Source organism: Streptomyces sp. NRRL S-340 (assembly GCF_000720185.1).
Lineage (GTDB): Bacteria > Actinomycetota > Actinomycetes > Streptomycetales > Streptomycetaceae > Streptomyces.
Map to the genome: position 1 here is coordinate 55,764 of NZ_JOIY01000008.1, position 113,940 is coordinate 169,703.

At 71.7% G+C, this 113,940-nt stretch carries 96 protein-coding genes and 7 pseudogenes (1 of these 103 cut by a window edge); 38 read left to right on the top strand and 65 right to left on the bottom strand.

What is annotated here, in order from left to right:
* Positions 1–145: 145 nt before the first annotated feature.
* Together IG64_RS07635 and IG64_RS07640 are read right to left on the bottom strand one after the other, a co-directional pair.
* The gene (locus IG64_RS07635; protein ID WP_051812466.1) at positions 146–1,741 is read right to left on the bottom strand and encodes an MFS transporter; all 1,596 of its coding nucleotides are present in this window, start codon (positions 1,739–1,741) and stop codon (positions 146–148) included.
* Positions 1,738–2,763 carry a GntR family transcriptional regulator gene (locus tag IG64_RS07640; protein WP_063758762.1) on the bottom strand — a complete coding sequence of 342 codons (1,026 nt, stop codon included), beginning with the start codon at positions 2,761–2,763 and terminating at the stop codon, positions 1,738–1,740. The genes IG64_RS07635 and IG64_RS07640 overlap by 4 nt, the downstream gene beginning before the upstream one ends.
* Before the next feature lie 889 nt (positions 2,764–3,652).
* Here IG64_RS07640 and IG64_RS07645 point away from each other — a divergent pair.
* Positions 3,653–4,984, top strand: a complete 1,332-nt coding sequence (locus tag IG64_RS07645) for an amidohydrolase family protein (protein WP_420709898.1) — start codon at positions 3,653–3,655, stop codon at positions 4,982–4,984.
* Positions 4,985–5,051: 67 nt separating this feature from the next.
* Here the strand turns inward: IG64_RS07645 and IG64_RS41985 are convergent.
* From IG64_RS41985 to IG64_RS07665, 4 genes and pseudogenes are all read right to left on the bottom strand, one after another.
* A pseudogene (locus tag IG64_RS41985) lies at positions 5,052–5,705 on the bottom strand (hypothetical protein); the annotation flags it as partial.
* A 363-nt stretch (positions 5,706–6,068) separates the two neighbouring features.
* Positions 6,069–6,725 (bottom strand): GTP cyclohydrolase I FolE, encoded by a 657-nt coding sequence (folE, locus tag IG64_RS07655; protein ID WP_078883846.1) that lies wholly within the window; start codon positions 6,723–6,725, stop codon positions 6,069–6,071.
* A gap of 1 nt (position 6,726) precedes the next feature.
* Complete coding sequence (locus tag IG64_RS07660; RefSeq protein WP_037853497.1) at positions 6,727–7,182, bottom strand: hypothetical protein; 456 nt, start codon at positions 7,180–7,182, stop codon at positions 6,727–6,729.
* Between the two features lie 130 nt (positions 7,183–7,312).
* On the bottom strand, positions 7,313–7,861 hold the full coding sequence (locus IG64_RS07665; protein WP_037853499.1) for a DUF2231 domain-containing protein: 549 nt from the start codon (positions 7,859–7,861) through the stop codon (positions 7,313–7,315).
* A 212-nt stretch (positions 7,862–8,073) separates the two neighbouring features.
* Here IG64_RS07665 and IG64_RS07670 point away from each other — a divergent pair, with 212 nt between their 5' ends.
* Entirely contained in the window at positions 8,074–8,739 is a 666-nt protein-coding gene (locus IG64_RS07670; RefSeq protein ID WP_234438422.1) for a helix-turn-helix transcriptional regulator, read from the top strand.
* 281 nt (positions 8,740–9,020) lie between these two features.
* Positions 9,021–9,533 (top strand): DoxX family protein, encoded by a 513-nt coding sequence (locus tag IG64_RS07675; RefSeq protein WP_267883396.1) that lies wholly within the window; start codon positions 9,021–9,023, stop codon positions 9,531–9,533.
* A gap of 317 nt (positions 9,534–9,850) precedes the next feature.
* Here IG64_RS07675 and IG64_RS07680 read toward each other — a convergent pair whose 3' ends face one another.
* Positions 9,851–10,384 carry an EF-hand domain-containing protein gene (locus IG64_RS07680; protein ID WP_037853739.1) on the bottom strand — a complete coding sequence of 178 codons (534 nt, stop codon included), beginning with the start codon at positions 10,382–10,384 and terminating at the stop codon, positions 9,851–9,853.
* Between the two features lie 233 nt (positions 10,385–10,617).
* Positions 10,618–11,085 carry an HIT family protein gene (locus tag IG64_RS07685; protein WP_037853501.1) on the bottom strand — a complete coding sequence of 156 codons (468 nt, stop codon included), beginning with the start codon at positions 11,083–11,085 and terminating at the stop codon, positions 10,618–10,620.
* A 278-nt stretch (positions 11,086–11,363) separates the two neighbouring features.
* Here IG64_RS07685 and IG64_RS07690 point away from each other — a divergent pair, with 278 nt between their 5' ends.
* Both IG64_RS07690 and IG64_RS41990 read left to right on the top strand, forming a co-directional pair.
* Complete coding sequence (locus IG64_RS07690) at positions 11,364–11,636, top strand: DUF4190 domain-containing protein (RefSeq protein ID WP_037853503.1); 273 nt, start codon at positions 11,364–11,366, stop codon at positions 11,634–11,636.
* 336 nt (positions 11,637–11,972) lie between these two features.
* Positions 11,973–12,104 (top strand): annotated as a pseudogene (locus IG64_RS41990) (nuclear transport factor 2 family protein); the annotation flags it as partial.
* Between the two features lie 10 nt (positions 12,105–12,114).
* Here IG64_RS41990 and IG64_RS07695 read toward each other — a convergent pair.
* From IG64_RS07695 to IG64_RS07705, 3 genes are all read right to left on the bottom strand, one after another.
* Positions 12,115–12,534: an SRPBCC family protein gene (locus IG64_RS07695; RefSeq protein ID WP_037853504.1), complete on the bottom strand. Its 420-nt coding sequence runs from the start codon at positions 12,532–12,534 to the stop codon at positions 12,115–12,117.
* Between the two features lie 49 nt (positions 12,535–12,583).
* Complete coding sequence (locus IG64_RS07700; protein WP_037853505.1) at positions 12,584–13,594, bottom strand: aldo/keto reductase; 1,011 nt, start codon at positions 13,592–13,594, stop codon at positions 12,584–12,586.
* Between the two features lie 266 nt (positions 13,595–13,860).
* Positions 13,861–14,973, bottom strand: coding sequence for a CPBP family intramembrane glutamic endopeptidase (locus IG64_RS07705; protein WP_037853740.1), 1,113 nt, complete (start codon positions 14,971–14,973; stop codon positions 13,861–13,863).
* 138 nt (positions 14,974–15,111) lie between these two features.
* On the opposite strand from IG64_RS07705, the gene IG64_RS07710 reads away from it, so the two are divergent.
* From IG64_RS07710 to IG64_RS07720, 3 genes are all read left to right on the top strand, one after another.
* On the top strand, positions 15,112–17,472 hold the full coding sequence (locus IG64_RS07710) for a sensor histidine kinase (RefSeq protein ID WP_078883848.1): 2,361 nt from the start codon (positions 15,112–15,114) through the stop codon (positions 17,470–17,472).
* Positions 17,472–18,128, top strand: coding sequence for a response regulator (locus IG64_RS07715; RefSeq protein ID WP_037853507.1), 657 nt, complete (start codon positions 17,472–17,474; stop codon positions 18,126–18,128). The genes IG64_RS07710 and IG64_RS07715 overlap by 1 nt, the downstream gene beginning before the upstream one ends.
* 408 nt (positions 18,129–18,536) lie before the next feature.
* A complete protein-coding gene (locus IG64_RS07720) occupies positions 18,537–19,370 on the top strand; it encodes a PIG-L family deacetylase (protein WP_037853510.1) in 834 nt (277 codons plus the stop codon).
* A 651-nt stretch (positions 19,371–20,021) separates the two neighbouring features.
* Here the strand turns inward: IG64_RS07720 and iolE are convergent.
* The 9 genes from iolE to IG64_RS07765 all read right to left on the bottom strand — a co-directional run bounded on the left by iolE (position 20,022) and on the right by IG64_RS07765 (position 28,913).
* The gene (iolE, locus tag IG64_RS07725) at positions 20,022–20,939 is read right to left on the bottom strand and encodes a myo-inosose-2 dehydratase (RefSeq protein ID WP_037853513.1); all 918 of its coding nucleotides are present in this window, start codon (positions 20,937–20,939) and stop codon (positions 20,022–20,024) included.
* Positions 20,936–21,502: a hypothetical protein gene (locus IG64_RS07730; RefSeq protein ID WP_037853515.1), complete on the bottom strand. Its 567-nt coding sequence runs from the start codon at positions 21,500–21,502 to the stop codon at positions 20,936–20,938. The genes iolE and IG64_RS07730 overlap by 4 nt, the downstream gene beginning before the upstream one ends.
* Positions 21,499–22,659, bottom strand: a complete 1,161-nt coding sequence (locus IG64_RS07735; RefSeq protein ID WP_051812474.1) for a ferritin-like domain-containing protein — start codon at positions 22,657–22,659, stop codon at positions 21,499–21,501. Before IG64_RS07735 ends, IG64_RS07730 begins: the two co-directional genes overlap by 4 nt.
* Before the next feature lie 66 nt (positions 22,660–22,725).
* The gene (locus IG64_RS07740; RefSeq protein WP_324609562.1) at positions 22,726–24,639 is read right to left on the bottom strand and encodes a GMC family oxidoreductase; all 1,914 of its coding nucleotides are present in this window, start codon (positions 24,637–24,639) and stop codon (positions 22,726–22,728) included.
* 893 nt (positions 24,640–25,532) lie between these two features.
* A complete protein-coding gene (locus IG64_RS07745) occupies positions 25,533–26,348 on the bottom strand; it encodes a class I SAM-dependent methyltransferase (RefSeq protein WP_037853516.1) in 816 nt (271 codons plus the stop codon).
* A 233-nt stretch (positions 26,349–26,581) separates the two neighbouring features.
* Positions 26,582–27,016: a hypothetical protein gene (locus IG64_RS07750; protein ID WP_037853517.1), complete on the bottom strand. Its 435-nt coding sequence runs from the start codon at positions 27,014–27,016 to the stop codon at positions 26,582–26,584.
* Positions 27,013–27,654 carry a PRC-barrel domain-containing protein gene (locus tag IG64_RS07755; protein WP_078883849.1) on the bottom strand — a complete coding sequence of 214 codons (642 nt, stop codon included), beginning with the start codon at positions 27,652–27,654 and terminating at the stop codon, positions 27,013–27,015. Before IG64_RS07755 ends, IG64_RS07750 begins: the two co-directional genes overlap by 4 nt.
* On the bottom strand, positions 27,651–27,839 hold the full coding sequence (locus IG64_RS07760; RefSeq protein WP_037853518.1) for a hypothetical protein: 189 nt from the start codon (positions 27,837–27,839) through the stop codon (positions 27,651–27,653). Before IG64_RS07760 ends, IG64_RS07755 begins: the two co-directional genes overlap by 4 nt.
* Before the next feature lie 393 nt (positions 27,840–28,232).
* Positions 28,233–28,913, bottom strand: a complete 681-nt coding sequence (locus tag IG64_RS07765; RefSeq protein ID WP_037853746.1) for a TetR/AcrR family transcriptional regulator — start codon at positions 28,911–28,913, stop codon at positions 28,233–28,235.
* A gap of 104 nt (positions 28,914–29,017) precedes the next feature.
* Here IG64_RS07765 and IG64_RS07770 point away from each other — a divergent pair, with 104 nt between their 5' ends.
* Positions 29,018–30,001 (top strand): NADP-dependent oxidoreductase, encoded by a 984-nt coding sequence (locus IG64_RS07770; protein ID WP_037853519.1) that lies wholly within the window; start codon positions 29,018–29,020, stop codon positions 29,999–30,001.
* A gap of 305 nt (positions 30,002–30,306) precedes the next feature.
* Positions 30,307–31,404, top strand: a complete 1,098-nt coding sequence (locus IG64_RS07775) for an FAD-dependent monooxygenase (protein ID WP_037853520.1) — start codon at positions 30,307–30,309, stop codon at positions 31,402–31,404.
* A gap of 296 nt (positions 31,405–31,700) precedes the next feature.
* Here the strand turns inward: IG64_RS07775 and IG64_RS07780 are convergent, their stop codons facing one another.
* Positions 31,701–32,945: an NADH:flavin oxidoreductase/NADH oxidase family protein gene (locus tag IG64_RS07780; protein ID WP_037853522.1), complete on the bottom strand. Its 1,245-nt coding sequence runs from the start codon at positions 32,943–32,945 to the stop codon at positions 31,701–31,703.
* A gap of 101 nt (positions 32,946–33,046) precedes the next feature.
* On the opposite strand from IG64_RS07780, the gene IG64_RS07785 reads away from it, so the two are divergent.
* Complete coding sequence (locus tag IG64_RS07785; RefSeq protein ID WP_037853524.1) at positions 33,047–33,646, top strand: TetR/AcrR family transcriptional regulator; 600 nt, start codon at positions 33,047–33,049, stop codon at positions 33,644–33,646.
* 280 nt (positions 33,647–33,926) lie between these two features.
* Positions 33,927–34,391 (top strand): hypothetical protein, encoded by a 465-nt coding sequence (locus IG64_RS41490; RefSeq protein ID WP_234438423.1) that lies wholly within the window; start codon positions 33,927–33,929, stop codon positions 34,389–34,391.
* Positions 34,392–34,512: 121 nt separating this feature from the next.
* Here IG64_RS41490 and IG64_RS07795 read toward each other — a convergent pair whose 3' ends face one another.
* A complete protein-coding gene (locus tag IG64_RS07795) occupies positions 34,513–35,355 on the bottom strand; it encodes a maleylpyruvate isomerase N-terminal domain-containing protein (RefSeq protein ID WP_051812476.1) in 843 nt (280 codons plus the stop codon).
* On the opposite strand from IG64_RS07795, the gene IG64_RS07800 reads away from it, so the two are divergent.
* Together IG64_RS07800 and IG64_RS07805 are read left to right on the top strand one after the other, a co-directional pair.
* On the top strand, positions 35,354–35,818 hold the full coding sequence (locus IG64_RS07800; protein WP_037853526.1) for a hypothetical protein: 465 nt from the start codon (positions 35,354–35,356) through the stop codon (positions 35,816–35,818). The genes IG64_RS07795 and IG64_RS07800 overlap by 2 nt on opposite strands.
* A gap of 111 nt (positions 35,819–35,929) precedes the next feature.
* A complete protein-coding gene (locus IG64_RS07805) occupies positions 35,930–37,060 on the top strand; it encodes a PP2C family protein-serine/threonine phosphatase (protein ID WP_037853528.1) in 1,131 nt (376 codons plus the stop codon).
* Between the two features lie 315 nt (positions 37,061–37,375).
* On the opposite strand, the gene IG64_RS07810 is transcribed toward IG64_RS07805, so the two are convergent.
* Complete coding sequence (locus IG64_RS07810) at positions 37,376–39,394, bottom strand: YncE family protein (RefSeq protein ID WP_037853531.1); 2,019 nt, start codon at positions 39,392–39,394, stop codon at positions 37,376–37,378.
* 179 nt (positions 39,395–39,573) lie between these two features.
* Positions 39,574–39,886 (bottom strand): annotated as a pseudogene (locus IG64_RS07815) (hypothetical protein); the annotation flags it as partial.
* A gap of 168 nt (positions 39,887–40,054) precedes the next feature.
* Between IG64_RS07815 and IG64_RS41995 the strand changes: the two are divergent.
* Complete coding sequence (locus tag IG64_RS41995; protein WP_234438424.1) at positions 40,055–40,297, top strand: hypothetical protein; 243 nt, start codon at positions 40,055–40,057, stop codon at positions 40,295–40,297.
* A 46-nt stretch (positions 40,298–40,343) separates the two neighbouring features.
* Here the strand turns inward: IG64_RS41995 and IG64_RS07825 are convergent, their stop codons facing one another.
* Positions 40,344–41,264: an NADP-dependent oxidoreductase gene (locus tag IG64_RS07825; RefSeq protein WP_037853533.1), complete on the bottom strand. Its 921-nt coding sequence runs from the start codon at positions 41,262–41,264 to the stop codon at positions 40,344–40,346.
* Between the two features lie 83 nt (positions 41,265–41,347).
* Between IG64_RS07825 and IG64_RS07830 the strand changes: the two genes are divergently transcribed.
* A complete protein-coding gene (locus IG64_RS07830; protein ID WP_037853534.1) occupies positions 41,348–41,920 on the top strand; it encodes a TetR/AcrR family transcriptional regulator in 573 nt (190 codons plus the stop codon).
* Positions 41,921–42,171: 251 nt separating this feature from the next.
* Here the strand turns inward: IG64_RS07830 and IG64_RS07835 are convergent, their stop codons facing one another.
* Positions 42,172–43,104 (bottom strand): XRE family transcriptional regulator, encoded by a 933-nt coding sequence (locus IG64_RS07835; RefSeq protein ID WP_037853536.1) that lies wholly within the window; start codon positions 43,102–43,104, stop codon positions 42,172–42,174.
* Between the two features lie 232 nt (positions 43,105–43,336).
* Here IG64_RS07835 and IG64_RS07840 point away from each other — a divergent pair, with 232 nt between their 5' ends.
* The gene (locus IG64_RS07840; RefSeq protein ID WP_078883852.1) at positions 43,337–43,645 is read left to right on the top strand and encodes a hypothetical protein; all 309 of its coding nucleotides are present in this window, start codon (positions 43,337–43,339) and stop codon (positions 43,643–43,645) included.
* Between the two features lie 259 nt (positions 43,646–43,904).
* Positions 43,905–44,540, top strand: a complete 636-nt coding sequence (locus IG64_RS07845) for a hypothetical protein (RefSeq protein ID WP_037853750.1) — start codon at positions 43,905–43,907, stop codon at positions 44,538–44,540.
* A 125-nt stretch (positions 44,541–44,665) separates the two neighbouring features.
* Here the strand turns inward: IG64_RS07845 and IG64_RS07850 are convergent, their stop codons facing one another.
* The 4 genes from IG64_RS07850 to IG64_RS37460 all read right to left on the bottom strand — a co-directional run bounded on the left by IG64_RS07850 (position 44,666) and on the right by IG64_RS37460 (position 50,381).
* Complete coding sequence (locus tag IG64_RS07850; protein WP_051812478.1) at positions 44,666–45,304, bottom strand: bifunctional DNA primase/polymerase; 639 nt, start codon at positions 45,302–45,304, stop codon at positions 44,666–44,668.
* Complete coding sequence (locus IG64_RS07855; protein ID WP_037853539.1) at positions 45,301–45,600, bottom strand: hypothetical protein; 300 nt, start codon at positions 45,598–45,600, stop codon at positions 45,301–45,303. The genes IG64_RS07850 and IG64_RS07855 overlap by 4 nt, the downstream gene beginning before the upstream one ends.
* A gap of 454 nt (positions 45,601–46,054) precedes the next feature.
* Positions 46,055–46,849, bottom strand: a complete 795-nt coding sequence (locus IG64_RS07860) for an SDR family NAD(P)-dependent oxidoreductase (protein ID WP_037853540.1) — start codon at positions 46,847–46,849, stop codon at positions 46,055–46,057.
* Positions 46,850–47,249: 400 nt separating this feature from the next.
* Positions 47,250–50,381, bottom strand: a complete 3,132-nt coding sequence (locus IG64_RS37460) for an FG-GAP-like repeat-containing protein (protein ID WP_051812479.1) — start codon at positions 50,379–50,381, stop codon at positions 47,250–47,252.
* Positions 50,382–50,853: 472 nt separating this feature from the next.
* Between IG64_RS37460 and IG64_RS07870 the strand changes: the two genes are divergently transcribed.
* Positions 50,854–51,525 carry a hypothetical protein gene (locus IG64_RS07870; RefSeq protein ID WP_037853541.1) on the top strand — a complete coding sequence of 224 codons (672 nt, stop codon included), beginning with the start codon at positions 50,854–50,856 and terminating at the stop codon, positions 51,523–51,525.
* A gap of 125 nt (positions 51,526–51,650) precedes the next feature.
* Here IG64_RS07870 and IG64_RS07875 read toward each other — a convergent pair whose 3' ends face one another.
* From IG64_RS07875 to IG64_RS07895, 5 genes are all read right to left on the bottom strand, one after another.
* On the bottom strand, positions 51,651–51,890 hold the full coding sequence (locus IG64_RS07875) for a hypothetical protein (protein ID WP_037853543.1): 240 nt from the start codon (positions 51,888–51,890) through the stop codon (positions 51,651–51,653).
* A 270-nt stretch (positions 51,891–52,160) separates the two neighbouring features.
* Positions 52,161–53,354: an ABC transporter permease gene (locus tag IG64_RS07880; protein WP_037853545.1), complete on the bottom strand. Its 1,194-nt coding sequence runs from the start codon at positions 53,352–53,354 to the stop codon at positions 52,161–52,163.
* The gene (locus IG64_RS07885; protein WP_078883853.1) at positions 53,351–54,130 is read right to left on the bottom strand and encodes an ABC transporter ATP-binding protein; all 780 of its coding nucleotides are present in this window, start codon (positions 54,128–54,130) and stop codon (positions 53,351–53,353) included. The genes IG64_RS07880 and IG64_RS07885 overlap by 4 nt, the downstream gene beginning before the upstream one ends.
* A complete protein-coding gene (locus tag IG64_RS07890) occupies positions 54,127–55,209 on the bottom strand; it encodes a peptidoglycan-binding protein (protein WP_037853546.1) in 1,083 nt (360 codons plus the stop codon). Before IG64_RS07890 ends, IG64_RS07885 begins: the two co-directional genes overlap by 4 nt.
* Positions 55,206–55,919 (bottom strand): hypothetical protein, encoded by a 714-nt coding sequence (locus IG64_RS07895; protein WP_420709892.1) that lies wholly within the window; start codon positions 55,917–55,919, stop codon positions 55,206–55,208. The genes IG64_RS07890 and IG64_RS07895 overlap by 4 nt, the downstream gene beginning before the upstream one ends.
* A gap of 96 nt (positions 55,920–56,015) precedes the next feature.
* Here IG64_RS07895 and IG64_RS07900 point away from each other — a divergent pair, with 96 nt between their 5' ends.
* From IG64_RS07900 to IG64_RS07915, 4 genes are all read left to right on the top strand, one after another.
* Positions 56,016–56,708, top strand: a complete 693-nt coding sequence (locus IG64_RS07900) for a response regulator transcription factor (RefSeq protein WP_037853549.1) — start codon at positions 56,016–56,018, stop codon at positions 56,706–56,708.
* Positions 56,705–58,234 (top strand): ATP-binding protein, encoded by a 1,530-nt coding sequence (locus tag IG64_RS07905; protein ID WP_420709893.1) that lies wholly within the window; start codon positions 56,705–56,707, stop codon positions 58,232–58,234. Before IG64_RS07900 ends, IG64_RS07905 begins: the two co-directional genes overlap by 4 nt.
* Positions 58,231–58,725: a hypothetical protein gene (locus IG64_RS07910; RefSeq protein WP_037853550.1), complete on the top strand. Its 495-nt coding sequence runs from the start codon at positions 58,231–58,233 to the stop codon at positions 58,723–58,725. The genes IG64_RS07905 and IG64_RS07910 overlap by 4 nt, the downstream gene beginning before the upstream one ends.
* 243 nt (positions 58,726–58,968) lie before the next feature.
* Entirely contained in the window at positions 58,969–59,760 is a 792-nt protein-coding gene (locus IG64_RS07915; protein ID WP_037853552.1) for a membrane protein, read from the top strand.
* Positions 59,761–59,789: 29 nt separating this feature from the next.
* Here the strand turns inward: IG64_RS07915 and IG64_RS07920 are convergent, their stop codons facing one another.
* From IG64_RS07920 to IG64_RS07930, 3 genes are all read right to left on the bottom strand, one after another.
* Complete coding sequence (locus tag IG64_RS07920; protein WP_078883854.1) at positions 59,790–61,169, bottom strand: sensor histidine kinase; 1,380 nt, start codon at positions 61,167–61,169, stop codon at positions 59,790–59,792.
* The gene (locus IG64_RS07925) at positions 61,166–61,828 is read right to left on the bottom strand and encodes a response regulator transcription factor (protein WP_037853760.1); all 663 of its coding nucleotides are present in this window, start codon (positions 61,826–61,828) and stop codon (positions 61,166–61,168) included. The genes IG64_RS07920 and IG64_RS07925 overlap by 4 nt, the downstream gene beginning before the upstream one ends.
* Before the next feature lie 1,083 nt (positions 61,829–62,911).
* Entirely contained in the window at positions 62,912–63,946 is a 1,035-nt protein-coding gene (locus tag IG64_RS07930) for a sodium-dependent transporter (protein WP_037853555.1), read from the bottom strand.
* A gap of 91 nt (positions 63,947–64,037) precedes the next feature.
* On the opposite strand from IG64_RS07930, the gene IG64_RS07935 reads away from it, so the two are divergent.
* The 3 genes from IG64_RS07935 to IG64_RS07945 all read left to right on the top strand — a co-directional run bounded on the left by IG64_RS07935 (position 64,038) and on the right by IG64_RS07945 (position 68,644).
* Positions 64,038–64,877: a membrane protein gene (locus tag IG64_RS07935; RefSeq protein WP_037853557.1), complete on the top strand. Its 840-nt coding sequence runs from the start codon at positions 64,038–64,040 to the stop codon at positions 64,875–64,877.
* Between the two features lie 619 nt (positions 64,878–65,496).
* Complete coding sequence (locus IG64_RS07940; RefSeq protein ID WP_234438425.1) at positions 65,497–66,705, top strand: MFS transporter; 1,209 nt, start codon at positions 65,497–65,499, stop codon at positions 66,703–66,705.
* A 718-nt stretch (positions 66,706–67,423) separates the two neighbouring features.
* Positions 67,424–68,644, top strand: coding sequence for an FG-GAP-like repeat-containing protein (locus IG64_RS07945; RefSeq protein WP_037853558.1), 1,221 nt, complete (start codon positions 67,424–67,426; stop codon positions 68,642–68,644).
* 480 nt (positions 68,645–69,124) lie between these two features.
* On the opposite strand, the gene IG64_RS07950 is transcribed toward IG64_RS07945, so the two are convergent.
* Positions 69,125–69,655, bottom strand: a complete 531-nt coding sequence (locus tag IG64_RS07950; protein ID WP_037853559.1) for a GNAT family N-acetyltransferase — start codon at positions 69,653–69,655, stop codon at positions 69,125–69,127.
* A 580-nt stretch (positions 69,656–70,235) separates the two neighbouring features.
* Between IG64_RS07950 and IG64_RS07955 the strand changes: the two genes are divergently transcribed.
* Positions 70,236–71,438: a PP2C family protein-serine/threonine phosphatase gene (locus IG64_RS07955; RefSeq protein WP_037853560.1), complete on the top strand. Its 1,203-nt coding sequence runs from the start codon at positions 70,236–70,238 to the stop codon at positions 71,436–71,438.
* Between the two features lie 1,516 nt (positions 71,439–72,954).
* Positions 72,955–73,767 carry a cytochrome P450 gene (locus IG64_RS07960; RefSeq protein WP_234438426.1) on the top strand — a complete coding sequence of 271 codons (813 nt, stop codon included), beginning with the start codon at positions 72,955–72,957 and terminating at the stop codon, positions 73,765–73,767.
* A gap of 378 nt (positions 73,768–74,145) precedes the next feature.
* Here IG64_RS07960 and IG64_RS07965 read toward each other — a convergent pair whose 3' ends face one another.
* Entirely contained in the window at positions 74,146–74,694 is a 549-nt protein-coding gene (locus IG64_RS07965; protein WP_037853563.1) for a GNAT family N-acetyltransferase, read from the bottom strand.
* Positions 74,695–74,911: 217 nt separating this feature from the next.
* Here IG64_RS07965 and IG64_RS41060 point away from each other — a divergent pair, with 217 nt between their 5' ends.
* Positions 74,912–75,439: a hypothetical protein gene (locus tag IG64_RS41060; RefSeq protein ID WP_158771490.1), complete on the top strand. Its 528-nt coding sequence runs from the start codon at positions 74,912–74,914 to the stop codon at positions 75,437–75,439.
* A gap of 163 nt (positions 75,440–75,602) precedes the next feature.
* Complete coding sequence (locus IG64_RS07975; RefSeq protein ID WP_234438427.1) at positions 75,603–76,235, top strand: DUF2461 family protein; 633 nt, start codon at positions 75,603–75,605, stop codon at positions 76,233–76,235.
* Positions 76,236–77,387: 1,152 nt separating this feature from the next.
* Here IG64_RS07975 and IG64_RS07980 read toward each other — a convergent pair.
* The 3 genes from IG64_RS07980 to IG64_RS07990 form a co-directional block, all read right to left on the bottom strand.
* The gene (locus tag IG64_RS07980; RefSeq protein WP_037853565.1) at positions 77,388–77,780 is read right to left on the bottom strand and encodes a hypothetical protein; all 393 of its coding nucleotides are present in this window, start codon (positions 77,778–77,780) and stop codon (positions 77,388–77,390) included.
* Between the two features lie 709 nt (positions 77,781–78,489).
* Positions 78,490–79,143: a YceI family protein gene (locus IG64_RS07985; protein WP_037853567.1), complete on the bottom strand. Its 654-nt coding sequence runs from the start codon at positions 79,141–79,143 to the stop codon at positions 78,490–78,492.
* 218 nt (positions 79,144–79,361) lie between these two features.
* On the bottom strand, positions 79,362–80,276 hold the full coding sequence (locus IG64_RS07990; protein ID WP_037853770.1) for a YceI family protein: 915 nt from the start codon (positions 80,274–80,276) through the stop codon (positions 79,362–79,364).
* Between the two features lie 301 nt (positions 80,277–80,577).
* Here IG64_RS07990 and IG64_RS42005 point away from each other — a divergent pair, with 301 nt between their 5' ends.
* Together IG64_RS42005 and istB are read left to right on the top strand one after the other, a co-directional pair.
* Positions 80,578–80,802, top strand: coding sequence for a Mu transposase domain-containing protein (locus IG64_RS42005; protein ID WP_234438428.1), 225 nt, complete (start codon positions 80,578–80,580; stop codon positions 80,800–80,802).
* Between the two features lie 526 nt (positions 80,803–81,328).
* Positions 81,329–82,097: pseudogene (istB, locus tag IG64_RS08000) on the top strand (IS21-like element helper ATPase IstB); the annotation flags it as partial.
* A 60-nt stretch (positions 82,098–82,157) separates the two neighbouring features.
* On the opposite strand, the gene IG64_RS08005 reads toward istB, so the two are convergent.
* Positions 82,158–82,592 (bottom strand): DUF6228 family protein, encoded by a 435-nt coding sequence (locus IG64_RS08005; protein ID WP_037853568.1) that lies wholly within the window; start codon positions 82,590–82,592, stop codon positions 82,158–82,160.
* A gap of 258 nt (positions 82,593–82,850) precedes the next feature.
* Entirely contained in the window at positions 82,851–83,222 is a 372-nt protein-coding gene (locus tag IG64_RS41495) for a hypothetical protein (protein ID WP_199811531.1), read from the bottom strand.
* A 222-nt stretch (positions 83,223–83,444) separates the two neighbouring features.
* Here IG64_RS41495 and IG64_RS08015 point away from each other — a divergent pair, with 222 nt between their 5' ends.
* Positions 83,445–83,885 (top strand): hypothetical protein, encoded by a 441-nt coding sequence (locus tag IG64_RS08015; protein ID WP_037853573.1) that lies wholly within the window; start codon positions 83,445–83,447, stop codon positions 83,883–83,885.
* A gap of 193 nt (positions 83,886–84,078) precedes the next feature.
* Here the strand turns inward: IG64_RS08015 and IG64_RS08020 are convergent, their stop codons facing one another.
* Entirely contained in the window at positions 84,079–84,705 is a 627-nt protein-coding gene (locus IG64_RS08020; protein ID WP_037853575.1) for a TetR/AcrR family transcriptional regulator, read from the bottom strand.
* Between the two features lie 98 nt (positions 84,706–84,803).
* On the opposite strand from IG64_RS08020, the gene IG64_RS08025 reads away from it, so the two are divergent.
* The gene (locus tag IG64_RS08025) at positions 84,804–85,457 is read left to right on the top strand and encodes a CatB-related O-acetyltransferase (RefSeq protein WP_037853577.1); all 654 of its coding nucleotides are present in this window, start codon (positions 84,804–84,806) and stop codon (positions 85,455–85,457) included.
* Between the two features lie 103 nt (positions 85,458–85,560).
* On the opposite strand, the pseudogene IG64_RS42010 reads toward IG64_RS08025, so the two are convergent.
* From IG64_RS42010 to IG64_RS43210, 3 genes and pseudogenes are all read right to left on the bottom strand, one after another.
* Positions 85,561–85,939, bottom strand: a pseudogene (locus IG64_RS42010) (IS5/IS1182 family transposase); the annotation flags it as partial.
* A 24-nt stretch (positions 85,940–85,963) separates the two neighbouring features.
* Positions 85,964–86,464 carry a hypothetical protein gene (locus tag IG64_RS08030; protein ID WP_158771492.1) on the bottom strand — a complete coding sequence of 167 codons (501 nt, stop codon included), beginning with the start codon at positions 86,462–86,464 and terminating at the stop codon, positions 85,964–85,966.
* Between the two features lie 269 nt (positions 86,465–86,733).
* Positions 86,734–86,865, bottom strand: a pseudogene (locus IG64_RS43210) (IS110 family transposase); the annotation flags it as partial.
* 166 nt (positions 86,866–87,031) lie between these two features.
* Here IG64_RS43210 and IG64_RS08035 point away from each other — a divergent pair.
* The gene (locus IG64_RS08035; protein WP_037853579.1) at positions 87,032–87,949 is read left to right on the top strand and encodes an endo-beta-N-acetylglucosaminidase H; all 918 of its coding nucleotides are present in this window, start codon (positions 87,032–87,034) and stop codon (positions 87,947–87,949) included.
* Positions 87,950–88,160: 211 nt separating this feature from the next.
* Here the strand turns inward: IG64_RS08035 and IG64_RS08040 are convergent, their stop codons facing one another.
* The 5 genes and pseudogenes from IG64_RS08040 to IG64_RS08055 all read right to left on the bottom strand — a co-directional run bounded on the left by IG64_RS08040 (position 88,161) and on the right by IG64_RS08055 (position 90,460).
* Positions 88,161–88,622 (bottom strand): DUF6010 family protein, encoded by a 462-nt coding sequence (locus tag IG64_RS08040; protein WP_037853580.1) that lies wholly within the window; start codon positions 88,620–88,622, stop codon positions 88,161–88,163.
* Positions 88,619–88,918: a hypothetical protein gene (locus IG64_RS08045; RefSeq protein ID WP_037853581.1), complete on the bottom strand. Its 300-nt coding sequence runs from the start codon at positions 88,916–88,918 to the stop codon at positions 88,619–88,621. The genes IG64_RS08040 and IG64_RS08045 overlap by 4 nt, the downstream gene beginning before the upstream one ends.
* 2 nt (positions 88,919–88,920) lie before the next feature.
* Positions 88,921–89,393 (bottom strand): annotated as a pseudogene (locus IG64_RS43215) (hypothetical protein).
* Positions 89,390–89,707 (bottom strand): hypothetical protein, encoded by a 318-nt coding sequence (locus IG64_RS08050; RefSeq protein ID WP_037853582.1) that lies wholly within the window; start codon positions 89,705–89,707, stop codon positions 89,390–89,392. Before IG64_RS08050 ends, IG64_RS43215 begins: the two are co-directional and overlap by 4 nt.
* 63 nt (positions 89,708–89,770) lie before the next feature.
* The gene (locus tag IG64_RS08055) at positions 89,771–90,460 is read right to left on the bottom strand and encodes a DJ-1/PfpI family protein (RefSeq protein ID WP_037853583.1); all 690 of its coding nucleotides are present in this window, start codon (positions 90,458–90,460) and stop codon (positions 89,771–89,773) included.
* 240 nt (positions 90,461–90,700) lie between these two features.
* On the opposite strand from IG64_RS08055, the gene IG64_RS42025 reads away from it, so the two are divergent.
* A complete protein-coding gene (locus IG64_RS42025) occupies positions 90,701–90,832 on the top strand; it encodes a hypothetical protein (RefSeq protein WP_324609564.1) in 132 nt (43 codons plus the stop codon).
* A 59-nt stretch (positions 90,833–90,891) separates the two neighbouring features.
* On the opposite strand, the gene IG64_RS08060 is transcribed toward IG64_RS42025, so the two are convergent.
* Positions 90,892–91,743, bottom strand: a complete 852-nt coding sequence (locus IG64_RS08060; RefSeq protein WP_037853584.1) for a methyltransferase domain-containing protein — start codon at positions 91,741–91,743, stop codon at positions 90,892–90,894.
* Positions 91,744–93,419: 1,676 nt separating this feature from the next.
* Here IG64_RS08060 and IG64_RS40220 point away from each other — a divergent pair.
* Positions 93,420–93,908 (top strand): hypothetical protein, encoded by a 489-nt coding sequence (locus IG64_RS40220; protein WP_158771494.1) that lies wholly within the window; start codon positions 93,420–93,422, stop codon positions 93,906–93,908.
* An 88-nt stretch (positions 93,909–93,996) separates the two neighbouring features.
* Here IG64_RS40220 and IG64_RS08065 read toward each other — a convergent pair whose 3' ends face one another.
* The 8 genes from IG64_RS08065 to IG64_RS08100 form a co-directional block, all read right to left on the bottom strand.
* Positions 93,997–97,782, bottom strand: coding sequence for an SDR family NAD(P)-dependent oxidoreductase (locus tag IG64_RS08065; RefSeq protein WP_199811532.1), 3,786 nt, complete (start codon positions 97,780–97,782; stop codon positions 93,997–93,999).
* Positions 97,779–98,555, bottom strand: coding sequence for a thioesterase II family protein (locus IG64_RS08070; RefSeq protein WP_199811533.1), 777 nt, complete (start codon positions 98,553–98,555; stop codon positions 97,779–97,781). Before IG64_RS08070 ends, IG64_RS08065 begins: the two co-directional genes overlap by 4 nt.
* A gap of 41 nt (positions 98,556–98,596) precedes the next feature.
* A complete protein-coding gene (locus tag IG64_RS08075; protein WP_158771496.1) occupies positions 98,597–101,908 on the bottom strand; it encodes a non-ribosomal peptide synthetase in 3,312 nt (1,103 codons plus the stop codon).
* 117 nt (positions 101,909–102,025) lie between these two features.
* Positions 102,026–102,778: a thioesterase II family protein gene (locus IG64_RS08080; protein WP_037853587.1), complete on the bottom strand. Its 753-nt coding sequence runs from the start codon at positions 102,776–102,778 to the stop codon at positions 102,026–102,028.
* Positions 102,778–103,815: a methyltransferase gene (locus tag IG64_RS08085; protein ID WP_078883860.1), complete on the bottom strand. Its 1,038-nt coding sequence runs from the start codon at positions 103,813–103,815 to the stop codon at positions 102,778–102,780. Before IG64_RS08085 ends, IG64_RS08080 begins: the two co-directional genes overlap by 1 nt.
* 1 nt (position 103,816) lies before the next feature.
* Positions 103,817–105,022: a cytochrome P450 gene (locus tag IG64_RS08090; RefSeq protein ID WP_037853589.1), complete on the bottom strand. Its 1,206-nt coding sequence runs from the start codon at positions 105,020–105,022 to the stop codon at positions 103,817–103,819.
* Between the two features lie 78 nt (positions 105,023–105,100).
* Positions 105,101–106,984 carry a non-ribosomal peptide synthetase gene (locus IG64_RS08095; RefSeq protein ID WP_051812491.1) on the bottom strand — a complete coding sequence of 628 codons (1,884 nt, stop codon included), beginning with the start codon at positions 106,982–106,984 and terminating at the stop codon, positions 105,101–105,103.
* A gap of 79 nt (positions 106,985–107,063) precedes the next feature.
* On the bottom strand, positions 107,064–108,467 hold the full coding sequence (locus IG64_RS08100) for an MFS transporter (RefSeq protein WP_078883861.1): 1,404 nt from the start codon (positions 108,465–108,467) through the stop codon (positions 107,064–107,066).
* A gap of 280 nt (positions 108,468–108,747) precedes the next feature.
* Between IG64_RS08100 and IG64_RS37475 the strand changes: the two genes are divergently transcribed.
* Positions 108,748–112,128 carry a condensation domain-containing protein gene (locus IG64_RS37475; RefSeq protein WP_158771498.1) on the top strand — a complete coding sequence of 1,127 codons (3,381 nt, stop codon included), beginning with the start codon at positions 108,748–108,750 and terminating at the stop codon, positions 112,126–112,128.
* Here the strand turns inward: IG64_RS37475 and IG64_RS08115 are convergent.
* On the bottom strand, positions 112,118–113,425 hold the full coding sequence (locus tag IG64_RS08115; protein WP_037853591.1) for a sulfate adenylyltransferase subunit 1: 1,308 nt from the start codon (positions 113,423–113,425) through the stop codon (positions 112,118–112,120). The two genes, IG64_RS37475 and IG64_RS08115, sit on opposite strands and share 11 nt — an antisense overlap.
* On the bottom strand, positions 113,425–113,940 hold the 3' portion of the coding sequence (cysD, locus tag IG64_RS08120) for a sulfate adenylyltransferase subunit CysD (RefSeq protein ID WP_037853592.1). 405 nt of this gene lie beyond the right edge of the window; the window shows 516 of its 921 coding nt (coding positions 406–921); the start codon falls outside the window, past its right edge; the stop codon is at positions 113,425–113,427. Before cysD ends, IG64_RS08115 begins: the two co-directional genes overlap by 1 nt.

Genomic DNA, 113,940 nt, shown 5'->3' on the forward strand with positions numbered 1-113,940 from the left:
CGTGCCCGCCGCCGGCGAACGGCCGGCTGCCGTCACGCCCGGACCTCAGCCGGTCTTTTACTTTGCAGTACAGTCCAATTGGGGCGGGACAAACCCCTCGGCAAGACCCGGCAGAGCGTCTCGGCCGCGTGCCCGGCCCCTTCCTTCACCCGCCGTCTTCGCCCGCACCCCGGGGCTCGCGGCGCGGGTACCAGGCGACCACCAGGACGCCGACCGCCACCACCAGGACGGCCAGCACGCGCATCGCGGTGTCGAGGGAAGTGGTGAAGTCCGTGACGACGGCGTGCCGCAGGCCGGGCGAGGTCGGACCCTGGGCGGCCAGGCGCTGCTCGGCGGCGGGTACGGTCGTCGGCGCGCCGGGCCCGCGCAGCGGCTCCGGGAGGCCCGCGGTGAACACCCCGGTCACCACGCTGCCGCCGACCGCGACCCCCAGTGCGCTGCCCAGCTCCCGCGCGAGGCTCTGCAACCCCGAGCCCACCGCGGCCCGGTGCGCCGGCAGCGCGGACATCATGCCGTGCGACAGCAGCGGCGTGGCCAGGCCGCACCCGGCCGCGGTGAGCGTCGCCCCGAACGCGTACAGGACGTACGGGGTGTCCGGGCCGACCAGCGAGACCGTGCCCAGACCGGCCGCCAGCACCGCCAGCCCGAACCCGAGCGTCACCCGTGGGCCGGTACTCCGCTGCGCAGCCACCGCCCAACGCGGTGCGAGCAGCAGCGCACCCGCCATCGGCAGCAGCCGCACCCCCGCCCCCAGCGGCGAGCAGCCCTTGGCGTACTGGAGATACTGCCCGTTGACGTAGAACAGGCCGAACATCCCGACGAACACCAGCGCCATCCCGACCGCCCCCGCCCGCACCACCGGCACGGTGAACAGCCGCGGGTCCAGCATCGGATGCTCACGTCGCAGCTCCCAGCCGGCCCAGGCCGCCAGCAGCACCGCCGCGGCACCGAAGCCGCCCAGCACCCGCGTGCTGACCCAGCCCGCCTGCGGGCCGGAGACGATGCCCGACAGCAGCGCGAGGAATCCCGCCGTCAGCAGGCCCGCCGACACCACCGACACCGGCCGGTCGTGCCGCGGTGGTGCCGGGGAGAACGCCACCACCAGGACGAGCGCCGCCAGCGACAGCGGCACCACGCACCAGAACACCGCCCGCCACGAGCCGGTCTGCAGCGCCGCGCCGCCGCCCACGTTGCCCAGCACGGCCGCCAGACCCGTCATCGACGCCCACACCGCCACCAGCCGCGGCCGGCGGCACGCCGGCGCGCCGTCCACCATCAGGGCCAGCGTCGTCGGCAGCACCGCCGCGGCGCCCACACCGCTCACCATCCGGCCCGCGATCACCGCCCCGATGCCCGGCGCCACGGCGCACAGCACGCATCCCGCGGTGAACAGGCCCATGCCCGTGGCCAGGACCCGCCTGCGGCCGAGCCGGTCGGCGAGCGCGCCGCCCGGGACGAGCAGGCAGGCGAAGAACACCACGTAGCCGTCGACCACCCACATCACCGACTCGGCCGACGGGCGCAGCGCGCTGCGCGACAGCGCGGGGACGGCGAGGTTCACCGCGGAGACCATGCCCACCACCAAGGTGACGCACAGACACATCACGGCGACGGTCAGCGGTCCGGGGCCCTGGGCGGCGAGGGCGCCCCGGGTGCCGGACGCGGCCCCCGCCCTGCCCGCCTGCGCGGGCCCGGCCGGCCCGGACGCCGCCCTGCCTGTGGTCCTGGGGCCGGAGTTCACCGTTCGCCTCCTGTCCGTCGTACGCGATCGTCGTCGCGCGGGCCCGGACCGCTGTCCGTGCCGGGACCGGCGTCCGGGTCCGGACCGGCGTCCGGGTCCGGACCGGTGTGCGGGGCTGGGCCGGCGGGTGATGCAGGGTCGGTGTGGCGGTCCGGCGCGGTGCGCGAGCCCGGACCGGCGTACGGGTCCGGACCGGTGGACGAGTCAGGGAGGTCCGGGGCGGCGCGGACGAGTTCGGCACGGAAAGCCAGCCGGTCGCCGCGGATGCGCAGGAACTCCAGGTCCACCGGGCGCCCGTCGGGCAGTCTGGTCAGCCGTTCCACGGTGAACAGCGCCGAGCCGGCCGGGATGTCCAGCAGCGCGCACGTGTGCGGGTCACCGCCCACCGCGTGCACGGTGACACTCGCCGAGCCGAGCCGGCCGCCGGTGGACTGCTCGATGAGACCGAACAGGTCCCGCCCGGCCAGGTCGGCGGCCAGCAGCGGCAGCCCGATGTCCGCGGCCAGGTAGGTCAGGTCGAGGGACAGCGGCACGCCGTCCAGCAGCCGCAGCCGTTCGATGTAGACCACCTGCCCGCCGTCGGGCACGTGCAGCTTGCGCGCCACCTCACCGGGCGGGCGCACCAGGTCCGCGATTCGCACCCGGTTGGTCACCTCGCCGTGCGCGCGCAGCGTCTCGGCCAGGCCGGTCAGCCGCTCCAGCGTGTGCTCGTAGGGCCGCCGCACGATCACCGTGCCCACCCCCTGGCGCCGCTCCAGCACGCCCTCGGCGCGCAGCACGCCCAGCGCCTCGCGGACGGTGTTGCGCGACACCGCGAAGTCTGCGATCAGCACCCGCTCGTCCGGCAGCATGCCCGAGGCGAACTCCCCGGAGGCGATCTGACGCCGGAGCACGTCGGCGACCTGCCGGGCCCGGTCCGCCCGGGTCCGCCGCAGGCTCTCCGGTGCCGGACCCCGCGCACGCGGTCCGCCCGGTCCCGGGTCGGCGTCCGGGAGCGCGGGCTCGGTGGGCGAGGCGTTCATGGGACCTCCGCAACGCGTGGGGGGCGGGGACGGACGGGACGGGCGTACACGCGGGTCCGGCGCGCCTCAGCGGCCGCGGACGCCACGCGTGGCGGTGACCGCGAGGGGGCCGCGCGTCTCGGAGCAGCCGCCGATCGGGCCGACCGTCCCGGCAGGGCACCACGGGCCGCCCGTACGCCGTCCACCGGACCGGCCGTCAGGGACCGTGCCCGTACGCCGTCCACGGGGCCGGCCGGGACGGACCGTGTTCGGCTTGCCGGGCCCCGCGGGTTCCGCCCAAGCTAGGGCGCCGATGTTTCCGGCACGTTACGCCACCCCACCTGACCTGCGCTGACACCCGTGACGTGCGGCGCGGCAGGAGGGGCTGACCCGTTGCGCCACCTCGTCGCCGCGAGAGCAGCGACATGAGGAGCCGGTCGGACTCCGCGCCCAGAGGCCGCCTTCATGTTCCGTCTGCCGAAACTCTTGTTCCGCATGACGGGCTCGCTTAGGGTCGGCGCCTCCGGCTCGGTCGCCCAGCGCGGCCGGGTCTCCCTGTGCGAACACGAAGGAGCGTGCGGTGGTGCAGCAGGCGTCGCAGGACGGGTCGTCGCAGCCGAAGGACGAGGCGGTGGGCGAGGACGGCAGGCACGGCACCGGCGGACGGGCCGACGCGGGGCGGGGCGTGCGGCCGGAAGCGGCCCGCGAGGACGGCGGGACGCGCGGCGTGGGGCGCCGCGGCTTCGTCGTCGGGGCCGGACTGGCCGGAGCCGGCGGCCTGCTCGGCGCCGGCGGGTCCGCCCCGGCGGCTGCCGCCGGACGCGCAGGTCAGGACCCTCACGGCGCTCACGGCCACGGCACTCCCGGACCGGAGGACTTCCGCGCCGAGCGGCTGCTGCTCGTACCCGACGTGGTCCTGCTGGCCGAAGGGCCGGTCAAGGACCGCGCGGTGCTCGTCCAGGACGGCACCTTCCGGGCCGTCGGACCGGTCCGCCGGCTCACCGACGCGCACCGCGACGCCCGCGTCGTGCGGCTGACGGGCCACCTGCTCATGCCGGGCTTCGTGGACGCCCACCACCACCTGACGCAGAGCTTCGGCAAGGCCCAGGCGTTCGGACAGCCCTCGGAGATCTTCAAGACCGTCTGGGAGCCGCTGGAACACGCCCTGGACGAGGAGACCGCCCACCTCTCGGCGAAGCTCGCGGCCCTGGAGGCACTGCGCGGCGGGTTCACCACCGCCGCCGACGCCGGCACCCGCGCGCCCGTCGACGTGGGCGTCATCGCCCAGGCAGCCGAGGAGGCCGGGCTGCGCTGCGTGCTGTCCAAGGTGGTCTCCGACGGCAAGGGCGGCGAGGCACACCTGGAGCGCTTCCGCGGATCCCGGCTGATCCACCCCTCGCTCGCGATACCCGTCCCCGAGGACGCCACCGCCGAGGTGCTGAAGAGGACCGCCGACCTGTGCGCGGACGCCGGCGCGGTCTTCCAGGTCCACGTCAACGAACACCTGGCCGCCGTGGAACGCTCGCTCAAGAGCGTGGGCCGCCGCCCGGTGTCCTACCTGCATCACATCGGCGCCCTCAACGCGCAGACCCTCGGCGCCCACGCCACCCTGCTCACCCCCGACGAGATGCGCATGCTCGCCGACACCGGCGCCGCGGTCAGCTACAACCCGGTGGCCAGCGCCTGGAAGGGCAACGCCGTCGCACACGCCCTGATGTGGCAGGCCCTGGGCATCCGCTTCGGCACCGGCACCGACGGCACCCGCGGCGACGGCTTCCGCCTGGTCGACGCCGCGGAGAGCGCCCAGCGTCTGGCCTACGGCCTGACGACCGGTGACTGCGCGTGCGGCGCCGGCGGCGTGTGGCTCGCCCACGCCACCGCCCTGGGTGCCGACGCGCTCGGGCTCGGCGAGGTGACGGGTGAGATCGCCGTCGGCAAGGCCGCCGACTTCCTGCTCGTCGACCTCCGGGTGCCCGAACTCACCCCGTCCTACGACCTGTCGTGGGAACTGGTCCGGCTGGCCGGCCGCGACCAGATCACCGCGGTCTTCGTGGACGGCAGGCTCCGGCTGTGGCACGGCTGGCCCACCGACTGGGACGGGCCCGCGCTGGTCCGCAAGGCCGCGGAGACGGGACCGGAGGTCGTACGGCGTGCCCGGGTCCAACGCGTGGACCCGGACCCGGACGGCTCCGCCCGCCACCCGGGACGCCTCCGCTCCCGGCCCGCCACGACCGCCCGGTGACCGGTCCGGACCGGCCGCCGCGCCCGCCGTCACCGGGCCTTAGAGCTGCGAACAAAAGTGGGCCCCGGCGGGCGGCGCCCGGCACGCGCCCTCGCCGCGTTGCCGGAAGGCCCTGGCAGCTCCGCTGCAAGGACCTTCCGCACAACAGGGTGGGCCAGGGGTCCGTGGTGCGCGGGGCATCCGGAAACAGCCGGACGAGCACCCGGGAGCAGAGACCGGCGGGCGGGTTCCAGGCGAGCCCGAGCCCTTGGGCCAGATCGTGCGTGTGCACCAGGGCCTCCACGATCCCCATCGCGGCGAAACCCTCGGCGTCGGAGACACCGAAGACGTGGTAGGCGCGAGTCTGCGGGGGAGCCGTGCGCACCATGGCGACCAGCAGGGCGCCGCTGGCCTCCAGCACCTGCAGCAGGCCGGCGGGTCCCGCCTCACGGTCGGCGTGAATCGCGTTCGCGGGACCGCCGGGCCGCCGGCTCTCCCAAAGGAAGGGCACCTCGCCGTCCAGCGGCGGGGTGCTGGGGCCCAGTTGCACGGCGTAGGCGAAGAGGTCGTCGCTGAGGTGCTCGACGGTTTCCCAGCAGTCCCATTCCAGCGAACCGGCTTTCCCGTTCCACGCCGCGGGGGGCGCCTCGCGGAGGGCTGCCACAGCGAGGCGCACGGCGAGGGCGAGGTCGTCCGCGGTCACGGCGGACTGCGAGGGGCCGGTCTCGGCTGATCGGAACATGGCAGGACCGTACCGTGACGGGAAGGGACCACACCCTCCCCTCTCCCGGCGAGGGCCGCGTCGCGGAACGGCAGGCCGTTCCGCTGCACGGCGGGGCGTGACGGCCACCACCGGCCCGGCCTTCCGCGGGGCGGCTGGAAGAGGCCGGTGCGCAGGTGCTGCGCGGAGTTCTCGCGGATCCCGCGCGGCCACGGCCCGCGGACGGCCGGCAGCCGGGCCCGGGTGTGCCGAAACGTGTGCACGTCGGCCCGGAACAGGTGAAGGGGGCGGGGCGGGTGGGGGCCGTCCCGGAGGACGCCCTCGGGTACGGTACGCGGCCCGAAGCCGGAAGCGGCAGGCCGTTCGGTCAAGGACGGTGAGCGGTCATGGGGTGGCGAGGGCGAGGAATTCGCCGCGGGAGCGGGCGTCGGAGCGGAGGAGTCCGAGCAGGGTGGAGGTCATGGTGGTCGAGCCGGTGGCCTGGACACCGCGCAGGGTCATGCAGGAATGCTCGGCTTCGATGACCACGCCGACGCCTTTGGGTTCGAGATGGGTCTGGAGCCAGTCGGCGACCTGCTTGGTCAGACGTTCCTGGACCTGCGGGCGGCAGGCGAAGTGCTCGACGACGCGTGCCAGTTTGGACAGGCCGAGGATCCGGGCGCCGGGCAGGTAACCGACGTGGGCCGTGCCGACGAACGGCAGGAGATGGTGCTCGCAGACGGACCGGACGGGGATCCGGCGGGCCAGGACGAGTTCGTCGTAGCCCTCGTCGTTGGGGAAGGTGGTCAGATCGAAGGGGCGGGGACTGAACAGTTCGGCGTAGGCGCGGGCCATGCGTTCCGGCGTGCCGCGCAGGCTCTCGGAGGCGGTGGAGATGCCGAGGGCGGCGAGGAACTGGCCGGCCGCGGTCTTAGCCGCGGCCAGGTCGATGCCGGCCGGCTCGTGCACGACCCGCAGGGCGGGCCGTGCCGGCGGGGTGTCTTCCTCGTCGCGCGGGTGTATTCGGCCGGTGACGTGCTGCGGCTGCGGGTGCTCCGTCATCTCAGCTGCCTCCGATCCCGAGGGCGGTGAGCAGGACCAGGACCAGGGTGACCACGGCGAACACGCCGTGGGCCAGGACGACCGCCAGGGGGAAGTGACGTTCGGCGGGAACCGTCCCGTCGGCTCCCGGGGCCGTCGCGGCGGCCGGCTCTCCGGCGGTGGCGCCCTCGCGGCGGACCGGGATCCAGCGGGCCAGCATCACGAACCCCAGCAGGGCGACGGGCAGCAACAGGCCGAAAGAGGTCCAGGCCAGGACGCTCTTGTCGGCCACCACGTAGACGATCCACACCACCAGTCCGACCGCCGCCAGGGCGAAGTGGCCGAAGACGACGGGCGCGGGCAGGCGACTGGCGCCGGACTGCTGCTGGCGGATTCCGCCGCGTTGGATCCAGGTGCCGAGCATGTAGAAGCCGCCGAGGGCGGTGACCACCCAGGTGATCAGTGCGGCGATGTCCATGGGGAACTCCCGAATGAGGTGCGTCGAAGGGGCCGTACGGCACCGGCCGTGGCGCGGTCCGTACGGCGCCGGACCGGCCGTGGCGCGGTCCGTACGGCGCCGGACCGGCCGTGGTGCGGTCCGTACGGTCTCAGGCGGCCGGGCGGGTGCTGCGCGCGCGCCCGGCGGCGGCGTATCCCTCGGCCTGGGTGCGTTCGTCGGCGACTCGGACGCCGTAGCGGTAGGCGAGCCTGCCGCCGAGGAACCCCGACACGCCCAGCACGGCGAGGCTGACCGCGGACAGGGCGAGCCTGCCCCAGCCGACGCTTGCGCCGCCGGTGTAGCCGCTCTGGCGCCACAGGAAGTTGACGGCGTAGGCGACCGTCACCAGCAGGTTCAGCGTCATGTGGACGAGGGCGGTACGGAAGGCCCGGGTCCCCGCGGGGATCGCGAACAGGTCGAGGAACCCGGCCAGGGCCGCCAGCAGGGCGCCGGCCACCCCGACCGCGATCAGCCACTCCGAGCCCTGGGTCAGGAAACCCGGCCGGTGGACCACGTGGGAGGCGATGTCGAACACCAGGCTGGTCACCCAGGCGCCGATCGGCACAGTGACCAGGACCGGGTGGAACGGATGGCCGTACGGGCCGGCCAGCAAGGCGCTGACCGGGCGTTTGGCCTGAAGCTGTGAATCACCGGACATCACAACTCCCTCCTCTGGTTTCACCAACAAGTCTTGGTCTTATTGGAGCGGGCCGTCAAGGGGCCGAGGGCAGTGGCGTGGCGGGAACATTTGTGTCCACGCGGATGGGGGTTATGGTGGGGGTTGTGGATTCTGATCGGACTGCTCCGGCCGGCACGGCCGACAGCGCCATCGAATGCGTCAGTGTCCTGAGTGAGGACTCGCGGCGGCGTATGTTCGCGTTCATTCGCCGTGCGGGTCACGCGGTCACGCGTGACGAGGCCGCCGAGAGCGTGGGGATCTCCCGCAAGCTCGCCGCCTTCCACCTCGACAAGCTCGTCGACGCCGGTCTGCTGCGCGCCCGTTACGAGACGCCGGGAGGGATCCGGAAGGTCGGCAGGCGGCCCAAGGTCTACGAGCCCAGCGACGCCCAGATCACCGTCAGCATCCCCGACCGGCGGCACGAACTGCTGGCGGACCTCCTCCTGGACGCGGTCCTGACCGAGGAGGCCGACGAGAACGCCACGCAGGCGGCTCTGCGGACGGCCCGGCAGCGTGGCCGTCAGCTGGGTGCCGCGGCGCGGGAGGAGACCCGTCCCGGACGTCTGGGTCCCGAGCGCGGGCTGACGGCCTGCGAGGGGCTGCTGGAGGAGTACGGCTACGAACCCGCCCGGGAGACCTCCACCCGGCTGCGTCTGCGCAACTGTCCGTTCCACCCGCTGGCCGCGAAGGCCCCCGGCCTGGTCTGCGGCATGAACCAGGCCTTCCTCAGCGGCTACCTCACCGGCCTCGAGGTCAACGGCATCGAGGCGGTTCTGGCCCCTGAGCCCGGCGCGTGCTGCGTACGCCTGGACCCCAACGACACCGATCGTGATGACCAGATGTCCCAGGACCACTGACCCGGCACCGGCGACCCGCTCCCGCGCGCCACCGATCCGGCGCACACGACCGTGCCCGCGGCGGAAGGCCCGGGCGGGTCGGGGACCCGCCCGTGTCCGCCGCCTGCGGCACGCACCCGTGACCGGTGCTCGATGTCCGGTCGAGCTGGGGGAAACGCCCGTTCTGGCGTTCCAACCGGAGCACAGTCATGTTGACCAAATACATCCTGAACTCTTCGAACCCTTCGAAGCCCGCGAACTCTCCGGGCTCTCTGCAGTCTCCTGCCTCGTCCACGGGACCGGTGGCCCGGTCGGCTCCCACCGCCGTGCCGACGGCGGCCGCGGACTGCGGACTGCTGCTGCTACGGCTCACTTTCGGCCTGCTGATGGCCGGACACGGAGCACAGAAAGTCTTCGGGCTTTTCGGGGGCCCGGGGCTGACGGCGACCGGCAAAGGGTTCGCTGCCCTGGGCTACCACCCGGGCCGGCTCTTCGCCGTGGTCGGGGGCATGTCCGAGATGCTCGGCGGCCTCGGTCTGGCTGTGGGACTGCTGACGCCCCTGGCCGGTGCCGCCCTGATCGGTGTCATGATCAATGCGATGGTCACGGTCACCGGCGGCCACGGCCTGTGGGAGACGAACGGCGGCGTCGAGTACAGCGTGTGCATCGCCGTCGTCGCGCTGGCCGTCGTCGCCATCGGGCCGGGTCGGCTGGCCGCGGACCGCCCCTTCCGCTGGGGCAAGGGCGGCTGGAAGGAAGCGGCCTTCGCTCTCGGCCTGGCCGGCATCGCCGCGGCGATCACGCTCACTCTGTAGGGGCGGAGCACCCACTGACCGCGGCCGGCCGCCGCGCTGCGACCTGGTCGACCACCGCGAGCGTGATGCGATCGAGGGCGGGATCAGCCGGCCGGCTCCGCCGTCGATCGCCCGTCGATCCAGTCGCCGAAGGCAGCCGCGTACTGGTCGGGCGTCCGCCGCTGCCAGGCCGGACGCGGTCGTCAGCTCGACCGGTGCGACATGGTGGTGGCTCCGCCCCGCGACCTCGCGTGAGCCGACCTGGAGCACTTCCGGCGACGCCCGGAACACCCCCGCCAGGACAGAACACTCGTCGAGTGCCGGGCACCCAGCGGTTCTCAGCCCGCCGGGGTACCGACCAGGAGGTCTCCCGCGGTGCCCGCCGCGTCGGGGCGGTAATACTCCCGGATGGCTTCGGCCCAGGCCGGTACCGACGCCTGGTCTGTGCCCACCGGCTCCAAGGCGTCGAACAGCGCGTTGATGTTCGGCAGGGCGAAACCGATGGCCCGCATGACCGCCACGAATGTCGGGCGCTCGACCAGTCCGTCCCCGTCCAGGTCCGTCACAGCCGTGAGCGCTTGGGCGAACTCGTCGACCGCCCCGGCGAACCGCTCCGGGCTGAGGACGATCGCTCGGAACTCCTCGAAACTGATGTTGCCGTCGCCGTCGGCGTCCAGCTCGGTGACCAGAGTCGTCCAGAACCTGCGGAGGGCTCCCGCCATCGCGGTGCGCTTGGCGGCGTCCGCCTCGGGTACCGCCGCGACGACTCTGTCGGCCATCAGCTCGAAATCGTCGGACTCGATGGCGCCGTTGCCGTCGGCGTCGAACAGTGTGAACACCAACCGGACCCGGTCGACTGCCTCTGCCTGCATCAGGACCCACCCCTTCACATCCGCTTTTCGGCACCGTCCACTTTATGGAGCAATGGGCGGCCGGCTCTTCGAATGCGCAGCGTTCACACGAACGAGTGGCAGCGACCGGGAGGTGGTGCAACTGCCTCTTCGGCCGCCGGTTCATCGCCAGGAGGGTGCCCCGCGAGAAGCCCGCCTCCTGCCGGAAGAGGACGGAGAAGCCGCCCCTCGACGGAGGCTGCGGAACCCAGAACTCAGCCGAGGGCTTCCCGCAACCTCTCGCAGACCCGCTCCACTTCCGCCGCCCCGGGGAAATATCCCGCCGCACCCATAGCCACCTGCAGTGCGGGACCGGAGGCACCGAACCGGGCCATGTCCTGTCTTCCGACGGGCTGCACAACGAAGTGGACATGTCCGGGAACCCCGCCGGCATGCGACCACAAACACACGTACACCTGCTCCGGGGCCATGACCTCGGTGACGGCTGCGCTCACCCGCCGCAGCAACGGCCCCAGCTCGCCGGATTCCCGCGCGGTCAACTCGGCGACGTGCACCACATGCCGAGTCGGCTTGACCACAACGGTGCCCAGCCCCAGTGGCCCGACGCAGTGCTCGACGACCCAGGAGTCGGTCCGCAGCACGTTGCCGCCGGGCAGCGGCGCTCTGCCGGCCGTGAGGTCACACGCCGAACATCCGCCGGCCGCGCGGGCGTCTGCAACCATCGACGCTTCCCCCCGTCTGCGCTGATCCCCTTGCTCGCGCTCAGCATTTGAACACAGAGGCCTGACCCGCGAGGGGCCGACGAGCAAAAAGCTCCCGACGGAGTACCGTTCGCGGCTTCGCTCGCGGAGGCAGCTATTCCGCATCGACGCGGCGACGGCAACTTACGGCCGGATGAAGGCACTTGCCCGAACCGCGCAGGCATGACCCGGCCGGGACGGGCAACCAGAAAGGAACCCAAGGAATAAAGAAGCCAACCGGGACAGGTCAGGAGATTTCGATGTCATCCTACAGTCGCACGGGCGCACACGGGACGAGCCGGACCAGCGGACTGGCGATCGCGGGACTGGTCTGCGGCATAGTCGGCCTCTTCTTCCTGCCGGTCATCCTCGGTCCGCTGGCCATCATCTTCGGTGCCGTCGCGCTGCGTCAGACCGGTTCCGCGATGGCGAAGTGGGACATCGGCCTCGGAGTGGTCGACATCGTGTTCATGGTCGTGATGTTCGCCGTCGCGGCCAACAACGGCGGCAGTTTCACCTGGAACTTCGGCTGACCCGTGCCCGCCCGCTCCCGCCCCCGCCACGCCCCGAGCCGGGCCTGTGGCGGGGGCTGGGCTGTCCGGGGCGGGAAATTGGGGAGCGCCGGCCGCCGCGTGGAGGGCGTCGGCGGGAGGGAGACTGCCGCCGGTGATCGTCTGCTGACCGCCCACGCGTGAACCGTCTGGAAAGACCTCGCGGCCGTTCGTTTGGACCCTTTCCCGTTCCCCTTCCTATTCCCGTTCCCTTCCCCGAGCCTTTCTTGAGCTGGGTTTGTCGCGGAGATCCACCGCGCCGCGCAGTGATGTCTTGTTTCCGCCAGCAAGATCTGCCGTCGTGCCCATTCCGGCGCCATGACAACGGCATCCACCACGGAATCAGTAGGGGTTCTTACCGGCATGTATGCGGCTGAGGCCGAGCACCTGGCGGCAGGAGGCCCCGGCGAGGCTTCGTTCGACCTGCTCGCCCCGTTCTTCGCTCCGGATGGTGCTGGTGTCAGGCGGTGAGGGTCTTGTGGAGAGCGTCGAGGCCGTCGCGGTAGATGCCGGTGAACAGGTCGGTGACCTCGTCCTCGGTGGCGCCGTCGGGGTTGAAGCGGCCGGACCACTGGACCTCGGCGGCGTTCTCCTGCCCGGGGACCGTGTGGACGCGGAGGGTGGAGACGTAGCCGGTGACGGGGAAGGGCGCCTCCAGGATGGCGTAGCTGTAGTGGCGTTCGGTCTCGTTGAAGTCGACGAGGCGCTCGCTGATGACCTCGCCTTCGGGGTTCTTCAGCCGGCGGACCCGGCCGCCTTCGAGCGGGGTGCTCTCGCGGATGTAGGGGAGCCAGTCGGGCAGGGCGTCGAAGCCGCCGATGAGGCCCCAGACCCTGTCGGGCGAGGCGGGGACGATGCGGCTGACGGACGTCGAGGCCATGGTGTTCCTCCGGATGGTGCTGCCGGTGGGTGTTTCGGGGCGGGTGGGGTCAGGCGCCGTCGGGCAGCGGTGCTGCGGGGCTGACCAGGTCCGCGGCGCGCAGGTCCGTCCAGAACGCGGCCGGGACGGTCTCGTTCAGAGCGGCGGTGTCCTCGGCGATGCGGCTGGGGCGGGTGGCGCCGGGGATGACGGCGGCGGCTGCCGGGTGGGCCAGGGAGAACTGCAGGGCGGCGGCCTTGATGCTGATGCCGTGCTTGTCGGTGAGCGCCCTGAGACGCTTGACCTTCTCGATGATCTCCGGCGGGGCCTGCTGGTACTCGAAGTGGGTGCCGCCGGCGAGGATGCCGGAGCTGTATGGGCCGCCGACGACCATGTCGACGTTCTGCTCCTGGGCCATCGGCAGCAGCCGCTGCAGGGCGTGGGCGTGGTCGAGGAGGGTGTAGCGGCCGGCCAGCAGGAACCCGTCGGGCTTGGGCTCGTCCAGGGCCAGGGTCATCTCGATGGGCTCGGTCCTGTTGACGCCCAGACCCCAGGCCCTGATGACGCCCTCCTCCCGCAGGCGGGACAGGACACGGAAGGCCCCGGTGCGGGCCTCCTCGAACTTCTGGACCCACGCGTCGCCGTGGAAGTCCTGGGCGATGTCGTGGACCCAGACGATGTCGAAGCGGTCGACGCCCATCCGCTCCAGGCTGCCCTCGATGGAGCGCTCGGTGGCGTCGGCGGTCCACTCGTGGAGCACCTTGTTGGGGTTGCCGTGCTCGAACAGGCCGCCCTTCTCGCCGAAGTCGGGGACGTCGGTCTCCTCCTCGTCCAGGATGACCCGGCCGACCTTGGTGGACAGCACGTAGGAGTCGCGGGGCCTGGCGGACAGGACCTGGCCCAGGCGCTGCTCGGCGAGGCCGGCTCCGTAGAAGGGGGCGGTGTCGTAGTAGCGGATACCCGCGTCCCAGGCGGCCTCGACGGTGGCGCGGGCGTCCTCGTCGGGGATCGCGCGGAACATGTTGCCGAGCGGGGCGGTGCCGAAGCCGAGCCGGCCGGGAAGGATGTTCTTCAGGGACATGAACGGTGCCTTTTCGATCGATGCCTCGGTGTGGGGTGAGGCTGCGGGAGCGGATGCCTCCCGGTGCGGCGGCTCGCCCGAGGGAGCCGGGCACGGGGTGGGGGACCCGCCGGGCGGTACTGGCGAACCGCATTTAGATGCAGGAGCGCCTTATGTGCGTTCACAATAATTGCAGACGCGGGCTAATGCAAGGCTGTCCGTAAGGTCCACCCGTTGCCCATCAGGATCGGGAATGTCAGGGACGACAGAGGGGGCGGGCCCGTGATTCAAGGCTGCACCGGAGGTCGCCCGGCGGTCTCCGGTGCGCCCGGCGCCGCGTGCGGGGCGGGCGCGGGCGTCGGGCGCGTCCCGGTGGCCTGCGGGCCGGGCACGGGGGATTGCCGGAGCGAGGCGGACGCGGGGGAGTGTCCGGGCGGGGCGGACGTGGGGGAGCCGGAGCACCCGAAGGACGAGGGGACCGGCACGGCTTCCCGTGCCGGGGCCGTGCGCTGCGGCGGGCGGCGCCGGGCGAACCACAGCACGGCGACCGTGTAGAGCGCGACGCCCGCGAGGTCGATCACGACGATGGGCAAGGTCGCGTCGGCGGCCGTCTCCTCGCTGCTGAGGCCGTCGACGGCCGCCGCCGACAGGCCGAATGCCAGAAGGTTGTTGACCGCGTGCAGACCGATGGCCGCCTCCAGACCGCCGGTGCGAACGGTCAGCCCCCCGGCGAGCAGCCCGAAGACGACGAGTTCGGCGAAGCCCCACAGCGTGCCCCAGCCGTGAGCGGCTGCGAAGAGCACGGCCTGCGGCGCCACCGCACACCACGGTGAGCGGAAGAAGGCGCCCACGGACTGCAGCAGCCAGCCCCGGAAGACGTACTCCTCGGCGGCCGACTGCAGGGGAACCAGGACGACGAGCATCGCCATCGCGGGCAGGAACGCCTCCGGGCGCGCCCACCCGGACGGTGCCACGTCCTGCCCCGGCAGCAGCAGTACGACCCCGAAGGACAGGGCGAGTACCGGCAGCGCCACCAGGACGCAGAGCCCCAGCCACCGCCACCGCAGCCCGCCGGCGACCGACGACGCCGTACCGGCCGGACGGCGGCCGATCCAGCCCGCGGCCAGCAGGACGAACGGTATGACGGAGGCGATCAGCAGCAGATCGACGGCCGTGTTCGCCACCGGCCCGAAGTCGGCGAGGCCGTCCCGGTCCTCCGGGTAGCCGCCGATGTCACCGATCACGGCCGCGAGAAGGAGGATCAGCCCCAGCGCCGTCGTCCAGGCGGCGCCGATGAACAGCGTTCCCGTCACCGGCCGCCACCAGCGGTAGCGGCGCGAGACACGGGCAAGCCGGTGGAACGGGAGCGGCGGTGCGCAGGGCGGAGGCGAGAACTTCATGATCACAACTTGCCCGAGCGGCCGTCCCCCGTCATCGGCCGTGCGCAGGATCCACGTCTCTACCCAAAGGTAGAGACGGTCCCGGCCGGGGAGGGCGTGCGCCGGGCGGTCCGGCGGCGCCGTAGGCTCGGCCCGGACATGGAGACGATACGCAACTGGCTGCCTCCTGCGATGATCGCGGCGGCCGAGGCCGCCTGGCTGGGCCCCGGCGCCGCCTGGGCCGGAGAAGCCGCCCCGGGAGCGGCGGGCGCCGCCGGCGCGGTGTGCGCCCTGGCCGTCCAGACGGCCGCCCTGGGCCACCGCCGCCGGACACCGGTGGGGGCGCTGGCGTGGACGGTCGCCGCTTCCGTCCTGGGACAGCTGTCCTGGCCGGACGGGTACCTCGGCATCGGCACGCTGGCCGCGCTGTACTCCCTGGCGGTCCTCCGCCCCGCCTCCGTGACCGTGCGGGCTGCGGCGGCGGTGATCGGTACGGAATGGCTGCTGTCCCTCCTGCGTGTCGGCCCGCACCCCGCGCTCGTACCGGAACTGGTGCTCAGCACGGTCGTCTACGCGCTCTGTGCGGGACTCGGTGAGAGGCGGCGGCAATGGCTCGCCGGGCGGCTCACCGCGGCCCGGCGGCTGGCCACCGCCGAGGACGGCAGACGGCGGGCGGGTGAGACCGAACGCGCGCGTCTCGCCCGGGAACTGCACGACGTGAGCGCCCATCACCTGACGTCCGTCGTCGTCACCGTGGACGCCGCCCGTCGGCTCGGCGGCAGCAGACCCGGCCTGCGGGCGGAGGCTCTCGCGTTCGCGGAGCGCACCGGCACCGAAACCCTCACCGCTCTGAGGGGACTGGTCGGCCTGCTCCAGGACGCGGAGCGGCCCGGCCCACCGCAGCCGATGACCGCACGGATGCGGGAACTCGTCGCCGAGTTCGGCAGACTCGGCCGCCCCATCGCCACGGAGATCCCTCCCGACCTGGCGGGCCCGGCCGCTGAGGCCGCTTGGGGCATCCTTCGCGAAGCCCTCACCAACGTGCTGCGCCACGCGCCCGGCACGGCCGTGCGGGTGTGCCTGCGGCGCTCCGGCGGGCAGCTCCTGCTGGCGGTGGACAACACCGCGCCGCGCCCCGCCGGCACACCGCGCCCGGCAGCCGCACTGGGCGCGGGCCGGGGGATCGACGGCATGCGGAGGCGGGCGGCCGCGGCCGGCGGGCGGCTGACCGCGGGACCCGGCCCCGACGGCGGCTGGCAGGTGCGGGCGGCGCTGCCCGACGACACCGTCCCGCAGCCCGCGACCACCGCACCCCGGCGCCGCGACGCACTGCGCGTACAGCGCCTGTGCGACCCGGCGCTCACCGCCGCCGCCGGTACTCTGCCCCTGTTCGTGGCCCTCGCCGACATGGAGAACCGGACGGACACCGGCCACCGGACCGGCGTCGGCCGTCTGGCCGTCCTCGCCCTGCTGGCCGCCGTGCACGCACTGCCGCTGCTGTGGCGGCGGCGCGCACCCCGGGCCGCCCTCGCCGGCGTACTGACAGCGGCCTGGCTGTGGCCGCCGGCCGTCGCCTGCTCACTCCTGCCCGCCCCGATGGCACAGTTCCTCGCCGCAGGCCTCGTCGCCGAAGCGCTCGCGGTCTACGCCGTCGCGGTGTACGGCCCCCGCCCCGCCGGCACCTGGCCACTGGCCTTGGTGGCCTCGGCCGCCGTGGCGGCGGTGCTGCCGGTCACGGCCGGCGCCGACGGGACGCTCGGCGGCCTACCCGCCTCGTGGACCTCGGCCCTCGTCATCACCGCGGTGACATGGGCCCTGCTGACACCGGCGTTCGCGCTGCTGTGGACCACCGGACTGGCGGTCCGGCGCCGCCGGCTGCGCGTGCTGGCGCGCGAGGACCACGCGCTCGCCAGTTCGGCACGGCAGGCCGCCCTCGCGGCGGACGCCGAACGGCGGCGGCTGGCGGCGAAACTGCGCGAAGCGGTCCTGGACCGCACCGCCGGCGTCGCCGAGAACGCCGCTCACGGACGGCTGGAAGACGTCGCCGACGCGGCACGCTCAGCCCTCGCCGCGATGCGCGAGCTGCTCCACAGTCTCGACGGAGCCGACCAGCGCGGTCAGCGGCTCGCACCGTCGCCCACCGCCGCCGACCTCGGAGCACTGTGCCGCCGGCTGCGGGCGGCGGGACGGGACGTACGGCTGCGCGGCCTGACCGGCGCGGCCGAGGAACTACCGCCGTCAGTGGGACTGTTGGCGTACCGGATGGCGGCGTCCGCCCTCGACGCCGGTGACCGGGGGCCGGCCCGGGTCACCCTCCGCCGGCGCCGCGCTACCCTGCACATCACGGTGTCAGGAGTACCCCTCGCGGTCACCGGGCCGGTCGCGGAACGCCTGCGGGTGCAGGCCGACGCGGGAGAGGGACGGATCACCTTCGCTCCGACCGGTACCGTGCAGGTGTCACTCCCCGTCTCACCGCGATCCACTCCGACTCAGGAGGTGCCGCCGTCACCACACATGTGATGGTCGTCGACGACCAGGCGGTGGTCCGCGCCGGTTTCGCGGCCATGGTGGACGCCGAACCCGACCTGACGGTCGTGGCGGAGGCGGGCGACGGGGCGTCAGCGGTGGAACTCGCGGCGGCCCGGGCACCCGATCTCGTCCTGATGGACATCCGCATGCCCGGCATGGACGGACTCACCGCCACCCGTCTCATCACCGGGCTGGAGACCCGGCCCAGGGTGCTGGTGCTCACGACGTTCGATCTCGACGAGTACGTGTACGAGGCCCTGCGGGCCGGTGCGTCCGGCTTCCTGCTCAAGGACGCTCAGCCGGAGGAACTGCTGACCGCCGTCCGGGTGGTGGCCGCAGGCGACGGCATCCTCGCCCCCGGCGTCACCCGCCGGCTCATCGACACCTTCGCCCGGGGCGGCTCGCTGCCGCCTCCGGCGCCCGCGTTCCTGGCCCGGCTCACCCCGCGCGAGCGCGAGGTGCTCCTGCAGATCGCCTCGGGCAGGACCAACGCCGAGATCGGCACCGAACTCGGCGTGGCCACGGGAACGGTCAAGACGCATGTGAACGCCCTCCTGGCCAAACTCGGCCTGCGCGACCGGGTACAGGCGACGATCCTGGCGTACGAGAGCGGTCTGATCCGGCCCGGTGGCACGCCCGCCGTGTGACCCGGCCGGCCCGCGCACGGCTGACCACCGGTCCTGCGGCCGCCGAGGCCGCCGGGGATGTTGATGCCGCCGCGGGGCGTCGATGCCGCCGAGGACGCCGGTGGCGCCCAGTGCCTCGGGGATGCCGATGCGGCTGACGCCGCCGAGGACGCCGATGCCGCCCACGGCGCCATGCCGTCGCTGATGTCGCCTGCCGCGCCTGCCGTCCCCGTTCGCGAAACCTTCGGTGCGTTCCGGGAACAGCCGGTTCGGCCGGCAGCGTTGCACGGACCGGGGGACCGGGACAGCACGGGCGGGGAGCGCGGAAGGCGCGAGGTCGTCGCCGACGCAGGATCCGGGCCCTCCCGGGTCCGCGGTACGTTCGCCGCGCACCCGGACCGACACGCGAGTCCCCAGGAGGATTGTCTGATGACTGACCGGCCCTTGACGCTCATGGCGGTGCACGCCCACCCCGACGACGAGGCCACCGGAACCGGAGGAGTCCTCGCGCGGTACGCGGCGGAGGGCATGCGCACGGTTCTCGTGACGTGTACCGACGGCCGTTGCGGGGACGGGCCGGGAGGTGTCAAGCCGGGCGATCCGGGACACGATCCGCAGGCCGTCGCCCTGATGCGCCGTCAGGAACTGGAGGCGAGCTGTGAGGTCCTGAAGATCAGCGACCTGGAGATGCTGGACTACGCCGACTCCGGGATGATGGGCTGGCCGAGCAATGACACCCCCGGGTCCTTCTGGCAGACGCCCGTGGAAGAAGGCGCCGCCCGCCTCGCGGAACTCATGCGGCACTACCGGCCCGACGTGGTCGTCACCTACGACGAGAACGGCTTCTACGGGCACCCCGACCACATCCAGGCCCACCGCATCACCATGGCGGCACTGGAGATGACCGAGCTGACCCCGAAGGTGTACTGGACGACGATGCCCCGCTCGGCGATGCGGCGGTTCGGCGAGGTCATGCGCGAGTTCCACGAGGACATGCCGGAGCCGGATCCCGCCGAGGCCGCCGCGATGGCCGAGATAGGCCTCCCCGACGAGGAGATCACGACCTGGGTGGACACCACCGCGTTCAGCGGCCAGAAGTTCGACGCACTGGCCGCGCACGCCAGTCAGGGCGAGAACATCTTCTTCCTCAAAATGGGCCGGGAGCGGTTCGGCGAGTTGATGGGCATGGAGACCTTCGTACGGGTCCGGGACACGACCGGAGCGGCCCTACCTGAGAACGACCTCTTCGCCGGACTGCACTGATCCGGCGGGCAGAGGTCGGCTTTTCCGGTCTCTGATCCTGAGAACACCAGATCCACGACAGCGCGCGCAGCCGCCGAGTGGGGGGCAGGGCGGCCCGCGCCGCCCTGCCCCCTGGGCGCGCCGCCGGCCGGAGCACGCCGGCGAAGCGCCGGATGACCGTCACGGCCGGCACGGACTGCCGTCGACCTCGGCCAACGCCCCTCCGGTACCGGGGCTGGACGTGCCGTCGCGGCAGCAGATGCGTCGGGGGCCCCCGGGGGGGCCTGCAGTCAGTGGGACGTGACGCCGTGATGGTGCCGCGCAGGGCCGCTGTGATGTCCACCCGGGACTTGAGGTGGACAAGGGATGCGTCGCGTTCCCCGGGGATCAGCGATGTGGGATCGTAGGCCGGCGTCGTGGCCACGTTGGTGGTCAGACCTACGTCCTTCAAGCCGACTGCGTCGAGAGCCGTCCTGAGCTTTTCGTAGCGAGGTACGTCCGCTCGGGGGTTGCCGGCGCCGTTCGGGAAAACGGGCACGGCGAAGCCGGTTCACCCGATGTCCTGCAGTTTCCTCATGTGCCTGACGGCGCCCTCGGCGTGCCGGGGGTCACCCGGGCGCAGGTTGACGGTGAACATGAAGAAGCTGCGACAGATGTGCTGTGTACTCCTCGTCACCATCCCAGGACTTCGCTGAGGTAACCACGGGCCATCTTGGCGTACTTCAGCGGGTGTGCCGTCGCCGGGTCCTGTTCGGCCTCGACGACCAGCCATCCCTCGTAGCCGGCTTCCCCCAGCGTCGAAAGGATGGGCTTGAAGTCGATCGCGCCTTCCGAGTCTCCGGGAACGGTGAAGACGCCCTGAAGGATTCCCTCCTGGAAGGACAGGTGGTCGCTCTTCACCTTGTCGGCCACGGACTGGCGGACGTTCTTGAGGTGAACGTGCTTAATCCGCTGCTTGTGTCTTTCCGCGGCCTTGAGTGGGTTGTCGCCCGCGAACTGGAGATGTCCGGTGTCGAACAGCAGATGCACATGGTCCGGGTTGGTGTGCGCCATCAACCTGTCGATGTCTTCGGCCGTCTGCACGCCAGTGCCCATGTGATGGTGGTAGCACAGCTGCATCTTGTTGTCCGCGGCCAGCTTGCCGATTTCGTTGAGCCCGCTGGTGAGGAGATCCCACTCTTCGTCGGTGAACTCGGGGCGGTGCTTGAAAACCGGGATGGGCTGCAGGTGGGACGACAGTCCGAATTCTGCGACCACGATGTCCCTGCCGCCCACTTTCTCGAGGAACTTCAGTTGCCTCTTGAAGTTTTCGACGGTCCGGTCTTTTTCGCCGATGGTGAAGTAGGTGCTCACCCAGGGCTCGGACACCTTCAGACCACGCAGGTCGAGTGCTTCCTTGAGCACGGCGGGGTCGGAAGGGTACTTGTGACCGATGCTGCAGCCCTGGAATCCCGCGAGCGCCATCTCGCTCACGCATTGCTCGAACGGGATCCCGATGTCGATCAGCGGGAAGTCGTCGTTCCACCACAGTGTCGGCGTTACGCCGAGTGATACCTTGTCGCGACCCAGGTTCGGGACAGTGCTGGTCATGACACTTCCTCCTCTTGGCAGTCCTCGAATGTGGGCGGAGTGGCCCACGATCCGTAGCCCGGTGCCTTCGCGCCGGATGGATGGGCACCGATGGCCCGCCACAACAGGCCCTCGGTGTAGGCGTCGGAGGAGACGACGAACAGGGGTTTGCGTCCGTCTCCGCCGTGCGCGGGGTCTTCCCCGTCCTGGTCTTGTCCGGACATGGCCTGCCAGAACCGGCTTCCCCCGGGCCGGCTGTCGTCCGGGACGGCGGGCTTCGCTCCGCTCCGTCCGGGCGCCGTCCAGGCCGCCACGTCCATGCGTCCCACCAGTTCCGGGCCGTACCAGACGCCGACATACCAGAGCTTGATGATGCTTTTCACCACCGGATCGGCGGGGGCGGCAGAGGGATCGGAAGCCATCGCCTTCTCGATCGCATCCAAGCCTTCTTGATCCACCACCGTCTTGTAGTACACCTCCGCCTGACCGGTTCCCCACAGGTCGAACTCGCTGAACCCGGTCACAGTGGCAGAGAACTTCACGAAATCACGCAGCTTCTTTTCTGCGTCCGTGCTGTGCGTCACGATCCCGCCTCCTTCGACAGCTCGAATGTCGGGCCGGCGTTCGCCCCTGGATGCCCTGTGAGCGGGTTGCGGACGAGTCGGTGCATACTGTCGCGCATCCGGAACATCTCCCAGACCGCTTTGAGCAGAAGGTCGGGCTGGCCGTTGAAGGCCAGATTGATGCTCGTCAGGAAGGTGGCGTAGAACTGGTTGAATTCCCTGGCCGCCGCCAGGATCTCCGGGTCTCCCGCGAGGTCCGCCAGCTTGATGTCCGGCTTCACCGGATAGACCGCATCCCAGTCGACGTTCAGATCCGGGCCGGAAGGCTCGCCCGGCTCATCGCCCTTCTGGTAGTACCTCCCCTTTTCCAGCTGCTGGAACCTGTAGTAGTGGGCGATCTCGTCCTGGCTGTCGAAGATGCCACCGTGCAGCCCTTCACCCTGCTCCGCGACGAGGGTGAGCGCCGCGACTGCGGTGTCGCGGCCGGTCACCTTGATCACGTCGCCGCCACCGGAGTAGAAGTACTCGGGAGTCACCTGGCGAGCTGGATCGCCGGTGAAAATCGTCTTCCCTGCCTTACGGGCCTGGTCCTCCAGGTGGTTGATTCCCCGGATGATCTCCTCGTAGAACTCACCGATACTCAGGAAACGCTCGGTGGGTTCTCCGGGGACGAGGCCGAAGGTTGCCCCGGACTCCTCGAGTTCCGCCAATTTCTCCGATGACGGCGCCGCGCCGTTGGACGTCAGTCCGAGGGCCGCCCAGTCCACCGGTACGAACCTGTCTTCCTCGGTATCCGCCTCCACCGGCTTCTCGATCTTCAGGAACGTGTCGAGAGCCTCCTGCGAGAACGGCCGGAGATGCACCTCGAAGTAGTCGGGACCGCACGGCAGTCGCGTCGGATAATTCGGTACGAAGTTCGGCTTGGTGAGGTCCGGCGTCCCGCCCACGGCGTTCATGACGTTCGCGACCAGGGTGAGGTGCAGCATCTCCTCGACGGCCACGACCCTGATGACATGCCAGGCGTCCGAGTTCTTCCCCGGATGCAGCGAGTAGAGCGCGGTCAGGTAGGGCGGGAGCGTTGCATGCTCCAGCTGGAGCCCCTTGTACAGGTATTCGTGCAGCTCCTCGATGGTCTGGATCTTGGGGTCCGGAGCGGGCTCTGATGCTGAAACGGACATGTTCCCCCAATCGTGGGCGGTGGGCGGTGGGCGGTGTCGCGTTCAACCCGCCGTTCTGCAAGCCGTCTACCTGCGGACGGTGACCGGCGCCTTCGCGGCACGCAGGTGCCTGACGACGTGGGCCGCACTGCGGAAAGCGAGCGCCGCCATGGTCAGGCTGATGTTGGACGTCCCGATCGAGGGCAGGCTGCCGGGCCCGACAAGGTAGAGGTTCTCGTGGTCCCACGAGTGCTGGGTGTGGTCGACCACGGAGTTCGCCGGGTCGGTCCCCATGATGTGAGTGCCCGCCAGGTGGTTGCCGCCCACGATGTTGTACCACTGGCCGTCGTGCTCGACGGCGCTGTAGCTGTCCTTGTCGTACGTGGTCCTGTCCTCAGCGCCGAGCTTCTCGAAGATGGCGGTCGCGAGCTTGCGTGCGAACGCGGCGCCTCGCATGGTGTAGGGCGGGATCTTGAACGACACGACCGGCTTCATGTTGCCGAGGGCGTCCTTGTACCGGTCGTCCACGGTGACCGTGTTGCGTTTGTCGGGCAGCAGGTCGATCATGAAGGCCAGCAGAAGCTGCCGGGAGATCTGGTTCCCGAGCGTCTTGCGCAACTCCGGCCCGCGCAGGCCCCGCTTGTCCACGAGTTCGACCAGGTCCGTGTAGGGCGAGCCGGTCGCCCACCCCCAGCCGTCGTTGTGGATGTCCACGCCGAATCCGGCTTGGATCCCGCGGAATCGCCCGCCGCGCAGGTCGGTGATCCCGCTCGTGCAGGTCGTGCCTCGCATCGTGCCGGCCGGCTTGGGCAGCAGGCCCCAGGACAGCAGGTACGCGTGGTCCATCAGGTTGCAGCCGATCAGCTTGCTTCGGCTCATCCGCTGCATGTCGGAGGCCAGCATGAGCCGGGCGTTCTCGATGGCGTGCGCGCAGAGGATGTAGACGGTGCCCTTCACCGTGTACGTCTCGTACTTCTCGGAGTTGAGCGCCTCGTAGTTCTTGATGGTGATGCCGGTCACCCGTTTGTCGTGCTCGTCGATCTCGACCTTGGACGCGACGGCTTGCGTCACGATCGTGACGTTGCCCTTGCGGAGCGCCTTGGCCAGCGTCTTTCCCGCGTGGTATTTGGCCTGCACGGGGCAGATCGGGACGCAGTTGGTGTTGCCCTGACAGCGCTCGCCCTCTTCCACCTGGCTCGTGCTGACCGCGCCGACCGGGACGAAGCCCTTGCCGCCGTCGTACGCGGCGTTCGGCACGCCGTTACGGGCCTGCGGAAAGCTCCGCACCCGGAGTGTGTATTCGTCGTCCGCCAGGGTGACCCGCATGCCGTCCACGCCCCGGGCGACCGTCCGGTCGAGATAGGACGGCGGCATGCGGTGCATCGGGAACACGTATCCCTTCGGGAAATGCATTCCCAGGTAGGTCTGGTCCTCGACTTCGGCGGCTACGCCCAGTTCGGCCTCGGCCTGCCGGTAGTAGGGCTCCAGGTCGTCATAACTGAGTGGCCAGTTCAGGCCCTGGCCGTACTTGGTGCGCAGGTCGAAGTCCTCGGGAAGCATGCGCAGCGCTTTCCCCTCCCAATGCATGGAGGTGCCGCCGAGGACCCGGGTGAAGGTGGTGTCCGTGCAGTACTTGTCCTCTTGCACGAGGTAGAAGTCGTCTCGGGGCGTGTCCGGACGCACCGGCATGGTGTCGGTGCTCCTGGGCATCCGGGCGTTCGGGTTGAACGGGTACGGAGACTGGTTGTCCTTGACGACTGCGCCGTAGAACCGCGACAGGTACGACTCGTACTCGGCGAGGTCCAGGTCCTTGCCGGGACCGGCTTCGAGAATCACCACCCGGTAGCCCGCCTGGCCCAGCTGCTCGGCGACGATGGAACCTGCCATGCCGCCACCGACGACAACGGCATCCCACTCGCCTTGCGCGGCCTCTGCGGCGCTGGTCCGCGTCGCGGCACCGGCTGGAAAGATCACCTGGTCCGTACCGTCGTAAGACATCATCGACGCCCCTTGTCGCGTCTGGGGGTGACCTCACCCCGGTTACGGGCAGAACAGCCCGGTGACAGATCCCACCAGCCGTCAGAACGGATGGTGATTGAATGACTATCGAAAGCACGCCACTGCACTAGCGGAGAGAACCAGCTCGGAATCCGAGTTCAAGCTGGAGAACCAAGGCGAGCAAGCACCGCGGCACCCACCGATGAATCGCCAAGGGCTTCCCGTAGTCCCAGCGGGTCCCGCCGCCGGTTGCGGCCACTCGCCGCGTTTTCGGATCGTCCGCGTACATCGCATACGAGGACCATCCTCCGCTTTGCGATGGACCACAGCTGACGCCGCTCGCTGATCCACTGGGGGTCGCGGGAAGGGCCTCAGCGCGATGCTTGCATATGACGTTGTCATTTCGCCGTACCGCAGCGGGGATCTTGTCGGTGGATCCACCGTTCGGCCGTGATCAGTGACCCGGCTGCCCCGCGCCGCTGCCGCCGGCGCTGCCGTGGAGTCGTAGGCCTTAGAGCTGCGAACAAAAGGGGCGCCCGGCTCCCGACGCCCGGCACGCACGCTCGCGGCGTTGCCGGAAGGTCCTGGTAGCTCCGCCACAAGGACCTTCCGGCGCCTTGCGATCGCACGCACCGGACACCGCCCGCTGATCGGAACCCACTTTTGTTCGCAGCTCTTACTCGGCGTTCGGCGGCACGGCGGGGTGCACGGTCCTCGTCAACAGACCGTCGCGTTCACGTGCACCTCGGCGAGCGGACACGCCCCGTCGGTGTCCTCGTCGGACACATGCGTGTGACTACGTGACATGAAAGCGCCTCCTTCTCCGGCGCGTGATGGTCACAGAAGATGACTGCCGTAACCTCCATCCCGTCACGGACCTGCTCGGGGAGGGTGCTCTACCGGCGGACCGCCGAGATCAGTCCGCCGGGCCGCTCCTCGCGCCGCGGCGGGGTGCTGATCGGGCGGCCGTAGGCGGCAGCGCACTCGCGCAGGGTGTGGCTGCCGGCCTCCCAGCCGTGCCCGGCCAGCCAGCCCACCGGGTCGTCGGGCATCTCCGAGACCCACATGGACGCCGCCGATCCCGGCACGGCGTCCGCACCGAAGCGCTCGATCACACCGCGCGAGCCCAACGTCAGCCCCAGCCGGCTGCCTGCCGCCGACTGCGCGCCGATCCGGGCCAGGAGCAGCTCCACCGCGTCCTCGGGCAGGTAGATCAGCAGTCCTTCGGCGATCCACACGGTAGGTACGGCCGGGTCGTGCCCCGCGGCGGCCAGCGCGGCCGGCCAGTCCTCCCGCAGATCCACCGCGACGGTGATCCGCTCGCAGCGTGCGACGGCCCGCTCCTGGCGCAGCACCGAAGCCTTGAAGTCCAGTGGCGCGGCGGTGTCGACCTCGAACAGCCGGGTGCCTTCGGGCCAGTCCATCCGGAAGGCCCGGCTGTCCATGCCGGCACCGAGCAGCACGACCTGCCGGACACCGGACGCGCAGGCCCGCAGCAGCAGGTCGTCGAGGAACTTCGTCCTGATGACGATGGAGAACGACACGGCCAGCCGGCGCCGTCGCGCGGCCTCGTCATCGGGCAGCGGCGGCGAGGAGGGCCACAGGCCGCCGGCCGCGGCGAAGGCCTGCGCCAGCGGGTCACGGAACAGCGCGTTCTCCCGCTCGGTCTCCAGCGCCCGCACCCTGGCCACCCCCACCGCCGTGGCCCACACTCCCGACGGCTGCACCCGCTCCTGCTCATCAGTCACCGCGCCACCCTAGACGATGGATGCCGACAGGCCTGACGAGCGGAAGCCAGGGCCATGCGCGGCCGGCCGGTCATGCGCGCACCCAGCGCCTGCGATCCCCGCGTGGGACCGCCGTCAGTGCTGCAAGTCGCATGTGCGGTCGTACTGTTCCCGGGCTCCTCTTGGCGAAGGGCGCCTGTCAGCCCGTCGCCGGACCGCTACTGCCGGGTGCTCCGGATCCGCACCACGACCGCGTAGCCGCCGAGGCCGAGGAGACAGTCTCCGCTGATCTCGCCGAGGGCTGTGTAGAGCGTCAGGACGCGTCCGGTCGTCGAGTCGTAGGCGATGTCCTTGACGCTGCCGTGCTCGGTGCCGTCTTCCGTCAGGACCCGGTGACCCAGGGCCTCTTGATGGGCGGGGAAGCTCTTCTCGCCGGGACCGGCGGCGTGCGAGCGCACGATGACGGCGTCCCGCCCCACCCCCTCGACGGCGTTCCAGGCGATGGCCGTGGCGTGTCGCGGGGCGCCGGACAGGCGCAGACAGGCGATGCTCCTGGTGTGCGGGTCGATGGTCAGGCTCTCCACCCGCCCGAGCGGTTCGGCCTCTTCCACCGTGATCACCGGAAGGCCCTGGGTCTGGGTGAACAGCCTCATGTCGGATCCCCCTCTCCACGTACGGGTGTTTCGGTGGGTGTGTCCAGGGCCGTGTCGACGGGGGCGTCCGTGTGTCCGGTCACTGTGTGCGCCCGGAAGGCCTCGACCTGGGCACTGAAGCTGGGCAGGTCGTCGGCGACGAAGCGGCGGGCGTGGGCCGGTACGACCAGAGCACGTCCGGAGACGGCCAGAGTCTCCCCGCGCGGGATGAACGCCTTCCGCTCCCGCCGGTCCAGGTTCTCGTTGGCGGCGATCTCGAAACCGATCACCCGTCCGCTCCGCCCGCCCTCGATCACCACGTCCAGGATCGTGCCCACCTCGGTCCCCTGGTCCGTGAGGACGGGAGTACCGATGACCTGACCCCCTCCTCCCGTGCCGGAGCCCATGGCCACGCCCCGCTTTTCCAGGACCGCCTGACTGGGGATCATCACTGCGGCCGGTCCGATCGCGTGCACTCCGGACAACGGCAGGACCTTCTTGAGCGGTCCGGCCAGCAGGCCGCGGCCGCTCAGGGTGAAGCCGGTGATCCGGCCCCCGTCGGCGTCGAAGACGGTGTCCTTGATCTGGGCGACGGCTTCACCATCCAGCGTCACCACCACCCGCTTGGTCAGTTCGGAGGCGAGCGCGAGCGCGATCACAGCGCACCTCCCCGCCGGCGGCGGCCCCCCGGCCGGACGGCGATCACCGTCCCACTGCGCCGCCTCGCCTGGACCGCCAGCACCGTGACAGTGAGCACGATCGCCACCGCGACGAGAAGGACCACCCAGCCCCACCACACCATCGCCGACCACCTCGGTACAGTCTTGACTGCGAATGCCGCCATGTTCCGGCGAACTCCCTGGGCTATTCGCTTGCCCGCGGTACGCCCACCGCACGCCTGCGGGCAACCGTTCCCGGAAGCCGGAAGCCGGAAGCCGGAAGCCGGAAGCCGGAAGCCGGAAGCCGGAAGCCGGAAGCCGGAAGCCGGGTGGGCCGGTGACCGGCAGGCAGCGCACAGACGACGGGGGTTCTCCTCGCCGCGTTGTGCCTGGCCCCACCTACAGGCCGTACCCGCTCCTTGGAGATGAGGGAGTGGGGCGACCTGATTGTGGCTTCGCTGCCGGGAGCCGCGGCGCCGGCACCGACGGCGTCCACCGGGTGGAGCACCACTGACAGTTCCTGGGCGGTGGCCAGAGCCCCGGTGGCCGAAGGGCCTGCGTGATGACGCCGCTTCGCATCAGATCCTGGAAGGCCGCTGTCCGGGGGAGGCGCCGGCCGCGAGCGGCAGACTGCGCAGCGACAGCGCGCTGGGCGGGGGCAGCACGCCGTGGGCCGCCTCGGCACGAAACGACTGGAGCAGATACGCCACCAGGCGCCGGGACGCCGACCGGTCGTGCGGCAGAGCAGTGACCAGACCGCAGTGGGACAACAGGGCCACGGTGAGGTCGGAGGGATGGAAATCGGCCCGGAGCGCACCCGCCGCCTGGGCCCTGCGGACCAGGACCGTGAAGTCACGCTCGGCCTGTTCCCGGACCCGCGCGTCCTGCGCCGTACGGTCCGGGAAAGCCGCGACGAACGCGGCCGGGAACCCCCGTTCCTCCCGCTGGAGTTCGCAGATCTTCTCGACCAGTCGTCGGAAGCCCCGCCACGGGTCGGGGTCGGCCAGCGCCTCGGTGAGCGTCCGGGCGCAGATCTCCATCTGCTGCGCGAACGCGGCCCGTACCAGGGCGTCCCGGGTCGGGAACCGCCGGTACAGCGTCGCCACGCCGACTCCCGCCCGCCGGGCGACGGCGGCCATGGGCGCATCGATCCCCTGCTCGGCGAAGACCGCACGGGCGGCGACGAGGATGCGCCCCCGATTGCGCCGGGCGTCGGCCCGAAGTCCGTCCGTACCCGCGATCCGAGAAGATTCGCCCACCACTGTCTCTCATCTCCGGCCCAAGCGGACGATGCCGTCCGTTTCCCAGCCTACGCTCGGCCCCCGGATCCCCCGCAGGGCCGCTCGTAGTGAAGGTGAGAACGATGAACGACCGCATGATGAAAGCAGTGCTGTTCGACCGCTTCGGCGGTCCCGAAGTGTTGTACGTGGGCCGGGTGCCGCGCCCCGAACCGGCGCCCGGCGAGGTCCTCGTGCGGGTGCGTGCGTTCAGCGTCAACGGCGGCGAACTCGCGGTCCGTTCCGGCCGTCTCCGCCTCTTCACCGGCCGGAAGTTCCCGCAGCGCGTCGGGCTGGACCTCACCGGCGAGGTCGTCGCCCTGGGGCCGGGCGCGACGGGTGTCGCGGTCGGCGACCGGGTGTGGGGCGTCATGGGCGCCGCCGCCAAGTTCGGCAGCGCCGCCGAGTACGTGACCGTGCGGGCCGAACGGCTCGGCCGGGTCCCGGACGGACTGGACCTGGTGTCCGCCGCCGCGCTGCCGGTGGCGACCACCGCCATCACCGCGCTCCGCGACAAGGCCGCGCTGCGCCCCGGCGAACGGCTGCTCGTACGGGGCGCGGCGGGCGGCGTCGGCAACGCCGCCGTCCAGCTCGGGCAGGCATACGGTGCCGAGGTCACGGCGCTGGCCCGCGCCGCCAATCTGGACTTCGTCCGCACGCTCGGCGCCCACCACGCCGTCGACCACCGGACCGTCAGGCCTGCGGAACTGGGCCTGTTCGACGTGGTCCTCGACACGGCGGGCACCGACCTGCGGGCCTTCCGGCGCCTGCTGAAACCCGGTGGGCGCATGGTCTCCATCGCCTTCGACCCCACGCGTCCCGCCGCCTCGCTCGGCTACATCGCGGCCAGTGCCGTACACGGACGCAGCCGGGTGCGCTTCTTCAGCGGCAACCCCAAGCGGGCGCTCTTCGACCACCTTGCCCGGCAGGTGACCCAGGGGGCACTGCGCCCGGCGGTGGACACGGTCTTCCCGCTGGAGGAGACAGCGGCGGCGCACCGGGCGCTGGAGGCGGGCGGTGTGCGGGGCAAGTACGTGGTCAGGGTCGACTGGGAGCCACGAACAGACTGAGAGCCGCGAACAAACGGGCGCCCGGCCCGCGCCGCCCGGCACGCACGCTCGCGGCGTTGCCGGAAGGCGCTGGTAGCTCCGCTGCAAGGACCTTCCGGCGCCTCGAGATCGCACGCAGCCTCCCAACCGAGCGCCATGTCACTAACGGATAGGGAAATGGAGTCGTTAGTAAATGCTAACGGTTAGTGCTAAGTTGAGCGGGAAGAGAGTGAGCTTCGCCGGGGCCGACGGTCCGCCGCGCCCGGTCGGCGTCCCATCGCCGTCGGCTGCTCTCACCACCGCACCCGACGGCAGGAGGAGGAACGATGCGCACTGTGATCGCAGGAGCGGGCCTGGTCGGGCTCACCACCGCGGCCTCGCTGCGGCTGATCGGACATGAGGTCACCGTGCTGGAACACGCGCCGCAGGTGCGGGCCGCCGGGGCCGGCATCGCTCTGTGGCCCAACGCGCTGCGGGAGTTGGACACCCTCGGCATCGGCGACGAGGTGCGGCACATGGGCAGGACCGTCGACGCCAGGTTCTTCGACGCCGCCGGACACCCGATGCGCGCCGCCGGCTACGACCCCGCCGCCCACCAGCTCCTGATGGTGCCGAGACCGGACCTGAACAACCTCCTCGCCGACACCCTCGGCAGGCACCGGATCCGCCTGGGAACACACGTCACCGGCTTCACCGAACACGACACACACGTGGAAGTGCACCTCGCCGACGGCGCGCCGCTGCGGGCGGATCTGCTGATCGGAGCGGACGGCGTGTACTCCGACGTGCGCGCCGCCCTGGTGCCCGGCAGCGCGGCCGTCGCCCATGCCGGCAACTACGCCTGGCGGGCCGTGCTGCCCTCCGGGGACGAGCGGCCGGAGGGCACGTTCGTCACGATCGGCACCGCGCGGACCCGAGGCGGCTACACGCGGGTCGCCCAGGGCCGGACCATGTGGTGGGTCGGCCAGTTCGACGCCGGTGAACTGGCCGGCAGCAAGAGGGAGCGGGCGCTGCGGCGGGCCCGCAACGTGGCCGAGTCCGGCTGGCACGACGAGCTTCTGGAGATGATCGCCGCGACGCCGGAGGAGGCCATCCTGGAGAACCAGATCATGGTCGTCCCCGAGCTGCCGCGCTGGACCACGGACCGGGTCGCGCTGATCGGGGACGCCGCGCACGGCCTGTCCCCGCACATCGCGGCGGGCGGCACCCTGGGCATCGAGGACGCCGGAGTGCTGCGCGCCGAACTGGCCGGCGGAGCCGCCACACCCGCCGCCCTAGCCCGCTACGAGAGTGCCCGCCGATCCCGGTTCGAGCAGGTGCGCGAGCACTCCGCCGCGATCGAGCACGCCCACGGCGCCGCCGAGTCCGCCGAGCGCTACGCCGCCTTCACTCACTGGATGATCACCACCGCACCCACTGCCTGACCTGCCGGCGGCGAGCCCGGACGCGGTCCGGGCGGGGCGGTTGTGTCCTCGGCGGACGGACCGGCGACGGACCGGGGGAGTTCGGGTTCCATCCGGGGGATGACCGTCACCATGGCAGCCGTTCGGCGAGGCCGCACGAGTGGACCCGTGTGTGCCCTGGGCGGGGAGAGAGTGAGCGTGACCGGTCCTCCGCCACTGAACACCCCGTGCCTCGAAGCCGCCGCGACGGGGCCGGCCGAGGCGTCCGACCCGCCCGGCGCGAGACTGTCGGCGGCGCTCACACCGGAGGTCTGCGCTCAGGCAGCGCCCTGTGAGGCGGCCAGCCAGGCGCGGTAGCGGCGCAGGGCCCGTCGCTGCCTGCGCCACTCGGCGACGAGGGCGACGGCCGGGTGGGTGCCGGGTGTGGGGCGGCTTCCGCGGGCGACACGGCGCATCTGGTGGCGGACCTGGGCCATGCCGGCGGCCGAGGCGAGGGCCTTGTCGGACCAGGTCACCGGCCGCAGTCGCTCGTCGGCCTCGCGGTCCTGGCGCCAGCGGCCGGGCAGGTCCGGGGTGACGGCGAGGGCCGTGCCCATCCCGATGAGCGCCACACCGCTGTCGAGGACCCTCTCGGCGGTGCGGCGCTGGGTGATGCCGCCTGTCAGCATCAGGGGCAGCGGGCTTGTGGTGACCAGGTCTTTCGCCAGGTCGAGGAAGTACGCCTCGCGGGCCTGGGTGCGTGCGTCGGCCGGGCGGCCCGACATCGCCGGACTCTCGTAGCTGCCGCCGGACAGTTCGACCAGGTCGACGCCGAGCGGCGCGAGCATCCCGATCACCTGGCGTGCGTCGTCGGCGTCGAACCCGCCGCGCTGGAAGTCGGCGGAGTTGAGCTTCACCGCGACCGCGAAGGACGGGGAGACGGCGGCGCGCACGGCCCGGACGACGTCCAGCAGCATCCGGGCCCGGTTCTCCAACGATCCGCCCCACCGGTCGGTGCGCTTGTTGACCAGGGGGGACAGGAACTGCGACAGCAGGTAGCCGTGTGCGGCGTGGACCTCCACGCCGTCGAAGCCCGCCTGCTCGGCGCGCTGGGCGGTGACCGCGTACCGGGTCACGGTGGCCTGGATCTGCTCGGGGGTCATGGCGACGGGCTTGCCGAAGCGGCCGCTGTGCTTGCCGAGGTCGACGGCGACCGCGGACGGGCCCCATACGACTCCGGGCATGTCGGATCCGATCTGGCGCCCGGGGTGGTTGATCTGCATCCAGATCGCTCCGCCGCCGGACCTGCCGGCCTTGGCCCACTCGACGAACGGCTCGAGCGGTGCCGCCTGGTCGAGCACCACGCCGGCCGGGCCGGTCAGCGCCTCGGCGTGGACCATGACGTTGCCGGTGATCAGCAGTCCGGTGCCACCGGCGGCCCAGCGCCGGTAGAGCCCGAACAACTCCTCGTCCGGGAGCTGGCCGTGGCCGGCCATGTTCTCCTCCATGGCCGCCTTGGCGATCCGGTTGTTCAGTACCTGCCCGGAGCGCAGGGACAGGGGCGAGAACAGCTCGCTCGTCATCCGGGTTCCCCTCTCTGTCTCGATCTCGATCGCTTACGATGTATGCATCGTTCACATTAAGACAGTGATGTAAGCGGCGTAAACATGAGGGAGTGTGACCTATGTCGCCAGCGAGCGGCACCTATCACCACGGCGATCTGCGCGCCGCCTGTCTGCGTGCCGCGCGGGAGCTGCTGGAGGAGGACGGCAGCGCCGGGCTGTCCCTGCGGGCGGTGGCACGGCGGGCCGGCGTGTCGGCGACGGCTCCCTACCGCCACTACGCCGACCGTGACGCGTTGGTCTCGGCGGTCGCCGCGCAGGGCTACCGTGAACTCGCCGGACATCTGGCCGCCGCGCATCCCTCGCCCAGGACTCCTGATGAGCTCGCCGCGGTCGCCGTCGCCTACGTCCGCTTCGCGCTGGACCGGCCGGCGCTGTTCCGGGTGATGTTCGCGGAGCCCTGCGATCCGAACAGCGAGGAACGGGTTACCGCGACCGCCGCGATCTCGGAATACGTCCGCGGCATCGTCCGCGGTGCCTTCCCCGGCGCCGACGCGGAGGCGCTGTCGACCACGGTGTGGGCCCTCGTCCACGGTCTGGCCTTCCTGCACCTCGACGGCAAGCTCGACACCTCCACCCCCGACGTCGTCGCAGGCCAGGTGCGCGCCGCCGTCAACGCACTGTTCACCGTCCCCGCGGCGCCGTCGCAGGCGAGGGGGTAGCGGGTCGCGCGCCATCGGTACGGGCCATCGGTACGGGCCGGCGGGCGGGCGGCACGGCATCGTCCGGCTTCCGTGCCGATCGGCTCCGTACTCGATCGACTCCGTCGGCTCCCGTGTCGAGGGGTGCGGCCTCGCGGCGACCGCGGCGCGGTCCCGGCGGTCCGGGGGTACGGACGAGGTCTGCTGCATTGGCGGTACCGGGGTCACCGGGTCGGGGGAAGGAACCCCCGGCTGCCGGGCCGGTCGTCCCGATCGGGTGTGATCATCACACAGAGATGACATGAAGACTCCGGGCAGTCACCGCCCCTGGCAGGAGGGCCCCTCGATGAGCCTGTTCGTGCAACCCCTTCTCGGTGTCGCCGCGGCGATCGCCATAGGCGCGGCGGTCCCGCTCGGGACCGCCGCCTCCCCCGCCGTCACCGCCGAGGGCTCCCCCGCCGTCACCGCCGAGGGCTCCTCCGCCGTCGCCGCCGAGGGCACCCATTGCGACCGCGCCGACCAGGACGTGTGGGGCAGCGGGCCCAGCCGCAACCTGACCGCCCGGCTCTGCAGCATCCCGGCCCACCAGAAACGCTGGTACACCGTAGAGGTCGACACGCTCATGCAGACCTACTACAAGGGCGACACCCCGGAGGGGGGAGTCGACCGGACCAGGGCCCTGCGCCACAGGACCATCAGGTGCCTCGGATACACCCGCGACAGCGACACCGGCACGGTCGACTGGTTCGGCTGCCCGCCCGTCTGACGCGCCCGTCCCGGCTTCCCGCGGCCGGCCTCGCGGCGCGGCGGCGGTCCACCGCTTCACCGCCGGCGCCGAGCGAGGCGTCGGCGGCCGAGGAACGGAAAGGACGTCGCCGGAACCGCCCTTAGAGCTGCGAACAAAAGGGGCGCCCGGCTCGCGGCGTCCGGCACGCACGCTCGCGGCGTTGCCGAAAGGCCCTGGTAGCTCCGCTACAAGGACCTTCCGGCGCCTTGCGATCGCACGCACCGGACGGCGAGGGGTCGGCGGGACGCCGTCCCCACAGCAGCAGCACCCGGGTGGCGGCGTCGCTCTCGATCGTGGCGGGACCCTCGGGAGCGGCCAGCCGGATGCTGCACCCGTCACCGCCAGTGTCGGCAGGCACGACGACGTCGTCCGTGCCCGGCGTGCGCAACCGTCCCTCGAACGGTTCGTCGCCGGGTCCGAAGTCCAGTGCGGCGCGGCCCCGGACCAGCAGCGGGCGGCCGACCGACACCACACTGTGCTCGGTCATCCACGGTTCGTCGAGCGCCCGCACGGCGGTGGGGTCGTCGCCGGTCAGGTCCCAGCGGTGCAGGATCAGCTCCTCCCTCATGTGTTCCGCGAAGAACGGGACCTTCACGGTCCGGCCGGTCCACATGACCTCCGTCTGCGGGGACAGGTCCCACGCGGCGGCAGCGGCGGTCTCGGCGAGCCGTTCGCAGTGGCCCAGGAAAGCGGCCCAGAGTTGCGGGCCGGACATCCGCCGGTACGGAGCCTCCCGCTCGAAGCCCCTGGTCTCCACAGGTGTTCCCGCGAGGCACGCCTGGAGCACCCGGGTCAGTTCCTCGGCGTTGCCCGTCTGGTGGACCAGGACGTCCCGTACCGTCCACGCCTCGCACCAGGTGCCGTCGTCGGGCCGCCGCGCCTGCACGGCGCGGAGGAACGGGACCAGTTCCGGCAGGGTCTCCTCGACCCGGGAGGGGATCATGTGCGATGGGTATCCCGACCGGACCGCCCGCCAAACCGGCGTCTCCCGCGGACCGGCCGTCTCCCGCGCACCGGCCGTCTCCCGCGGACCGGCGGTGCCCGTCGGCCGACGCGTGCGGCGCCCACCGAGCCACCGCCCGTCCCTGTTCTTCCTGCTGCTCGCCATGGTCCGGCTGCTCCCGCACTACGGCTGGACCGTCGAGGACGACGAGCCCGGCGAGCTACTCCTGGCCCGCCTGCGGGAGAAGCTGACCCCCCTGGGCTTCGAACCGTGGCGGGAGATGACCTGCCGCGGCGAGTACCACGGCGGCCCCGACGTCATCGTCTGCCACGACCCGTGCAGCGACTACCTCAGCGAACTCACCGTCTTCGGCCGCACCCGCGAGGCACTCGGACACCTCGCGCAGACCCTCGGCGTCGACTGGTCCGATGACGTCCGCGAACCCGAAAGCCGCCACCGCTGATCACTCTCCTGCCGCCCTGGCGCCGGGAAGCGAAGGCAGCGCGGGGACACGCACGGCGCTCCCCGCGCGAAGCCCTCGCCTGCCACCCGGACCCGTGGCAATGTTGGGTAGGTGCGGATCGAGCAGGACTTCCTGCCATACCTGCGGAAGCCGAGTCATGCGCTGCTGGCGATCCCCGTCGCGCTCATCGTGGTGATCACGGCAGTGGACCAGCTCGTGCCCGAGGACATCCACCTCAGTCCGCTGCTGGTCGTCGCTCCCGCCGTCACCGCCTACTTCGCCAATGCCTGGACGACCGCGCTGATCGGGTTGCTCGCCGTGGGCGCGCAGGCGTACATCGGCTGGCGCTTCGACGTGCTGACGACACGCAACGTGCTGGTGCAGATCCTCGCCCTGGCGGTGCTGTCCGCCATGGTCGTCTTCTTCTGCGTGGTACGGGAGCGCCGCAGCCGCCAGCTGGCCCGCATGCGCACCATCGCCGAGGCCACACAGCACGCCCTGCTGTGGCCGCTGCCCGACCAGCTCGGCTGCGTGCGGATCGCCGTGCTCTACCTCGCCTCCGAGGACGATGCCCAGATCGGCGGTGACCTCTACGCCGCCACCACCACCGAAACCGGCACCCGCATCATGATCGGCGACGTACGCGGCAAAGGCCTGCCCGCCATCGGCGAGGCAGCCCTGCTCATCAGCGCCTTCCGGGAAGCCACCCACCAGCACGCCACGCTGCCGACGCTCGCCACCGCCCTGGAACAGAGCGTCACCCGGAACCTGGCCCACCTGGGGCGCACCGCGGAAGCCGAGGAGCGCTTCGTCACAGCGCTGCTGGTGGAGATTCCCGACGAGGACAACATCACCCAGGTCATCAGCTGCGGGCACCCGCCACCGCTGCTGCTCAGCTCCAACGGCGCCGGCACGGTCGCGCTCCACCCGGCGCTCCCCCTCGGCGTCGGCGGCCTGGGACCGGCCGACAACAGCGTCGACGTCTTCTCCTTCGAACCCGGCGACACCCTCCTGCTCTACACCGACGGCGTCATCGAGACCCGCGACGCCGACGGCACCTTCTACCCACTCGCCGAACGGGCCGCCCAGTGGGCGGACGACAGCCCCGAGGAACTCGTGCGCCTCCTGCGGCACGACCTGATGGCGCACGCCGGCGGCCGACTCGACGACGACGCCGCGGTCATCGCCCTGCGCCGCACCCACTACGGCCGCCGGGACCAGACACCGGCAGCGGCCCCGTGAGGCCACGGCTCTGCGCCAGGGGGGAGGCTCACCTCCCACCAGGGGGGGCGGCTCACCTCAGTGGGCGGTGAAGCCCGCCGCCCGGCCCGCCGCGCCCGGGTCTGGCAGGAGCGGGGCATGGCCTTCTCGGCCTCCACGGAGATCCCCTGGCCGTGACCGGGCCCGTACACCGACCGCAGCCGCTCCGCCGCCCCCCGAACGGCCCTCCAGGTGCCGTACGAGCTGGTGGGCGGCGGAGAACCGACGGCCGCCCCGCAGAGAATCCGTCCGCGGGGCGGCCGTCGCTCACTTCACTTCGTGAAGGAGGAGTACCTCTCACTTCGTGAAGTAGAAGTACCTCCAGGCGCCGTTGGTCGTGGAGTTGACGGTGTCGCCCGACGCGCCGTTCACGTAGGAAGCGCGTACGCGCATCCGGTAGCCCGTGTCGTGCGTGCCCGTCAGCGTGACGGCCGACTTGCCGTTGGAGCCGAGCTGGAAGAACTGCGAGCCCGCGTCGCGCCACTTGCCCTGGTAGTAGATTTCGAGGGACAGCTTGTGCTTGCGCCCCGGGTAGTAGCTCATCGTGGTCGTGAAGAGCGGGTTCGTCTTCTTGTGGAAGTACGCGTACGGCGTCGAGCCGATCTTCGCCGTCCTGTACTGCTTCGAGATGCCGGTCGAGACCCTCACCTGCGCGTACGCCGTGGACGTGACCGTCTTCGGCGCGTACTTGCCGTCACCCGCGAACACGGCCGTCACCGTGGTGTCGCGGGTCATGTCGACCGTCGCCGACAGATCACCCCTGGAGTTGACCCTGGCGGACTTGACCCGTTTCCTGGGCTTGTCCGACCCGTACGGGTCCACGTACAGCTCGACCGTGCGGTTCTTGTACGTCTTGCCGAGGTGGGCGGTGAACGAGACGTCCTTGCCGTACGCGTACAGCGCCTTGTCGTGGTTCAGCGTCAGCGTGGGCACGGTCCGGGGCACGGTGACCTTGCCGGAACCGGACGCGGCCGAGCGCGACGCGTCGCCCGCGTAGGACACCTTGTACGTGACCTGGCCGCCGGCGGTCGGGGTGTCGGTGAAGGAGAAGGCGCCGTCCGGCCTCAGCGTCACCGGGCTGAGCGTCTTGCCCTTCGGCGACTCGACGTCGGTCCGGGTGACCGTGGCCTTGGTGCCCGCCGGGAAGGCGCCCTTGGACACCACCTTGCCGGTGACCGTGAGCTTCTTGCCGAGCGCGGACTTCGACGGGGCGTTCACGGTGACCTTGGTCGCCGACTTCGTCGGATCGGTCAGCACCCGCAGGGCGTAGACGTCGCTGTACACGTTGGTGGTGAGGGCGAAGACGCGGCTGCGGTCCGGGGCCCAGGCAAGGCCCGCCTCGTGCAGGTCGTTCGTGGCGGTGGTGCTGCCGCTGCTGTAGGGGAAGTCGTACGTGCGCAGGGCGGATGTGGCGTTCGACGGATAGACGAAGACGTCCGGCGAGAACTGGGCGCTCCCGAGGGCGATCATGCCGTCCGGCGCGACGGCCACGGCGTCGACCCACGAACCCGTGCGGTACGAACCCACCAGCGTCAGGTCGGAAGCCGAGAACACCTGGGCGGCGTCCTGCGGGGAGCCGCCGCCCACGATCAGCTTCTTGCCGTCCGGGGTGACGTCGAAGTCCTTGAGGTACGCGGGGGACTGACCGTCGACCACATGCGGACCGTAGGCCACCTCCCGCGGTGCGCCCGACGAGACGTCGTACACGGCGAGCGAGACGGTGCTGGAACCCTCCTGGGCCGCGGCCAGGACATCGGGGGCGCCGGGGTCGGAGGCCAGACGCGGTGCGGAGTACCAGCTGTTCGCGCCGTCCGAGGGCAGCGTCACTTCCGCGTCGGGCGACGACACGTCGATCGAGCCGATCTGGCCGCGGTAGGCCTCGTCCGGACCGTTGAACCCGAACCAGAGCTTGCCTCCGGCCATCGCGGGATACCTCGGTTCGATGCCCTTGCCGAGGGCGTACCGCTTGGTCTCGGTGAGCGTGGCCGTGTCGATGACGGCGATCGATCCGGCCTGCGACACCGCCGCGTACACGGTGCCGGAGTCGGTGGACAGCTCCAGGCCGGTCACGCCCGGCAGCGAACCGATCGTGCGGACGACCTTGCCGCTGTAATCCGTCGCGACGACCTTGCCGGACACCGGATCACTGATGAAAACCCGCTGGTGGACGCCGTCCACCAGGATGTCGCCGCTCGACTTGATCGGCAGCGGGACGCTCGAATCGGCGGCGGCCGGGCCGGCCGCACCGCTGACGAGGACGACGGAGCTGAAGAGGACCGCGAGCGCCGTCGCGGTCGCGGTTCTGCGCGTGCGCAAAGTTACTGATACCCCCACGGTAAGAGAGGCCGCTCGACGCCCGCGATGAGAGACAGGCGGCGGCCCGCATCGCAGAGTACGACATCGAAGAAGGCGACGGCCCGCCCGTCACGGCCGGCCTGACCGCCGAGATCACGACCGACTCGTGGCGGCCCACGGCTGACCGGCTCAGCCCGCCCTCACAGCCGGCGTTCGGCCGCTTCGACGCTGTCTCCGCCGCTCGGTGTCGAACGCGACCGCGGCCTTCGGCGCAGAGCGCCGGACCAGGTTCACGACCTGCTCGAAGAGCGGCAGGAGGGGCTCCGGCTTGCGAATCCCGCCGCCGATGACGACGACGTCCCACTCGCGTTCGGACAGCGCCGCGATGACCGTGGGCTCGGCCGGCCCGTCCAATGGGATCAGCGCCATGGAGGCATCGACGGCACGGGCACCGAAACGCGCCAGCTCCTGGTCGAGGCCCGCGCGGACGGCGCCCTCCCCACCGTCACCCCCGTCGCGTCACCGGACTGGCGCGGCAGCGACTGCGACCAGGTCGCGTGGGCCGTGGAGAGGGCCGGGACTCGGATCATCCGCTGCGGGGACACCAGGTGGCACGGCAACTGATGGCAGATCGCCCGCGACCACGGCCCGTTCGACGGGGCGTTCCTGCCCGTCAACGGTGTGATCGCCAGGTTCGAGGGCTACGAGGCGAACGTGCCCGGCACGCCGACGCCCGAGCAGGCGGCGGAGGCGGTGGCTCTCGGCGCCTCCACCGCCTGCGCGATCCACTACGCGCTGTTCGACAACCCTCCGGCGCACGTGGAACAGTCAGACATGGCTGAGCGCTTCGCCCACGCCGCCTGGGAGCGGGGCATCACACCTCACCTCGTGGCCGACGGTGAGACCGTACCGCTGGACCACTGACTGCTGGACCACTGAATCCTGGTCGCTCGGTCCGCCTCCTGCCGGTTCACAGTGCGATCACGACTTTGCCGTGGACATGCCTCTCGGCCTGCATCGTCACGGCTTCGCGGATCTGCTCGACCGGGAAGGTCGCCGCGATCGGCACCGTGATCTCGCCGGAACGGATCGCGCCGACGATCCGTTCCAGGGCGCCCGGACCCGCGTCGAGGGCGCCCGCCTTGTGCACACCGGGCGGCGGGGCGGGGCCGTCGGCCACGACGGAGATCCGCTCGGGTGCCACGCCGAGCTTCAGCGCGGTCTCCGCCGCCTCCCTTCCGAACAGGTCGGTTGCGGCGGTGATCCCCTCGGGCGCCAGCGCCCGCACCCGGTCCGCCAGGCCAGGACCGTACGCCACGGGTTCGGCGCCGAGCCCGCGCAGGAATCCGAACGTGCGCTCGGAGGCGGTGCCGAGCACCCGGGCGCCCGCACGCTTCGCCAGCTGCACGGCGAAGATGCCCACGCCACCCGCAGCCCCGCCGATCAGGACGGTGTCCCCGGCGCGGAGCCCGGTCGCGGCGAGCGCGGCGGAGGCCGTCAGACCGGACACCGGAAGCGTGGCCGCCACCTCGTCGCCGATTTCCTCCGGGGTGGGCCACAGGTGTGCCGTGGGCGTCTTGACCAGCACGAAATCGGCGACGGACCGGCCGATCGCAGCTCCGAACACCCGGTCGCCGGCCGCGAATCCCGTGGCTTCGGCGCCCACCTCGTCCACCACACCGGCGAAGTCGCTGCCGAACCCGGCCGGCAGACTGATGCCGAACCGCGCCGCCATGTCGGGCTGAGTGGAGATCTGCCAGTCCATCGGGTTCAGCCCGGCGGCCGTGACCCGGACCCGGACCTCGTCCGGCGCGGCGTGCGGTTCGGGTATCTCCTGCACTTCGAGTACTTCGGGACCGCCAAATCGCCTGTAACGGACAGCTTTGCTCATCGGTGACCTCTCCTGGTCAGTGATGGGACTTGGTCTCATCGACCGTACACCAGTGATGGGACCAAGTCCCGTACACTGGTCCCATGGCTCGCTGGCAACCCGACGCACCAGGACGACTCGCCGCCGCCGCCCTCGACCTCTTCGAGGAGCAGGGCTACGAGAACACGACCGTGATCGAGATCGCGGAGCGCGCGGGGCTCACCAAGAGCACGTTCTTCCGGTACTTCCCGGACAAGCGCGAGGTGCTCTTCGGCCGGGGCACGGTGACGGGGCTGCTCGTCGAAGGGATCGCCTCGGCGCCGCCCACGGCCGGGCCGCTCGACACCGTGGCGGACGCCCTCGACGCGCTCGGCCGGACGTTCTTCACCCACGACCGCCGCGAGTTCAGCGGCCGGCGCCAGGCCGTGCTGAACGCCCATACGGAACTGCGTGAACGCGAAGCCCTGAAGAGGATCGACCTCACCGCCTCGATGATCGAGGCCCTCAACCGCCGCGGAGTCCCGAGCCTGAGCGCGCGCGTGGCCGCGAATCTGGGCACCCTCGTCTGGGAGATCGCCTACGACCGGTGGATCGACACCGACAACACCGAGGGCTTCGGCCGGCTGGCACGCCAAGCGCTCGCCGAAGTGCGCGCGGCCGGCGCCCTGGGCTACTAGGGTCCGTTTTCAGAGATCATCCAGGTGGTGGATCATGGCGCCGAGGTACGTCGGCACCGGGCCCGGCCGACCACGACGAGTGCCGCTCAGAGCTGCGAACAAAAGTGGGTTCCGGTCAGCGGGCGGTGTCCGGTGCGTGCGATCGCAAGGCGCCGGAAGGTTCTTGTAGCGGAGCTACCAGGGCCTTCTGGCAACGCGGCGAGGGCGCGTGCCGGGCGCCGCCCGCCGGGGCCCACTTTTGTTCGCAGCTCTCAGTCCCGTCGTACCAGGAACCGCTGGTCCGCGGAGTCCGCGCACCCCCGCTCCGACGCCTCCGCCCCCTCCCGCGAGTCGGCGAGCCCGACGCACCGGCCGCTGCCGACCACACGGAACCGGAACCCGTCGCCGAGCGGTTGGAGCCGGAAGAGCGTGCCCTGGGCGCAGTCGTTGCGGGGTTCCAGCATCCCCTTGACCGGGCCGGTGTTCAGGACCGTGAGGCAGCCCTTGCCCTCCTGCGGGTGGTGCCACTGGATGCGGTACAGGTTCTCGCCGGCCGGTTCGAGATACGTCCGCGGGACGGTCGCCCGCCCGCAGGGGAGCTGGACTGCGACGGCGTTCGCGTAGGCGCCCGCGCGGTCGCGGCCGTCCGTGAGGCAGAACTCCGGCGTACGGGCGGGCCGGATGGTGACCCAGCCGCCGAGAGCCGCCGCGCGCTCGTCGCCGGAACTGCCGTCACCTCCTTCCGGCAGCAGCCACCACAAACCCAGGACGAGCAGCGGCACAACGCACAGGGCGACGAGGCCGGCGGTAGCGACGTGGCGCCACGGTGAGGACGGAAGCCGTCTCGGCGGAGTCAACTCCGCGTCCCGTCGGCCCGGTTCACTCTCCACCGGCGTCGGCCGCGCGGGCCGCCCCTGCTCGACCGTCCCCGAGGCGATCCGCTCCCGCGCGTCCTGCCACAGCCCCACCCGCTCACCGTCCCCGCACGCCCTGACGAACGCGGCGAGCACATCGGGCCGGGGCAGATTCGTCCGCCCCAGGACGTCCGCCAGCGTGCTGCGTGCCAACGTGTCCCCGTTGCGCGCGGCCTTCACCTCCAACTCGCGGTAGGTCAGACCGGAACGTTCCTTGAGCCGTCGCATCGACTCGACGAAGCCGACCGGGTCCCGGGCGTCGTACGGCGACAGATCCCCCAGGCTGCTCATGGACGTCATCCTGCTGTGCCCCCGCAAGCGGGGACAACACAGGATCCCGCCATGTCCTGCCGTCCGGGTCCGTCCCGGACAACCCTCTGACCAGCACGGACAACCGCCCCTTGTCCGGGACGGCCGAAGCCTCTTGCCTCCCGGTGCCGCCGATCAGCAGTCTCGATGACGCCCCGGCCGGCAGCGAGCCGGACCGGGCACCATCCACCGACCACGAACGAGGAGCATTCGCATGCGCATCCGTCGACTCATGGCGACCGCCGGTCTCGGTACGGCCCTCGCCCTCGGCGCCACCGCCTTCCCCGCGGCAGCCGCCCCCACCGTGACCGGCTCCTACCCGTCCTCCTGCAGCGGCTGGACCGACTGGTACGCCGGCCACGGCCGCGGACACCTCAACTGCGCCGGCGCCGGACGCGACATCAGGGTCACGGTCGAGTGCGGCGGCGGTGTCGCCAAACGCAGTGCCATCGGCTACGAGTACGCCAAGGCCGAATGCCCCCGGGGTCTCGGCGCAACCGGTCTGAGCGGACGGTTCGTCTAGGCCCGAGCCGGCCCGCGCCGAGGGCGGCCGCGGCGAGAGGCCGGGGCCGCCCTTCCCGCGCTCGTGGGAATACTCGGCTGCCGGCCGTCGGCCGTCCCTCGACGGTGACCGGTTGCTACTCGCGTCGAGGCGCGGCCGGAGCCGGGACCAGGGGTGAGTGCGCGGGTGGGGCGTGTAGGCGCTGCCCTGCCCTGCGGGAGCGGGGCAGCCCCCCGGGGCGATTACGGATCGCTGGCAACCGTTGCGTAGGGTGATCGTCATGAGATTGAGGATTGTCATCACCCTGGGTGTGGCCGGGCTGCTGGCCACGGGATGCGGCGGGAAGTCGGATCCGAGCGCCGCTGACGCCAAGGCGTCGGCGTCGGCGCCCGCCCCGGCAGCGATGGCGCAGAAGCTGACGCGACCGGCCGCGAGCCCCGAGCTGGAGCCGTCCCCCTCGCCCGCCGGCAGCGCACCCTTCTCCGAACAACTCGCCTACGAACTGCGCGCCAAGACGCTGAAAATGGCTGGTGCTCCGGGCAGGACGACCGCTCAGTGCCCGAAGAAGACGGGGGCGAAGAAGGGCACGAAGGTCACGTGCACCACCACCTACGAGGGCCTGGGGATTCGGTGGGAGGTGACCCTCGGCGACAAGGCCCCCTGGTCGGCCACCGGTGACTATGTGTCCTACGAGGCCACCCCCAGCACGGGGATCCTCACCCGGGACGGCGTGGCGCGGGTCCTCTACGGCAACTTCGGTCCCGAGTACGTGCTGTGCAACGACATTCCCGAGGCCGTGCTCGCGCCGTTGAACGCCCCGTCCAGGTACAGCTGCGAGCCGGTCGGCAAGGGCAAGAAGCCGACCGGCCACGGGACTCCGGTCCGTGCCACCGAAGGAGGCCCTCGCGCCTACTGACCGGCCTTCCTCCCCCTGAGCCGGCCGGGGACGACCGGGGCCCGAACTCCCGGAGTCGGTGGCGGCCGCCGGACGAACCTCAGCCTCCGGCCGTGCGGTGACATGTGTCGCGTCCCCCGACGAGCTCACGCAGCCGGTCGAGGACGGCCTGGTCCGCGGTGATGCCGGGCAGCCCCGGCACAGTGTTTCTCCAGGCGCCGCACTGCCGTCCACCTCTCCTCGGCAACTGCCTCTCGAATTGGGCACGTTGTGGGAGGCATCTCCTGCCACCGTTTCCGGAGACGCCCGGTGAGCCAGTCGGGCAGCGGGGCCACCGGCACATCACGTACGACCAGGTACGGCAGGCCGCCCACGACGGAGCCGGGCCCGACCAGGTACCCGCCGCTCCGGCGGCCGGGGCCCCGGACGTCGATCCGGGGGCCGAGCGGCGACTGCGGTCCGGAGAAGCTGCCGATGGTGCAGTCCGCCGGCACCCGGAAGTACATGTGCAGTCCGCCGTGAGGCGTGGAGACGGTGAAGGTGCTCGGCCAGTCCTTCATGCCGCTGGACGGGTCGTCCAGGTCCAGGGCCACGACTCGTGAGGCGCGGCAGCCGACGCCCACGTTCCCGCCGTCGGCGAGCAGTCGAGGGAGTTCGTCCTGGTCCAGGGTGGTGCGCTGCTGCCACCCGGGTGCCGGGACTGCGCTGCCGGCGGGAAGGGGGAACAGGGCCAGGCCCCGGTCCATCGCCCGTGCGGCGGCGGTGATGCCGGCCGCCGGGGTCACGACGCCTCGTCCTCGGTATCGTCGTAGTAGCAGACGCAGGTGCCGTAGGGGCCGCCGTCGTCACTTCCGCACTCCGGGCAGGGGGTGGGGTCGTACTCCTCGTAGTAGCTGCGACGGTTCGCTGCCATGACGTCGGCAGCCTCCCAGTACGTGGTGACGTCCGGAAACACGGCGAGGAGGAAGCACAGGCTCTCGCGGTCCTCGGACTCCAGGAGCGCGATGGCGTCAGTGTGTTTCACGCCATAGCGGGCCTTGAGGGCGGCGAGGGCCTTCTTGCGTGCGTGGTTCCGCGGCATCTCAAGCTCTTTCCTGCGGCGATGGCGATCCCAGACTCACCGGCCGCTGAAGAGCGAGGCCAGCGAAGTGAAATGGTGGCGATGGCTCGGCGCGGAGCACCTTTGGCGTGCGCGTTCGGTCTGGGCCGAACGCACCGGGCCACGAGCCGGGCCCACGGTCATGCGACCGCAGGCCTGACTTTAACGCATCGAGACCCAGGGTGCGATCCGTACGGAGATCAAGGGGCCGTGGTCCGGGGAGCGGCGGTGCACGCCCGTGGAGGCCGAGGGCCTGCCGGCCGAGGCGGTGGCCAGGGCGCGCAGGAGACCGTCCAGGACCGCCCGCGCCCGCGAGGACCCCGCAAGCACCCCTTCCCCCGTCCGTCCGCCGCGAGCGCCTCGGCGGGGCGCCTGGCGGGTGCCGCTCGGCGGAACCCCCGGCCGGGCCGGGACCGGCTCCGGTTCCGGCTCCGGATCAGGGGAGGATCGAGTCGACGTAGCCGCCGTCGACGCGCACGGCGCCCCCGGTGGTGGCGGAGGCGTAGGGGGAGGCGAGGTAGACGACCAGGTGGGCGATCTCCTCGGGCTCGATGAGGCGTTGCAGCAGGGACTGCGGACGGTACTTGACCATGAACTCGTGCTGCGCCTGCTCCCAGGGCAGCGCGTCGCCGACGAGTTCGCGGACGAACGATTCGACGCCGCCGGTGCGGGTCGGACCGGCGATGACGGAGTTGACGGTGACACCGGTCCCGGCGGCGTCCTTGGCGAACCCGCGGCTGACGGCCAGCAGCGAGGTCTTCGTCATGCCGTAGTGGATCATCTCGGCGGGGATGGCCACGGCCGAGTCGCTGGCGAGGTTGAGGACGCGCCCCCAGCCGCGCTCCTTCATACCGGGCAGGTAGGCGCGGATGAGCCGGACGGCGGAGAGCACGTTGACCTCGAAGTAGCGGCGCCACTCGTCGTCGTCGATCTCCAGTGGCGGGGCGGCGCCGAAGATGCCGAGGTTGTTGACGAGGATGTCGGCCCTCGGCACGGCCTCCAGTACGGCGGCGGCGCCCTGCCGCGTCGCCAGGTCGCCCACGGCGCCGGTGACGTCGTCGCTGCCGGAGTCGGCACGTACCGTCCGGACGGCCTCGGCGACGCGCTCCTCGCCGCGTCCGTTGACGGCGACGCGGGCTCCCGCGCGGGCCAGGCCGGTGGCGATGGCCTGGCCGATGCCCTGGGTGGAGCCGGTGACCAGAGCGGTACGGCCGGAGAGATCGATCTGCATGACGGGTTCCCCTCGTCGACGTGGCGGAATTTCCGCGGCGATTCCCGGCATCCCCGGTACCCGGTCCGTCCGAGGTGGACACACCGGATACTCCAGGGGCTCCTGGGGGCGGCTACGACGCCGGGGCCCGGTCGGCTTTCGGGTGTGCGGTCGGTTCAGGGTGCCCCGAGCGTCCTGCCGGCGGGCCGCCCACGATCAAGCCGGACCTGGGAAGGGTCGCAGCACCTTGGAACGGAGCAGGAGCCCCGTTCGATGCCGCCTGCTGCGCCGCCCGTTCCTCCCGGCCGCTGCGTCCGTTCCGGCCGTCTGCCGTGCCCCGGACACGAACCCCGGACACGACGGCCCCGGCCGGGCGATGCCGGCCGGGGTCCCAGGTGGTGTTCTGACGGTCCCGACGGGATCAGAACAGGCCCTTGTACGTCTGCCAGCCGGTGCCGATCTTCGCGCGGGCGCCGAACGATCCCTTGCCGTTGCCGTTGTTGCGCCACAAGGTGCCGGAGGTGTCGCGGGAGACGAGGTCCGCCTTGCCGTCGCCGGTGATGTCGCCGACGCCGACGACGACGTTGTACGACGCGCCCCAGCCGGTGGCCACCTTCACGCGGGCCTTGAAGACTCCGGTGCCGGTGCCGTCGTAGCGCCACAGCGTGTTGGAGCGGTCCTGGACCAGGAGGTCACCGCGGCCGTCACCGTTCAGGTCGCCGGCGCCCACGATCTTCTTGTAGCCCAGCCAGTTCGCCGCGAGCCGGACCCGCGCCGACAGCTTGCCCGTGCTCGTGCCCTTGTAGAGGAACAGCTCGCCCGTCGACGCGTTGCGCGCGATCAGGTCCGCACGCCCGTCGCCCGTGAGGTCCCCGGGCGAGGTCAGCACGTCGTACTGGTTCCAGCCCTTGCCCAGGGCGATGTGCGGGGTGCTCGTCAGGAAGGACTGCCCGAGTGTCGTGTGGTACACGCGTAGTTCGCCGCTGCTGAACCGGACGAGGATGTCGTTGCGGCGGTCGCCGTTGAGGTCTCCGAACGGGACCAGCGTCACGGAGGACGGCCAGCCCGGGGCCCGCAGGCTCTCGCCGAGGCGGCCCGTCCCGTCGCCCGGCCGGTAACTGACCTCACCGGACCGTGCGAGGGTCACGAGGTCGCCCGTCCCGTCCGGTTCCCTGGTGACGACGTTGGTGAAGTCGCGGCGTACGGCGGCCCCTGCGAAGACCCGCACCGTCTGCGTCACCGTCGTCGCCGGCCCCGAGCCGTCGGCCGGGGCGGCCGTCAGCCGGAAGGTGTACGTGCCGTTGGGGACGAGCGCGCCCTTGGCGTCGCGCTCGTCCCAGCGTGCCGTCAGGTTGCCGGCCACCGCGCCGCCGGAGAGCGTACGCACCGTGGCACCGGTGACCTTGCTGGTCAGCGTGGCCTTCCAGGAGGCGGCGGGCTTGGAGAGCAGTCCGCGCCACTGCCACCACGGACCGGTGGCCGGGCCGCTCTGCGAGAGGTGGTCGCTCACCGCGGACTCGATGACGCTCAGCGGCTGGGTGGCGACGCCGCTGGGGACCAGGTGGATGCGGCGGTCCGCGTCCACGTAGGCCGCGGGCCCGCCGAACTTGTCCACGGTCCAGGTCACCCCGCGCACCCCGGAGCCGCTCATGGTGCGGTCGGCGATCTCGCGGGTGGTGGTGGCGCCGCCGGCGAAGGAGGTGAGCAGGAGCGACCCGGTCGAGGTGTCGTGCCGCACGAGGTAGCCGTCGCCGAGCAGCGCCTGGCCGGCGGGGACGGAGATGCTCTTCTTCGCCGTACTGTCCCAGACGCCGGCGGCCGCGGTCGGCCCGCACGACCAGTAGATCCAACGGCCCACCGCCTGGAGCTCCTCGGGGGTGCACGGAGCTTTGGTCGCGACGGTGTCGACGGTCTTGCCGGTCTTCAGGTCCTTCGCGGTGAGCACACCGGCGCCGGAGCCCGGTGTCCACAGTCTGGTGCCCCAGACGGAGGCGGCCGTGACGGAGCGGGTGACGATGGGCTCCAGGTCGGAGTAGACGCCCAGGTCGCCCACGTACTGCTTGGCCGGGGAAGAGCCGTTGACGAGGGCGTAACGGCCGGTGATGTCGAGGACCGAACCGGCGGCCGAGGGCAGGTAGAAAGCGGCCTTGCCGTCGAAGGACCGGACGTATGATCCGCTGCCGTTGGGGTCGGAGTCGGCGGTGAACGTCACCACCTGTCCGTCGCCGGTCGCGTACGGGCCGGTCCCGCGGCCGATGTTCCAGGCCCGCCAGGCCGGAGCGCCCGGCGTTCCGTCGGCGGCGATCCGGCGGGTGACGTAGGAGCCGAGGAAGCTGCTGTCGGCCTCGTCGGTGGCCAGTGTGCCGTTCTGCAGCGACAGCCGGTTGATCCGCGCCGCCACCGCCCGGACGGCGGTCACCTCGGTGACCGTCGGGGCGCCCGTCCCCGTGTCGGTGATCCTGCGCACCGCCCAGTGCCCCGCGTCGGCGCCGCCGACGGCCAGCAGTGTGCCGTCCGGCGCCGCGACCAGGGAGTCGTTCGCGTGCCGGAGCAGGGTGACCGCCTCGCCGCCGGCGAGGGGGACCGCCATGAGCCGCTCACCCTGCTTGTCGACCGAGTCGGACGGCTCGGACGGCACGGAGCGGGCCACCACCAGCCAGCGCCCCGCGATGCCCACGGAGGGGGCGCCCTCGGTCCCGGGCAGTGGCACCGTGGTCTCGGCGGCGGACAGGTCGGCGCGGTCCAGCACGTGTGCCGTCGTACCACCCGGCCCGTACCGCGTCAGGAACCAGACCAGCCGGTCCGCGCTCAGCGCGACGGACGTCGGGGCGACGGGCACGGTGACGTCACCGGTGACCTTCGCGGCAGCCAGGTCCACCAGGGCCAGGTGCCGCTCCCCGTTCGCCAGCCCGTAGCTGATGACGGCCGTGCCGCTGTCGCCGCCCAGCACCTGGAAGTTCGTCCTGATCCCGGTCGGCCAGCCCTCGACGAGGGTGCCCTCGGCGGGCGCGCCGTCGCCGTACAGCCACAGTACGCGGGCGCCGTCGTCGGTGCGGGCCTGGCTCAGCACATGGCCGCCGTAGGTGGCGTGGTACGAGCCGTGGGTGAGGGTGACCTCGGTGGTGGCGCCGGTTGACATGTCCTTGAGGACGACCGTCCGGGTGGACGGCACGGCATCGGCCACGATGTCGGACGACGCCCCCAGGTAGGCGGGGATCACGGACGGGGGCAGGGTGCCCAGCCCGGTCGTCGCGCCGGTGGCGTACGACGTCCACAGGTAGCCGGAACGGCCTTCCTGCACATGCAGATAGCCGGTGGCACCCGCGGTGTGGATCCGGTCCGCGCGCGGTGTGTAGCGGTCGGCCTGGAAGACCTTCTCCGCCGCGAAGGCGGTACTTCCCACGGCGTTCCCGGCGTTCCCGGCGTTCCCGGCGTTCCCGGCGTTCCCGGCGTTCTCCGCGTCGGCGCCGACGGCGAGTGAGCCGGAACCGGCCGTCACGGTCAGGACGGCCAGCGCGGCGACGACGCCACGGGCGGTGGTACGACGGGCCATGGTCGCCTCCTGGGCCTCTCGAGGAAAAGGCGTGACGGGACGGCGACGCCGTTCAGGCATGCGTCGACGACTGCAGAAAGTTCCCGGCCCCCCGGCCCCCCGTGCACAGCTGCACGAATATAACAGCAAGCCCGGTGGCCTCATGCGCCGTTGGGGTGTGGCAGGAAGTGTGGTGCCTTGAAGGTGTGTCAGCCGCGAGCGGGCTCCCGGCGGCCCTCCAGGACCGGTCCGGCGTTTTGCGCACTTCGATCGGGAAGAGGGACGGACCGCTCATGCAGGCGGACGGCCGTGGCGACCTCGCTGACGGTCAACGTCCTCGAACCCGCGCTCGCGGGACAGGTCTGGCGCGAAGTCGGCGATGCGAGTCCGCGTCTGGGCTCCACCGCGGCCCCCTCGTTTCGGCGTGCGGCAAAGGCACCTTCACCGAGTCGGCCGCGATCTGTTGTCAGTGGCGTGCGCTTGGATGGGCCGCATGACTGTTCACGACGTTGCCGAGGCGCTTCCTGACATCCCGGCGCTGCGGGACCGGTGTCGGGCGATGGCCATGCTGGAGACGGTGCTGAACCCCGACGGCGCACGCTGCTACTCATTCAGCCGGGCCTGGTCCGAGGCGGAGGAGATCGCCTCCATGCGCAACGGCTCGGGGGACGAGTTCGACGTCGTCTTCTCTCCGGCGGGGGCGTACGTCCGAGGCTTCGACCACGAGTCAGCGATGAGCCCGTATGCCGACGGCGCGCCCTGGCCGGGCGTGGTGGACTCGGTCCCCGAGGTGTTCCGGAGCTGCGTCGAAGAGCCGGCCTTCACAGACGACGGAATGCCCATGGTGACGGCCTGCATGTGGCGCGAGGCGGGAAGTGAGCGCTGGGAGGCGGGAGAGATCGACTTCCCCGAGGACGATGCCGACCCTGACGGCTCGGGCTGGCTGTTCCAGTTGCTGGTCGACCCGTCCCCGGAGGCTTTCCAGGAGTTCGCCGAGGACTATTACGAGATCCCGGTCGACATCGACGCGGTGCGCCACGTGTACGCCCTTCGCCCACTGACCCAGGACGTGGTCACCGCTCTGAACGACACGGTGTCGTTGGCGGACCTTGCCGACGCGGCCGCCGCGATCGGCTACGCCATCGCAACCGGCTCGGCTCCCTGACCCGAGCCCGCCACCGCCGAAGCGCATCGGCGTGTGTCCGGGCCGGGGCCTTCGGGTCGCTGCCGTCGGCTGGACTGCTCCGGTGGGCCGGCTCCAGCGTGCACGCGGGGTGGTCGTCGCGGGGGTTACCGGCCGGGCCAGGCCGGCGGCTTCCCGAAGTCGACGGAGCGCTGCTCGACTCCCATCGGACGCAACTCGACCTCGGCGCTGACCTTCTGCAGCTTTCCGCCGAAGGAGACGACGGCGGCGACGACCTCTTGGCCGGTGGCGCCGGAGCGCATCGCGTCCTGCACGAAGGCGGCGAGTTCGTCGAGTGTCATGAACTGCTTCTTCGGAGCAGCGTGTTCGATCTTCTTCAACGCCATGGCGTCTCCTCCCCGATGATCTGGCGTCAGCGTACGCCGTGCCGCGCGCTCACGTGCACGCGGTGACGCCTGGAAGGGCGGCGCGCGGCCCTTTGCCCGTGGTCCCCGTCCCCGCCCCGGCTGCATGGCGCGGGTGCCTGAGAGCGGGATCATGGTGGGAGACGCCACCGCTCCGGGCAAGCCATGGGCGTCCCGTCCCCGCTGACGGACCTGGGCAGGCCGGTGACGTCGGAAACGTGCCCGCCCGCCGTCACCGGCCGCCGCCGCCCCTCACGCTGCCTGCAGGGCCTGCATCGGATGGAGCCGCGAGGCACGGATCGCCGGATAGAGGCCCGCGAGCACACCGATCAGGAGTGTGGCGCCGAGGCCCCCCGCCAGGGACCAGGGCGGAACCACCGCCGTCCACCCCTGGACCCGTGCGAATCCGTACGTCGCCGCCGCTCCCAGCAGCGCCCCCGCCGCCCCGCCCAGCGCCGCCAACAGCAGCGACTCCGTCAGGAACTGGAGCCGGACGGCGCCGCGGGTCGCGCCGAGGGAACGGCGCAGGCCGATCTCCCGACGGCGTTCCAGGACCGAGATGACCATGGTGTTGGCCACTCCCACACCGCCCACCAGCAGGGCCACCGCGCCCAGGCCGAGCATCAGGGCCGTCAGGCCCTCGCCGGTGGCCGCCTTGGCGGCGAGCGCGTCCGAGGGACGCGAGACCTTGACACCCGTCGTGTCACCGGGGCTGACGGTGCGGGCCAGGACCGCCCGCACGTCCTCCACCGAGGCGTCCCTGGAGCGCTCGAAGACGGTGGTGGGGTGGCCGTCGAATCCGAAGTAGCGTTCGGCGGCCGGGAATCCGACCATCGCCACCCGGTCCAGGTTGGGCACCAGCTCGATCGGCTCGAGGATGCCCACGACGACCACACGGATGTCGTTCATCATGATCGTCTCGCCGGTGCGGGTGATGCCGAGGCGCTCCGCCGCCACAGCCCCGAGCACCGTGGTCGGAAGCTGTTCGCCGGCCGGGTCGAGCCAGGAGCCCTCGTCGACCTCCCCGCCGAGCGCGGACAGCAGGTCCAGGCGCACCGCCTGCGTGGTGACGCCGGCGGTGCGTTCCTGGGGCACGACGTCGCTGCGGCGGATCCGGGCGTCGACGTCGGCGGTGGCCGTGGCATGCAGCACCGGGCCGATGCGCTCGACCATCGCGACCGCGTTCTCGGGGAGTTCGGTCTTCTGCCCCATGGCGTCCCTGCCCGCCTCGGCGGTGAGGAGGTTGGTGCCCAGGCGGTCGAGCCGGGCCATCAGGTCCGCGCGACTCGACTCGGACAGGCCGACGACCGCGACCATGGTCGCGATGCCGATGGCGATGCCGAGCGCCGAGAGCACCACGCGCGCACGGCGCGCGCGAAGGCCGACGGCGCCGACCCGCAGCACGTCGGGCAGGGAGAGGCGGGCCGGTACGAGGTCGTTCGTCACCGGTCCGCCCCTCCCGTACCGCAGGCGGACCCGGTGCGGGAGCAGGAGGTGTGCCCGGCGCCGGAGCAGGCGGCGGACCGGACGCCTCCAGGCGCCCCGAACCGTGAGTCCGCCACGATCTCTCCGTCCTTGAACCGGACCCGGCGCGGCAGCGCGTCCGCGATCCCGTTGTCATGGGTGATCACGCAGACGGTGGTGCCGGACGCGTTGAGTTCGTGCAGCAACTCCATGACGACAGCGCCGGACGCGGTGTCCAGCGCCCCGGTGGGCTCGTCCGCCAGCAGCAGCCGGGGGTTGCCCACCAGGGCGCGCGCGATGGCCACGCGTTGTTTCTCACCGCCCGACAGCTCGTCCGGAGTGTGGCCGCGCCGGTGGTCCAGCCGCACCTTGGCCAGTGCCTCGCGGGCACGTGCCCGCCGCTTCCCCCGCGGCACGCCCGCGTACAGCAGCCCGTCGGCCACGTTGTCCACCGCGTCGCGCCCCGCCGCCAGGTGGAAGTGCTGGAACACGAAACCGATGTGGCGGGCGCGCAGCGCGGAGAGCCGCGAGTCGGAGAGCTCGGACACGTCGTACCCGGCGACCCGGACGGTGCCCGAGGTGGGCTTGTCGAGGGTGCCCATGATGTTGAGCATGGTGGATTTGCCGGAGCCGGACGGGCCCACCACGGCGACCATTTCTCCCGCGTCGACGGTCAGGTTCACTCCGCGCAGGGCGTGGACGCCACCGGGGTACGATTTGGCCGCATCGCGCAGTTCGATCACCGGGGCCGATGTCATGACTTCGCCACCCCGACCTTCAGACCCTCGCGCACGTCCCGTCCGCTGACCTCGATCAACCCGTCGGCGGTCATGCCCGTCTCCACCCGTACCGTCGTGGAGGTGGTGCCCCGGACGATCTGGAGGCCGTAGCCGCCGTTCTCGCCCCGCAGCGCGACGACCGCCTCGACGGGGACCGCGAGGACTCCCTTGTGCGCCTCGCTGACGAACTTCACGCTCGCCGACACCGTGGGGTCCTCATCCGACGCGGCCTTCGCGCCGCCCGCCAGGACGACCTCGACGGTGATGCCCTCCTGTGCGCCCGCACCGCCCCCGGAGTCGGAGTCCTCCGGGCGTACCGTCCCGGCGACGTGGCCGGCCACGGTCTTCCCGCTCGGCAGGGTGACCTGGACCCTGGTCCCGCGCGCGGTGAGCGGTCCGTCGGTCTGGTCGAGCCGGGCCCGCACGACGGGCCTGGTGGAGGCGACCGTCAGGACCGGGGCGTCCGGGCCCACCTGGTCGGCGAGCGCCGCGTCGGCGGAGACCACCTTGACCGGGCCGGGCTGGAAGACGACATCGCCCCGGCCGACCCTGCCGGTGGCGTCGCGGTTCAGGGACTTCTGCCACCGCTTGACGGCGGCCTCGGTGCCCGCGTCGTACCGCGTGTCGACGTACAGGTTCGCCCCGTACCCCAAGTCACGCAGGTTGCGCTCCAGTTGGAGCACGTCGCTGCCCCGGTCGCCGGCCTTCATCTCGCGGAACATCGGGACCGGCCCGTAGAGCAGGGTGACGGGCTTGTCGTTCAGTTCGTACAGGGCCTGCCCCATGGTCAGTGTCTTCCCTGCGGAAGCGGCCACCGTGACGGTGCCCTGGACGGCGGACTTGACCGCGCGGCGCTGGGCGAAGTCGAGCTTGCCGTCGACCGTCTTGGACCGCACGAGGTCGGTGCGCACGACGGTCGCGGTGGCCGGCGGCAGGTCGCCGTTCCTGCCGGAGGCGCCCGCGCCGCCGCGGCCGTCGCCGAGGAACACGACGCCCCCGGTGACGGCCGCGGCGACAGCCGCGGCGACGAGCGTGAGGAGGGTGGTGCGGCGCTTCACTGCATGCCGTCCAGACCGTCGAGCAGCTTCGAGGCGCACGCCTGGCGGGCCTGCTTGTACGCCGGCGAGTTCCAGTCGATGGACTGGGACGCCGGGTCGGGATCGCCGCCCGGCTGGACGTTGCCGCCGCTCATGGTGGGGTTGGCGAACCTGGAGACGCCGTTGTCCCGCATGCACTTGGCGTGCGCGAGCATGGACTCGTAGTCCTTCTGCCGGTCCCGCTCGGGTTCGGCCGCCATGGCGGCCTTCATCTGGTCGACGCAGCCGCCTCCCTTGCCGCCCTTGATGCCCGCGTTCGCACCGGGCCGGGCACCGATCTCGTCGACTTTGTCCCAGTCGAGGTACCCGCTGAGCTTGGGGTCGGGGAAGTCCTTGTAACCGCCCTCGGTCCGCATGCACTGGACGTATTTCAGCTGGGCGTCGTAGAACTCGCTCTTGCCCGCGGACCTTCTGCCCCGGCTCGCGCCGTCCTTCCCGGCGCTCGCGCCGTTCCTCGCCGGCGCTTCCGGTACGTCGGCGATCGCGTCGTCCTTCTTCGACCCGCCGGCGCCGCCGTCCCCGCCGCCGCAGGCGACGGCCAGCGAGAGCACGGACACGGACACGGTGACGCAGGCGGCCAGGCGCAGCCGGGCGTGGGCGACTCGACGGTTCATCCTGATGGGGAAGTTCATGCGCCCCACGCTCGCCGCCGCGGATGATGAACCGTCCATGGCCACATGATGAGAACGTAACAATGCCCCCGACCTGCGGATCCGCCCCGGTCCGGGCTAGGCGGAAGAAGCCCGGGCATGCCCATAATCGGTCCCATGCCGCATGTACTGCTCATCGAGGACGACGTGTCCGTACGGGACGCGATGGAGCTCGTGCTGCGCCGGCACGGCTACGGCGTGGACACCGCCGCCACCGGTGAACAGGCCCTCGCCCTGCTGGCCGGGGCGGACGGGGCGCGGGTCGAGCTGGCCGTACTGGACCTGATGCTGCCCGGTATGGACGGCTTCGAGGTGTGCCGCCGCATCCGCGCGCGCTCGGCGACCCTGCCGGTCATCATGCTGACCGCGCGAGGTGACGACTCGGACATCGTGACCGGGCTGGAGGCCGGCGCCGACGACTACGTCGTCAAGCCCGTCACCGCTCCCGTGCTGCAGGCCCGCGTCCGGGCCGCGCTGCGACGGGCGGAACCGTCGGCCCGGCAGGGGGCGGACGCCGATTTCGCCGGTCTGGTGATCGACCGAGCCGCACTGACCGTCACCAGGAACGGCACTCCCGTCCCGCTGCCGCCCACCGAACTGAGGCTGCTGCTGGAGCTGTCGGCCTCACCCGGCCGGGTCCTCAGCCGGGAGCAGCTCCTCGAATCCGTCTGGGACCACACCTTCCTCGGCGACTCCCGGCTGGTCGACGCGGCGGTCGGCAGGTTGCGGGCGAAAATCGAGGAGGTACCGGCCAAGCCCCGGTACATACAGACGGTGCGCGGGTTCGGATACCGCTTCGGACCGCTGTGAACCGTACGGACACGGCCGGTGGGGCCGTGCGCCGCGCCACCTCGCGGCGCCGCCCGTGGCGGCTCGTCGGCGGACTGCGCACCCGGCTCGTCATCACGTTCGTCCTCGTGGCCCTCGTCAGCGCGCTGACCGCGACCGCCCTCGCCTACCGGGACGCCCGCACCGCCGTACTGCGGCGCACCCAGGACGCCGCGGTGGACGGCCTCCGGGAGCGGATCACCACGGTCGCCCCCGACCTCGACGTGCCCCCGGACCATGCGTCGTTGTCCCGGTTCGCGGCGAAGGTCTCGGACGGGCTCGGCGCCCGCATCGTGGTCGCCCGCTACCAGAACCTCGTCGCGGTCTCCGACCCGCGCGCCGACACGAGGGAACGGATCACCGTCGAACTGCGCGCCGCGGTGATGACCGGAGGCGGTGCCCGGTTCCAGCGGGTGATGTGGCGGGGGGAGCCGTACCTGGTCGTCGGCATGCCCGTGACCTACGCCGACGGCGACCGCCGCCCCTCCGCGCTGGAGGTCTACGCGATCACGGATCTGCGGGCCGAGCGCGACGACACCGCCGCCCTGCTCGACTCCGTGCGGGCGGGCACCGTGCCGGTGGTGGTGCTGGCGGCGGTCCTGGCCCTGCTGGCCGCGGGGACGGTCCTTCGCCCGGTGCGGAAGCTGGGCCGGGCCACCCGGGAGCTCGCGACCGGAGACCTCGGCAGCCGGGTGGCCGTCACCGGGCACGACGAACTCGCCGAACTGGCCCGTACGTTCAACGAGTCCGCCGACGCGCTCCAGGCCTCCGACGCGGAACTGCGTGAGCAGGAGGCGAAGGCCCGCCGCTTCGTGGCGGACGTGTCGCACGAGCTGCGCACACCGCTGGCGGCGATGACGATGGTGGCGACCGTCCTGGAGGAGGACGCCGACCAGCTGCCGCCGGACACCGCGCGGGCGGCCCGCACCGTGGGCGCGGAGACGGCACGGCTGACCCGGCTGGTGGAGGACCTGATGGAGATCTCCCGCTTCGACGCCGGGGCGGCACGGCTGAACGCCGTCGAGACGGACCTAGCCGACACGGTGCGGGCGTCCCTGGCGCTGCGGGGCTGGCCGGAGCGGGTGGAGACCCGTCTTCAGGAGGGGCTGCGGACGGTGATCGACCGGCGCCGCGTCGACGTGATCGTCGCGAATCTGGTGGGCAACGCGCTGCGGCACGGGGCCCCGCCGGTGACCGTGACCCTCGGGACGGCCCGAGCGGCGAACGGCGGCGACGAGGAGTGGGTGACGCTGCAGGTCGCCGACCATGGCCCCGGGTTGCCGCCGGAGGCCCGGGAGCGGGTCTTCGACCGGTTCTACAAGGCGGACGCGGCCCGTACACGCGGCGCGGCGGACGGCGGCGGGCAGGGCAGCGGCCTCGGCATGGCGATCGCGTCGGAGAACGCACGGCTGCACGGGGGCACGATCGAGGTGGCCGACGCGCCGTGGGGCGGCGCGGTGTTCACGCTGTGGCTGCCGCTGCGGCAAGGAGTGGGGGACGAGCGATGAGGGGCCGGCTGCCGGCCGTGGCCGCGGTGCTGGGCGTCGTTCTCACCGGCTGCGGGGTCCCGCCGACCGGAGTGGTGGAGGCGGGCGGGCCCGCGTCGGGACTGACGAGCGGCGCGCGTCTGTACTTCGCGTCCGCCGGCGGACTGCGGGCGGTGCCCGTGGGCGACAGGGAGATCAGGGATCTCGCCGCGGTGGTGAAGCTTCTCCTGCTGGGGCCGCCGCCCGGCGGGCGGGCCGGCGGTCTCACCTCGTACGTCGAGCTTCCCGGCTTCTCGGCGACCGGGACGGGCACACGCGTGACCCTGCACCTCGACGGCCCCTACGCGGGGACGGGACGTGACCAGGGCACGGGGCAGCTGGTGTGCACGCTGGCACGTGCCCAGTCGGTGCTGGTCCCCGGGGTCAGGACCGACGACGTGGAGGTCGTGCTGAGGCCGGCCGAGGATGCCCCGCTGGGCCCCTACCGGTGCGCGGAGTTCCTCGACAGGTGAACACGCCCTCGTTGCCCGCGGCCGGCAGCGGAGCAGGCGGCGGGCGGGCCTTTCCGGCGCCGGGCCGATGTCCCGCAACACCGCCCCTACCACCGGCCGCACGCCGCTGACCAGTGCACCGGCCAGTGTGTTCAGGTCGCGTTCAGGTCCGGCCGGGCCTTGGGCAACTCCCGTACCGGAAGCGCCAAAACTCTGGCAAAGGGGTCTGGGACGAGGGCGGCGCACCATGTCATGGTGCCTGCCATGTCGACTGATCACCTCACTCACAACCGGCCCGCGGGCCACATCCGTCACGCGGCGAGCAAGGTGCCGGAGGTGACCGTCTACTTCTGGATCATCAAGGTGCTGACCACCGGGATGGGCGAGACGGCGTCCGACTTCCTGGCCCGCCTGCTCGGCCCGATCCCCGCTGTCGGCCTCGGCGGCATGGCCCTGGTGGCCGCTCTGGCGGTGCAGTTCGCCGTCCGCCGGTACGTGGCCTGGGTCTACTGGACGGCGATCGTCATGGTCAGCGTGTTCGGCACGATGGCCGCCGATGTCCTGCACGTCGGCCTCGGGGTGCCGTACACGCTCTCGACCCCGTTCTTCATGGCCGCGCTGGCCGCCGTCTTCGCCCTCTGGCACCGCGTCGAGCGCACCCTGTCCATCCACAGCATCCACACCCGGCGCCGGGAGACTTTCTACTGGGCCGCCGTGCTGGCCACGTTCGCACTGGGCACCGCGGCCGGCGACCTCACCGCCACGATCGGCCTCGGCTACCTGGGCTCCGCCGTCCTGTACGCCGCCGCGATCGCCGTTCCGGCCGTCGCCCACCGGTGGGGGAGCCTGAACGCGGTGGCCGCGTTCTGGGCCGCCTACGTCATCACCCGCCCGCTCGGCGCCTCTGTCGCCGACTGGATGGCCGTCGGCCACGGCAGGGGCGGACTCGGCCTGGGCCTGGGGCCGGTCACGCTGTCCTGGACGGTCGCCATCCTCGGCTTCGTCGGCTACCTGGCCGTCTCGCGAAGGGACGTCCGGCGCGATATCACGCCGTGACAGGCCGGTGGCGGCGGGTACGACCGCCGTCAACCGGCGGGCAGACTGACGACGAACCGCGCCCCGCGGGTGTGTCCGGGGTCGTGTGCCACCTCGCCGCCGGCGGAGCGGGCCAGGCGTCGCGCCAGCGGCAGTCCCAGGCCCGCTCCGCCGTGTCCGTCACCCGGATCCGCGCGCCGACCCGGCTCGAAGAGCTGTCCGGCGAACGGAGCCGGCACACCGGGCCCGTCGTCGACGACGTCGACGCGTACGCCGCCGGGTGCGCGGTAGGCGCGGACGGCGACCTCGGAGCGGGCGTAGCGGCAGGCGTTGTCCAGCAGCGGGCTGACGATGCGTTCGAGGAGGGCGCGGGGGACTCCGGCCTCCAGGGGCGGCCCGTCAGCGGTCACCGTCACGTGGCTCGGCGCGTCGAGGGCTTCGGTGAGGCGCCGCAGCGTGGGGAGGATCTCGGCGGTGCCCGGGGCGGTGAGTGCGCCGCCGCGGGCGTCGTCGAGGAGGGTGTCGCAGATGGTGCGCATGGACCGGGCGGCATCCGCGATGACCTTGTGGGTGGCCCGGGTCTGGTCGGCGGTGCGGGGGCGGGTCTGCCACCAGTCGAGTTCGGCGATGATCCGGCTCAGGGGTGTACGCAGCTCGTGCGAGAGTTCCCCGGTGAGCCGGCGCTCGTGGCGCAGGACGGTGCGGATGCGGTCCAGTATGGCGTCCAACGACGTTCCCAGGCGGGCGAGTTCGACAGGGTGCCGCACATGGCCGAAGCGTTCTTCGGAGGCGACGGCGCTCCACTGGCCGGCCTGGTCGGTCATCGCGCGGACCGGGCGCAGCGCGCGGCCCACCGCCAGACGTGTCAGAGCATAGGTGCAGGCGAGCATCACGACGTCCAGCGCGAGCGACCCCACGAGCAGGGTGTCGGCCGAACTCCGGTAGGGGGAGAGGTCGAGAGCGGTGACCACCAGAGCCCCGTTCCTGCCGGAAGACACCGGCTGCGAGCACAGCCGCAGCGGGCCGCCCACGTCGGTGGTGACGCACCGCCGCCCGCCGCGCCCGGCGAGGGAGCCGGCGACGCGGGTGAGGCGGCCGGCGTTCGGCGGCTCTTCCAGCAGACGTTCGCCGGCGTAGATCCACACGTTGGCGTCGAGGAGTGCGTCGTGCGAGGTCTCCAGGACACGTACGGTCCTGCCGGTGGTGTCGACGGTCGTCGCGACGGCGACGGCGCGGGTGCGCAGTTCGTCGTCCGCCTGGTGCTGGAGGCGGTGCTGGGCGACGGCGTTGAAGGCGACGGTGAGGACCAGCATCAGCAGCGCGGCCGTGGTGAGGGCCACGAGTGAGAGCCGGCCGCGCAGTGTGCGGGGTGCCAGACGGTGGAGGAAGGCGGTCATGGCGGGCCGCGGCCGGTGGCGGGTGCCGCTCATGACAGGCGATGGCCGAGCCCGCGGGCCGTGGCGATCGTCCGGTCGCTGCCCGCGTCGCGCAGCTTCCGGCGCAGTCGGGTCAGGTACTGGTCGAGGGTGTTGTCGTGTACCCGGGCGCCCTCGGGCCAGGCCGCCCGGACCAGATCGCGGCGGCGCACGATGCCGCCGGAAGCCGCCATGAGCGCCGCCAGGAGACGGAACTCCGTCGGTGTCAGGTCCACGGGGACGCCTCGGACGGTGAGCGCGTGCCGGACCGCGTCCAGTGCCAGGTCTCCCGCTGTCGTGGCGGGCGGCGGCGCGGCCCGTTTGAGGGCCGCCCGCAGGCGGGCCGCGAGTTCGGCGAGGTGGAACGGCTTGGGCAGGTAGTCGTCCCCTCCGGCCGAGAACCCGGACAGCCGGTCGCTCAGCCGGTGGTGGGCGGTCAGGAAGATGACAGGGGAGAGGAATCCGTTCGCGCGCATCGCCTGGCACACGTCCCGTCCGTCGGCGTCGGGCAGCCCGATGTCGAGCACGACGGCGCAGACACCGGCGGTGGCCAGTCGCAGGGCGGTGGCGCCGTCCGGTGCGGGCAGCGGGTCGAAGTCCTCGTCGCGCAGTCCGCGCATCAGCACGTCACGCAGGGCGTGATCGTCCTCGACGACCAGGATCGTCTGGCGCATGGTTCTCCATAGGTTGTCGGGCGGCCCGGGAGGCCGGGCGCGGCAGGGTTCTCTGCGTTCAGTGGCTCGAAAGGGGCGGCCGCCCGGTTCTCCGGGAGGCGCCCTGGCCGCTGAGGGAGGCGTGCGCTTCGGGGGTCCGCTGGGCGGCGGACATCTCCGGCACGTCCTCCGCGCGTTCCGTCCGCTCGTGCGGGCGGGCCGGGCGGCTCCGGGCCGGCAGGGAGCCGCCCGTTCCCGGCCCAGGAGGTGTCCGCACCGTGCGCCCGGCATCGCCTCCGGCGCGGGGACCAGGAACGGGGGCAGCGGCAGCTTGAGGCCGCGGTCATCGGCACCCGTACGCAGCGGACCGGCCGTGGACAGCGGCGCGTCGCCCGGCAGGAAGAAGCCGGTCAGCGGCCCGGCCCCGGTGAACGGCATCACGCCCACGGCCACGCCCCGGACGCCGAAGGCTGCCCGCCGCGACCCGGCGTCCGGCACATCGGCGGCGAGCCGCGACGACGGGTGCCTGGCTGCGGTCAACGTGCGGAACTCCTTCATCCGTCGTCAGGACCGTCGGCTGCGGTGAGCACACCGGCAGGGCGGTACCCGACGAATGACTACAATGCTGTAGACGGTCTACCGAACTGTAGACGGTGGGGGAGTGAGGAATGTTCCATGACGGACGCGAAGGGACGAGAGGCGGCCGGCCGGCGAGCCCGATCCGCCGTCATGGCCGGGTCGCGGGACGCCGGGGCCCGCACACCAGGCCGGGGGCGGGCCGGGCTCGGCACCGGCCCGGCCCGCACGGCGGCGGCGACAACCACCCGGCCGCACGAGAAGGGCGTCATCGACCGGGAGCGGCAGGGCCGCGGCCACGCCTGCGCTCCCGCACAGGAAGCGCCCGGCCCGACCGGTCGGCGCACACACACCGGTCTCGGCCGGGAACACCGGCCCGGAGACGGTCCTGGCCCGTTTCGTGGCCCAGTTCGGTCCCGGCGGCGAGGAGCACCTGCGCCCGGCTCCGCCGCGGAGGCCGGCGCCTTGCGATCGCCCGCACCGGACACCGCCCGCCGGGGCCCGCTTCTGTTCGCAGCCCTGAGACGTTCAGGCGCCCGCCGCGGTGGGAGCCGGTCGCAGCCGGGTGACGATCCGGCTCGCGGCGGTCTTCTGCAGCAGTCCGTAGGCGAGGACCGGCAGCAGCAGGTGTGGTCTGTCGGGCAAGGACGCGGTGATCAGCACAGCGCTCGCGCTGCTGTTGTTCATGCCGCAGGCGAGCGTCAGTGACGAGGCGGTACCCGCCTCCAGCCGCAGGAGGCGGGTGGCGGCCCGGCCGAGTGCGAAGGAGAGCAGGCAGACCAGGGCCGCCACCGCCAGGGCGGCCACGATCAACAGCGGGCGTGGCCGGGTCAGGACGGATCCCAGGGCGCCACTGGCGTTGACGTAGGTCAGGACCACCGAACCGGCCATGGCCGGCGGCGCCACCGTGGTGACCAGGCGGCCCAGCCAGGGCGAGGGCAGGACGAGCGCGCCCAGCAAGCCCGCCGCGCAGGGACAGACCACGGTGGTGAGGGCGAATCCGCCCTGGGCCAGACGGCCGGTGTGCGCGAGGAGGTGTGCGTAACCGCCGCTGAGCAGCGGCGACAGCGTCGTCAGCAGCACGGGGGTGGTGAGCGGGCTGAGGAGGGTCGAGGCCAGGACGAGGCCCACCATCGTCGGCTGATCTCCCTCGCCCTTGGCGGTCCACACGGTGGCCCCGGCGGCGACGGGCATCGCCACGATCAGGATCAGCGCGGTGAGCAGCCCGCTGCCGCCGTCGGCGTCGGGAGTGCGCCGCAGCAGGAAGGCGACGAACGGCACGACCGCCAGCGGGATCCCCACGTGCAGCACGAGCCCTGCCAGCAGGGCCTTCGGATGCCGCAGCAGGCCGCCCAGCGCGCCGAGGGGGACCTGCAGCCCGGCCGAGAACAGCATCAGGGACAGCAGGAACGGTGCGGTGCGCAGGGTCAGGTGCGTCGGCGGCAGGGGATGGATGCGGCGCAGCCACAGGCCGGGGCCGGGCAGGAACAGGGCGAGAGCGTAGGACATGACGACGACGCGGCCGAGCCGGTGCCGCAGCCAGGACGCGGCGCGAGTGTGCATGGCCCCATCGTGACCAGGGCGGACCCGGCGGGCGGGGAAAGCCGCGCGGCAGTCAGGAAGCGTTCAGGTAACCGCCGGCAACGTTCTGCCCATGACCCACGAACTCTCCGGGACTCCCGAGGCCGAACCGGGCACGCGTGCCTCCGCTCCCCCCTCCCACCGTCCGCGCCGGAACAAGGTCCCCGAGGTCACCGCCTACTTCTGGGTCATCAAGGTGCTGTGCACGACGGTCGGCGAGACCGCTGCCGACCTGCTCGACGAGAAGGCCGGGCTGGGCCTGACCGGCGTGTCCCTGCTCATGAGCGCGCTGCTCGCGGTGGTCCTCGTCGTCCAGTTCCGCACCACGGCGTACCGCGCCGGCGTGTACTGGCTCACCGTCGCCCTGATCAGCGTCGTCGGCACACTGATCAGCGACAACCTCACCGACAACATGGGCGTGCCGCTGGAGGCCAGCACCGCGGTGTTCGCGCTCCTCCTGGTGGCCGTCTTCGTCGTCTGGTACCGGCGGGAACGGACTCTTTCCATCCACAGCGTCGACACCACCGGCCGCGAGTCGTTCTACTGGCTGGCCGTCCTGTTCACCTTCGCTCTCGGCACGGCCGCCGGCGACCTCGTCTCCGAGCGCATGGACCTGGGCTACTGGCTCTCGGCGGTCCTGTTCGGCCTGGCCATCGCCGCCGTGGCGGTCGCACACTTCGCGCTGGGCCTGGACGCGGTGTGCGGCTTCTGGATCGCCTACGTCCTGACCCGCCCGCTCGGTGCCTCGATCGGCGACTACCTCTCCCAGCCGGCCGGCGACGGCGGCCTCGGGTTCGGCACCGTCGTCACGAGCGGGCTCTTCCTCGCCGTCGTCCTCGGCCTGGTGGTGTACCTGGCGGTGACCCGCAAGGACGTCGCGGACCCCGCGCGCGTGACGCGGCAGGCCGCCTGAACGGCTGGACGGCGTTCAGGCGATCAGCGCGGTCGCCTCGGCCGTCCGGCCGCGCTCCTGCCACCGCAAGCCGAGGACGATCTTCAGCCGTGACATCGTCAGCTTCGGCGGGGAGGCGCTGTTGTGGCCGGCTCCGCGACTTCCTGACCGAGCCGGCCGCGAAGGGCGGTCCCGGCCTCGGTGCGGCGGGTTCGTCGGCCGTGCTGCCGGCCGTACTGGCCGGTCCGACGGGGTGCGCCCGCACTCAGGAGCGGCCGCAGTCCCGCCCGGTCCGCGGCCCTGCCTCCGGAAGACGGACGAGCACGACCGAACCACCGAGCGGACCACCGACCGGGCCGCCTGGGCGCGAACCGCGCCACGCTCGCCGGGCGGGCGCGAGCGAGCATCCCGCGCTCCCTCCGCACCTGACTGCTACAGCCTGCCGAGAGAGGATGTGTCTGCCGGACCCGTCCGGTGAGGAGGAGAGCGCCACAGGAGATGGTCCGGTGTTCAGGAGGCGATGACCGGCCTGCCGTGCACGCGACACCCTGGGGAGGAACCCGTGAAGCCGGCCCGCACCGCGTCTGCTACGCCCGAACCGTCGGAAGGACCCGCCCGGGGGCTTTCGGCGTGGCGGTTCGTGGTGGTGTTCGGAGGCGTCAGTCTGCTGATGGACTTCGTCTACGAGGGCGCTCGTTCCGTCACCGGTCCGCTGCTCGCCCGTCTGGGCGCCTCCGCGGCCTTGGTCGGCGTGGTCACGGGGGCGGGTGAGGCCGCCGCGCTCGGACTGCGTCTGGTCTCGGGACCGCTGGCCGAGCGCAGCCGCCGCTTCTGGGCATGGACCATCGGCGGGTACGTGCTGACCGCGGTCACCGTCCCGGTACTCGGCCTGACCGGCGTGCTGTGGGCGGCCTGCACCCTGGTGATCGGGGAACGCGTCGGCAAGGCGGTGCGCTCCCCGGCCAAGGACACACTGCTCTCGCACGCCACCGCTGCCACCGGAAGGGGCCGCGGCTTCGCGGTCCACGAGGCGATGGACCAGGTCGGCGCTCTTGTCGGCCCGCTCACGGTGGCCGGGGTCCTCGCCCTCACCGGCGGCGACTACGCCCCGGCGCTCGGGGTGCTCGCGCTGCCCGGCGTGGCCGCCCTCGCGCTGCTGTTCCGGCTGCGTGCCAGGGTTCCCGATCCGGTGGGCTACGAGACGACCGCCGACGCGGCGGCGCCCGAGGCGCGGGACTCGTCCGGGGCGCTGGACTCGTCCGAGCAACCGGTTCCTGCCGGGCCCCGGGCGAGGAAACTGCCGCGAGCCTTCTGGGCCTATTCGGTCTTCACCGCAGCGACTCTGGCCGGCTTCGCCACCTTTGGTGTGTTCTCCTATCATCTGACCGTCCGGCATCTGGTGTCGACGGCGATGGTGCCGGTGCTGTACGCGGCGGCCATGGCGGCGGACGCGGTGGCGGCGCTGGTCACGGGCTGGCTGTACGACCGGTTCGGCGCCCAGGTGCTGGTCGTCCTGCCGCTGCTGTCCGCAGCCGCTCCTGCCCTGGCCCTCACCGACACGGTGGCGGTCGCCGTGGCGGGTGTGCTGGTGTGGGGCGCCGCGGTCGGGGTTCAGGAGTCCACGTTGCGTGCCACCGTCGCCGACCTCGTACCCGTGGGCCGCCGGGCCTCCGCGTACGGTGTGTTCGCCGGGATCATGGGCGCGGCCGCATTGGCAGGCGGCACCTTGGCCGGGGTCCTGTACGACGTCTCCGTACCCCTTCTGATCGTCGTCGTCGCCGGCATCCAGGCCGCCGCGCTCGTTCTGCTGTGGGTCACCCGGGCGGTGCGGTCCACGCGCGCCCACTGAGTGGCGAACGGTCGCGTGCACCGGGCGTTCTCGTCACCACGCCGCCGTGCGGCCGGGCACGGCGCGGCGGACCTGGGCAGTCCGCGGCCGCACCGGTCCTCCGTGTCGCGGACTACGGGCAGGGCGGAGAAACGGCCGCCGCCGAGCGGGCCAGGACGGCGTGCGGTGTCCGGGGCAGGCACCGACGTACTCGGAGTCCCGGTTCCGGGGCACCGGGAGCGACGACGCGGGGCGTGGTGAGGCCGGCCGGTCCCGGGGCGCGCGCGTTCGCTCAGCCGATGAAGTCGTTGTACGCGCGGTTCAAGGCTCCGCCGTGGTCTCGGGTGCCTGCCGTGACCAGGACCGGATCGCCGGCACGGCTGCCGCGCCACCCGCACGGTCAAAAGCCGGCGACGTGACTTCGCCGGGGCCCTGCGTCCACCGCTGTCAACGGCCCCACGCCCGCCGCCGCGACTCTCTCAGGTTCCCGCCCCTGCGGCGCCGGGCCGGAGCCGACGCCGGGCGGGAGCCGGCGCGGCACCTCGCCGCAGTGGCAGCGGCGGGGTGTCCGTCGACAAGCCCGGTTCCGGACCCGGCGTCCCGGTGCTGCAGGCGCGCCGGTCGTGGCCGGCGCCTGTCCGGGGCGCTCCGCCGGCGCATCGCGTCCCTCCCTGTGAGGAGATCCCCTCTCAGTAAAGGCAGGTTAAAGTACGAGCGCACAGCCAAGGGAGGGATGCACATGGGAAACCGTTTTGCCCGGGGGACGGCGGCACTCGCCGGTCTCGTGCTCGCCGGCACCGCCGTGGTAGCCGTCAACGCCACGTCGGCCGCGGCCAGTTCGTACGACTGCCCGACGGGCTACTGGTGCGGCTGGTCGGGCCAGAGCGCGACCGGGACGATGTACAAGACGAGCAAGAGCGTCGCGGACCTCGGCAGCTGGGACAACAAGATCCACTCGTACGTCAACCGTACGAAATCCATCGCCTGCCTCTACGACGACAAGAACTACAGCCCCTGGGGCGGCTACTTCCCCGCGGGCCCCAATGGCGCGGGCGAGTACTCCTCGTCCCCCACCGCGACGATCAGCTCGGTCAAGTTCGCCCGCACCGAGCGCGAATGCTCTCAGCAGCCCTATCCGAGCTGGTCCGCCGAGGTGTCCCCCAAGACACCCGGTTTCGGTGACATGAACGGCGACCGCAGGGCCGACGTGATCGCCCGCGACGAGGCCGGCCGGCTGTGGCTGGCCTCCGGAACCGGCACCGGCAAGCTGATCGGCACGGGCGGCTGGAACGCCATGAACGCCCTGACCCGGCACGGAGACTTCAGCCGGGACGGCCGCGAGGACCTCATCGCCCGCGAGGCCTCCACCGGCAAGCTCTGGCTCTACCCCGGCACCACCACCGGGTCCCTGGGCGCCCGCGAACTCATCGGCACGGGCGGCTGGAACGGCATGCGCGAGATCACCGCCGTCGGCGACCTGACCGGCGACGGCCGCGCCGACCTGATCGCCGCCGAGAAGTCCACCGGCAAGCTGTACCTGTACCCGGGTACTGCCACCGGCGCCCTCGGCTCACGCAAGGTGATCGGCACCGGTGGCTGGAACGGCATGAACGCACTGGCCGGCGTGGGTGACATGAACGGCGACGGCCGCCCCGACCTCTACGCCCGCGAGGCCTCCACCGGCAAGCTCTGGCTCTACCCGGGCCGCGCCTCGGCCCTCGGCGGACGCGTCCTGGCCGGCACCGGTGGCTGGAACGCGATGGCGAACCTCATCGCGGTCGGTGACTTCTCGGGCGACGGCCAGGCCGACCTGGCCGCCGTCACCAACGACAAGTACGTCATCGACGGCAGCCCCGGAAACCTCGGCTGGCTGGTCACCTACCAGGGCCGCGGCAACGGCCTCCTGGCGGGCGGCGAGCGCACCAACGGAGAATGGTGGGGCCTGAACGGATTCTGTTAGAGCGCTGCGAACACCCATGGCGCCCGGAGGGTACGGCCCCTCCGGGCGCCGTGTCGTCTCCCGGGGTCGGCATGTGTTCAGCCGCATGCCGATGGCGAACTCCGCCGGGGGCTCGGGCGTACGGGCACGGAGTTCACCGCGCACGGGCAGTGTGGAGCCGCCGCAGTACCGCTCGAAGGTGGCGTCCTTTTCCCGGATGCGGCCGCAGGGGCCGTAGGCGATGGGGAGACGGTGAACGAGCCGGTGCCGCTCCCGCAGCAGCGGTCGGTCGAGCTGAACTGCGGCTCGGGTCCTCGGGCCGGGCCTCGGGCCGGCTGAGGGCATGGGTGCAGGTGACGCCGGAAGTCAGCTTCTGGCCGTAGGGGGCTTGCATGTCCAGGTACCAGCGCTCGCACTCGTCCGCGACGACCGTGGCACCCACTGGGGCACTGTCCGAGCCGGGAACGTCCCTGCGGAAGAACAGACGCAGCCGGCGAAGCATCAGGGCCTCAGCAGCCCGCCCACCCACCAGTCGTGCGGCTTGCCGTCGTTGGCGATGCCGCGACTGCGCAGTGTCCCTTCGACGGTGAAGCCAAGTTTCTCGGCGACGGCACGCGAGCCGGTGTTCCCGGCCATGGCCCACCACTCGATGCGGTGCACGTCGAGCGTGGCCCAGCCCCAGTCGCACAGGGCCCCAGCGGCCTCCACCGAATACCCGCGTCCGCGCTGCTCCCTGACCGCCCAGTAACCGAGTTCCCAGACGCCGCGGCTGATGAGGGTCAGGCAGTACGAACCGACCAGGGCGCCGGTGTCCTTGCGGAACGCGCCGAAGGTGTAGTCCCTGTCCTCGGCCCACTGAGCGGGCAGCTTCTCACCCACCAGCTTCTCCGCGTCCGCACGGCGGTACGGCACCGGCACCGGGGTGTAGAACTGGATGTCCTCGTCCTGACAGGCTTCGTACACCGCATCCACGTCGGCGGCTGTGAAGGCCCGAAGCACCAGACGGTCGGTCTCAAGAGTCACCGGATCCATTGCGGCAGTATGACCACCACCGGCGACCGGCGACCAGCGAATATCCCGACCGTGCGCGCAGCCGCTGATCGCCTCGGCCGGCGGCCGGCACGCTGCGCGGCCGGGTCGCGGCGCCCGCCGGGACTGCGGACGCCGCGGTCCGTGCCGGCGCCGGGCGGGTGCGCGTGCGGCGCTCCGGCGAGCATTGCGGAGCGTGGCCGGTCTGCGGGGCGGCCGGCCGCGGTGCCACCCCCGCACGAGGTGTCCCGCAACCTCGCGCGGTTCGGTGTTCGTGTGCTGGGAGACGTCCTTCAGGACGGTCCAGGCCGTTTCCGATCACGGTCTGCCCCACCGCCAGAGCCACCGGCGCCCCGCCTGGCGCGGATCCCCCCGGCGAACACGTACGTCACATGCTGGGCCTGACGGCGCGGACCGGGTCCTGCTCAGCCACCCCGCCTTCGACGCGGCGCCCGACCGACCACGCCGGCGGTCACCTCAAGAAGCCCCGAGGACCGGGCACGGTCGCGGACGCCTCGTCCGCCACCCGGTGGTATCCAGGACGGCCTGCCGGGCATGCGCAGTGGGGGAAGGGGAGGTGCCTGTGTCGGGTGGCGAGGGCTTGGGCCTGGACGAGGTGTTGCGGCAGGCTGAGGACGGCGCGCCGGTGGAGTCGGTCGACGTGGTGGCCCGGAACCTGGAGAAGCGGTTCTCGGCGCGCGAGGTGTCGTTCTGGCTCGTGGACATGGTCGGGCGGGAAGCCGTCCGCCTGCCCCGTGCGGGCACGGCCGCGCAGACGCGGACCGAGACGGAGACAGTCGAGCTGGCGGGCAGTGTGTACGAGCGGGTGCTGCGCTCCCAGCGCCTGTACCAGGAGCCGGACGGGGAGGGCGGCTGCCGGCTGGCGGCCCCGGTGACGAACCGCGGCGACTGCCTCGGCGTTCTGGACCTGACCGTGCCCGTAGCCGACGAGACGGTGCGGGATGCGGTGGCGCAGGCCGCGCACGCGCTGGCGTACATCGTGGTCACCGACCGTCGCTTCACCGACCTCTACCACTGGGGCCGGCGCACCACCGAGGTGAGTCTGGCGGCTGAGATCCAGCACCAACTGCTGCCCTCGGCATCCTGTTGCGAGGCAGCGCAGTTCACCCTGGCCGGCGGCCTGGTCCCGGCCGACGAGATCGGCGGCGACACCTACGACTACGCCCTGGACCAGGAGGCCCTCTACCTGTCCATCACCGATGCGATGGGACACGACACGGCCTCCGCGCTGCTGGCCACCCTGACCGTGAACGCCCTGCGCAAAGCCCGCCGCGCAGGGCGCGGCCTCCTCGACCAGGCCTACGCCGCCCATGACGCGATCACCCGTCACGGCCGCGGCATGACCACCGGCCAACTGCTGCGCATCCAGCTGGAGACCGGCGCCTGTGAACTGGTCAACGCCGGCCACCCCTGGCCACTGCGGCTGCGCGGCGACAGCGTCGAGGAGCTGACCGTCGCGGTGAACATGCCCTTCGGAGTGCTGGCCCCGGTCGCCTACCAGGTGCAACAGCTCGACCTGCGGCCCGGCGACCGCCTGGTCCTGATCACCGACGGCATGTGTGAACGAGCCGCCGCCACCGTCGACCTCGCCGCTCTCCTCCGCGCCACCCGCGACGAGCACCCCCGAGAAGTGGTCCGGGCCCTGATCTCCGCGGTTCACGAGGCCTGCGGAGGTTCTCTGTCCGACGATGCCACCACCATGGTCGTCGACTGGCACGGGAGCCGTACCGGACAGCGCCACACCAGCGTCGGTTCCCGTATCTGAGCGGCCCGGCGGCCTGGTACGCGCCCCTGGCGTCGTGGAACGCCCGGTGGGGCGGAGCCGCGGCTGGTTGCCGGAGGAGCCGGCCGCGTGCGCGCTGTGAAGAGCCCGCGCCGTCCGTGGCTCTGAAATCTGAAAGGGGCCTTGGCCTCGCCGCCTCGCCGCATCGGGATGGGTGAACGTGCGCAGGGACCGCCGCGCTGCGCCGCCTGCTGCCTGTTCGGCCGCCGGCGCCGGTACGGCCAGGCCGTCTCGCCCGTCGCGGCGGCGCGGGCCGGCTGCGTCGGCGGGCCCGCGCCCGCGGGGGCCGGCGCCGGTTGGCCGGCCTCGCGGCCGAGGCCGGGCTTGCCGGCGTCCGGTGGCGGATGCCGCAGAACACGGGGTTCTTCCAGCGCTGCTGGTGGCCGGGGCGGGCGAATAAGATGAGCCTGCTTCAACCTCCGCGATGGCGACTTCACATGGTGCACCAGAAACGCCTCCGGGCCTGCGAGCGCGAGTGTCCGGCAGTGATCATCGGTAGGTCTGCGGGAGGTCTTCGGCAGGTATTCGGGACACCTGATCCGCCTGATACAGCACGCCGCCTCCACCAGCGGCGGATAAGCGCTCTGGACAGGGCTGTCAGTTTCGAACGTCGCGTCTATCGCTGGCATGGCTCATACGAAGCCAGCGCGGCCAGGGAGACGACCTGCGTTTCTCACTGTCCCGGCAAAACGCCCTGTGATCCGCTTGCGTAGATGCCGTTACCCCGCTGACGGTCCGCGACCGTCCCCGAGATCTGTGCCGGACGCAGTTCATCGCCGGTCGGCGCGCAGCCCACGGGAGTGGCAGGTGTCCGCTGCGCCTCCTGTCCGGCGGTCCGCTGACCGGGCACCGGCGTGGCGCCGATGAGTTGGCCGCCGCTGCGTCACCGGCCGGACGCAGAACGAGCCACGCGTCCCCCCGGGGCCTGCCGATGCACGCAGGTATGCGGCACTGCCCGGGGGCGGCGGCGTCGCCCCCGGGCGGCGACACCCCGGTCCATCCAACTGACAGGCCTGCCATTTAACTCACATGAGTGGTAGCGCTGATATTCCGGTTTCCCGGACCCTGGGGCGGGGATCTGCCGGGTTGAGGGACATCATACGCAACTCAGCGTCCCTGCCGAATATCTCGCCGAGGAGATGACTCGATGAGGCCCGGAGAAAAACGCCGGTTCCGGCGGGACCCGCTGGAATACCTCGACAACCTCCGTCGCAGCAGTCTTACGGAAGTCATCCGGCTTCCCTGGGGTGGACATTGTGTCGGGGACGCGGATCTGTCGCAGACGCTTTTGCGCGACCCTGAATACAACACGGGTAAGTCGAGGTTCTTCAACGAGCTGCTGCCCACGCGCCAATCACAGGTAGAAGTCGGGCATGCGGTGCGGAACTTCTTACGGGAAAGCCTGCCGCAGTACGGTACCGAGCTGAACCGGGCAGTGGCCGGGCTGCCGTCAGCCAGCCGATGGCCACGGGCCGGGAACACGCTGGTGCACCGGTGCATGGCAGGCCTGCTGCTGCATCCCGGCAGCCCCGCCAGGACGCGCCGGCTGGCCGAACAGGCTGCGCGGACAGGGGTGTTCTTCCACGCACCGCACACGTGGCAGCGGGCGCGGGCGGAGGTCCTGCGCGCCCAGCTCATCAGCGCCCTCACCGACCAGGTACGCCACCGCCGTGAACACCCCGCCGCTGAGCCGCGTGACGTGCTGGACGCCCTGCTCGCCGTATGCCGCTCCGCCGAAGTGCCGGACCGGACGGCTGCCGAACTGTACCTGATGATGTCCCGGGCGATCGTGGTTCCCCTCAGCGCCTCCCTTGCATGGTCGGTACTCCTGGCCTGCCTGCATCACACGGCGGACTCGCCCTGGCCCTGGCCCGCCGACCAGATCGTGCGGGAGTCGCTCCGGTATCGTCCGACCCCCTGGATGCTCGGCCGTACCATCACCCATCCCGTCGAGATCGGTGGCGTCGCCTTCCACCCCGGTGAACTCCTCTCCGTCAGCCCGTACTTGATGCACCGAGCAGAAGGCCGATGGACCGACCCGGACGCATTCCGGCCCGACCGCTGGAGCGAGCCGGACGAACACGGCCAGTACGTGACGTTCGGGGCGGGCCCCTACACCTGCCCCGGCGCAGCGGTGGCGCAGACGCTGCTCACCGACTCCCTGACCGCCCTGGCCCGCAACGCCCGCCTGACCGTGACCGGTGGCGACCTGCGCCCGGTCATGGCCGAGGGCAGCGTGCCGCGGCCGTTCACGCTCCACCGCACACCTCGTCGCGGTGGACCCGACGCGACACCGGAAGGAGGTGAGTAGCCATGGCCGCAACGATGCGACGCATCTTCAGCAACAAGCCCGCCCGCCGCTGGTACTGGTACTGAGAACCGAGGCCCGGTGGCCCGGAAGCCGGCCACCGGGCCACCGGCCCGGCCCGCCGCTCATGCAACCTCCGGTGCAGCGGTGGGCCGGGCCGCAGTGGTGTCTCCCATGCCGCCGACTACGGCCGACGACACGTCGACAACCCGGTGCCGCCGTCCACGGCCGGTACCCGTTCCGACGTGCGCCGACGAGGGCGAGGCCCACTGAAGCGCGCTCACTCAGCCGCACAGATCGATGTGACTGAGCGCTCCGTCCGGCGGATGCCCGCTTGGCCTGGGGAGGCTGGGCATTCTGGTCGTCGGGCAGGTGAGACCGTCAGCCGCCGCTCCCCGGCCGATCGACTCGGTAGAGGTAGTGGGTCCGGTCGTCGACCGGGTTGTCCGGTTCCAGGTCTCCGACCCCGACCCGGCGCAGTCCTGCTCGCTCGAGCGCCCGCCACGACGGCCGATTGGCTGCCGCCACCGGGACGAGAATGCACGGGGCGGCCGGGTGCTCGGCCCAGGTTCGCACGATGGCCGAGCGGATCATCGCCGTCCCGATGCCCTGGCCGGTGTGACGGGGAACGCCGATCAGGTAGTCGAGGGTCATCGCGCCGTCAGGTACCTGGACGACGGCCGCCAGATCGGCCAGATAGCCGGGGTAGTCGCACAGGCGCGAACGCTGTACGAGACCGACCGGACGGCCTTCGAGGGATGCGAGGAGGTCCTCCGAGGGCTCCTCACCCCGGGCGGCGGGGCCGAAGTCGCGCGCCACCGCTTCCACGGTGGTCTCGTGGTTCCACCAACGCTTCACATGGGGCTGCTGAAGCCACCTCCGCAACAGCGGGAAGTCCCGCTCCTCGATCCGACGCCACGTGATCTCCATGAGGCCGCTCCTGGGATGTCCACGAGTCCTTGCAGGCGAGATGCTGTGCGGACGAGCCCCGAGCTGACGGCCCAGGTGCTCAGTCCACCAAGTGGAGTGCTCAGTCATACCGGTTGTGACTGCCCTTCACCGGCCGACTGAGCGGTCGAGCCGGCTGCCTGAGCGTTCGGCGTTCAGCACGCTATCGGCATGCCGGCACGAGGCCTACGCTCTGGACATGCCTTGGACAACACTGGCCAGTGCCGTAGTCGGCGCCTTGATCGCGACCGCCTCCGCCGCGTTACTCGACCGCAGTCGTTGGCGCCGGGAGCAGGACGACCGCCTCATCAGCGCACGCCGTGCCCTGTACGGCGAATACCTGGCCTGCCTCTCCCAGGCCCGCAACGACTTCCGCAGCCTGGCGCGCGACCAGACCGTGGACCTGGCCGAACGAGAGCGCTCCGCCCGCGACAGCTTCGCTCCGTGCTACGGCATGCGCTACCAGATGTCGATCACGGCCGCCTCGAACGTATTCGCCGCCTCCGAGAACGCCTTTCGCCGGCTACGTGACGTACGGGACCTCGCCGCATCCGGAGCCCTCGCCGGGGACGAGGCGTACTCAGGTGGCCGCGCCCAGTACGAGGCCGCGCTCACTCGGCTTCGTGACGCTATGCGCCTCGATCTCGGGGCCGACCGGGAACCCACGGTCGTCAGGTCCCTGGCCACTCCCCGGCCCCTCAGCGGCGCCTGGTCCGACTCCCCGTAGACCGGGGAGGGCCCGCGGGCCTCCAGCACGTCGATCTCGAAACCAACCGGTGAGGCCGGCCCGCACGATCGCTCCGAGCCGCACCGCCCCCTTGTGCCCGCAGCCGTCTCCTGTTCGTTCCCCGCTCCGGTCACGCGGACCGTGGCTGAGCTATCCTCCGTGCATGCGCGGACAGTTCACCGGCTGGCCGGAGCAGGCCATGGACGTGTTGTGGCAGCTCCAGGGCGAACCGGCCCACGCGACCCGGGAGCGCTGCCGAGCCGACCGCGAACGCCTGGTCCGGCAGCCGATGATCGCCCTGCTCAACGAGATCGCGGACACCGACCCCCGGTACGAGGACTTCTCCGTCTGGCACTACCGCACCGGCTCCTGGTGGTGGCAGCACCAGGGCGCGGTGATCCGACTCGGCCGCAAAGTCGAGATCGGCCTCCGGTTCTCCCTGGACGGCCTGCGGATCCAGGGGGCCTGGTGGTACCCCGACCCCGGCCAGGTGGACATGTTCCGCAGGGCCGTGGCCGCCGAGGGAAGCGGCCGCGAACTGTCCGCCATCGTCGAGGACCTGCGGCACAAGGGCTACGACATCTCCGGGGACATGATGAAACGCCCCCCGCGCGGCTGCCCGGCAGACCATTCCCGTGCGGAACTGCTGCGCCACCGTTCGCTGATCGCCGCCCGTTCCCTCGGCTGCGAGCAGTGGCTGCACACTCCCGAGGCGGTCGATCGGGTCCTCTCGGCCGCCACCGACCTCGACGCCCTGCTGATGTGGCTGGCCCGCCACGTCCAGCGCGCCGTCTGACGTCACCGCGGCCGGCGGGGCACGGCCACGGCCGGCACCGGCTCCGGCAAGGACCATGTGATGGCGTGATGCCTTCCGCGCCGAACCACGAGAAGCGCGACCGCACACGGCTCCGTCATCCGGCAGAACGCCGGACGGGAGACGGCGGACTCCGACGAGGAGCAGGCCGCCCTGCTGCCGGGGCCGCCGGTGACGGGACGGAGGTCCTGGCCCGCACCGCGCCTGAACGACGGTCGGGGCACGAGACGAAGAAGGTCGGTCACCACCACGTGGCGACCGACCCTCTTCCTCTGTCCTCCGCCCGACGGCTCCCAGCGCATACCGAGGGCGGTCCACTCAGACCGCCGACGGGCCCGCTTCATCATCTCCCGGAGGTGGACGCCAGATTCTGAACAAAGGCCAGGAACGCGAGGAGGAGGAGCAACGTGAAGATGCACCCCCCGCAGGACGGGCCGTTGGCATCCCGTACGCCGCGCTCGACGGCCCTGCGAATTCGTGCCTCGTCGCTGTCGTCCATTCCCGTCCCCCCGTCGCAATCAGGACACCACCGGATTCGACTTTCCCATGTGACGGTGACGCGTTCACGAAGTCGCCGCAAGGCGCATACCGGCCGGTCCGGAACGCTTCCGACCGCCGCTCACGCCGCTGCCAGCGCCTGTCGAGCGCGGTCCGCTCCGCGCGCCGCTCATCGGACAGCTTGTCGGCCTTCCGGCCGCTGCGCGCCCTAGGGTCGGCCAGGGCTTCCATGGTGTCCGTGCCGTGCGCACGCAGCGTCCCGAGCACCTTCGCCAGGGTCCGTACGCATCCGGCGGCAGTACTGCTCTTTCATCATCGCCTGGTCCGAGGACCACCGGCGCAATCAGAGCGGCCAGTTTCCCCGTGCCCGGAGGGCATGCGCAGGGTACGCCCGGCCCATTGCACGAGGTCCGTCGTGGAACCCGGGCGTCCGCGAAAGGCACCGAGTCACACCAGGCCGTATCCACTCCCGCGGCTGTCCCGCAACCGCTGCTCACGAGTGCGACGCTCTTGGCGGTGACGTACTCAGGGCAGGCGATCCCGACAGAGTGAAGTACGCGGTCCTCCCGTGCCGGAAGCACGGTCGGACCGCGTACGTGGTGCAGGGATCACCGGCGCACCGGCATCCCGGGAGCGCTACTGCCAGCGCACGATGCGGGGCGCCTTGGTGGTGCCCTCTGCGCCGTACTTGCGGCCGGGGGTGCCGGCCGGCCAGCCGCCACGGGGCGAGGCGATGCCGGCTATGTCGAAGTGCGCTCCGCCGGTGTTGTAGAAGCCGCCGATTGTGTAGCCGCCGGGAGCCCAGATGTCGAAGGTCTGGCACTGCCCGCGGCGGACCGCTGTGGAGTGCACGCCGTCCGACCAGGTGATGTCGGCGTCATAGTTGCCCTTGGCGCACAGTTGGACGCGGTGGTTGCTGATGGCCGCGGAGGCCGGGGTCCCGGCCGCGACGACCGCGGCACCGGTGGCGAGGACGACGGCGCCCGTCGCCATGAGGGAACGCCGGCGCGGACCCTGCTTGCTACGCATGAACTCTCCTTGTCCGGCCGGGCGGGCGGCCGGCGGAGCCGCACCAGCCGCCCCAGAGCGGAACGGCGTAGGTTTGGCTCATCGGCCACCGCCCTGAGCCAGGAACGGGGGGTGGTTGATCCTGTCACCTGCACAACGTGCCTCGCCCCCACTCGAGTTCACACCCTCCGCCCGCACCGCTCGCAGTGCCGGCACCGTCTTGCCGGTGTTCTCGCCAGCGAAGGGCCCGAGCAGTGCCTCGGGGAAGCGCTCGACGCCTCCGTGATCTCCACCGACGACGCACCACCGCCGCGTCCGGACACGGGCGAACCCGAGCCGCAAGGCTGACCACCCCGCACCCCGGAGCACCCCGGCCCCCGAGCGGGGCCGTTCTCGGGCGGCTGGACCACGCGTCGCGCCGTGCATCCGGCGCTTCGGGCTCGTCGGCCACGCCCGCGGTGTCGCCGTGGCGCTCCGACTGGCGCTGGTCCATCCCTCCGCGGTGACCCGGGTGGCGTTCCTGGACGGTCTGCCTCTCAGCGAGCATCTGGTCCGTGCCCGGCAGCGGCCCGCGTCAGGCCGCCGCGGTTCGGGACCACGGCATCCACTGCGTCGGGCTGCTCGCCGGTGTCTTACCCGCCACCGTGCGGCGCTTGCTCGCCAAGGAGGCCGGACGCCTCGCCGCCGGCCGCGCCCACGGCGTCGACTCGGGTCGGTACTGCAACGCTGCCTACGACGCCGACCGGATCGCGGAGATGTCGAACTGCAGTCGGACCTTCTCGCTCACCATGGTGCCTCCTGTCTTGAGGCGCTGGTTGTAGACCAGACCCCACTCGGTGCGGTCGATGGTGGTGGTGCCGTCGAAGCCGGCTCGCTCGTAGCCGAAAGGATCCAGGACCGAGCCGAGGTAGTCGAGTTGCAGGTCGACGGGCCGGGTGACGTCACGGATGGTCAGGTCCCCGGTCATGCGGAAGGTCTCTCCGCCTTCATGGACGGTGGAGGTGCTGCGGAAGGTCATTTCCGGGTAGCGACGGGCGTCGAAGAAGTCAGGGCCGATGATGTGCGCGTCCCTTTGTTCCACGCCCGTGTCGACGCTGGCGACCCGGATGACGAGGTCGGCCCGCGACTCGGAGGGCCGGGCTCCGTCGAAGTACAGCGTGCTGTCGTAATCGGTGAAAGCCCCCCGGACTGTCGTGACCATGGCGTGCCGCACGGCGAATCCGATGCGGCTGTGCGGGCGGTCGATGGTCCATCGTCCGGTCAAGGCTCGAAGTGCCGGGTCGAGCGTGGCAGCCCTGGGCGTTGCCTCCGCGACGGAGGCGCCCGCGCCGGCAGCCGGGATCGGTTCGCCGAGATCGGTCTGGCGGCGGCTGAAGATGCCCATGATCCTGAGCCCATTCCCATCTGATCGCTCTGTGCTGTCAAGGTGTCGCCGGGCACTGCCCGGCGAGATCGGTGGTCCCGTCCGGGGTGCGTGCGGCCGACGGTGAAACCGCGACGCGACGTGGGGTGCGCTGCCGGACTGCCTCGATCAGCACCCCATGCATGACCGCGACACCCCTGTTCGGACAGCACCCGCGTCGGTCGCCCCCGTGTGAGGGTCTACTGCGGTGGCGTGGGCGTGTCGTGGGTGCGGTACATCGCCTGTACGTCCAACTCCAGTTGGACGGTCGGACCGACGACGGCGATGCCGCGGGCCAGCATGGAGCGCCAGTTGAGGGTGAAGTCCTCCCGATGGAGTTCGGCCTTCGCGAGAGCCGCGCAGCGCAGTTCCTGGTCGTAGCCTCCGTTGACCGTCCCGAGGTAGGTGGTGTCGAGGCCGACGGAACGGCTGGTGCCGTGCATGGTGAGTGTGCCGTGCAGGGTCCACTTGGAGCCGCCGCGGTGGGCGAACCGGGTACTCGTGAAGTCGATGTGCGGGTAGCGTTCGACGTCCAGGAAGTCGGCGGAACGCAGGTGGTTGTCGCGGGTGTTGTTTCCCGTGGTGACGCTGGAGGCGTCGATGCGCACCGACACGTGTGAGTCGGCCATGTTCGGTGCGACGTGGATGCCGCCCTGGAAGCGGGTGAACCGCCCGTGGACATGGGCCATGCCCACGTGTTTGGCGATGAACCGGATCGCGGTGTGCGGAGGATCGAACAGCCAGGTACCGGCTGTCGGAAGTTCCATCTGGCGGGCGGGCTGGAGCGCGATGCGCATCGGGGGCAGGGCTACCCCGGCGGTGATGTCGATGTTCTCGCGGGCGGGTGACAGGCCCTCGGCCGCGACCATCGCGCTGTAGGAGCCCGGTGGCAGCGTCGCTATGAAGTAGCCGTGGGGATCCGTGGTGCCACGCGTCGCAACCCGGTGGCTGTCCAGGGCGGTCACGGTGACCTCGGCTCCACTCATGGGCTGCCCCATGGGATCGAGGACCTCGAAGCCGAACGCCCCGGCGCCGGGCGGCAGGGGGACCGAGATGCTCGCTCCGGCACCGGAAGCACCACGGGAGCGCCGACGACGGAGTAGCCCGAGAGCCATGGAGTTCACCCTTCTTCACCTGCGTCGCCGTCAGGCGACCCGATCAGTGGGAGACGTTCGCGGTAGCCAAGAACCGTCGGCGACGAGAGGACGGACGCGGAGCCAGTAGTTCGTCGACGATCATAAAGGCCCCCACGCGCGGGCGACTCGACCCGATGTCGAAGCAGCTCACCCCTCCTTTCGGTGGATGCGGGGCCACATATCAGTACATCGGCCAGCCATATCGACACACCTCGACTTCGTTGCTTTGCAGCAATGCTGTGGTGAAGAACACGGAAAGGGGCCGCGATATTCACAACCGGTGTGCGGTTTCATCACGGACCTGACACAGGCGGGCAGGCAGCCGCTGCTCGCGCCACTGCCGGAGGAACCGTTCGAGACTGGCCGACTGTCCACCCCGCGGGTCGACCGCTACGGCCAGGTCTGCGTCCGGATGAACCGCTACTCGGTGCCGGTGCGGTTGATCGGCCGCACCGTCCGCGTCATGCTCCATGCCTCCGAGCTCGTGGTCTACGACGTCCGCTAGGAAGTCGCCCGCCATGAGCGGCTCATCGCCCGCAATGGATCCCGCCTCGAACTCGGCCACTAGCTGGAGGCGCTGATCCGCAAGTCCGGCGCCCTCCCCGGCGCCACCGCCCTCGACCAGGCCCGGGCGGCCGACCGGTTCACTCCCACGCACGACGCCTGGTGGGAAGCCGCCGTCAAAGCGCACGGTGAACGCGACGACGCCCGGGCCCTGATCGAACTGCTCCTCAGCCGACACCTGCCCCACGAACACCTCGTCACCGGCCTCGCCGCAGCCCTGAAGACCGGTGCCCTCACTGCGATGCCGTCGCTCGCGAAGCCCGCAAGGCAGCCGACGCCGACACCGGACCGGAAGAACCCCCGGAGCCGCCCTCCACCACCAGCCAGACCGCCATTGCCCCGCTGCCCGCAGCCGTCAGGACCAATCTGCCACCCGACAAGCGGCCCCTGCCCTCCGTCGCCCTCTACGACCAAGTTTCCTGCGGCTCCGCCGACCCGACCATCCCACCCCGTGAGAGAAGAGCACCGTGGCCTATCCCCGCCAGCGAGGACTCACCGAGCAGGCCGCCACCACCGCCGTCGACCAGGCATGCTGCCCGCTCCAGATGCCCACCATCCGCTCCCAGTTCCCCGACCTCGCCGAGACAGCGAGGCCGTGAGCAGATGTCCTGCCTCGACTTCCTCGCCGAGCTCCTCCTGGCCGAGTGCGACGACCGGGCCCGCCGACGCTCCGAGCGCCACATCAAGGACGCAGGCTTCCCCCGCGACAAGTCCTTGCGGCAGTTCGACTCCGAGGCCACCCCCAACATCGACGCAGCCGTGATCCACACGCTCGGCAAGTGTGAATGGATTTAGAAGGGCCTGCCCCTCTGTCTCATCGGCGACTCCGGAACGGGTAAATCTCACCTGCTGATCGCACTGGGCACCGAGGCCGCGATGGCCTGCTACCGAGTCAAATACGTCCTGGCAAGCTGGTCAACGAGCTGGTCGCAGCCGCCGACGAGAAGCAGCCGACCAAGACCACGCCCGCTACGGCCGCATCGACCTGCTCTGCATCGACGAACTCGGCTACATGGAACTCGACCGCCGCGGCGCCGAACTCCTCTTCCAGGTCCTGACCGAACACGAGGAGAAGAACAGCGTCGCCATCGCCTCCAACGAACCTTCTGCGGTTGGACCAAGACCTTCACCGACCCCGCCTCTGCGGCGGCCGTCGTCGACCGCCTCACCTTCGGCGGCAACATCATCGAGAGTGGCACCGATTCCTACGGTCTCGCCACAATCCGCGCGCCCGCGCTGAGCAGCAAGTCGTCGGCTGAACCGGAGGCGGAGTGCCTGCAGGGAGACGTGGGCGACCTACCCCTGGCGCAGAAATTCCCGCAGGTCCGCAGCTACAACCGTCATCCCCTCACCGGCTTCGATCACGGTCGTCACCGTGCACTTCCAGTCACCGGGAAAGAAGCCGGACCGAAGCGTCCAGTTCAGATACACATGACCACCCGAGCCGAAGGACGCCGTCACGACCAGGTGGTTGTTGATCCAGACCCGTTCCCCCTCCCAGCCACGGAAGTCCCGGGCGAGGCCGTCGAAGAACTCGCTCATGTCATCCCAGACGGTGACGGTCAGGTTCTCGAGCCGGGCACGCACGCCAGCAGCAACGGCCTCCACAGCGAAGACGACCTCGTACTCATCCGCACGCGACCAGTCGAACAACCGGACAGAGGCCGCCAGCGTCCCCGGCCCTCGCACGACGAGCTCGACCTGCCCGGGACCCACCTCGATCAGACTCACCCGCCGAAGGATACGGACGTCAACACGTTGACGACATCACGATTCCGTGGCACGGGACCGCTGCTACTTCTCACCAACATTCCGAGGCCCAGCAGCCACCAGCTGTTCCCAGCGCCCACCGACAAGTGCTCTTCGTTCTGACCTACGCAGCCAGGGGCTCCATTGCGGAGCCAGGAAAAAGAAACGGGGGACAAGCCGACCCTGACCGCCGCGGACAGCGGGACCGACGTCGGAGCAGGCGCGGGACCGCTACGCCCTTCACATCCAGGACTGCGGCGCCCCGTCGTCGGAAACCGAACGCCCGGCGGCCTGTGCTGCCTGCCGCGGATCGGTGGCGAGAACACGGCCGGCCCGGTCGAAGCGTCCCGGGCGCCGGGCGGGGCCGGGCGCGGGACGGCTGCCGCGGACGGCGGCGCGGAAGACTTCCGCCGCCTCGAACGGCGCCGGAGCCACCGAATGGAACAGCACCGGGCCCCGGCCCCAGTACCGCTCGGCCACGATGTCCGAGGAGAATGCCGGCTCGACCGCGAGGATCGCCACCCGACGGCACGGCGGCGGCCGGCTGCTCGCCAGGCAGGGCGACCGAAGCCGGTCCTGACGGCCGAGGATCAGCCAACTATTCTTGGTCACAGGGAACTTGCACCACTGGGGATGAGGTCGCAGATGACGCGTGGCGGCGGGGCCGGGGCGGACACGGACCGTGGTGCGGAGCCCGGCCCGTCCGGTGGGCCGGCGGCCGGGCGCCGGGAGCGTCGCTCCCGCCGTCGCGGGTGCTTCCGATGGATCCTCCTGACAGGCCTGCTCGCCGGCGGGTTCGGCCTTGCGGGCGCGTGGGGGATGGATGAGGACCCCATGGTCGACCTGACGGTCGTCGACGGCTCGACGAGGGCGGGCCCGTGCACAGTCGTCTGGACGGACCCTTTCACCAAGGAGCGGCGAAGGGGGCCCTTCTCCTGCGCAGGCCACCGTGATCCGCTCCTTCCCACCTACGAGGTGGGCTTCGTCGTCTCGTACGGCCCGTGGAAGGGCGACCTCTACAACTCCGAACTGAAGGGCTCTCCCTCCAACGACGTCGTCCTCGGTCTTCAGGATGCGGCCGAGCTGCTGGTCGTCGCCGGCGGCATCGGCGGCGCCTTCTCCGTCCACCACCGCCGACGCCGGGGCGCCGCCCCCGCACGGGTCCGCACCGCCCCCGTCCGGCCCGGCTCCCCCTACCCCACACCCCTGGCGCGCCGGGCCGCCCGCGCCTCACTCGTGTGGGCGGGCCGCGCCCGCCGCGCTCTGAACCGGTAGGGCGCCCCCTTCCGGCGTGCCTCGATGCGACTCAGCCGCACGGCTGTGGTCCGGGGGGCGTCGCGGCGTAGCGGCGTGGCCGCGCAGGAGGATGTTCACGGCCGCCACGCGCAGCGCGGGCGGCGGCCACCGGAGGGTGAGCCAGACCTGCCACGCCGTCGACCGCGCTGGCGTCTCCTCCCCGCCTCCTCCCTCACGCGCTCTCTTCCCGGCGGACCGAGAAGGCCCCCGCGGCAGCCGCCAGGACCGCCGCCTTCGCGGCCCGTCGCGGCAGCTGCGGGTCCGGGCCGGCGCGCAGGAGCACCAGTTGGTGATAGAGGGGCGCCGTGGCGGCGATCAGCAGGCTCCGCGCGTCCGTGTGCCCTGCGGGGAGTTCACCGCGCTCGGCGGCGCGCTCGACGAGGATCTCGCACTGGGCGTACCGGTTCGTCCACAACCGTGTCTGGGCCCGCGCGGCCTGGTCGGAGTGGAACGAGGCGCCCATCAGGGCGATGGCGAGCGACGGCTGTACGAGCAGGGATTCCTGGATCTCCTGGTTGAGGGCCGTCAGGTCGTCGTGCAGGGAGCCGGTGTCCGGCGGTTGCCAGTCGATCTCGCCGGCGGCCTCGATGACGTCGGCGAGCAGGCCGCCGACATCGCGCCAACGCCGGTAGACCGTGGCGCGGTGCACTCCGGCCCGCGTCGCGACACCCTCCATCGTGAGTCCTCCGGGACCGCGTTCGGCGAGTTCCGCGCGGACGGCGTCGAGGACCTGGGCTCGGACGCGGGCGGTGCGGCCGCCAGGACGGCGGTCCGAGGTCGTCTCCAGTGGTTCTGTCATCGGCAGTCAGTATCCGGTTGATCAAGGCGGCAGGTCCGTGCCAGCATGCTAACGCGACATGTGTCGCACTGGACCGGCCACCAGAAAGGGCCCCCGCGATGCCGCCCGTTCCCGCCGACCCCACGGTGCTCCACCCGATGCCCGGGCACCCGCGCGTGGTGCTGCTCAAGCCGCTGGTGAAGTCGCCGCTGATCGAGGCCGGTGACTTCTCCTACTACGACGATCCGGACGACCCGACCGCGTTCGAGACGCGCAACGTCCTGTACCACTACGGTCCCGAGCGGCTCGTCATCGGCAAGTACTGCGCGCTGGGGACGGGCACCCGGTTCATCATGAACGGGGCCAACCACCGCATGGACGGCCCCTCCACCTTTCCGTTCCCCACCATGGGAGGCTCCTGGGCGGAGCACTTCGACCTGATCACCGGCCTGCCCGGCCGGGGCGACACGGTCGTCGGCAACGACGTGTGGTTCGGCCACGGGGCCACCGTCATGCCCGGCGTACGCATCGGCCACGGCGCGATCATCGCCGCCGGTGCCGTCGTCACCGGTGACGTCCCCGACTACGGCATCGTCGGCGGCAACCCCGCCCGGCTCATCCGCACCCGCTACGACGCTGCGGACATCGCCCGGCTCCTCGCCGCGGCGTGGTGGGACTGGCCCGTGCGGCACATCACCCGGCACATCCGGACGATCATGTCGGGGACCGTCGCGGACCTGGAGGAGGCCGCCGCGCAGATCGACCTGTCCTGACACCGTGCCTCCACCACACCGCCGACGTATACCGTCCCCTGCCGGAAGCCTCGCACGCGGCGGTCAGGGCGTACGGTGGACCGCCCGGAAGCTCTCCCGTACCCCCGTCAGATGCGTGGAGCTTGCCCGGACGCTGCCGGCGTGGGCCGCAGCGGGAGCGGACGGGCGGGATCCCGCGCACGAGCCGGTCCCAGGCCGAGACTCTCGTACATGTCGGCGCCCGAGATGCCCAGCGACAGCGGCACACCGTTCCGGTCAGTGATGAGGTGGATTTTCGGTCCCGGCTTGCCATGATCGGTCGGGTTCGGTCCCGTCAGCGGCCCAGCGGCCCAGTGGCCCCCTTTTGCCGCCCGGACGCCGACGGGGTCGATCGCGCACCGTGACCGGTCCGGCTCGCCCCGGGCGCCGAGTTCGTCGAGGATCACGCGGTGGAGCCGGACCCGCATCCGGGCCCGGCTCCACCGGGCGAAGCGCCGGCAGGCACTTGGCGTGACAACGCCCGCCTGTCAGGTGTAAATGCGCGGAGACTGCACGTTGCCGTAGTAGCCGTAGTGGCCGTTGACCGTGGCCCAGTATCCGGATTGCACCACATAGGTGCCTCCGGCCGGGGCAGACCATGCGCGGTCCGTACCTTTCCACTCGTTCTGCGACGGTCCGCCCTGTCCCGGCCCGACCCAGCCTCCGCACAGGAAGTCGTGGACCTGAGTCAACGAGCTGTCGGGGTTGACGCGCATGAGCTGTGCGCACGGATCGACCTGGTCCGGGTCACCAGGGTTCCACTGATGTTCGACGGTGGTGACATCCGGGTAGATGCGCGTGCTGTTCCAGCTGTTGCTGGTGTCCGCCGCGTAGCCGCAGGAGTCCATTTCGACGTCTCCCGGCTCCATGACGTACGCGCGGCAGCCGCCACCCCAGACCTCGGCGGATGCGGTGGTGGTCCCGAGTGTGACACCGGCGAACGCGAGGCATGCGACGACGCCCAACTTGGCGATGTGGCGGATTTTCAAGGCTTCGAGTCCTCCCCCTCGGACCGCGCGGGCGCACGGCCCCTGGAGGGAGCGTGGCACGGTCGGCGGGGAAGGAACAGTGCGCTGCCTGGACTTGGAGAACCCATGGTCAAGACCTAGGGATCGTTTGAGGTGTCGCTTCCGTTCGTGGAAGATCTCGGTGTCGAACGCCGGTCGAGACGGCACGGTGCCGGGCCCGTCCGGCGTGGGGCCTGTACGGAGGCCCCCAGGGCGACGCCGGCCATGGGGGTGCGTTCGCCGTGCCGCGGGCAGTGACGGATCCGACCGCCCGGGCGGTTGGACAAGCGACGCGAGGCGGCGGCATGCCGATCGCCGTGTCTGTCGCGTCGGCGCCGGTGGTGGGCCCCGGCACCCGGCGAGGCGGTCAGGGCAGCGAAGGACCGTCCCCTGTGACATGCCGCTACCCCATGGTTTTCCGTTGGTGTGGGAGTCGTGAAGAGCTCTCGCGCGGTTCTGGGGATTTCGTCACGGGAGCGGAAGGATCGGGGCACTCGGCGCTCGCGGACAGGCCGGGCGCCGCTCCATGCGATGGGAGACCGATCAACGATGTTCACTCCGGTGCGGAGCAGAGTGCGGACGGCCGCGCTCGCGCTCCTGGCCGTCACGGCCCTCGCCTTCAGCGCGACCGTCACGACCGGCGCGGCAGCGGCCCCCGCTCCCGCGAAACAGGGACCAACCTCGGTGGCCTATGTCGAGGTGAACAACAACAGCATGCTCAACGTGGGCAAGTACACCCTCGCCAACGGCGGCGGCAACGTCTTCGACGTCGCCGTGATCTTCGCGGCGAACATCAACTACGACACGAGCAAGAAGGCGGCGACGCTGTACTTCAACGAGAACGTGCAACGCGTCCTCGACAACGCGGCCACGCAGATACGGCCGCTGCAGCAGAAGGGCATCAAGGTCGTCCTCTCGGTGCTCGGCAACCACCAGGGCGCGGGCTTCGCCAACTTCCCGTCCCAGCCGGCGGCTTCGGCGTTCGCGAAACAGCTCTCGGACGCTGTGGCCAAGTACGGCCTCGACGGCATCGACTTCGACGACGAGTACGCCGAGTACGGCAACAACGGCACCGGCCAGCCCAACAACAGCTCTTTCGTGTACCTGGTGTCGGCGCTGCGCGCGAACATGCCGGGCAAGATCATCAGTCTCTACAACATCGGTCCGGCCGCGTCTCGCCTGTCCTACGGCGGCGTCGACGTCTCGTCCAAGTTCGACTACGCCTGGAACCCGTACTACGGCACCTGGCAGGTCCCCGGCATCGCACTGCCCAAGTCGAAGCTCTCGCCGGCGGCCGTCGAGATCGGCGGCACCTCGAAGAGCACAGCCGCCGCCCTGGCCCGCCGCACGGTCGCGGAGGGGTACGGCGTCTACCTGACGTACAACCTGGACGGCGCCGACCGCAGCGCCGACGTCTCCGCGTTCACCAGGGAGCTGTACGGCAGTGACGCCGTCTACGCGCCGTAGGCCGAACGCACTCCCCGGCACCCGGTGCCCCCTCGGGATTTGCTGCACCCCGTAGGCCCGCACCCCGGGCAGGTCGCGCCTTCGACAACGATGCCGGAGGCGCGGTCGCACGCACGGACACCGGCTCGGCGGGGTGGAACCGGGGCGTTCAGCGGCAGAGCGGTGCGGGCTGCAAGACGGATCTCCGGAGCGGCTCGAGGACGGTCGGCCGTCAGACCCCGGTGCGGTCGGGAAGGGAGGGACCGGAGACGCGGCCGTCGGGGTGTTCTGCTGTCCGGCCGGGCCTGAACGAGCGGCGGACGAACGCGATCAGGGACGGCCCTTGGCGGAAGCACCACAGGGCGATGACCGGATCGCAGATGGCGCATGCCAGGGACGAGTCGTGGGCGAACGGCAGGATCGGAGCGAGATCGAGGTGGTGGGCGACGTCCCATGCGGTGTGGAGCAGCCAGCCGATGCCGATGAAGGTCCAGGAGTCCAGTCCGCGGTAGGCGACGTAGGCCATGAGCGCGACGAACGGCAGCTCCCACGGGCCGAATCCGCCCCCGCTCAGATAGGCGGCGCCGGCGCCGCCCACCATGATCGCGTTGAAGCGGCGCCGGTGCGGTTCTTCGATCAGGGACATCAGCAGGCAGTAGAGGGTGCCGACGATCACCGGTGACACGAAGTTCATGACGGGATGACCTCTTCTTCCAGTTGGGCGCGGGCCGGGGCGCCGCGGTCGAGTCGCCGTAGCGCGAGCAGTCCGCCGACGCCGGGAAGGAAGGCCAGGACCTTGACGGCGGCCGGTGCCTGCGGGAGGCGCCAGGTCGCGAACACGACGAACAGGTAGGCGCAGCCGTGGGTGGGGCCCGTCAAGGACGAAACGGACTTGAGGTGGACGGTGAACACGTTGGCCAGCATCGCGATCAGGGAGATCAGCTCGGCGTGAGCGGCGATGTGCAGATGGCGCGGAGAGCGCAGGTGCATGGTCACACTCCGGTGGTGGAGCCGGACGAATGGTCATCAGTACGGTGACGGTGGCTCGGAGCAGGTCGAAGACACAGGTCACCAAGGCGAGGCGGCCCGGCGCCGAGGGAGCCTGCAACGGCGAGGCGGAGCCCGTCGCCTCGCCGGAGAACGGTCGTGGGCGGGCAGGATCAGCGGTGCCAGTACGTCGGCGGCCGCCGTGCTCAGCAGGACCGAGGGATCAACCAGGCGTCACCGGGGACACCGGACCTGCCGGCCGTGGCGGGGCCGAAGAGGGGGACCACTGGACCGCTGTGCGGATGCCCGCGCAGATCCGGCAGTTACGGTGCGGCGTCCCCCGGGGTGGTGCGGGCGTCGCCGCCGGCGCAGTCGGCGAGAGCGCGGCAGCGTCGCGGGACATGCTCGCGGCGACGGTGACCGGGCCGACGGCGACAACGGCGGCCCGGACGTGCAGGGACAGAAGGAGTTCGGTCACGCCTGGCGTTCCGGGGCGGTCCGGCGCTCGCCGGTGACCTTCGAGGACGGAAGGCGGCCGGCCTTGGAGGTGCCCTGGAGGGTGTCGCCGTCGACCGTCACGTCGAACGCCAGGTTCAGCCGCACGGGTTTGGTGATGGCCTGCTTCCAGGTGAGCCGGTCGCCGTCGAGGGTGATGTCGCCGAGCGGTACGTGTTCGCCGGCCCCGTGGGCGACGCCGGTCAGGACGCCGTCCTGGTCACGGAGTTCGACCACCGCCTCGATCTTGCCGATGGGGGTGGAGATGGACAGGTTCCAGGTGCCTTCGACGGACATGCCGATGTGTTTTCCTGCCTGTGCGAGGGGATGGTGAGCGGAGGATCTGCGAGGGGCCGGGGTTCACAAGGCGCTGGGCGTCGGCCCCTGGGCGCGCCAGACGGTGCCGCGCCGTTCGTGGGCGAAGAGCTCTTCGACGGCGTGCGCGACGCGGGGGCCCACCTCACGCTCCAGCAGGTACAGCCCGAGATCGAGCCCCGAGGTGACGCCGGCGCCGGTGACCAGGTCGCCGTCGTCCACGATGCGGGCGCGGACCGCGTGGGCACCGGTGGCGTCGAGCATGTCGAGGCCCAGGTGGTGGGTGGTGGCGTGACGTCCCTCCAGCAGGCCTGCCAGGGCCAGGACGAGCGAGCCGCCGCAGACGGTGGCGACAGTGATGCCGGGGTCGTCCATCGCCTGCTTGAGGAGCGCGGGCAGCCCGGTGGCCAGCGTGCGGCCCAGCAGTACCGGGACGAACTCGTCCTGCTTCCACTGGCCGGCGCCTGCGTCTTCTTCCGGGACCTCGCCGGGTTCGCCCACGCGGCCGGAGGCACCGGGCACCACGAGCATGTCCGCGCGCTCCAGGTCGAGGGCGCCGTCGGCGCGCAGCACCAGTCCTCCGGTGCCGCTGACCACCTCCCGGGGGCCCTCCGCGGTGACCAGCTCGACGGTCACCGCGCCGTTCGAGGCCGTTCCGCCGGCGTACAGCACCTCGTAGGGGGCGATGGCATCGAGCGGGTCGAAGCCGTCGAACAGGACGACCTGGATGTGCATGGAAGGTTCCTTCGGGGTCGTTTTCCATCGGACGCTCCGAAGTCAACCGGCTGCCGCAATGATCGCCCAGTGGCACTAGTGACAGGTTTCGACGGAAAAACGCCAAGCGTCTCCGGAAGGCCGCGAGCTGCGGAGACGTGGAGCTGTCCGGGTACCGGCGCCGGACCGTCGGGCGGATGGGGAGGCTGGTTCGGCCCATGCACGCCGTCGCCGTTCCCGTGCTGGACCGGATGATCCCCCTTGGAGTGGTCCACCCCGGCCGAGGTCTCCTCCCGGACCCGCCTGCCCGGCGAGCGGCCCGGCCACCAGGGCAGGGCCTGCGCCGCGCACGACGAGACCGACGCCGGTACCTTCACCCTGCGCGACCCTTGAGGCCCGGACGGCCGCCAGGACGCGGACACGATCACCGTGCCGGGCGTCGCCGATCGTGGTCAACGGGGCTGGTAGGCGGTGGCCAGCACGGATACGGTGACCTGATCGGGCAGGAAGCGGCCGTCATCCAGGTCCGCCCGGCTCACGTGACGTGCGCTCGGCGTCATCGCTACCAGGTTCAGGGCATCCAGCCCCGACAGGTGCGCCGGGTACTCCACCTGTTCGGTGACGGCGGCCTCGAAGAAGGGGTCCAGCGCCCGGTGCAGGCGCTGTTCCTTGGCCGGGTCGACCGTGACCACCGAAGGCAACCGGCCGCGCAGCTCAGCCAGGTGCCGCCCGGTGGGACGGATCACGATCAACCGGCCGGCCGGGCGCAGCACCCGGTGGAACTCGGCCGGGTTGCGCGGGGCGAACACGTTCAGCACGGCATCGGCCGCCCCGTCGGCCAGCGGGAGGGGACGGAAGACGTCCCAGGCCACCGCGGCGGCTCGGGCGTGGGCTCGGGCCGCCGACCGCAAAGCGCGCACCGACGTGTCCAGACCCAGACCGCGGGCGCCGGGCAGCTGGTCGAGTACGCCGGCCAGGTAGTAGCCCGTGCCACACCCCACGTCCACGACCGCGGCCTGCTCGGACACGGCGCCGGCCGCCAGGCGGGCGCCGACTTCACGGATGGGCGCGTAGGCGCCGGTGGACAGGAACCGCTCCCGGGCCCGGACCATGGCCGCGTCGTCGCCGCTGGTGGCGCGGGTGCCCGTCAGCAGGCCGGCGTAGCCGTGGCGGGCGATGTCGAAGGTGTGGCCCGCAGGGCAGCGCAGTGCACCGCGGCCGGGCCGCAGGGGGCGCGTGCGGCACGTCGGGCAGCGCAGCAGGTCGAGGGAGAGTTCGAGGGCAGGGGGAAGCGACACGGGCACGATGCACTCCTGGCAAGAGGGAAGGGAGGAGTCCGTGCCTGCGTGCGCGCTCAGAGGTCACTGCATCAGGAAGGAGCGGGCAGCGACGGGAAGCTGGTTCACGCCGCAGGCACACCAAGGAGGGCGATGCCGTCCGGTATCGCCCTCAACGCCTTCCGGTCACAGGAAGCAGCAGTGCGGGGTGCTCATGAATGCCACGTCCTCAGTCTACGAGGATCAGCGAAGGCCCCGTACGCCGGCGAAGCCGCCAGACACGGCCCGGTGCCGCGTCAGGCAGGGTTCGCCGTGTCCGCGAGGAACTGAGTGCGCAGCCTGATCGGTAAGGTCGGGGCCTGGCGCGCGATGCGCCAGGACGTCATGCGGAGCGGGGCGGGCAGTGTTGACAGTGGATGTCCCACCTTCTCTTCCAGGCCGCCCATCACGCGCCTCGCGCCCGCTGAACGGTCCGCAGGCCGTCCTGGGCGCGGACCGCTCGGCGGGCCGCGACCGCCTCTGCTCAGGGGGGACCTGACGCGCCTTTCGGCTGCTGGTCCCGATGGTGCCGTGGCGTCAGGCTGGGCGGGCGGCGGAACGGGTACGCGTCCGGGAGAGCGATGACGACGAGGGCAGGCGGCTGCCGCGGTACATCCGCGCAGGTGCCGGTCCGGAGAGCCTGTTCCAGCAGCGGGATGAGATTGCGGCCCTCGCTCAATCCGGCTGCCACCCGACGCCGTGACGGGTCCGGCGCCCTCGTCGGTGTCGGCGCGGCGCAGCGGCTTCGGCAGCGTGATGGGTGGACGCCGAGGTCGGCGGCGACCTCTTCCGGCGTGACGCCGGGCCCGCGGTCGCGCGCGACCCGTACGACGGCCTCGCGGGACTCCTCCGGATACGGCTCGGGCACAGCAGCGTCTTTCCAGGCCTCAACTCGGCAAGCCGGGGCAGGTGTCACCCGATCAGGCAGCAGTCCCGGTGGCAAGCTCGGCGGTGGTCCGGTCGTACAGCGGCATCCTGCCGTACTTCGAGAGGGCGATGCGACGATCTTCGAGAGGGCGATGCGATGATGGTTCCGTGTACGGGGCAGGCACTTCAGGTCAAGTCTTCGGCGTGTTGCCGGACCTGTGTCGACTGTGTACCGATCGATGTCGGCCACAGAGAAGTCCTCACCGGAATCATGAGTGGATCCGACGAGAGGGGAGAGCCCAGGCGACAGCCGGGATCGCAGCTCTGCCGCGGGGGGCCGCTCGGGCAGGCCGCGCGGCGGAACGGGGCGCCGTGGCTCGATAGCGGGGGTGTCCGGTCGAAGACCCGCGGGGGTGTCCGCAGAGTGCGCGGCAGGGAAGGTGAGAGTGTGTGCAGTCTGTCCGGGTGTCAGCAAACTTCGAGAATGCCGACCACCGCAGGTCGCGGCTCTGTCGTCTTGAGAGGGTTGCGGCCGGGCAAATCATCGTGTCGGGCACCGATCCGCCTGTCTCCGACAAGGAGGGCGTATGCTAGTAGACCTAGGGGCCCTTTGTGAGTCGTTTACTAAATCAACGTAGCTTTCGAGCGAAAAGATGACTACATTTGGATCATGCGAATCACTCTCGCATGACGGGGGGGATGAGTACTCGTGTGTGACCCCGTCAAGGATGCTCGCGTCCTCGGCCGCTACGTCTCACACGGGTAACAACCGCAGAGAAGACGATAGCAGGTATGGCATGAAATGGACGATTACGGTTGAAACGTACGGAGGCGCTGACGAGGAACCGGCGACGATCACTGCAGTGATGCAGAGCGTTCCCGGCGGACCGCCACGGATAGTCGAACTGGTGGTCAAGGCCTCGGAGCGGGGCGCGATCCCCCCCAGAGGAGCACTCGACATCGACTTCGAGATGCTGGCTCAGGCGGTGAGCGGGGTCGCTGCTCTGCCCTCTTCCCTCTCCGAGAACGGATCGGAGAGTCACCGGCCTGCAAGCGCGTCCCGTCCCCCAGCCGCAGCGCAGAATCAGCGTCCTTACCGCAAGATGCCCGACCCGGACGAGGTCAGAGAAGTCTTCCTCAAGCTCAGCAGCGTGGGGAAGGTGGCGCAGCACTACGACGTGCCTCGTTACACCGCACAGGCATGGGTGGACAGGCTGCGTCGTATGGGACATCTCGAAGAAGCGAAATCGAGCAACCCCAGACTGCGGGGCAAAGGACGCCGGTAGGGAGTGTCATCGGTGCGCGGGACATCCCCTGGACCTGTGCGCTGAACGGGCCTTCCGGGCCGTGCCACGGCCCGGAAGGCCCGTTGTCTCAGCCGGCGATCCTGGCCGCCAGGGAGCGGACCGTCGGGGACTCGTAGAGCGAGCCCACGGAGACCGGAGTGTCCAACTGCCTGCTCAGTGCCTCCGTGAGCTGCACGGCCCTGATCGAATCGCACCCCAGGCTGAAGAACGAGTCGTCCCTGCCCACTCGCGGGACTCCGAGCACCTCGGCCGCGGCCTCGGCCAACAGCGCTTCGAGCCGTCCGTCGGGTGGCAGGTAGGAGGCGTCGCCCGCGCCGACGGCCGCGAGCACAGCGGCCGGGTCGGGGGTGCCACTGCGGTCCCGCTCGATCCGTGAGGTCACCACCACCCGGGCGAAGATCCCGCGGTCGGCCAGTCGGGCCGACACCGCGGCCCGCACCTGCTGAGGGTCCGTGTCCGACGCGGGTACGACCGCCACGGCGACGGTGCCGCCGCCCAGTTGGTCCGCCGCCAGGAGCGGCTTGATCTGCTCGTTCGCCGGATCGGCGCCGATGAGCAGGTGTACCGGCCCGGCGTGCAGGGCGCCCAGCAGGGCCAGCGTGCCCCGGGTCGGGTCGATCAGGGTCAGTCCCCGGTGCCTGCCCGCCGCGACCAGCGGACTGCCCTGGTTCATCCCTGGGCCGTCCCACATGCTCCAGGCCAGGCTCTGGGCCCGTCGCCCCGCCGCGGCCCAGCGCTGGGCCCAGCCGTCCAGTACCGCGTTGGCCGCCGCGTACGCGCCGAAACCGGTCCCGCCGAACAGACCGTTCACGGACGAGTACAGCACCACGGCAGTGTCCGGCCGGGTGGCCAGCAACGCGTCGACGGCCTCACAGCCACCGGCCTTCGGGCGCAGCATCGTCGCCAGCCACTGCGCGGACTCGGTCCGCAGTTCGTGGTCGCTCAAGGACTCCCACTGCGGGGCGACCGCGGCCCCGGCGAGATGCAGGACCAGGTCGAGGCCGCACCCCCAGGACGCCTCCGCCTCAGCCACCGCCCCGGCCAGCGCGTCCGGGTCCGCGGCATCGGCCGCGCGGTAGCGGACCTCGCCGATGGCGTGCAGGACCTCCAGCGCCTCCCGGGCCCCGGTGTCCAGGCGCGCCTGCGGGGTCCGCCCGACGATCAGCAGCCGTGCCCCGTGCGTGACCACCAGGTGCTCCGCCACGGCTCGTCCCAGGCCGCCGAGACCACCGGTGATCAGGCAGGTCCCGCCCCGGGGCAGCACATCGGCGGGAACGTCGAAGACCTCCGGCAACGGCACGGTGCGCAGTCGCTGTTGCAGCGGACTGCCGTCACGCACGGCGATCACGTCGCCGCTGTGCCGCGCGGTGGCCAGGGCCGCGAGTTCGGTCGCGCCGGCGTCCGCCGGGGCGTCGATCAGTGCGGTGCGGGCGAGAAGCCGTTCCGAGCGGGCGGTACGCACCAGCGCGGTCAGCCCGGTCCGGCCCGGAACCACCGGATCGCCGGGGGCGGCCGGTACGGCACCCCGGGTCAGCACGGTGAGCTCGGCGTCGGGGCGGATCCGCGACACGGCCGATGCCACGGCGAGGAACTCCGACGGCACCCCGGCGTCCCCATCGGCCGGTGCCGTCGCGGGGTCCGAGGCGGCAACGAACAGCACCTGCGGTACGGTCCCGTCGTCCGTGAGCCCCTCGCCGGCCGCCGCGAAGGCTCGCTCCAGGGCCGAGGCCAGCTCCACGGCATCCGTGCCGACCACGATCTGAGCCGTGGTCAGCGGGGGCAGCCAGTCGGGAACGGTACCGCTGACGCAGGCCACGAGCGGACCGTCGGGCCGCTGCCCCAGCCGTGCGTCGGCCGGTTCCCACACGACCGCCAGCGCGGGGACGCCGTTCTCCGCGTGCGGCGCCTCGTCCGGTGCGGCGCCGTCCGCCTCACCGCCGTAACAGCGGTCGTCGAACCGGCCGTCGCGCCAGCCTTCGAGCAGCCGCTCGCGCTGCACCTTCCCGCCGTTCTGCCGTGGGAACTCCTGGGACGTCACCGGCACCACGTAGGCCGGACGCAGGGCCAGGTCGCGGGCGAGAGCCGAGCGGATGGCGTCCACCAGCGCGGGCACGTCGTCGGTGTCGGGCACGAAGAAGACCACCAGAGCGTCGGTGCCGGCGTCCTCGTCGGGCACCCCGGCCACCGCGGAGCAGGCGGGCACGACGCCGGGCACCTGCTCCACCACCGCCTCGATCTCGTGCGCGGGGAAGTTCGCCCCGTTGACGATCACCATGTTCTTCTGGCGGCCGGTGAGGAAGAGGCGGCCGTCGCGCAGGAACCCCAGGTCACCCGTGTCGAACCAGCCGTCCGCGGTGAAACTCTCCTTGTTGGCCCGCTCGTTGTGCGCGTAACCGTTCAGGACCGTGTCGCCGGACACGTGCAGCCGCCCGACCCGGCCCTCCGGGAGCACCTCTCCTTGCTGGTTCACGATGCGCAGTGCGACGCCGGGCACCGGGGCACCGACCTCCGTCACCACGACCGCGCCGGGAGTGCCCGCCGGCAGCTCGCGCAGTTCGCCGTCCAGTGAGGCGGGCACCAGGGAGACGGTGCCGACCGCCGCGTCATCACGGTGCATGCGGGTGTACGTGACCCCCGAGGAGGTCTCCGACATCCCCCAGCAGGGCACCATGGCGTCGGCGGGCAGTGCGTGCGGGGCGAGCAGTTCCACGAAGCGGAGCGCGGTACGGGCGACGACGGCCTCACCGGCGTTGCAGATGTTGGTCAGGCGGCTGAGGTCCCAGGAACCGGCGGCGATCTCCTCCGCGCGCTGGCACACGAGCGAGAACGCGAAGTTGGGCGCCCAGGTGTTGGTGGCGCGGAACCGGTCCAGACAGTCCAGCCACAGCAACGGCCTGCGGATCACCGATTCCGTTCGTACGTTGACGTGCTCGCAAGTCAGGAACACATCCCGGAGGTTGTACATGATCATGCCGCCGACGTGGTCCAGCGGCATCCAGTTGAGCGAGACGTCGTGCTCCGTGAAGCCGTTCGCGGCGATCGCCGCGTAACTCCTGGCGACGATCGTGCGATGGCGGTGCTGCACGCACTTGGGCGTGCCGGTGCTGCCGGAGGTGAGCAGGTTGACGATCAGCGTGTCCGGGTCCGGTACGGTCCAGTCGGCCGGTTCGGGACCGGGCAGGGCGTCGGCGGCCAGTACCCGCGGCGCCCCGCCGCCCGGCAGCCGGCCGGCCAGCGAACGCACCCCTTCGCACAGCCCGGGGTCGGCGATCACCGGCGGCCGGCCGAGCAGTTGCCAGGCGGCGGCGAGTTTGCGTACCGCGGCGTTGTCCGTGGCGTACTCCGGTGCCGGAGCCAGCGCAGTGGGCAGGAAGCCGCCCAGCACACAGGCCCACCAGGCGGTGACGAACGTACGGCTGTCGGCGCACTGCAGCAGCACCGGGTCGCCCGGAGCCAGACCGTGGCGGCGCAGTCCGCCCAGCATGCGGCGGGCGTCCTCGTACAGCTCGGCGTACGTCTGCCGGTCGGTGCTGCCGTCCGGCAGCAGATAGGTGGTGCCACGGTCCGGAGCCACCCGCGCGGCCCGGGCCAGCGCTTGCGGCAGCGTCGGCACGGCGTCCGGCGGCAGCACCGGCTCGGGGCCGCGGACCAGGGCCGGACGGTCGGCGGGGACGGCGGTGCCGCGCCCCACTTCGCCGGAGCCGGGACCGGACGCCGCGCGGCGCGTGGCGGTGACGCGCAGCCGGCGGTCGCGGACGGCGGCGGCGTCACGGACACCCGCGGTACCGGCCGCGATCTCGGCAACGGTCTCCAGGGAGAGCTGGTGGACTGCGGCGCTGGTGGCGGTGGTCACGAAGAGGTCCTTCCGGCCGGAGCGGGCGGTTCGACGGCCAGCTGTCCACCGATCTCCCGGGCGGCGTCCGGGGTCAGTCCGACGACGAAGTAGTGGCCGCCCTCGACGCTCAGACCGGTCCGGCCCACGGCCGTCTGCGTCTCCCAGCCGGCCAGGTCGGACTCGTCCACCGAGCCGGTCAGCCCCCGAACCGTGGTGATCGGAACCGGCAGCGGGGGACGAGGCCGGTACCGGTAGTTCTCCCAGAGCTCGAAGTCACTGCGCAGCAGCGGGAGGAGCATGTCCAGCAACGGAGCGTTGCGGGCCACCGCGTCGGGCAGCCCGCCGCGCTCGCGCACCGTCGCCAGCAGCTCCTCGTCCGAGAGCAGGTGCAACGGCCGCGCAGGCGGCGGCGCCTGCGGAGCGGGCTGCTCGCCGACGATCAGCCGCTGCGGCCACGTTCCGAACCGGCGGCCCATCTCGTGCGCGATCTCGTACGCCAGCAGCCCGCCCGCACAGTGCCCGTACAGCACGTACGGCATGGTGGTGTACGGGCGCAGGGCGATCGAGCAGGCGGTGACCAGCGCGTCGATCCGGGCCGGCGGCTCCTCCCGGGAGCGGTCCTCGCGGCCGGGCAGCTGCACCGTCAGCGTCTCCACCCAGGAGGGCATGAGTGCCGCCGTCCGCTGGTACACGGACGCGCCGCCACCGGCGAACGGCAGACAGATCAGCCGTACCCGGGCCCGTTCGCGGGGGACGCGGCGCACCCAGGGCGAGTCCATGACGAAGCTCACCGGTCCGCTCCGCGGGGGTGCCCCTGCGTGGGTGTCCGCGCTCAACGCGTCCCCTCCTCGTCCAGCGAGGCGGCCAGCTCGGCGAGCTCGTCGTCGCTGCTCCCCTCCACCAGGTCCAAGGCCTCCGCCAGCGCGTCCCGCTGCGCTTCCCGGCCCGAACGCGCCGCGTCGACGAGCCCGGCCAGACCGGCCACGGTGGGAGTGGCGAAGAAGTCGGCGATCGGCAGGGCCACCCCGAACACGGCGTTCACCCGGGAGGACAGCTGAATCGCCTGCAGACTGGTGCCGCCCGCCGCGAAGAAGTTCACGTGATTGCCGATCCGGGCGCCCAGCAGCGGGGTGAACACCTCCTTGCGCATCGTGCGCTCGGTGGGCGTGCTGTTCTCCTCGTCGGCCTCGGAGAGTTCGTCCACCACGGCGAACTCCACGGCGGGCAGCCGCCGCCGGTCGATCTTGCCGCTCGGGGTCAGCGGGACCTCGTCGAGCGGCACCAGGACGGAGGGGACCATCGCGGCCGGCAGCCGGCGCGCCACCGCGGAGCGGATCGTGTCCAGCTGCAGCTCTCCGGGACGCTCCGGCACCACGTACGCCACCAGCAGCGCGCCGGTGCGCGGGTCGGTCGCCACCTCCGCCACCGCCTGGGCGACCCCGTCCACGGCCTGCAGCGCGGCCTCCACCTCGCCCAACTCGATCCGCACGCCGCGCACCTTCACCTGCCGGTCGGCCCTGCCGACGAAGCAGAGGTCCCCCGCCTCGTCCCAGACGGCCAGGTCACCGGTGAGGTAGCGGCGGGAACCGGGAGGCCCGTCGGGGTCCGGCCGGAACCGGTCGGCGGTGAGGGCGGGCTGGCCCAGGTATCCGCGCGCCACGCCCAGCCCGGCGATGGCGAGTTCACCGACCGCGCCGGCCGGGAGCAACGACGCACCGGCGCCGTCCACCACGTAGGCACGGTGATTGGCCATCGCCCGGCCGATCGGCGGTGAGGCCGTCCACTCGCCCTCGCACCGCTTGGCCACCACGGTCACCGTGGTCTCCGTCGGGCCGTACCCGTTCCAGAAGCTCCGGCCGCGGGCCCACCGCGTGGTCAGCTCGCCGGTGAACGCCTCGCCTCCGACGAACGCCACCCGCAGGTCGGGATAGTTCTCGGGAGAGAGCAGATCCATGATCGCCGGGGGCAGGTCGATGACGGTGATCCGCTGCTCCCGCAGGACTGCGTCGAGGGCGTCCACGGAGCGTCGCTGGTCCTCGTCCAGTACGTACAGGACGGCGCCGCTGAGCAGGGTGCCGAAGATCTCGAACACCGAGACGTCGAAGCCCGGAGAGGCGAAATGCAGGACCCGGTCCTCGGGAGTGAGGTCGAACATGTCCCGCACGGTGCGGGTGAAGTTGGCCGCGTTGCGGTGCTCGACCACCACCCCCTTGGGACGGCCGGTGGACCCCGAGGTGTAGATGACGTACGCCGCCGAGGCGGCCGGCACGACGACCGCAGGCGGCTCCTGCCCCGCCTGCGGTCCGTCCAGCGGATCGGCACCGACGACCAGCCCCAGCGGACCGGGGATCCGGTCCGCCGTACCGGGGGAGACCACCACGGTCCTGGCCCCGGTGTCCTCCAGGATCATCGCCAGCCGCTCGTCGGGCTGACCGGCGTCCACCGGTACGTAGGCGCCCCCGGCCCGCAGGACCCCGAGGACGGCGGCGATCAGGGCCGGGCCCCGCTGCATCACCACCGGCACGAGGTCGCCGAGCCCCACCCCGGCGGCCGTCAGCCGGTGGGCGATCCGCCAGGACCAGGCGTCCAGGTCGCCGTTGGTCAGGGAGCCGCCCTCCCAGAGCAGCGCGGTGTGGTCCGGCGCCGTCGCGACGACCTTGGCGAACAGTTCGTGCAGCGGGGTGTCGAGAGGCGCGCCGATCGGTTCGTTCCAGCGCTCCCGTACGTCCGCGTGCTCCTGCGGCGTGCCCAGCGGGGCGTCTCCCAGGGGACGCTGCGGCTGCCGGCAGAGCGCGTCCAGGGTCTGCAGGAAGCGGTCCAGGACGCGGGCGGCCGTGGCCCGCCGGTAGAGAGAGGTGGCGAACCGTACGGCCACGGTGGGCTGTTCACCGTCCGTGACCTCCAGGGCGAGTTCGAACGCGCCTGCCCCGGCGTCGATCTGCTCGCAGCCGAAGCGCACCCCGTCCACCTCGACCGGTCCGCCGCGCGCGGCAGGGGTCGTGAAGCCGATCTGCACCAGGGGCAGCCGGCCGGCGTCGGGCTCCACCCCGAGTGCGTCCAGGATCAGCTTGAACGGCAGGCTCGCGTGGCGCAGGCCGTCCCGCCGGGCGTCGCGCAGCCGGGTCACCACGGCGGCGAAGCTGTCCGCCTCGTCCAGTTCGACCCGCAGCGGCAGCAGGTTTCCGATGTCACCGACGAGCCGGCTCTCGTCGTACGGGCCTGCGACGTCCCGGGGGAGTCCGATGGTGAGGTCGCCCCGGGAGGTGTGGCGGGCGATCACGACCAGGAAGGCGGCCAGCAGGACGTCCTGCCGCTCGGCGCCGCTCCCGGCCGCCAAGCCGTCGGCGGCGGCGGCCAGTTGGGGTGGCAGCGGCAGCCGGACGACGTCGCTGCTCAGGTCGATCAGCCGCGGACGGGGGAGGTCGGTGGGCAGCTCGGTGCTCTCCCAGCCCGCGAGGGCGTCGCGCCAGTACGCGGTCGCCTCACGGGCGGCGTCCTGCTCGCACCAGCCCCGCTGCCAGGCCGCGTAGGTACCGAAGTCCACCGGCTCCTGCGCCCATGCAGGCGCCGTGCCTGCTGCCCGGGCGCGGTAGGCGTGGGCCAGATCGCCCTGGAGCACGCGTGCGGAGCGCGGGTCGAGGACGATGGAGTGGCTGGTCAGCACCAGCAGGTGCAGGTCGGGGGCGGACCGCAGCAGCCGGAACCGGACCATCGGGCCGGAGTTGAGGTCGAATCCCCGGCGCAGCTCGCCCTGCACCACCTCGTCGGCGCGCCGGCGCAACCGCTCCACGGGAACGTCCTCGGTCTCCAGACGGATGCGGGGCACCGCCTTCAGCCGCTGGGTGCCCCGGGTGTCCTCGTCGGAGAACGTCGAGCGCAGCACGGTGTGGCGCTGCAGCAGATCGGCCAGCGCCGCGCCCAGCGCTTCAGCGTCCAGCCGGCCCTCGATCGGGAGGGCGAAGCCGAGCCCGTAGGCCAGGCTGCTGGGGGCGAACCGGTCGAACAGCCACAGCTGCTCCTGCCGGTAGGACAGGGGGGCGGACCGGGATCCGGCGGACACGTCGTCCAGCTGAGCCAACAGCGCGTCCCGGCGCTCCCCCGGGAGCCGGCGCAGTCGGCGAAGCAGCTCGCTCTGTTGACTCATGCCACTGTCCTCCAAGTCGGCATGTACACCACGACACATACTTCAGAGACTCATCCAACAGGCAACATTGGAGTCAACGCAATACTTCAAATGGCGCGTACTGGTCCCGGCGGCGGGTCACGGCGCGAGGGGACCGGAGCCGAGGGTGAGACGGTCCGCCAGCACACGGACCAGCGCGGGCGGCGCGTCCAGGAAGGTGTAGTGGGTCCCCGGCAGGACGACCTTGTCCGTGGGCGCCCAGGCCTGCCAGCCGCCCATCAGACGGTGCGGTACCTCGACATCGTCGTCCCAGCCCAGCGCCGTGATGGGGCAGGGCACCGTACCGGCCGGACGGAAGTACTTCCGGTTGGCCTCCAGATCGGCGCGCATCACGTCGATGAACAGGTCGACGAGCTCGTCGGCGGAGGCGGCGGCGCCCATCGCGGTCAGCAGTCCGGCGATCTCGTCCCGCAGACCCTGGTCGTCCAGCCCGAGGAATCGGCCCCAGGGACCGTCCTGCGGAGCCACCTGACTCGACGCGAAATACCGCACCGGCGCGGGCAGCCCGCGCTCCGCGATCTGGATCACCGTCTCGAACGCCGGCAGGGCGCCCCCGCAGTGCCCGAACAGCGCGTAGGGACGGGAGGTGAGCAGTTCCCCGACGTCGTCCAGCAGCGCGGCGGCCAGCTCCTCGTAGGTGCCGAAGTGCGGCTCGCGCATCCGGTTCTCCCGCCACGGCAGTTGCAGCGGGACCACCTCCGCCTCACCGATGGTGGCGGGCCAGGCCCGGTACATGGAGGCGCCGCACCCGGAGTACGGCATGCACAGCAGCAGCATCCGGGCGCCGGGCGACGGCTCGCGCAGGAACCAGCGCCGCAGACGGGGCTCCATCACGCCTTCACCCCCGCCACCACACCGTTCGCCCCCGGTGAGGAGAACCGGACCGTGCGCACCTCGGAGCAGCCCGCGTCGCGCAGCCAGTCGGTGTACTCGGCACCGGTGTAGTTCCGTCCCCAGGTGCCCACCAGCATGTTCATGCTCATCAGCGCCGCGTCCACCGGGCCGGATTTGTCGTCGTCCACCAGCAGCTCACTGATCAGGACGGTGCCGCCGGAGGGCAGGGCGTCCAGGCAGGAGGCGAGGATCTTCCGGTTCTGGCTCTCGTCCCAGTCGTGCAGGATCATCGACAGCAGGACGGCGTCGTGCCCGGAGGGCAGCGGATCCGCGAAGAAGTCGGCCGCGGCCGTGTCGATGCGTCCGGTCATACCGGCCGCGGCGATGCGTTCGCCGGCGAGCGCGCACACGTGCGGCAGGTCGACGACGGTGCCGCTCAGGTGCGGGTGCCGGCGGCACAGTTCGATCAGGGTGGCGCCCGCGCCGCCGCCGACGTCCATGATCCGACGGACACCGGAGAGGTCGACCGACCCCGCCAGCTGACGGGCGGTCAGGGTGGAGAAGGTGAAGAGCCCCTCCCAGAAGGACTCCGGCCGGTTGCCCTCCTCGAACATGTTCCGGTCCGGGTCGGGCACCGGCTTGGTGGGGGCGTCGGTGCGGACCGCCTCGGTCGCGCGAAGCCACCCCGGCGCGGTGTACCGGGCCACCATCTGCACGTAACCGCCGAAGTAGTCGGGCAGGCCGGGCACCAGGTAGTGCGCCGCGACGGCGGTGTTCCGATAGCGCCCGCCGCGCTGTTCCAGCAGCCCGAGCGCGGTGCACGCGGTCAGCAGGATCTCGGCCGGCCGCTTGCCGATGCCGAGCCGGCGGGCCAGCTCGGGAGCGTCGGCGTCGCCGGCGGCCAGGGCCTCGAAGACGCCCGTCTCGATCGCCGCGGTCAGGGTATGGGTCTTCCACAGCCCCGTCGCCAGGTCGGTCAGCAGGGTCGGAGGCGGGGTGCCGGGACGCGTCCCGGAGCCGGAACCGGCGGCCATGTCAGTGCTCCTCTCCGGTGCGGAACCGCACCGACACCCGGTCGAACATGATGTGCCGACCGTTCTCGAAATGCAGGTCGCTCGGCTCGTCCAGATCGAACACCGGCAGCTGGGACAGCTCGTCGAGCACGGCGGCGAACTCGGCGCGGGCCAGGTGCACCCCCATGCAGTGATGGATGCCGTGCCCGAAGCTGAGGTGCTGATGGGAGTTGCCGCGGTCGGGATCGAAGGTGTCGGGATCCGGGAACTTCTCCGGGTCCCGGTTGGCCGCGTCGAACAGGAGCACCACCCGGGCACCCGCCGGAATGACGGTGCCCGCGACGGTGACCTCACGGGTGGTGACCCGCGTGAACCGATCGGTGGGACACCAGCGGCGCAGGACTTCCTCCGCGACGGCCGGGCGCAGCTCCGGCTCGCGGCGCAGCCGCAGCTGCAGCGCGGGATCCTGGGCCAGCGTGTGCACGAGGCGGGTGATCGAGTTCATCGTGTTGTCGTGCCCGGCGACGCAGAAGCTGACGATGATCGAGTACAGCTCCTCGTCCGGCAACGGCGAGCCGTCTTGCCGCGTGGCCGCGAGCCGGGCGAGGTAGCTGCCGTCCGGCTCGTCGCGCACCCGCTCGACCTCCTCGGCCAGCAGGGCGTGGAAGGCGGGCCAGAACTTGCTCGCGTCCCGGTCGGCCGAGATGTAGGTCCACATCGTCCGCGTCGCCTCGCGGATCCGGGCGCGGCAGCTCTCGGAGAGCCCGAAGGCCACTCCGAGCACCTCGATGGCGAACGGCTCCGCGAACTCGGCCATCAGGTCCCCGTGGCCGCGCCCGGCCAGCGGCGCGAGCAGCCGCGCGACCATGCGGCGCAGCTCCGGCACCATCGCGGAGACGGCCTCGCCCGTCATCGGAGCGGCCATCCGCTCACGTATCCCGCGCTGCGCCGGGGGGTCGTAGTCGATCGGTGAGAACATCGGCATCCCCTCGGCGCGCGGGAAGTGCACGCCGCGGGCCGAGCTGTAGGTACGCCAGTCCGTCAGGGCGGCGCGCACGTCCGCGTACCGGGACAGGATCCAGATCCCGCCGTACGCCGGTGACCACGTCACCCCCCGCTCACGGATCTCACTGTTGACCCGCTCCGCGGTCCGCGGGGTGTATCCGGGGTCGTGGTGGTCGAAAGCGGTCACCAGACGGTCGGTGGCGTCCGCGGCTTCGGTGGTCATGCAGGCCTCCATGCCGATGTCGTCGGTCGGACGAGGTGAGTCGTGCGGAGTGCCGGGGTGCCGCCGACGGGCGGGGCTTCAGCGGCGCCGGGGCACGATGGGCGGCAGCGCGCTCGCGCCGGTGCGCCCGGCGGCGGCCCCCGGGACGCGCTCGGCCAGTTCGGTGACGGTCGGGCCGGCCATCAGGTCCGGCAGTTCGATCCGGACGCCGAAGCGCTGCTCGATCCGGCTCTGCAACCGGGCCAGCAGCAGCGAGTCGCCGCCGAGTTCCACGAAGTGGTCGTCTGCTCCGACCCGGTCAACCTGCAGCAGATCCGCGAACAGGCGGGCCATCTCGGTCTGCGCTCCGGGCGCGGGTGCCCGCCAGGCACGCGACGGACGTCCCCGGGACCAGTCGGCCGGGGGCAGCCTGCGGCGGTCGATCTTGCGGGACGTGTTCAGCGGGAACTCGTCCAGTTGCACGTACGCGACCGGGACCATCCAGTCCGGCAGCCGTTCCACCGCGTGGTCGCGCAGCTCCAGCGGCGCGACCTCACGTGCCGCGACGAAGCAGGCGACGAGGCGGCGCTGGTCGCCGTCCCAGGTCGCCACCACGGCGACCTGGTCGACGTCCGGGTGCTGCCCCAGCGCCCACTCGACATCCCCGAGCTCCACCCGGTGGCCGCGGATCTTCACGATGTTGTCGATCCGGCCGTGGTGCTCCAGGATCCCGTCGGGACGGAACCTGCCCGCGTCGCCCGAGCGGTAGATGCGGCTGCCCGCGGCGCCGAACGGGTTGGGCCGGAACCGGTCGGCGGTCTGTGCCGGATCGCCGAGATACCCGAGGCTGAGGCAGTCCGAGTCGATCCACACCTCGCCGATCCCGTCGACGACCGGTGTCAGGCCGTCGTCCTCCAGCAGGTGGACGGTGACCCCGTCGATCGGCCGGCCGACGGGCGGGGCACTGGCGCGGTCGGCGTCGGTGGCCGTGGCGGGAGTGCACCTCTGGGACCAGGGATGGCACGAGTTGGCTATCTGGAAGGCTTCCAGACTGCCGTAGGAGACGGCGACCTCGAACGGCAGGTCCGCGGGCCCCCACCGGTTCAGCCGGTCACCGCCCAGGGTGAGCAGCCGCAGCGCGCACCGGCGCGGCCAGGGCAGATTCTGCAGGACCTCGCCGACCGGGGTGATCACGAAACTCTGGGTGATCCGCTCGGCGAGCAGCCAGTCCCGCAGGGCGGGCGGCGACGCGATCACCTCGTGGTCGCCGATCACGAGCTGGGCCCCCTGCCAGAGCAGACCGCCGACCTCGTGCAGCGCGATCCCGGCGCCGGCCGCGCCGAGCCAGGAACCGCGGTCGGCGGCGGTGGTGGCGTTCACCGCGGCGCTGCGGGCGGCGCTGAGCGCCAGCCAGGAGTGCTGGGCCAGCACGATCTTGGCCTCACCGGAGGAGCCGGAGGTGAACATCGCGTAGGCGAGGTCCTCGCTCCGTGGTCGCGCACGCGGGGGGAGCCCGCCGCCGGGTGCCTCCTCGGGGAGCGGAGCGCTCGCGTCGAGGGTGACCACGGGCAGCCCTGCGGGGAGCGCGGGCAGGGGGTTGCCCGTACCACGGCCGGGCGCCGCGGTCACGACTGCCGCGGGGCGCGCCGCGGCGATCGCCCGGTCGAACCGTTCGGCGGGTACGGCCGGGTCCAGCGGCATGCACACACCGCCCGTCTTGAGGCAGCCGAGCATCCCGACTACCCACTCGATGGAGCGGCCCAGGTACATGGCGACCACGTCGCCATGTCCTACTCCCGACCCGGCCAGTTCGCAGGCAAGTCGCTCGGCACGCCGGTCCAGGTCCCGGTAGGTCAGTTCCCGTTCGCCGTGCCGGACCGCGGGGGCATCGGGGGTGTCGCGGGCGAACAGCTCGATACGGGAGACCACCGTGGTGGCCGGCCCGGCCCCGGGTACGGCCGGAGCGTCCTGCTGGCTGATCATAGGGTCCTCTCTGAAGGAAGATGAGCCGTGCAGGGCGGTCCGGCCGTACGGGACAGTCGTCGGGTCGCCGGAGGGGCGGTCAGCCGACGACCAGCCGCATCTCCTCCGGTACGTCGTCGGTCAGCCGGGTCACCGAACCGGCCAGGATCCAGAGCACGGCGCACAGTGCGAGCGCGGAGGCCAGGTAGAAGGCGGCGCTGTTGCCCACCGTCACGGCGACGGCACTGCCCAGCAGCGGGCCGACGGCGTTGGCGCCCCAGACGAGCGGCAGGGAGACGCCGCCGACGCGGCCCATCGCCTGCGGCGGCGTGGCCTTCTGGATGAGGGTCATGACCCCGACGTTCCCCACGGGCGTGGTGAACGACGAGATGCCCTGGGAGACGATCAGCACGGCGACGGCGAACCCGGTCCCGCCGGCCTGGGACACGGGCAGCAGGGCGAACGCCACCACCAGCATCGAATGGGTCATCAGCAGGGTGCGGCCGATGCCCAGCCGCTCGTTGATCCGGCGGGACAGGATCGCGCCGACCACCACCGGGGCGCCACCGACGCCGAGGGTCAGCCCGACCTGCGCTGCGCTCAGTCCCAGGTCGTCGTACCCGAACACGATGATCATGGCGAGGACCATGGACACGGCGGTGTTGCCGAAGGTGGCCATCAGCGTCAGATACCGCAGCAGTCTGTTGCCGAAGGTCATGGTGATTCCACCGCGCAGGTCGGCCAGCGTGGCGCTCAGACCGCGTGCGGCGGTCTGCTGCTTCTCGGGCTCACGGAACCGTACGAAGCCCAGCGCGACGGCCGCCAGCAGGTAGGAGACGGCGTCGACGGTGATCGCCCGCGCGGCGCCCAGCGCGCTGACCAGCGCGCCGCCACCGCTGCGTCCGAAGATCAGGGCGACCGAGCGGCTCAGCTGCGTCTTGGCGTTGCCGTCCACCAGGTCCTCGCGCGCCAGCAGCTGCGGAAGGTAGGCCTGGTAGGCGAGTTGGAAGACGACATCGAAGACGCCCTTGACGAGCGCGGCCACGTACAGGTGGACCATCGTCAGGCTGCCCAGCGCCCAGGCCAGCGGCAGTGAGCCGAGGACGACGAAGCGGACCGCGTTGGACAGCTGCATCAGCATCCGCCGGTCCAGGCGGTCGGTGAACACCCCCATCAGCGGCGCGAGTACGACGAACGGGACCCATTGCGCGGCGATGAGCATGCCGACGCCGAACGCGCCCTCGCCGAAGGTGATGACGGCGAGCAGCGGCAGCGCGACCACGCTGATCTCGCTGCCGAGCAGGCTGATCGACTCGCCGCCCCAGACCAGAGCGAAGTCGCGGTTGCGGAACAGGACGGAGCGCGGCTTCGTGCTCGTGCCATCCGTGGGGGGAGACGTGTCGCCGGACGGTTCCGGCGGCGGTGCGGGCGAGACCTCTGCCCCGGCACTTTCTGATGCTGCCGGAGTGGTCCCCGTCCCGGATGACGAGTTGGTCGAGGTCATGCCCTGTGGCTCCTCATTGCAGGAATTCGGTGCGAGACGCCGTGTCCGGTCGGGTGCTGGCAGACGAACTCCCTCAACGCACACCACAATCGACGACGGCGTCACATGCGGCCAGGCTGCACCGTACATTCAGTCTGCATCGGACATCCAGCCCTTCCGCAGAGTCGGCACGTATGACGAGATCACCCGACCGGATCGGATGGGGAAGTGGCTTGAAGACAACCTTCCGCCCCCCACGGGCCCCTGGGCAAGTATCTGTGCGTCACGATATCGTATGTCCATGAGAGACTACGAAGACTACATGCCCCTAGCGGTCATCCAGGAGCACTTCTGGTCCTCGGACGGATCGGCGACGGAACAGGCCCCGCTGACCGAGTGCGTGGCGCTGGCGGTGCGGGGCCCACTGGACGCGGCCGCTCTGCGCACGGCGGTCGGCTCCCTGCTGTCCCGGCACGAGATCCTGCGCACCGCGGTACGGCTGCACGACGGACAGCCGGGCCAAGTGGTCCTCCCCGTGCCCGAGCGGCTGCCGTTGACGATCACCACCCTCCCGTCCCCGGGCCGGGAGACGGACGCGCGCCAGGTCCGGGACCGGGAACTGTCCCGGTTCGCCGCGAAGGGGATCGACCCCGCCGCCGGGTGCGGGATCGCGTTCCTGCTGGTGCGCGGCAGCGACCCGGCGGGCGAGGACATCCTGGCCCTGGCCGTGCACCACATCTTCGCGGACGCCACCGCGGTCCGGCTCCTGCTGTCGGAGCTGGCCGCCGACTACGACGCCGCGCTCGCCGGGGCCCCCTCACCGGTGCCCGAACCCGAACTCCAGTACGGCGACTTCACCCGGTGGGAGCATGCCTCGCTGCTCCCGGCCGTCCAGGAACCCGACACCGCGTGGTGGCGGGATACCCTGCGTGACGCGCCCACCGCCCTGGACGTCAGACCGGACCGGCCGCGCCGCCGTGTCCGCCGAGGCACCGGCCGACGCGTCGGCCTCGTCCTGCGGGGAGTCGACGGACCCGCCGTGCGGAACACCGCACGGACTCTGCACGCCTCGCCCTACGCCCTGTGCCTGGCGGGCTGGGCGGCCATGATCACCCGCTCCACCGGTGACACGGACCTGATACTCGGCGTCCTCGCGGCCAACCGGACCGTTCCGCAACTGGAGCCGCTCGTCGGGCAGTTCGCCAACACCGTCCCGCTGCGCCTGGACCTCGGAGGCGCACCGGACCTCGCCGGCGCGGTGTCCCGCTGCTCGGCCGCTGTGGCCGCGGCCATCGAGCACGGCAGGCTGCCGTTCAACCGGATCGTGCGGGCCGCGGCCGTCCCGCGCCCGACCGACCGGCCTCCGCTGATCCAGCACATGTTCATGCCGCGCGTGGACGCCGTCGGCGAACTGAGCCTCGGGGGACAGCCGGTACGGATCCTGGACGTCGAACGCGACCGCGGCCGGTTCGACACCGTCGCGGAGATCGACGTCACCGACGACCAGGTCCGGTTGTGGCTCGAGTACGACAGCGACCTCTACACCCCGGACGGGATACAGGCCCTGGTGGACGACTACGCGGGGGTGCTGCGGCAGTGGCTGGCCCGGCCCGCACTGCGCCTGCCGGAGCTGGAACTGAGCGCACCGGAGCCGGCCGGCCTCGCCCCCGTCGACCAGGAGCCGGCCGAGGGGAGCGAGGCGGAGGAACTCCGGGTGGACCTGCCCGGCGGCAGGTCCGTCACCTTCCTGCTCGACCGCTCCCGCGGTCCCGGGAACCGGCCCGTCCTGACCGGACTGCGCGGGGCCCGGGCAGCGGACCTGGAACTGCGGCCCGGAGGATCCGTGCACCACCCCACGGACCTGCTGCTCGCCGGGGTCCCCACCGGCCTCACGGCCCGGCGCGATCCACGGGGCCTGCTGGAGATCGTGGTGGAGACACCCGCCCCGGTGGCGGACGCCCGTCCGGCCACAGGCACGGGCACGGGCCCGGACCGGCTCCTCGCCCTCGTCACGGAGATCTGGGCGCAGGCGCTCGAGGTGCCCGGACTGGCCCCGGACGACGACTTCTTCACCTGCGGCGGGCACTCACTGCTGGCCACCGCGCTGGTGACCGAGATGCAGGAGACACTCGGCGTCAAGGTACGGGTCCGCGCGCTGTTCGAGAATCCCACCCCGGCAGAGCTGACCGCCCACCTGCGGGACACCGAACCCGAACTGGACCGCATGCTCGAACTCCTCGCCGCGCTGCCGGACACCACGCCGGCGCAGAGCGCGGAGGCGCCGGAGCGGCACGACACGCACCTCGCCACCGCGCGGACCGCGGGCGGAACCGCGCAGACCGTGGACACACCACTGCTGTCCGGCCAGCGTCAGCTGTGGCTCGCCCAGCAGGCCGACCCGGACGCGCTCACCCACACCATCCCGCTGATCCTGGACCTGGCCGGACCGCTGCACCCCGAGGCGTTCGCCGCGGCGCTCAACGACGTGGTCGCGCACCAGCCGGGCCTGCGCGCCACGTTCGTCGAGGTCGACGGCCTGCCGGTGCAGCGGATCAGACCCCACACCCCGATCGACGTCCCCGTGACCGACCTGACCGGCCACGACGACGCCGCCCGCGAAACCGAGCTGCGGCGCCTGGAACAGGAGATCGCGTACACCGGATTCGACCTCACCCGCGGCCCGCTGCTGCGGGCCCGGATCATCCGGCTGGGGGCGGACCGCGCTCAGGTCCAGCTCCTGTTCCACCACCTGGTCACCGACGAGGTGTCCCAGACCCTGCTGATGCAGGAGCTGAGCACCGCCTACCGGGCCAGGACCGCCGGACGCGCTCCGGTCCTGCCGCCGCACGAGACCGACCTCGCCACCCTGGCCAAGGACGAGCGGGACTCCCTCGCCGGCGCGGAGGGCGAACGCCTGCGCCGGTTCTGGGTCCGTGAGCTGACCGGAGCGGCCCCGCTGCGCCTGCCCACCGACCGCCCGCGTGGCGACCGGGCCCGTTTCCGCGGCGAGTTCCTGGAACGGCCGGCCTCCGCCGACGCGGCCACGACGGTGCGCGAGCTGGCCGGCGTCTGCCGCACGACCCCGTTCACCGTGTTCTGCGCCGCCGTCGCGATCGTACTGGGACGGCTGAGCGGCCAGAGCGACATCGTCATCGGAATCCCCACCGCGAACCGCACCCAGCGGGGAGCCGACCGGCTGATCGGCTGCTTCCTCAACGTCGTCCCGGTCCGGCTCGACCTGTCGGGCAACCCCCGCTTCGACGAACTCGTCCAGCGGGTGAGCGAGGCCGTCCTGCGCTCCTACGAACACCAGCAGCTGCCCTTCGCGGAGATCGTCCAGGCGGTCCAGCCCCGGCGAGCGCCCGGTACCCACCCCATCTACCAGGTCACCTGCGAACTGCAGCTGGAGTCCTGGATGCCCGCCCGGTTCGCGGACCTGGACTGCGACTACCGCTTCGTCTCCCACGGCACGGCCCGCTACGACTTGGCCTTCCACGGGCTGCTGCGCCCCTCCGGACTCTCGGCGATGGTGGAGCTCAACACCGACCTGTGGGACCGGGCGACCGGCTACCGGCGGATCGATCAGGTGCTGGAGCTGCTCGCCGTGGCGGCGCGCGGCCCGCGGACCCCGATCGACGACCTGCCCGTGACGGAAGGGGAGCCGCGGGCCCTCAGGCGGTGACGGCCGCGCCGAACGCGGGACCCGCCATGCCCGCGGCGAGCGTGGTCCCGTCGGCCGGGTCGATCAGCAGGAAGGAACCGGTGCGCCGCGAGTCGGCGTAGGCGTCCACGGCGAGCGGCTCCGCGGTACGGATCCGGACCCGGCCGATGTCATTGGCGACCAGCTGCCCGGGCTCCGGGTGCGCGACGATCCCGTCCAGGACGAGCCGGGACCGGATCTCCGCGACGACGGCCCTGACGGTACGGGTGGTGTGTTTGAGCAGCACCCGTTGTCCGACCGCGAGCGGCGCGTCCGCGACGTGGCAGATCGTCGCCTCGACGTCCCGGCGGGCGACCGGGCCGTTCCCCGACGGCACCAGGAGGTCACCGCGCGCGACGTCGATGTCGTCCTCCAGCAGGAGCGTCACCGACTGCGGCGCCCGCGCCTGGCCGACCGGTTCGCCCAGCACGTCGATACCGCTGATCCGCGAGGTGGCGCCGGACGGCAGGACCGTGACCTCCTCGCCCACGCGGAAGGTACCGGCGGCGATCTGGCCCGCGTAGCCGCGGTAGTCCGGGTGCTCGGCGGTCTGCGGCCTGATCACGTACTGGACGGGGAGGCGGCCGTGGCAGCCGGTGAGGTCGTGGCCGACCGGGACCGTCTCCAGGTGCTCCAGGACGGTGGGACCGCTGTACCAGTCCATGTTCGCCGACGGCTGCACGACGTTGTCGCCGACGAGCGCGGAGACCGGGATCGCGGTGACCTCCGGGACGCCCAGCTCCGCCGCGTACGCGGTGAACTCCTCGGCGATCCGGTCGAACACCCGAGCCTCGTAGCCCGCCAGGTCCATCTTGTTGACGGCGAGGACGACGTGCGGGACGCGCAGCAGGGCGGCGACGGCGGCGTGCCGGCGGGTCTGCTCGACGACGCCGTTGCGGGCGTCGACGAGGACCACGGCCAGCTCGGCCGTGGACGCGCCCGTCACCATGTTCCGCGTGTACTGCACATGCCCGGGGGTGTCCGCCAGGATGAACCGGCGCCGGGCGGTGGCGAAGTAGCGGTAGGCGACGTCGATGGTGATGCCCTGCTCGCGCTCGGCGCGCAGGCCGTCGGTGAGCAGCGCGAGGTCGGGGGCGTCCTGGCCGCGGTGGTGGGAGGCGCGCTCGATGGCCTCCAGCTGGTCGGCGAGGACCGACTTGGAGTCGTACAGAAGGCGGCCGACGAGGGTGGACTTGCCGTCGTCGACCGACCCGGCCGTCGCGAAACGCAGCAGTGCGGTGGCCGACGGATCGCCCCACCGCCCGGTGGATCCCGTCATCAGAAGTACCCCTCGCGCTTGCGGTCCTCCATCGCGGCCTCGGACAGCCGGTCGTCGGCCCGGGTGGCGCCCCGCTCGGTGAGCCGGGACGTGGCGATCTCGGCGACGACCTGGTCCAGCGTCACCGCGTCGGAGTCGACGGCGCCGGTGCAGGACATGTCGCCGACCGTGCGGTAGCGGATCAGCCGGGTCTCGACGTGTTCGCCGTCCCTGGGGCCGCCCCACTCGCCGGCGGTCAGCCACATGCCGTTGCGGCGGAACACCGGGCGTTCGTGGGCGTAGTAGATCTCGGGGAGTTCGATGCCCTCGCGGGCGATGTACTGCCACACGTCCAGCTCGGTCCAGTTGGACAGCGGGAAGACGCGGACGTGCTCGCCGGGCGCGTGCCGCCCGTTGTACAGCTGCCACAGCTCCGGGCGCTGGCGGCGCGGGTCCCACTGCGAGAACTCGTCGCGGAGGCTGAACACGCGCTCCTTGGCGCGGGCCTTCTCCTCGTCGCGGCGCCCGCCGCCGAG

What these genes read in the sequence shown, in the direction of transcription:
- IG64_RS07640 (WP_063758762.1), bottom strand. Translation starts at nt 2,763, where the DNA reads ATGAACGCCTCGCCCACCGAGCCCGCGCTCCCGGACGCCGACCCGGGA.
- folE (WP_078883846.1), bottom strand. Translation starts at nt 6,725, where the DNA reads ATGACGGAGCACCCGCAGCCGCAGCACGTCACCGGCCGAATACACCCG.
- IG64_RS07660 (WP_037853497.1), bottom strand. Translation starts at nt 7,182, where the DNA reads ATGGACATCGCCGCACTGATCACCTGGGTGGTCACCGCCCTCGGCGGC.
- IG64_RS07665 (WP_037853499.1), bottom strand. Translation starts at nt 7,861, where the DNA reads ATGTCCGGTGATTCACAGCTTCAGGCCAAACGCCCGGTCAGCGCCTTG.
- IG64_RS07670 (WP_234438422.1), top strand. Translation starts at nt 8,074, where the DNA reads ATGTTCGCGTTCATTCGCCGTGCGGGTCACGCGGTCACGCGTGACGAG.
- IG64_RS07680 (WP_037853739.1), bottom strand. Translation starts at nt 10,384, where the DNA reads ATGCAGGCAGAGGCAGTCGACCGGGTCCGGTTGGTGTTCACACTGTTC.
- IG64_RS07685 (WP_037853501.1), bottom strand. Translation starts at nt 11,085, where the DNA reads ATGGTTGCAGACGCCCGCGCGGCCGGCGGATGTTCGGCGTGTGACCTC.
- IG64_RS07690 (WP_037853503.1), top strand. Translation starts at nt 11,364, where the DNA reads ATGTCATCCTACAGTCGCACGGGCGCACACGGGACGAGCCGGACCAGC.
- IG64_RS07695 (WP_037853504.1), bottom strand. Translation starts at nt 12,534, where the DNA reads ATGGCCTCGACGTCCGTCAGCCGCATCGTCCCCGCCTCGCCCGACAGG.
- IG64_RS07700 (WP_037853505.1), bottom strand. Translation starts at nt 13,594, where the DNA reads ATGTCCCTGAAGAACATCCTTCCCGGCCGGCTCGGCTTCGGCACCGCC.
- IG64_RS07705 (WP_037853740.1), bottom strand. Translation starts at nt 14,973, where the DNA reads ATGAAGTTCTCGCCTCCGCCCTGCGCACCGCCGCTCCCGTTCCACCGG.
- IG64_RS07710 (WP_078883848.1), top strand. Translation starts at nt 15,112, where the DNA reads ATGGAGACGATACGCAACTGGCTGCCTCCTGCGATGATCGCGGCGGCC.
- IG64_RS07715 (WP_037853507.1), top strand. Translation starts at nt 17,472, where the DNA reads ATGGTCGTCGACGACCAGGCGGTGGTCCGCGCCGGTTTCGCGGCCATG.
- IG64_RS07720 (WP_037853510.1), top strand. Translation starts at nt 18,537, where the DNA reads ATGACTGACCGGCCCTTGACGCTCATGGCGGTGCACGCCCACCCCGAC.
- iolE (WP_037853513.1), bottom strand. Translation starts at nt 20,939, where the DNA reads ATGACCAGCACTGTCCCGAACCTGGGTCGCGACAAGGTATCACTCGGC.
- IG64_RS07735 (WP_051812474.1), bottom strand. Translation starts at nt 22,659, where the DNA reads ATGTCCGTTTCAGCATCAGAGCCCGCTCCGGACCCCAAGATCCAGACC.
- IG64_RS07740 (WP_324609562.1), bottom strand. Translation starts at nt 24,639, where the DNA reads ATGATGTCTTACGACGGTACGGACCAGGTGATCTTTCCAGCCGGTGCC.
- IG64_RS07750 (WP_037853517.1), bottom strand. Translation starts at nt 27,016, where the DNA reads ATGAGGCTGTTCACCCAGACCCAGGGCCTTCCGGTGATCACGGTGGAA.
- IG64_RS07760 (WP_037853518.1), bottom strand. Translation starts at nt 27,839, where the DNA reads ATGGCGGCATTCGCAGTCAAGACTGTACCGAGGTGGTCGGCGATGGTG.
- IG64_RS07770 (WP_037853519.1), top strand. Translation starts at nt 29,018, where the DNA reads ATGAACGACCGCATGATGAAAGCAGTGCTGTTCGACCGCTTCGGCGGT.
- IG64_RS07775 (WP_037853520.1), top strand. Translation starts at nt 30,307, where the DNA reads ATGCGCACTGTGATCGCAGGAGCGGGCCTGGTCGGGCTCACCACCGCG.
- IG64_RS07780 (WP_037853522.1), bottom strand. Translation starts at nt 32,945, where the DNA reads ATGACGAGCGAGCTGTTCTCGCCCCTGTCCCTGCGCTCCGGGCAGGTA.
- IG64_RS07785 (WP_037853524.1), top strand. Translation starts at nt 33,047, where the DNA reads ATGTCGCCAGCGAGCGGCACCTATCACCACGGCGATCTGCGCGCCGCC.
- IG64_RS41490 (WP_234438423.1), top strand. Translation starts at nt 33,927, where the DNA reads ATGAAGACTCCGGGCAGTCACCGCCCCTGGCAGGAGGGCCCCTCGATG.
- IG64_RS07800 (WP_037853526.1), top strand. Translation starts at nt 35,354, where the DNA reads ATGTGCGATGGGTATCCCGACCGGACCGCCCGCCAAACCGGCGTCTCC.
- IG64_RS07795 (WP_051812476.1), bottom strand. Translation starts at nt 35,355, where the DNA reads ATGATCCCCTCCCGGGTCGAGGAGACCCTGCCGGAACTGGTCCCGTTC.
- IG64_RS07825 (WP_037853533.1), bottom strand. Translation starts at nt 41,264, where the DNA reads ATGAGCAAAGCTGTCCGTTACAGGCGATTTGGCGGTCCCGAAGTACTC.
- IG64_RS07830 (WP_037853534.1), top strand. Translation starts at nt 41,348, where the DNA reads ATGGCTCGCTGGCAACCCGACGCACCAGGACGACTCGCCGCCGCCGCC.
- IG64_RS07835 (WP_037853536.1), bottom strand. Translation starts at nt 43,104, where the DNA reads ATGAGCAGCCTGGGGGATCTGTCGCCGTACGACGCCCGGGACCCGGTC.
- IG64_RS07840 (WP_078883852.1), top strand. Translation starts at nt 43,337, where the DNA reads ATGCGCATCCGTCGACTCATGGCGACCGCCGGTCTCGGTACGGCCCTC.
- IG64_RS07845 (WP_037853750.1), top strand. Translation starts at nt 43,905, where the DNA reads ATGAGATTGAGGATTGTCATCACCCTGGGTGTGGCCGGGCTGCTGGCC.
- IG64_RS07855 (WP_037853539.1), bottom strand. Translation starts at nt 45,600, where the DNA reads ATGCCGCGGAACCACGCACGCAAGAAGGCCCTCGCCGCCCTCAAGGCC.
- IG64_RS07860 (WP_037853540.1), bottom strand. Translation starts at nt 46,849, where the DNA reads ATGCAGATCGATCTCTCCGGCCGTACCGCTCTGGTCACCGGCTCCACC.
- IG64_RS37460 (WP_051812479.1), bottom strand. Translation starts at nt 50,381, where the DNA reads ATGGCCCGTCGTACCACCGCCCGTGGCGTCGTCGCCGCGCTGGCCGTC.
- IG64_RS07870 (WP_037853541.1), top strand. Translation starts at nt 50,854, where the DNA reads ATGACTGTTCACGACGTTGCCGAGGCGCTTCCTGACATCCCGGCGCTG.
- IG64_RS07875 (WP_037853543.1), bottom strand. Translation starts at nt 51,890, where the DNA reads ATGGCGTTGAAGAAGATCGAACACGCTGCTCCGAAGAAGCAGTTCATG.
- IG64_RS07885 (WP_078883853.1), bottom strand. Translation starts at nt 54,130, where the DNA reads ATGACATCGGCCCCGGTGATCGAACTGCGCGATGCGGCCAAATCGTAC.
- IG64_RS07895 (WP_420709892.1), bottom strand. Translation starts at nt 55,919, where the DNA reads ATGGACGGTTCATCATCCGCGGCGGCGAGCGTGGGGCGCATGAACTTC.
- IG64_RS07900 (WP_037853549.1), top strand. Translation starts at nt 56,016, where the DNA reads ATGCCGCATGTACTGCTCATCGAGGACGACGTGTCCGTACGGGACGCG.
- IG64_RS07910 (WP_037853550.1), top strand. Translation starts at nt 58,231, where the DNA reads ATGAGGGGCCGGCTGCCGGCCGTGGCCGCGGTGCTGGGCGTCGTTCTC.
- IG64_RS07915 (WP_037853552.1), top strand. Translation starts at nt 58,969, where the DNA reads ATGTCGACTGATCACCTCACTCACAACCGGCCCGCGGGCCACATCCGT.
- IG64_RS07920 (WP_078883854.1), bottom strand. Translation starts at nt 61,169, where the DNA reads ATGAGCGGCACCCGCCACCGGCCGCGGCCCGCCATGACCGCCTTCCTC.
- IG64_RS07925 (WP_037853760.1), bottom strand. Translation starts at nt 61,828, where the DNA reads ATGCGCCAGACGATCCTGGTCGTCGAGGACGATCACGCCCTGCGTGAC.
- IG64_RS07930 (WP_037853555.1), bottom strand. Translation starts at nt 63,946, where the DNA reads ATGCACACTCGCGCCGCGTCCTGGCTGCGGCACCGGCTCGGCCGCGTC.
- IG64_RS07935 (WP_037853557.1), top strand. Translation starts at nt 64,038, where the DNA reads ATGACCCACGAACTCTCCGGGACTCCCGAGGCCGAACCGGGCACGCGT.
- IG64_RS07945 (WP_037853558.1), top strand. Translation starts at nt 67,424, where the DNA reads ATGGGAAACCGTTTTGCCCGGGGGACGGCGGCACTCGCCGGTCTCGTG.
- IG64_RS07950 (WP_037853559.1), bottom strand. Translation starts at nt 69,655, where the DNA reads ATGGATCCGGTGACTCTTGAGACCGACCGTCTGGTGCTTCGGGCCTTC.
- IG64_RS07960 (WP_234438426.1), top strand. Translation starts at nt 72,955, where the DNA reads ATGGCAGGCCTGCTGCTGCATCCCGGCAGCCCCGCCAGGACGCGCCGG.
- IG64_RS07965 (WP_037853563.1), bottom strand. Translation starts at nt 74,694, where the DNA reads ATGGAGATCACGTGGCGTCGGATCGAGGAGCGGGACTTCCCGCTGTTG.
- IG64_RS41060 (WP_158771490.1), top strand. Translation starts at nt 74,912, where the DNA reads ATGCCTTGGACAACACTGGCCAGTGCCGTAGTCGGCGCCTTGATCGCG.
- IG64_RS07975 (WP_234438427.1), top strand. Translation starts at nt 75,603, where the DNA reads ATGCGCGGACAGTTCACCGGCTGGCCGGAGCAGGCCATGGACGTGTTG.
- IG64_RS07980 (WP_037853565.1), bottom strand. Translation starts at nt 77,780, where the DNA reads ATGCGTAGCAAGCAGGGTCCGCGCCGGCGTTCCCTCATGGCGACGGGC.
- IG64_RS07985 (WP_037853567.1), bottom strand. Translation starts at nt 79,143, where the DNA reads ATGGGCATCTTCAGCCGCCGCCAGACCGATCTCGGCGAACCGATCCCG.
- IG64_RS07990 (WP_037853770.1), bottom strand. Translation starts at nt 80,276, where the DNA reads ATGGCTCTCGGGCTACTCCGTCGTCGGCGCTCCCGTGGTGCTTCCGGT.
- IG64_RS08015 (WP_037853573.1), top strand. Translation starts at nt 83,445, where the DNA reads ATGGTCGACCTGACGGTCGTCGACGGCTCGACGAGGGCGGGCCCGTGC.
- IG64_RS08020 (WP_037853575.1), bottom strand. Translation starts at nt 84,705, where the DNA reads ATGACAGAACCACTGGAGACGACCTCGGACCGCCGTCCTGGCGGCCGC.
- IG64_RS08025 (WP_037853577.1), top strand. Translation starts at nt 84,804, where the DNA reads ATGCCGCCCGTTCCCGCCGACCCCACGGTGCTCCACCCGATGCCCGGG.
- IG64_RS08035 (WP_037853579.1), top strand. Translation starts at nt 87,032, where the DNA reads ATGTTCACTCCGGTGCGGAGCAGAGTGCGGACGGCCGCGCTCGCGCTC.
- IG64_RS08040 (WP_037853580.1), bottom strand. Translation starts at nt 88,622, where the DNA reads ATGAACTTCGTGTCACCGGTGATCGTCGGCACCCTCTACTGCCTGCTG.
- IG64_RS08045 (WP_037853581.1), bottom strand. Translation starts at nt 88,918, where the DNA reads ATGCACCTGCGCTCTCCGCGCCATCTGCACATCGCCGCTCACGCCGAG.
- IG64_RS08050 (WP_037853582.1), bottom strand. Translation starts at nt 89,707, where the DNA reads ATGTCCGTCGAAGGCACCTGGAACCTGTCCATCTCCACCCCCATCGGC.
- IG64_RS08055 (WP_037853583.1), bottom strand. Translation starts at nt 90,460, where the DNA reads ATGCACATCCAGGTCGTCCTGTTCGACGGCTTCGACCCGCTCGATGCC.
- IG64_RS40220 (WP_158771494.1), top strand. Translation starts at nt 93,420, where the DNA reads ATGAAATGGACGATTACGGTTGAAACGTACGGAGGCGCTGACGAGGAA.
- IG64_RS08075 (WP_158771496.1), bottom strand. Translation starts at nt 101,908, where the DNA reads ATGAGTCAACAGAGCGAGCTGCTTCGCCGACTGCGCCGGCTCCCGGGG.
- IG64_RS08080 (WP_037853587.1), bottom strand. Translation starts at nt 102,778, where the DNA reads ATGGAGCCCCGTCTGCGGCGCTGGTTCCTGCGCGAGCCGTCGCCCGGC.
- IG64_RS08085 (WP_078883860.1), bottom strand. Translation starts at nt 103,815, where the DNA reads ATGGCCGCCGGTTCCGGCTCCGGGACGCGTCCCGGCACCCCGCCTCCG.
- IG64_RS08090 (WP_037853589.1), bottom strand. Translation starts at nt 105,022, where the DNA reads ATGACCACCGAAGCCGCGGACGCCACCGACCGTCTGGTGACCGCTTTC.
- IG64_RS08095 (WP_051812491.1), bottom strand. Translation starts at nt 106,984, where the DNA reads ATGATCAGCCAGCAGGACGCTCCGGCCGTACCCGGGGCCGGGCCGGCC.
- IG64_RS08100 (WP_078883861.1), bottom strand. Translation starts at nt 108,467, where the DNA reads ATGACCTCGACCAACTCGTCATCCGGGACGGGGACCACTCCGGCAGCA.
- IG64_RS37475 (WP_158771498.1), top strand. Translation starts at nt 108,748, where the DNA reads ATGAGAGACTACGAAGACTACATGCCCCTAGCGGTCATCCAGGAGCAC.
- IG64_RS08115 (WP_037853591.1), bottom strand. Translation starts at nt 113,425, where the DNA reads ATGACGGGATCCACCGGGCGGTGGGGCGATCCGTCGGCCACCGCACTG.